Genomic DNA, 88490 nt, shown 5'->3' with positions numbered 1-88490 from the left:
CGCGTCCCCCACCAGATCGCTCACACCCCATCAACGACCCAGAACCCAAACCGTTTCGGATCAATATGTGGGTGAGGCCGGTGGCCGTGTCGTCGATGCCGACGCCGATGTAGCCGCGCTTGTTGGGCCACGACGACGGTCTCGGGCCGCGGAGTTCGCCGTACGGCTTGAAGGCCCGGCGGGTGACCGTCTGGCCAGTCGACAGGGCGATCGATGTGTTCGCTGTGCCCAAGTGGTCAGCGAGCAGGACCGAGAGCTGGTGCCCCGTCGTCGCGCCGCTGGTCGTGGTGCGGGTGGCCGTCGGGGCGCCGGGCTGTGCGTAGGAACGCGAGGCGCGCGTGACCGCGCCGGACGCGTCCGTCGTCACCTCCGTCTCGCCCAGATACAGCGTCGAGCCCGACGGGGAGTTCTCCAGGAGGCGGTTGCCGTTGGCGTCGTAGATGTACGTCGTCTTCTTGCCAGCGGCCGTGATCGTGTCGAGCTTGTCCTCGGAGGTCCACTTCAGGTCCTGGGCGCCGGTCGCCAGGTCCCGGACCTCCGTGTTGCCCACGGCGTCGTACGTATACGTGCTCTCCTGCCCGGCCGGGCTGGAGGCGATCGACGTCATCGTGTGCGGCTGCTTGGGGTTGTAGCCGTACGTGTACGTGACCCTCTTGGTCGTGTCCGCCGGGTCGGCCTCAATCAGCGTCGCTCGGTTGCCCAGCCAGTCGAAGGTGAAGGACTGGTGGTAGGCCGTGGCGCCCGTGGAAACGGTGTTCGCGGCCGGGGCCGTGGCCGCCAGCGTGGACGTCAGCGACGTGTCCGGGCTCGACACGTCCGTCGACGCGTCCGGGGCATCCGCCACCGGGCCCGACGCCGCCGCGTAATCCGTGCGCGGGCCCCACGTCGTGCCGTTCGCCGCCTTGCAGCCCGTGCCGTTGCCCGCCGGTGCGATGTTCGACGTCCAGGCGTTGGCCAGCTCGCCCATCACGTCGTACGTGAAGCACTGGGTGTCCCAGGTGTCGCCCGAAGCATCGGACAGAAGGCGGGCGTTGGACGTGATCGTGCCGGACTTGTCGTACGAGTAATAGCTGTCGGAGATGCGGTGCGGGCCCGCTGTCTCGCGGTCGGCGAGCGTGCGCTGGAGGCGGCCGGTGTGCGGGTCGATGAAGTTGGTCGTCCAGACACGGGCACGGTCACAGCGACGGGGGCCGACCGGGAGAACGAATGCGGTCGGCCCCTTGCCGTGTCACCCCTGTGCCGCGTCCCGTGAAGCCCTCCGACGTCGGTTGATCGCGGTGAGATCGATCTCGATGTCGAACGGTACGGAGACCTTCAGACGGTCATGGAAGATGCCGGTGAGGCCGTACGACTTCGTGGCCGGGTCGAGTTCGTAGACGTAGACGACGGGCAGCTCCGTGTGCCCGTCCTTCTCAACACGCCAGAAGTGCGGGACACCGGCTGCCGCATACTTGCGCGGCTTGACCTCGCGGTCGCGCTCACGGGAGTCCGCGGAGACGACCTCGACGGCAAGGATCACGTCCTCCGGCTTGTACCAAGTCTGGTCAGACCCTGTGACCGCCTCCGCAGGAAACACGACGATATCCGGCTCCGGCCGGTTCTTCACGTCGAGCTTGATCGTCATCTCCCGGTCGACGTCCAGGTGATCCGGCGCCTGATCCAGGAGGGCGTTGTCCAGCAGGCGCATGGTGCGCGTGTGGAACCGGGTCTGCGGACTCATGAAAACGAGACTCCCGTCGATCAACTCCGTGTGCGGCGGGAGGCCCGGGATCCGGTCGAGGTCGTCGGCGGTCCAGCCCTCGGGGGGCGGGATCGGCCAGCGGTACTCCGGCTCGTCGTCGAGTCGACCGTCCAGTTCGTCGTCGGATACGGCGCTCATGATTACTCCCATGCGACGGAGTCTCGCCTGTGCCCTCAGCGTACCCAGCACAGATGACGGATGGCTCAGCCCAACGAGTGACCAGCTCACGGGACACCCGTTCGGGAGTCGTCGGAGGGTCTAATCTGACGACATGTCAGATTATGAGTCGTACGAACTGCTCGGGTTCGACAACGTTCTGCTGCCGGTGGGGGATCTCGGTGAGGCGGTCGGCTTCTATGAGCGGGCCGGGTTCGAGGTGGCGTTCCGGCTGGACGAGGCGGAGATCGCCTTGCTGAAGGTGGGCAAGGAGACGCCGGGGCTGCTGCTCCGGGTCGAGGGCGAGCTGCGGCATCGGTCACCCCTGTGGGCCTCGGCGCGGGTGTGGCTGGAGGTGCGGGACGCGCGGGACGCCGCGCGGGCCCTCGCGGCGGCCGGGGTGCAGCCCCTCGATCCGCCGTTTCCCGTCGCCACCGGGTGGACCGTGGAGTTCGCGGATCCGTGGGGGAACGTCATCGGCCTCACGGACTACAGCAAGCGGCCGGAGTTGGCGCGCACCACATGAGCATGGCACCCCCATCCCATACCTCGAGCTTGAACACGTTCAAAAGCAGCGCTACAGTCTCACCACGGCGTTTTGAACGTGTTCAAGAAGGGGTGGGGGCATGGACCTCACGGTCGTCGCATACGTCATCTATCTGCTGGTCAGCGTGGGGCTGACCGTCTGGGTGGCGCGGACGTTGAGCAGGAACGGGCGGATCTTTCTCGCGGATGTGCTGCGGGGGAACGAGAAGCTCGCGGATGCGGTGAATCATCTGCTGGTCGTCGGGTTCTATCTCGTGAACCTGGGGTTCGTGGCGCTGTACCTCAACGCGGACGGGGCGATCGACAGCCCGCGTGAGGTGTTCGAGGCGGTCTCGGCGAAGCTCGGGGTCGTGTTGCTGGTACTCGGCGCGCTGCACCTCGGGAACGTGTTCGTGCTGAACAAGTTCCGGCGGCGCGGAGTCATGGAGCGGGAGCAGGTGCCGCCGGTCGCGCCGCAGGGCTGGGTCACCCACGGGGCTCCCGGCGCTCCCGGAGCTCCCGCGGCCCCTCCGGCCGGGGCGTGACGTCGATGGTGGCGGCAGTCGAAGCCACCGGTGACCGGGGCACCGAGCGTGTCCCGGTCACCCCGGTCGCCCCAGTCACCCCGGTCGCCCCAGTCACTCCAGTCATCCCCGTCCGTGGGCTCACCGTCCTGTACGACGCCCAGTGCGGTCTCTGTGCCTTCGTACGGGACTGGCTGGGGCGGCAGCGGCAGCTCGTGCCGTTGTGGTTCGTGCCGGCGGGGTCGGACGAGGCCCGGTGGCGGTTTCCCTCGCTCGATCATCGGGCGACTCTGGAGGAGATCACCGTCGTCGGGGACGGCGGACAGATCTATCGCGGGTCGGCGGCCTGGATCGTCTGTCTGTGGGCGCTGCGCGAGCACCGACCGCTCGCCCACCGGCTGAGTACCCCGTCGGGGGCGCGGCTGGCCCGGGGCGCGGTGCTCGCCGCCGCGAAGTGGCGGGGGTCGCACCGGCCGCCCGGCGGGATCGGCGGGGCCCAGGTGGAGGGGTGGGAGTACGACCGGCGCTCCGGGTGGACGTACTCCCCGGCCGACGGCTGTGGAAGCGGCACCTGTCCGACTCGTTAGGCTCTGCCCGTGCCCGCAGTGAACGACAGCCTCAGCCCGCAGCCCGGTACCGAGCCCTCGTCGGCGGCGGAGCCCTCGGCCGCCCGAGGCGACGCGGAGCCGGGCGGCCCCAGGGACGGCGTGGAGCAGCCCGGTCCCAAGGGCTCCGCCAAGTCCGAGCAGACCCGCGCGCTCATCCTGGAGACCGCGTTGCGGCTCTTCCAGGAGCGCGGGTACGACAAGACGACGATGCGGGCCATCGCCAAGGAGGCCGGGGTCTCCGTCGGGAACGCGTACTACTACTTCGCCGGCAAGGAGCACCTGATCCAGGGCTTCTACGACCGGATCGGCGCCGAGCACCTGGCGGCGGTGCGGCCGGTGCTGGAGCGGGAGAAGGACCTGGAGGCGCGGATCGCCGGGGTGCTGAAGGTGTGGCTGGACGTGGCGGAGCCGTACCACGAGTTCGCGGCGCAGTTCTTCAAGAACGCCGCCGACCCCGACAGCCCCCTCAGCCCCTTCTCCCCCGAGTCACAGGCGCCGCGCGAGGAGGCCATCAACCTCCACCGCGAGGTGCTGGCCGGGGCCAAGGCCAAGGTGCCGGACGAACTCCGCGACGTCCTCCCCGAGTTGATGTGGCTCTCCCAGATGGGGCTCGTCCTGTATTGGGTGTTCGACCGGACCGAGGGGCGCGAGCGCAGCTACCGGCTCGCCGAGCGCGGCGCCCGGCTGACGACCAGGGGGGTCTCACTGGCGCGGTTCCGGGTGCTGCGGCCGCTCGTCCATGAGGTGCACGAGCTGTTCACGGACTTCCTGCCGGGGATGACGAAGGCGCTGCCGGATCCGGGCGTCAAGGGGCAGACGAGGGAGTGATCACTTTCGGGTGAAGGGGTTCGAACGGGACATCCCTCACCGGGCCTGCTTACCATGATGGTCTCGACACCAGCCCATGGGAGGCACCTGATGTCCGCAGCAGCTGTCGAGCGGTCGCACGAGGAGCGGGCGCTGATCGCCGAGGCGAACCACATCATGGAGAGCGTTCCGGGCCTCCGCGTCGAGATCATCGGAGACCAGATCCTCGTGAGCCCAGCACCGGACGGCCCTCACTCCGAGGCGCTGATGCTGTTCGCAGCCCCCTTCATGAATCTGGGCCTCGTGCGCGCGCTCCCGGGCATCGGCCTCTGGCTGCCCAGCGGCCCGGAGGACTACGCCATCCCCGACCTGTCGGTGGTCGACGACGACTACCGTGATCACCTGGTGGAGAACAGCTGCTACGACCCGATGTGCTTCCGCCTGGTCATGGAGGTCACCTCCAGCAATTGGAAAACGGACCTGCAGACCAAGGTCACCCATTACGCCAAGGCCCGCATCCCCGTCTACGTCATCGTCGACCGCAAGCACCAGCGCCTCCATGTGCTGACCGAACCAGCGCGCGGTAGTTACGCGAAACACGGGATCCACATCCCCGGGGAGCTCGTCACGCTCCCCGAGTCCGTGGGCGGCAAGGTCGTGCTCGACGTCGAGCGCCTCCTCAAGGCCGGTTTGGCCTGAGCTAATTGACCGCGTCCACCTCCCCCTCAACCATCCCCGCCAACTCCACATCAAACACGAGCGGCCCCTCCCCCACGACCACCTGCCGCGCACGCGAGACGTACGACGCCGAAGTCGCCGCCAGCAGATACGACCCCGGCCCGGGCACCGCCACGATGTACGAGCCGTCCGCCAGAGACGTCACCCGGTCCAGCTGACGCCCGCCCCTCGACAGCAAGGCCACCTCGACGCCCTCCACCGGCTCACCGTCCGCCGTCCGGATGAAGCCGTGGATCACGGAGGCGGGGCCGCCCTCCACCAGCGGCGGCTGCACCACCGGAGACTCCGCCTCCTTCGGCTCCACCGCCAAGTGCGGCAACCGCCTCTCCAGCCCGGCCGGCAGCCACCAGTTCGCCTTCCCCAGCAGATGCATCGCGGCCGGTACCAGGGCCGTACGCAGGATGAACGCGTCCAGGGCCACGGCCGCCGCCAGGCCGATGCCCGCCATGGCCGCCTCCAACTCGCCGCTGAGCACGAACGCGCTGAAGACGCACATCATCAGCGCGTGGGGCATGCGGATGTATCTGCTCGACAGCGTCGACACCGGGCTGATGACGACCCGTGAGTCGATCGGGAACGCACGGATCGACATGGAGCAGATCGACGCGTTGAGCGCGCTGGTCGCGGTCAGCAACAGGGCTTCCCGCGGGCCCTCCACCGAGAACGCCGACTCCCTCGTCCAGGGCGCCGTCTTCACCGCCCTGGGCGACAAGGGCGAGCCGCGGACCATCGCCGGTTTCGCGCCGACCGGCAAACAGCGCGCCCTCGCCGCCGCCGTGGCCGACCCGGCCGCCCTGGTCGACGACGAACCGCACGACGTCTACGTGGAGGGCGCCCCCACCGGGTCACCGCGGCCGAACTGGACGACGGCACGACGGTGCTGCTCGCCACCTCCACCGAGTCGATCCACGAGGTCATCCGCAAGGCCCTGAGGCTCGACTTCGCCGTCGGCACCCTGCTCCTCGCGCTGCTCGCCTGTCTGACCCTGTTCAGCGTGCGCCGCCGGATGCGGCCCCTGGAGGACATGGTGGAGACCTCGTCGGCGATCGCCGAAGGCGATCTGACCCGCCGCGTCCCTTCCAGCAGCGAGGCCACCCTGGAGGTCGAACAGCTCCGGATCGCCCTCAACTCCATGCTCCAGCGGGTCGAGTCGGCGTACCGCACCCGCGAACGCAGCGCCGCCCAGCTGCGTCGCTTCGTCGGCGACGCGTCCCATGAACTGCGTACGCCCCTGTCCGCGATCCGCGGCTACCTCCAGCTCTACGACAAGGGCATGCTCACCGACCCCGGCGAACGCCGGCGCGCCTGGGACCGTATGAACAACGAGGTCGACCGTATGGGCCGCCTCGTCGACGAACTCCTCACCCTCGCCCGCCTCGACCAGCACCCCGAACTCCGCCTGCGCGACGTCGACCTGACCCGCCTCGTCCGCGACGCCGCCGCCGACCTGCGCGCCCAGCAACCCGATCGCCCGGTCACGGTCACCGCCGACGGCACCCTCCTCGTCCACGCCGACGAGTCCGGCCTGCGCCAGGTCCTGGGCAACCTGATCACCAACGTGCGCACGCACACGCCCGCCGATGTCCCGGTGCGGCTCGGGGTGGGGCGCGCGAACGGCGTCGTACGCCTGTGTGTCGAGGACGAGGGCCCAGGGCTGGCGGAGGCGGACGCGGCCCGCATCTTCGACCGGTTCTTCAGGGCGGGGGGTGGCGCGGGAAGTGGGCTCGGGATGGCGATCGTGCAGGGTGTGGTGGAGGCCCACGGCGGCGAGGTGGCGGTGACCACGGCTCCGGGCGATGGCTTGAAAGTGACGGTGACGCTGCCGCCGCCCCCGCAGTGAGCCCCTGCCCATGGCGTCACGGCATCCCCATCAACGCCCAGACCGTCTTCCCGTGCCGCCCCCGGCTCCACACCCCCCACGCGGCCGCCAGATGATCCACGAGCTGCAGCCCCCGCCCGTTCTCCTCCCACTGCCCCACCTCCCGCAACCGAGGTACGGCCATCCCCTCGTCCGACACCTCCACCAGACAGGACCCGTCCGCCAGCGCGGTCACCGCCACCTCGAACTCCCGCTCCAGCAAAGGCCCATGGCGTACGACATTGGTCGCCAGCTCCGACACGACGAGGACCACGTCCTCCAGCGCCGGTTCACCGTCGCCGTGCCCCCAGTCGGCCAGATGGTCCCGTACCCGTCGCCGGGCGAGCCCCACGGACGCCGGATGGCGGGGCAGCCGGAAGGAGTTGCGCCTCAACACGTTTGCTCCTCACGCCAACCACATCCCCGACACAAGAAGATGCGGTGCGTGAGCGCTGTCTGTCACTCCCGCGAACGTCGCTCCCGCGACTTCGCGTCAGCTGTCACAGGACGCCTGTCATATCCACTTCGAGCCACGGCCATCAGATCCATCGGCCGTTCAGATCCATTCCAGCCGCCACAGCCGGAACACGCCGGTCCCGTCGGACAGATACTGCGCCCCGTCGACGTCCTCGGTGCTGAGGACGTACTCGTTGCGCTGCCACAGCGGAATGAGCGGCACGTCCTGCGCCACGACCTCCTGGAGTTGCTGGAGTGCGGCCGCGGCCCCGCTGCGGTCCTCGTAGCGGCGGCTGTCCTGGATGAGCCGGTCGGCCACCCCGCTGCTGTAGCCGTTCTTGAGGGAGCCGCCGGTGCCGACGAGGGGCCCGCTGAAGGTGTCGGGGTCGGGGTAGTCGGCGACCCGGCCGACGGCGTACGCGTCCAGCTCCCCGGCGGCGTAACGCCGCTGGAAGTCCGTCCGCTCGTACGCCTTCGTCGTGACCGTGAACAGGCCGCTCGCCTCCAGCTGTGACTTCAGCTCGGCGGCTTCGGCGGCGTCCGACTCCCGGCCCTCGGCGTATCCGTAGGTGAGGCGCACCGGCATGTTCACCCCTGCCGCGTCGAGCAGTTCGCGGGCGCGGTGAGGGTCGGGCTTGGGGTACGTGTCGAAGAACGAGGTCGTGTGGCCCGTGACGCCGGTCGGGATCAGCGAGTACAGCGGGTCGGCGGTGCCCCCGTAGACGTCGGCGACCAGCTTCTCCCGGTTGACGAGCGAGGCCAGCGCCTGCCGTACCCGGCGGTCCTCAAGGGGCGAGCTCGCACGCACGTTGAGGACCAGACTGCGGGTCTCGTTGCTGTCGGCCTCCGTCACCCGTTGGTCGGGGGCGCCGGCCGTCAGCCCGGCCGGTACGGCGGACGGCAGCGCGCGCGTGGCGACGTCGACCTGCCGCGCCGTCCACGCCTTCGCCAGCGCCGCCGAGTCCTCGTAGTAGCGCACGAGGACGGGGCCGCCGGTGTCCTGGACGGCGCCCTGGTAGGCGTCGTTGGGCCGCAGGCCTGCCTGCTTGCCCTTGTCGTACGAGGTCAGGACGTACGGTCCGGTGCCGTCGGCGCCGCCGTCGGCGCGCAGCCGGTCCGTCGGGTACTTCGTGCGGTCGACGATCGCCCCGGCGCCGGTGGCCACCTTGAACGGGAACGTGGCGTCCGGCGCGGAGAGGCGGAAGCTGACGGACAGTCCGCTCGCGCTGACCGACTGGAGGGTGTCCAGCAGTGGCGCGGGGCCGGCGTCGGAGTTGATGCTCAGGATCCGGTCGAAGGAGTACTTCACATCCAGGCCGGTCATCGCGCGCCCGCTCGGGAACGTCAGCCCTTCCCGCAGGGTGCAGCGGTAGACGGTGAGCGCGTTGCCGACGAACTCGCAACTCCGGGCGGCGTCCGGGACGGGTGTGACGGCGCCCGGTTCGAAGGTCAGCAGCGACTGGAAGACATTGCTGAACAGGGCCCAGGAGCCGGCGTCGTACGCCCCGGCCGGGTCGAGCGAGGTGATCGTGTCGGTGGTGCCGACCGTGATCGTCCTGCTCTCTTCCCGCTGGCCCGACATCAGCTGCCAGCCGCCCGCCGCCGCGATCGCCAACACCAGCAACGACGCGAGAATCCGCAAGCGAACCGACTGCATCGGCGCCCCTCCCAAGACCCCCACCCGGCCCACCACGCACGGTGGTTCCGCGGTGACGCGGATCACCTAACCACAGGGTTTCGTGTTGACGGAAGAGGGGTTTTGTTGAGTTAAGAAAGAACTCACCTGAACCCCAACAACGTGCGCTCCGGGAAATCTTGACGATCCGTCACGTCTGTCTGCCTTCGACCCGCCGGCTCCGTCATGCCCGCTTCGACGCCGGCTCCGTCATGCCTGCTTCGACGCCAGCTCCACCACGGTGATGTCCGACGGCGCCCCCACCCGCACCGGCGGCCCCCACGCGCCCGCGCCGCGGGAGACGTAGAGCTGGGTGTCGCCGTAGCGTTCGAGGCCCGCGAGAGTGGGGTTGGCGGCCGCGGCGACGTAGTTCATGGGCCACATCTGGCCGCCGTGGGTGTGGCCGGAGAGCTGGAGGTCGACGCCGTGGTCGACGGCGTCGTGGATCTGGACGGGCTGGTGGGCAAGGAGGACGACGGCCCGCGAGGTGTCCCGGTCGCCGAGCGCCTTCGCGTAGTCGGGGCCCTGGCCCTGGTCCTCGCCAGACACGTCGTTCACGCCGGCGAGGTCGAGGTACGGCAGCTCCCGGCGGGCGTTCTCCAAGGGGGTCAGGCCCAGTCGCCGTACCTCCTCGACCCACTGCTCGGCGCCGGAGAAGTACTCGTGGTTGCCGGTGACGAAGTAGCTGCCGTGCCGTGCCTTCAGACCCGCGAGAGGGGCCGCCGCAGGGCCCAGGTCCGCCACACTGCCGTCGACCAGGTCGCCGACGACCGCGATCAGGTCGGGCTGGGTCGAGTTGATGGTGTCGACGACCTTCTGCGCGAAGCCCCGGCCCAGCAGCGGGCCGAGGTGGATGTCGCTGACCACCGCGATCCGGAAACCGTGGGCCGCGCGCGGGAGTTTCGCCAGCGGCACGGTGACGCGCTTGACCTTGGGGCCGCGTACGACGCCGTAGGTGCCGTAGCCGACGGTGCCCACGGCCGCGGCGGCGACGGCGCCGCCGACCACGCGGGAGACGAAGAGGCGGCGGGAGGGGTCGGTCGGGGCCGGTTGCGCGGGATCGCCGGGCTCGGTGGGCTCGGATCCGGCGGGCTCGGCGGGATCGGTCGGCTTCGTGAGGTCGGTCGGCTCCATGGGCTTCGCGCCCGCCGGGACCGGCTCCGGCTCGCGTACGGCGGGCTCCGGCCGCTCCACGGGGGCCGGGGCGGGGGCGCGCCGGGCCACCAGGCGGCGCACGACGGGTCGTACGAGCTCCCCCGCCAGCAGGGCGAGCAGGAGATACAGCGCGAGGGCGAGCCACATGAAGCCCGGCCACGTCAGCGTCTGTTGCAACCAGAAGGGGGCGCCGCTCCGCTCGGCGACGAAGCCGGCCACCATCAGCAGCGGACCGGCGATGAACACGCCCGTGCCGACGTGTCGTGCGACCCCCGGCCCGCGTGTCGTGTCGCGCACCAGACGGCGCCAAGCGTACCAGTGCAGGACCACGAAGGCGGCCAGCACCAGCACGGCCACGAGAACGAAAACTACGACCATGCCGCCGCGCTCCCCGCTATGCCGTCTTCCGGAGGGCGCGCACTCCGCGCAACCCGATGACCCCGATGACCGTCCCAAGGACAAAGGAAACGACCGCGAGTGTCAGATGCACCCAGAAGTACGCCGTCGGGTCGCCCGCGTCGTCGAACGCGAGCCCGCTGCCGTCCTTCCACAGGTTCTTGACGAAAGTGATCCAGATGACCCAGCTCCACACCCCGAAGGCGAGCAGGAACCAGGAGAGGGGGCGGCTGAGCTTCATGGGTTCAGTATCGCCGTCGCCCGCCCGGTTCTCGCGCCGGGGTGCGCGCGGGGACGCGGGAGCGAGCACGCGTGTGCGCGCCACCGGGCACCGCGGTGGGATTTACCGGTCGGAGCCATGTACTTTCTCGATCGTGCCCGCCTCCAAGAAGACCGCCAGGCGCTCCCTGCTGGTCACTTCCGCCACCGTCGTGTCCTTCTCGCTGACGTCGTTGACGTCGTTGGCGGTCGCCCCGGCCGCGTTCGCCGCCGATCCGACACCGAGTTCGAGTGGCTCGCCGTCACCGAGTGCGAGCGCCTCGCCGTCCGCGACTCCCCCGGCGACCATGTCGACCGTCGGCGGTGAACTGCTGGGCAAGCCGGGTACGCAGGCGAATCTCGGCAGCGAAGCGCCCGTGCTGCCCAAGGACATCAGCGCGCGTTCGTGGATCGTCGCGGACGCCGAGTCGGGCGAGGTGCTGGCCGCGCACAACGCGCACTGGCGGCTGGCACCGGCGAGCACGCTGAAGATGCTGTTCGCGGACACGCTGCTGCCGAAGTTCAACAAGGACGAGAAGCACAAGGTCCTCTCCTCCGACCTGGCGGGCGTCGGCTCGGGCTCCAGCATGGTCGGCATAAAGGAGGACGAGACCTACACCGTCCACGATCTCTGGCTCGGCGTCTTCCTTCGCTCCGGCAACGACGCGGTGCACGTCCTGTCCGCGATGAACGGCGGCGTCAAGCAGACCGTCGCGGACATGAACGCGCACGCCGAGGAGCTCCAGGCCCTCGACACGCACGCGGTCAGCCCGGACGGGTACGACGCCAAGGGGCAGGTCTCGTCGGCGTACGACCTGACGCTGATCGCCCGGTCGGGGCTGCAGAAGAAGGACTTCCGGGAGTACTGCTCGACCGTGCGGGCGAAGTTCCCGGGTGAGACCAAGAAGGGCAAGAACGGGAAGAAGACCCGCTCCTCCTTCGAGATCCAGAACACGAACCGGCTACTCACGGGTGACAGTGGTCTCGACGCCTATCAGGGCATCGCAGGTGTGAAGAACGGCAACACCACGCATGCGGGGGCGACGTTCACCGGGGTCGCCGAGCGGGACGGGCGGGTGCTGCTCGTCACGGTCATGCACCCGGAGAAGGACGAGCACAACCAGGTCTACAAGGAGACCGCGAGCCTGTTCGACTGGGGGTTCAAGGCGGCGGGGAAGGCGACGCCGGTGGGGGAGCTTGTTCCGCCGAAGGGGGCCGACACGGATACCTCAGGTGACGCCGAGTCGAGTGCTCAGCCGGGGGCTACGGCGTCGGCGTCTGCCTCCGGCGGGGCCGGGGGTAAGGCTGTGGCCGCGGATGCCGCCGAGGGGTCCGGTGGAATCGGGGTTGCGCTGGGGATCACCGGGGGTGTGTTGGTGCTGCTGGCCGGTGGGGGGTATCTGGTGAATCGGAAGTGGCCTGGGCGTAAGGACCGGGGGGCGTCTGCCTAGTTGGTGCCGGTTGCGGGGTGCGGGTCGTTCGTGGCTGGTCGCGCCCGCGCGGCGGAGCCGCATGTGTCACCGCCCCGCGCCCCTTTGTCGGCCGGTGCTTCCTTGGGACCCTCCGCCGTCCATGCCGCGCAGTACAGCAGCAGCTTCGTCGTGAAGTTGATCCACAGCAGCAGGGCGATGGGGACGCCGAACGCGCCGTACATGCTCTTCGAGGCGACGCCCTGCATGTAGCCGCTGAGGAGGAGCTTGAGGAGTTCGAAGCCCACGGCGCCGAGGAGGGCGGCCACGATCAGGCGGCGGCGGGGTGGCTGGACGCCCGGCAGCAGGGTGAGGACGTAGAGGAGGAGCAGGAAGTCGGCCAGTACGGCGACGGTGAAGGCGGCGATCTGGAGGAGGATGCCGCCCCAGCCGTCCCGGTCGATGCCGAGTTGGTCGGTGATCCGGCCGACCATGGACGAGGCGACGGTGGAGGCGGCGAGGGAGACGAGGACCGCGCCGCCGAGGCCGAGGAGGACGCCCGCGTCCTTGGCCCTGGCCAGGACGGGGTTCTCGTCGGGGTCCGGCTTCTCCCACACCGCGCGCAGACAGCCGCGCATCTCGCCGACCCAGCCGATGCCGGTGAAGAGCAGCAGGGCGCCGGCGATGATCCCGACCGTGCCGGCGTTGTCGACCAGGCCGCCGATGTCGAGTTGGCCGGAGATACCGGGGATCTGGTCGGCGATCCTGTCCTCCAGCTCCTGTTGCCGGTCCTTGCCGAGGGTCGCCGCGGCGATGGCGGCGGCCAGGGTCAGCAGCGGGAACAGCGCCAGGAAGCTGATGAAGGTCATCGCCGCGGCCAGCCGGGTCCACTTCACCCGCTCCAGCCGTTCGTACGACCGCCACGCGTGCGTGGCCATCAGGCGCTCGGCCAAGGGGCCGACCCCGGGGAGCTTTTTCAGCCAGTCCATGATCCGACTCTGCCCTCGTCGTAGTGACCCGAAGCGTCACGGCCCGGAGGCCGGATGACCCGAGTATCCCGAAGGGCCGGGAACTACGGCGGTCCTGACCGACATCCCATGAATCACCCATTCCGGTGAGGCGGCGCAGCAGCCGTGCCGGTGCGCCCACCGCACGGACATTCCCGGCGATACGGTCGCGAGCATGCCAGCCGACGCCTCCTCCGACCGCTTGTACCTACGGCTGGCCGAACTCCGCGAACCGCGCCAGGAGTTGGATCTGCGCGGGATGTTCGTGCCGAACCTGGCACGCCGCCTCGGCCTCTGAAAACCCCGTTGAACCCCCTACCCCCACCCACCCCCAGGAGCTGTCATGAAGGACGTCTTCGGCACCCCCCAGTCCCTGCTGATCCTCGGCGGTACGTCGGACATCGCGCTCGCCACCGCGCGCCGTCTGATCGCCCGGCGCACCCGCACGGTGTGGCTGGCGGGCCGCCCGTCGCCCGATCTGGAGAAGGCGGCCACCCATCTGCGCGGCCTGGGCGCCGACACCCACACCATCACCTTCGACGCGCTCGACCCCGCGTCCCACGAGATGGCCCTCGGCAAGATCTTCGCCGAGGGCGACGTCGACATGGTGCTGCTCGCGTTCGGCATGCTCGGCGACCAGGCCAGGGACGAGCGCGACCCGGTGGCCGCCGTACGAGTCGCCCAGACCAACTACACCGGCGCCGTGTCGGCCGGCCTGGTCTGCGCGCGGGCCCTCCAGGCGCAGGGCCACGGCTCACTCGTCGTCCTGTCCTCCGTCGCCGCCGAGCGCGCCCGCCGCTCCGACTTCATCTACGGTTCCGCCAAGGCCGGCCTCGACACCTTCACCCAGGGCCTCGGCGACGCCCTCCACGGCACCGGCGTCCACGTCATGGTCGTACGCCCCGGCTTCGTCCGCACCCGCATGACCGCCGACCACCCGGCAACCCTCCTGGCAACGACCCCCGAGGCGGTGGCGACGGCCATCGAACTGGGCCTGCGCCGCCGCTCGGAGACGGTGTGGGTGCCGGGGGCGATGCGCCTGGTGATGACGGCGCTGAGGCATGTCCCGAGGCCGCTGTACCGTCGACTGCCGCTGTAACCCGTCGCTGTGACCCGTCAGTGGGCCGGAAGCGAGGTGCCCCCGAGCGGAGCGTCCGGTTGTGGCGGTACGACCGACCCGCCGAAGGCGAACTCGCGGAGCTTGCGCCAGACTCCGTCCGCACCCTGCTCGTAGAGCGCGAACCCGTCGCAAGGCCACACGGCCTCGTAATCGGCGAGCTCCTCGAACGCCCGGTCCATCGCCTCCTCGGAGATGCCGTGCGCCACCGTGACGTGCGGGTGGTACGGGAAGTTGAGCTCGCGTGCCACCGGCCCCGAGGCGTCCCGGACCTGCTTCTGCAGCCATGCGCAGGCCTCGGCCCCCTCGACGACCTGCACGTACACAACCGGCGACAGCGGCCGGAAGGTTCCCGTACCGGACAACCGCATCGGGAAGGCCCGGCCGGTGGCCGCGACCTCGCTGAGGTGCGCCTCGATCGCCGGCAGCTCCGCCTCCTCGACCTCCGTCGGCGGCAACAACGTGACATGCGTGGGGATGCCGTGAGCCGCGGCGTCGCCGAAGCCCGCGCGCCGCTCCTGGAGCTGGCTGCCGTGGGGCTCCGGGACCGCGATCGACACACCGATCGTTACGGTCCCCACGTCGTCTCCTGTCGTCGTGTCATGCGTCCGTGTCTGTCATCTGTGGTCTGTCATCTGCGGTTGTGTCGTACGCACTTGGGGCGTGCGACGTTGCCGTGCGGGTCGGGTCGCACGCCCCACCGAGGCGCGCCACCGGCTATCGACTGTACGGCCACGGCGGTGTTCCGGGCAGGCGCAGCCGTAGTGATGTACGGCGCTGTCTGTGGTGCGGCCGGTGGTGCGATCGGCGCTCGGGGTTCGTGGTGGTGCGGCTCGTGGTGGTGCGGCTCAGTGCTTGGCGGGCAGGAAGCCCACCTTGTCGTACGCCTGGGAGAGGGTCTCCGCGGCGACGGCACGCGCCTTCTCGGCGCCCTTGGCCAGGATCGAGTCGAGCGTCTCCGGGTCGTCCAGATACTGCTGGGTGCGCTCCCGGAAGGGCGTCACGAACTCGACCATGGCCTCGGCGAGGTCCGTCTTGAGCGCACCGTAGCCCTTGCCGACGTACTTCTCCTCCAGTTCCGCGATACCCGCCCCGGTGAGGGTCGAATAGATGGACAGGAGGTTGCTGACGCCCGGCTTCTCGGCGGTGTCGAAGCGGATCACGGTGTCGGTGTCGGTGACCGCGCTCTTGACCTTCTTGGCGGTGGCCTTCGGGTCGTCGAGCAGGTTGATCAACCCCTTCGGGGTTGATGCCGACTTGCTCATCTTGATCGACGGGTCCTGAAGGTCGTAGATCTTCCCCGTCTCCTTCAGAATGTACGGCTTCGGGATCGTGAAGGTCTGGCCGAAGCGGCCGTTGAAGCGCTCGGCGAGGTCGCGCGTGAGCTCGATGTGCTGGCGCTGGTCCTCGCCGACCGGGACCTCGTTGGCCTGGTAGAGCAGGATGTCCGCGACCTGGAGGATCGGGTACGTGAAGAGGCCGACGCTCGCGCGGTCGGCGCCCTGCTTGGCGGACTTGTCCTTGAACTGGGTCATGCGTGACGCCTCGCCGAAGCCGGTGAGGCAGTTCATGATCCAGGCGAGCTGGGCGTGCTCGGGGACATGGCTCTGGACGAAGAGCGTGCACCGCTCCGGGTCGAGACCGGCGGCGAGCAGCTGGGCGGCGGCGAGCCGGGTGTTGGCGCGCAGGTCAGCCGGGTCCTGCGCCACCGTGATCGCGTGCAGGTCGACGATCATGTAGAACGCGTCGTGGGACTCCTGCAGGGCCACCCACTGGCGCACGGCGCCGAGGTAGTTGCCGAGGTGGAACGAGCCTGCGGTGGGCTGGATTCCGGAGAGCACACGGGGTCGATCAGAGGCCATGTTCACCATTCTCTCAGGTGTCGCGGCCCGTTCCGGAACCGACCGTAAACAGATGTGACACGGATGGGAACCGATCGGGCTCCGGCGGTGTACCAATTTTGTGAGAACGCGGGAGGGGGGCCGCATCGTCGATGAGGCCGCGGTGATCGCACGCGTACGCGCCGGAGAGCCGGAGGCTTACGCGGAGCTGGTGCGCGCCCACACGGGCATCGCACTGAGGGCGGCCCGGGCCCTCGGCGCCGGTTCGGACGCGGAGGACGTGGTGCAGCAGGCCTTCTTCAAGGCGTACTGCTCGCTGGGCCGCTTCCGGGACGGCGCGGCGTTCCGGCCGTGGCTGTTGTCGATCGTGGCCAATGAGACGAGGAACACAGTGCGGACGGCCGGGCGCCAGCGGTCCCTGGCCGACCGCGAAGCGGCCTTCGTGGAGGCCGAGCCGCTGATACCGCCATCGGCGGACCCGGCGGTCGCCGCGCTGGAGATAGAACGGCGTGTCGCGCTGCTGGGCGCGCTGGAGCAGCTGAGCGAGGAGCACCGGCTGGTCGTCACCCACCGCTACCTGCTGGAGATGGACGAGCCCGAGACCGCCGCCGCCCTGGGCTGGCCCCGGGGCACGGTGAAGTCCCGCCTCAGCCGAGCCCTGCGCAGGCTGGGACGCCTGCTGCCGGAGTTCGATCCGGGCGAGTCCTTCGAGCAGGGAGGTGCCCTAGGGGCGGGGGGTTCCCTTGGGCCGGGGAAGTCTGCTGGTCCGGGGAAGTCTGTGGTGTCGGGCAAGCTCCTTGGACGCAGGAAAGGGGGTGATGAGGGTGAGTGAGTCGTACGGCGACGGGGGCACGCCCCGGGACGGAGGCACTGACAGCGTCGGCGGCAGTACGGACGGTGCCGTGGAACATGTCGGGCATGCCGGGCGTGTCGCCCGGCTGCCCCAGGAGCTGCGGGCGCTCGGACGGTCGCTGGACCGGCCCGGGGCCGACGGGGACGAGACAAGCGAGACCATGGTCGAGCGCGTGCTGCAGCAGATACTCGCCGAGCGGGTGCCGACGCCGGTGGCCGAGCCGGCGGGGGCAGGTGAGCGGCTGCGGGCGGTGCGCCGATGGGCCTGGCTCCGGTGGCGCGCGCTGACCGCGCTGTGCGGGCTGCTCACGGCCCTCGTCCTCACCCCTCCGGTGCGGGCGGCGGTGGCCGACTGGTTCCGGTTCGGCGGGGTCGAGGTGCGGTACGACCCGTCGGCGACCCCGTCGCCGGGAGCGCGGGTGCCCGACTGCGCGAACCCTGTCTCGCTCGCCGAGGCCGGGCGGCGGGCGGGGTTCGCACCGCTCGTGCCGGACGCGCTGGGCACTCCGGACGCGGTGTCCGTGAGCCGTGCGCCGAAGGACCGCTTCGTGATCACTCTGTGCTGGCAGGAGCGGGGGCGCACGATCCGGCTCGACGAGTACGCGGCCCGGCTGGCGCCCGAGTACGCCAAGAGCGTGGCGGGTCGGCAGAAGCTGGAGTGGGTCGAGCTGAGCACGGGCCCGTACGAGGCCCTGTGGTTCCCCGAGCCGCATCTGCTCCGTTTCTGGATGACCTCCGAGGACGGCTCCCGTTTCACCCGCTCCGAGCGGACGGCGGGGCCCACGCTCCTGTGGGTGCACGGGGACGAGTTCACGCTGCGGCTGGAGGGCGTGGAGTCGCAGAGCCGGGCGAAGGACATCGCGGAGTCGCTGGACTGAAGATTGATTGCTCTCCGATGGGAACTCCGGCCCGTCGGGCGGTGTACCAGGAATGACACTGCGAGTGCGGGAGGGCCGCACCGGGACCGATCGGGGGGTGTCGGATGCGTGGATTGCGTCAACTGGCGGCGGTGGCAAGGCGTTGGTGGCGGCACGCCTGTAGCTGCGGGCAATCGTGCCGCTGGGGCGATGGGGGTCCCCCCGCTCGAGCGAAGCCGAGAGTGGGGGAGGGTGGGCGCAGCGGCACCCGGCAAGCGCCGGTGAGCGAAACCCGCCCGAGCTCAGCCCAGACGCCGGGTGCCGTGCGATCCACGCTCGCCAGAGGCGAACCGTCAGCCGAGGTCGATCTCCGGGTAGAGCGGGAAGCCGGCCACGAGGTCGGTGGCCCGGCGGGAGATCTCGTCCGCGACCTTGGCGTCGAGGACGTGCTGGGCCTTGGAAGGGGCGCCGGACTTGGTGGTGCCGGGCTCCGTGGTGGTGAGGACGCGGTCGATGAGACCGGCGACCTCGTCCATCTCGGCGGTGCCGAGACCACGCGTGGTGAGCGCGGGCGTACCGATGCGGATGCCGGAGGTGTACCAGGCGCCGTTCGGGTCGGCCGGGATGGCGTTGCGGTTGGTGACGATGCCGGAGTCGAGCAGCGCGGACTCGGCCTGGCGGCCGGTGAGACCGTAGGAGGTGGCGACATCGATCAGGTTGAGGTGGTTGTCGGTGCCACCGGTGACCAGGGTGGCGCCGCGGCGCATCAAGCCCTCGGCGAGGGCGCGGGAGTTGTCGACGACGGCCTGGGCGTAGTCGCGGAACTCGGGGCGGCGGGCCTCGGCGAGGGCGACGGCCTTGGCGGCCATGACATGCGGGAGAGGGCCGCCGAGGACCATCGGGCAGCCGCGGTCGACCTGGTCCTTGAGAGAGTCGTCGCACAGGACCATGCCGCCGCGCGGGCCGCGCAGCGACTTGTGGGTGGTCGTGGTGACGATCTGGGCGTGCGGCACCGGGTCGAAGTCGCCGGTGAGGACCTTGCCGGCGACGAGGCCCGCGAAGTGCGCCATGTCCACCATGAGCGTGGCGCCGACCTCGTCGGCGATCTCGCGCATGATCCGGAAGTTCACGAGACGGGGGTAGGCGGAGTAGCCGGCGACGAGGATCAGCGGCTTGAACTCACGGGCGGAGGTGCGCAGGGCCTCGTAGTCGATGAGGCCGGTGGCGGGGTCGGTGCCGTAGGAGCGCTGGTCGAACATCTTGCCGGAGATGTTCGGGCGGAAGCCGTGGGTGAGGTGGCCGCCGGCGTCCAGGGACATGCCGAGCATGCGCTGGTTGCCGAAGGCCTGGCGGAGTTCGGCCCAGTCGGCCTCGGAGAGGTCGTTGACCTGGCGGGCACCGGCCTTCTCCAGGGCGGGGGCCTCGACACGGTCGGCGAGGACGGACCAGAAGGCGACGAGGTTGGCGTCGATGCCGGAGTGCGGCTGGACATAGGCGTGGCGGGCGCCGAAGAGTTCCTTGGCGTGCTCGGCGGCGAGGGACTCCACGGTGTCGACGTTGCGGCAGCCGGCGTAGAAGCGGCGGCCGATGGTGCCCTCGGCGTACTTGTCGCTGAACCAATTGCCCATGGCCAGGAGGGTGGCCGGGGAGGCGTAGTTCTCGGAGGCGATCAGCTTGAGCATCTCGCGCTGGTCGGCGACCTCCTGGCCGATGGCGTCGGCCACGCGCGGTTCGACGGCGCGGATCACATCGAGGGCGGCACGGAAGGCGGTGGACTCGTTGGAGAGGGGCTCGGCTGGCATGGGGACCTCCGGACGTTGCGTTCAGCGTTCACGGTACGGCCCAGGCGCACGGCACTCATCTTTCCCGGGCCGCTCCCCGATGGTCCGTCCCATCCCAGCGCGCCAGTCACGACCCGAGGATCACCTTATCGGGCGGCCCGAACCGGCGGACGGCCGCGTCCACCATACGAACGAGGGCGTTCCACCACTATGGCCGGTCCCTGCGGCTCACGGCCCACGCCCCTCCCGGGGCGCGGTTCACAGGATGACGTGCGGCAGGAAGCGGGCGTACTCGTCCGTGATCAGGCCCGAGGACTCGCGGATGCCGAGGCCGGCGGACTCGTTCTCGACGACCCAGGCGCCGAGGACGACGCGGTTGCCGTCGAAGGCGGGGAGGGGGGCCAACTGCTGGTAGCAGCAGGGTTCTTCGCGGGGGACGGGGTCGGTTCCGGGGTCGTGGACGGTGATGCCGGCGCCCTCGCGGCCGAGGAGCGGTTTGGCCACGTAGCCGGTGGTGGCGGCCAGTTCGCGAGGGCCGTCGAGGTAGGCGGGGAGGAGGTTGGGGTGGTCGGGGTACAGCTCCCAGAGGACCGCGAGGAGGGCCTTGTTGCTGAGGAGCATCTTCCAGGCGGGTTCGATCCACAGGGTGGTGCCGGTGCCGCCGCCGTTGTCGAGGGTGGCGAGGACGTGCGGGGCGAAGCGGTCGGTGGTGAGCCACTCCCAGGGGTACAGCTTGAAGATGCTGCGGATGAAGCGGAGCTTCTTGTCGACGAAGCGCTCGGAGAGGCGGTCCCAGCCGATGTCCTCCATGGAGATCCAGTCGGTGTCGAGGCCGGCCTGTTCGGCGGTCTCCTTCAGATAGGCGACCGTCATCAGGTCCTCGCCGAGTTCGTCGGCGGCGGAGTGCGCGAAGTAGAGGGGGCTGCCCGGCGGGAGGAGGGGGGACTGCTTCTTCCAGGCGTCGACGAGGCGTTCGTGGAGGGAGTTCCACTGGTCGGCGCCCGGGAAGCGCTCCTCCATCCAGAACCACTGGGGGCTGGCCGCCTCGACGAGCGAGGTCGGGGTGTCGGCGTTGTACTCCAGCAGCTTGGCGGGGCCGGTCCCGTCGTAGCGGAGGTCGAAACGGCCGTATATGGAAGGGAGTTCGGCACGGCGGTGCCACGCCTCGGCGATGAGGTCGGCGAGGCGTGGGTCGGTGATGCCGAGGTCGGCGAAGCGGTCCTTGTCGACGATGTGCGCGGCGGCGGCGAGGCACATGCCGTGCAATTCCTCGACGACCTCCTCCAGCGCCTCGACCTCGGGGAGGGAGAAGACGTAGTACGCGCTCTCGTCCCAGTACGGGCGCAGGGAGCCGTCCGGGTGGCGGGTCAGCGGGTAGATGAGGCCCTGTTCCTCGACCGTCTCCTGCCAGCCCGGGCGGGGCTCGATGGTGCGGCGTTCCATGGCTCTGCCTCCCCCTCGGGGTCAGCCGCCGCTGGAGCCGGAGCCGGAGCAGCCGAAGCCGTCCCGGTCGACGGCCTCGCTGCGGCTGAAGGTGCCGTCGTCGGCCCACTTGCCGCTGACGTCGGCGTCGTAGTACCAGGCGGCGTCGACCGAGCCGGCCTGCTTACGGTTGCCGCTGCTGCTGCTCTTGCGGTTCTTGCCGTACGACGACGAGGAGGTGGAGTTGCAGTTCTTGTCGGCGATGATCTTGTAGCCGTTGACGATGTCGTAACTGTCGCGGTCCACGCACCGGCGGTCCGGATCGGATCCGCAGGAGGTGAGGGCCGCCGCGACGACGCCCATTCCACCGAGTACGACCGTGCTGGAACGCAGGCGCCTTCGCTGCTCTCCCATGTGTGCTCCCCCGTCGGGCTGATGCCGTGCCATGCCGGGCCGGTGCACAGTGACCGGCCGTCGGCTTATGCGCGCCTTATCGGCGCCCACACTAGTGATCGATTCCATGCATCGGCCAACCGGCTCCCCGTCGGAAATGCGGTGGGCCGGGGCGAAACCTACGCTGAAGAGTGGGCCGCACCACGCGGAGGTGACGCGATGACCAGGCATGACGGAGTCGTCGCCGGAGCGGTGGTGACCTGCACGGCGGTGGCCGCAGCCCTCCTCCTCTCGCCCTCCCCGTCATTCGGAGACCATGTAAAGGACCCGAGTGCGCGGGAGCTCTCCGACCGGGCGCAGGAAGCTCTGAGGGAGGCGAAGTCGGTGCGTCTCGAGTTCATCGACGAGAGCCCGGGGGTCGACACCAGTTCCACCCGGCCGGCCTCGATGGACCTGGCCTTCGACCAGGACGGCAACTGCGTCGGCTCCATGGAGATGGGCTCCGACGGCGGCAGCGTCGAGATCGTCAAACAGGGCGACGAGGTGTGGATGAAGCCGGACGCCGACTTCTGGAAGGCCCAGATACCCGGCGCCGAGGGCGAGGCGGCCGCCGAGCTCTTCAAGAACCGCTACATCCACGGCTCCACCTCCGACGCCCTCCTCAAGGGCATGGCCGACACCTGCGACCTCGACGCGTTCCAGGACGAGGTCACCGAGGACGACTCCACCGGCACCGAGTCCCTGAAGAAGGGCGACGAAACGACGGTCGACGGCGACAAGGCCATCCCCGTCTCCTCCGTGAAGGACGGCACGACCACCACCCTCTACATCACCACCGACTCCGACCACCACCTGGTCAAGGCCACCGAGAAGGGCGACGACACCGACCTCACCATGACCTTCACCGACTACGACGAGCCGGTCCCCTCCGAGACCCCGTCGGCAAAGGAGTCGATCGACGTCTCGAAGCTCCGGAGCGAGCTGGAGAAGGTCTGAAGCCATCACCAGTCATCGACACCTCCATAGTTCTTTGACTAAAGTCAAAGAACTATGGAGACCAAGCATGTCAGCAGTCTGCGCCGGTTCAACCGGTACTTCACCCGGCGGATCGGGGCCCTCGACGACCACTACCTCGGGCAGGACCGGCCGCTGGCCGAGGCGCGGATGCTGTTCGAGATCGGTGAGGCCGGAGGGGGCGGGGCCTCGCTCCGTGAGCTGCGTACCCGGCTCGGGCTGGACGCCGGGTATCTGAGTCGGATGGTGAAGTCGCTGGAGAGGCAGGGGCTGGTTCGGGTCGGGGTCCATGCCGAGGACAGCCGCGTGCGGGTCGCCGAGCTGACGTCGGCGGGGCGGGCCGAGTTCGCGGAGCAGAATCGGCGGTCCGACGCGCTGGCCGAGGGGCTGCTGCGGGGGTTGAGCGCGGAGCAGCGGGGGCAGTTGACCGGCGCCCTGCGGGCCGCGCAGCGGCTGCTGCGGCTGGCCGCGATCCGCGTCGAGGTCGTCGACGGGGATTCCGCCGACGGCCGGGCGTGCCTCGACGCGTACGCCGCCGACATCGACGCACGCTTTCCCGAGGGGTACGACCCGGCCACCCTCGTCCTGCCACACGAGGTCTCCGGGGACGCGGGGGCCCTGCTCGTCGCGTACGAGGAGGGGCGACCCGTGGCGTGCGGTGCGTTGCGGACGCTCGAGCCCGGCGTCGGGGAGATCAAGCATGTGTGGGTGCACCCCGAGGCCCGCCGGCTCGGGCTCGCGCGCCGCCTGCTGGACGCGCTGGAGCAACGGGCCGCCGAGCGCGGTTTCGACGTCGTACGCCTCGATACGCACGCCTCGTTGACGGAGGCCCAGGCGATGTACCGGGCGTGCGGGTACACCGAGATCCCCCGGTACAACGACGACGTGTACGCGTCCCACTTCTTCGAGAAGCAGCTTGCTCGGTGACGTCGATGCGCTTCAACTACTACTTCTGGGACGCCGCCGCCGACTTCGCCAGGGCCACGGCCGTGCTGAGGCTGAGGCCCGGTTCCGCGTCGCGCAGGGCCTTGATGGCCGCCACGGAGTCGACCGGGCCCGTGTGACCGGCCTCCGCCAGGCGCTCCTTCACCCAGCGGGCGCGCAGGGCCTGGTCGGAGGTGGCGACGGCCTCCTCGATGAGCTCGACGGCACGTTCCAGACCGGGGCGCTCCTCGGGGGTCGCCTCGGCTAGGGCCCGGCGTACGGTCTCGGCGATGGCGTCCGGGTCCCGTACGAAGAGCACGAGCTGGTCCTTGCGGGAAGAGGTGAGTCCGAACATGTGGATCATCGTGGTCGACAACGTCTGTGCCGCTCAAGGGACTTGAGCGGCATCTGAGCCCTACACGCCGAACAGGCCCCGTCCCGGTGAAACCGGGACGGGGCCTGTTCGAGCAACCTGTGAGTTGCTCAGATGAGGCCGAGGGCGCGGACCGCGTCGCGCTCCTCCGTCAGTTCCTGGACCGAGGCGTCGATGCGGGCGCGGGAGAACTCGTTGATCTCCAGGCCCTGGACGATCTCGTACTTGCCGTCCTTCACGGTGACCGGGAAGGAGGAGATGAGGCCCTCGGCGACACCGTAGGAACCGTCGGACGGGATGCCCATGGAGGCCCAGTCGCCCTCGGCGGTGCCGTTGACCCAGGTGTGGATGTGGTCGATCGCGGCGTTGGCGGCGGAGGCGGCCGACGAGGCGCCACGGGCCTCGATGATCGCGGCGCCGCGCTTGGCGACGGTCGGGATGAAGTCCTCGGCGAGCCACTTCTCGTCGTTGACAACCTCGGCGGCGTTCTTGCCGGCGACCGTGGCGTGGAAGATGTCCGGGTACTGGGTCGCGGAGTGGTTGCCCCAGATCGTGAGCTTCTTGATCTCGGAGACCGGGACGCCCGTCTTCTTCGACAGCTGGGTCAGCGCGCGGTTGTGGTCCAGGCGGGTCATCGCGGTGAAGCGCTCGGCCGGGACGTCCGGCGCGGCGGCCTGGGCGATGAGGGCGTTGGTGTTGGCCGGGTTGCCGACGACCAGGACCTTGATGTCGTCCGCGGCGTGGTCGTTGATGGCCTTGCCCTGCGGCTTGAAGATGCCGCCGTTGGCCTCAAGGAGGTCGCCGCGCTCCATGCCCTTGGTGCGGGGGCGGGCGCCGACGAGCAGGGCCACGTTGGCGCCGTCGAAGGCCACGTTCGGGTCGTCCGTGATGTCGATGCCCTGAAGGAGCGGGAAGGCGCAGTCGTCGAGCTCCATGGCGGTGCCCTCGGCGGCCTTCAGCGCCGGCGTGATCTCCAGCAGGCGGAGCTTGACCGGCACGTCCGCGCCGAGCAGCTGGCCGGAGGCGATGCGGAAGAGCAGGGCGTAACCGATCTGGCCGGCCGCGCCGGTGACGGTGACGTTCACGGGAGTGCGGGTCATGGCGTTCTCCGTATGACAGCTGGCGGTGGGGCGTCCCTACCCCTGGCGGGACGTACAAATGATCGATCTCTTGGCGTCAAGAGAGATCGGTGGTCAGGCTATCGCGCATCGGGGATCACGGACCGCCCGGTGTGTGTGGCCCACCCCACAGCCTGGCACCGCTCAGCGGGAAAGGCCGCATGAAGAGGCGGCCGCCGGTCCGGGAGAGGGGTGGACCGAGGCGGCCGCCAGGTGGGGTACCGGGCCGGGAGAGAGATGCCGGTCTCCCGGGCGGGCCGGATTCCCGTGGGGGTACTGTCCGCCTGCCCCGGACCGCGGAAGGCATTCCTCCTCGACCGCGATTACTTTTCCGATACAGCCCATTGCGAGGGGTTACGAGTCCCTTGCGCACGCAAGGGGCGCGCAGATTCATTCCGCGCGCCCCCCGTTCCAGGCCTTCAAGATTCCAGGCCTTCAAGACCGACGCCTACCCCGTGCACCCCTCCTGCCCGGTGGCAAGCGTCGCGCAGGCCGTGGCGTCGCCCGCGTCCTTCACGGCCACCATCGGGGTGTAGGCGATGGTGTCATTCGCCTCCTCGATGGCCGCCGTCTGCTTTGTCTTGCCGACGGTCACCTGGACCTCGTCGCCCGGCGCCGCCTGGGTGATGCGCGCCCAGGCCGCTCCGCAGGTCTTGCTGTAGCGGACCTCGACCCTGGTCGGGCCCACGAACTTCGCGTCGGTGGTCGTCACGAGGCTGCCGATGCACCCCATGGTCTCGGGGTCCTTGCCGTCGCAGTCCTTGCCGCTGCACTTGACGCCGTCCGGGAGGTTGGGGTTCGTGACGGCCGTGGTCTGCGGGGACGTCGGCTTGTCCGCCGCGTCGTCCTTCCCGTCGCCGTTCGTGAAGAGGAAGGCAGCCGCGATCACGACGAGCGCGCCGACGACTCCCGCGAGGAACATGGGCAGCCGCCGCCTGGCCGACGAGTCACCGTCGTCGGGGCGCCCGGCACCGCCCTGCGGCGGACCGAAGACCCCGGGTGGGGCCGACGCACCGCCGGGCACACTCGCCGATGACGCCGGTGTCACCGAGGAGGGCGGTTCTCCGTACGACGCCGGGGACGATGCCGGGGCCGACGCCGAAGGAGTGGCACCCCAGCTGACACGAGGTGCGCCACCGGCAGCGGCGGAAGGCCCGGAGGACGGGGCCGACGAACCGCCGTACGACGGGCGCGGCCTGCGCTCCTCCCCCGGCGGCTGCGCCTGCGGCGGGACCGTCGGCGAGACGCCCGCCGGGCCTGCCACGCCCGGCGTCGCGGTCGCGCTCCGGCTCGCCCTGCCGTTCTTGCCGCCCCTGACGCCCTTGACGGTCGACTGGCCGCCCGTCTCGCCCAGCGCGGCCCGCGCCTGGGAGATACGGATGGCCTCCATGGTCATGTCGTGGCGCATCTCCGAGCGGCTCCAGGCGCGCTCGGCCAGCTCCCACATGGTCGTCAGATGGATGGGATTGGTACCGGTCACCTCGGCCAGCGCGACGATCGCGCCTTTCGGCGCGAGCAGTCTGCCGTTGAGATACCGCTCCCAGGACGTTTTGCTGTAGCCCGTGCGGTCGGCCACCGCGGCGATGCTCATTCCACTGCGGTCGACGAGCCTGCGCAACTGGCCCGCGAACTCCCTGACCTGTGGATCGAGTTCATCGGGCAAGGCCCTCCAACGAGGCATTGCTTCCCCCCTCTTCCCCCTGAACGTCTCTGAACTTCCCCCCCGTGCCGACTGTCCCCGTGCCGACTATCCCTGTGCCGACTATCGCCGCGCCGCGCATGATGCCCTCGCTGATCCTGGTCCGGGACCGAGCCCGAGGCTCTCCGAAGCCTCTCCCCGAGGCCCCTCTCCGAAGCCCCGTTCTGGACTACCCATGGGGATGCTCCCGGTCGGGATGTCAGTTCCCGGGAAGGGGGCGTGCGGGAGCATTTCGGGCTGGGCATACACCTTTGCACGCCCTCTACCGGTCTGCGGTCCAGTGTCCCACCGGCATCCCGGGTTGCCGGGCGGAATTGCCGGTCCGCGCGCGGGACGTCCCGGACCGTCCCAAATGCTCATGTTAGCCCTGGTGTTGAGTGGATCGGCGGTGAATTATCGAACTTGTCAACACATCGACACAACGACCACACATGCACAGTCACGCGAGTCGAACCGAGTCAGCCAAGTCGAACGAGGGCTCGCATTGCTCATACTGCTCGCGCTGCTCGTACGCATCGACGGTCAATGGGGACCAGGGGGATCACATGCAACACAAGGCCAGGCTGCTGCTCGCGGCCGTCGCCGTGACGGCCTCCGCCGGGCTCGCGCTCGGCGCCGCCGTTCCGCACGCCACGGCATCCGGGCCGTACGTCGCGTACGTCGTCGACGGCTCCGGCGACGCGGCGGGCGACTGGGGCGACGAGGGCACGCTCTCCGTCAACCAGCACTCCAGGAGCAACGCGACGCGGCTGTGGCAGACCGTGCTGTCCGCCGACGGCGCCAAGTGGAAGGACGCCGGCGGGGATCTGCACACCTTCACCGCGTCGGACATCGACGGGATCTTCGGCTGGAAGACCCGCTCGGCGACGAAGTACTGGCAGCGGGAGGAGGGTCTGGAGGACATCGACGGCATCGTCGGCAAGGAGACCTTCGGGCAGGCCGACGGCTACCTGTACGGGCCGTACAGCGACGGCGAGGTCACGTACACGGGCTCGGCGTACGAGGTGTCCTTCAAGCGGCTCGACGGGGAGTACTACGTCAAGGTCGGCTCGAAGTGGAAGGTCGCCGCGTACAACTGGCGGAGCTGAGGGGCCGGTTGAGGCCGGGACCCGTTGAGACCGGGGCCGTCACGACAGCGTGATGGCCCCTATCAGTGCGACGCCGATGCCGACGAGGGCGAGGAGCGCGAGGACGGCGAGCGCGGCGTAGAGGGCCAGGCGGCCGGGTGGCCTGGTCCTCGGTTCCTCGACGGGGGTGTCCCACCAGGGGAGGGTGGGGTCGTCCTCGTACGCCTCCGCCTCGGCCTCTGTCATCGCCGGCCCCGTCCCGGCGGTGTCCGTCGGCCGGCCCGCGGTCGTTGCCGCCGGGCGCGGCCAGACCCGTACGGCCAACTCCCAGCGCACCCCGAAGCGTTCGGGGTCCTCCCCCGCGACCCGGCACAGGGCGACGACGGCTTGGCGGGGCGGGGGCTGGGTGCCGTTGAGGTACCGCTGCCAGGAGGACTTGCTGTACGCGGTACGGGCGCCGAGCGCGACCAGACTGAGTCCCGTGCGGTCCTTGAGCAGCCGCAACTGCTCCACGAAGTGCTGAACCTCCGGGGGGAGTTCGTCCGGCAGCGGCTGCCAGGCGCTCATCGGCTGCCTCCTCGGCTTCGGGCGGGGTCCGACCAGGGGACAAGGGTCTGAGTAAGCGGGTTGGGTAAGGGGGGCTGAGTCAGGCGTCTGAGCAAGTGACGACGGTGGCGGGCGACCGGTTCCCACCGGCGCGAACGCCGCTCCCGGGGCTGATTCTGGCGGCGCCGTGGAGTGATTCCAACGGCGCGCCGGGGTGAGAGGTGAGACGGGGCGTGCCCCGGAGTGATGACGCGCGGGTGCCGTCGTCGTGGCGCCGTACGGACACCTTGGCGGAATGGTCACTTCCGTGCCACAGCGGCCTGACAGGTGTTGAACAGCACGTTCGCCGTGCACGAGTGTGGATCGCGACGGCGGTCCGTCCTTACTCGGGGGAGGGGATGGGCCGCCGTCGCATGTGTCCGCCCCTCAATCCGTCTCTTCCCCGACGGTGAAGTGCAGCGTGTCCTTGAGGAAGGGGATCTCCAGCAACGGCTTGGGCTGGGCCATGAGCGCGAGGAGCACGATGGCGGTGCCCAGGGCGACGTACGTGACCATGTCGGTGAAGCGGGAGCGCACGGCCAGCATGCCGACGTCCGGTACGACCCATCGCAGCACCGCCCCGGCGAGCAGGGCGCCGCCGATCAGGATCGTGCCGATCCGGAACGCGTCGAACGCGGTGACCAGCAGCCCGAGTGCCACGGTGCACAGCACGGCGAGGATCGGCCACTGCCGAGCGGGCGCGGGCGCGTCACGGGGCGCCGCACGCCCACCGCCCTCGGGCCGCGCCGTGTCCTTGGTGAACATCGGGAACCGCCGGGTGGTACGCACGGGTTCCCCGTCGACCCCGGGAGCACTGACGGGGTCCCGCACCTCGATCTCCTCCGCGGCCCGCGCCATGGTCTCCTTCTCCGAGGTCCCGTTCTCCAACGCCTTGGAGCTCCCGCTCGCCCCGGAGCCCCCCGGCTTCCCGGCTCGCCCCGACGCGCCCGGCGGCTTCGCCGAGCCGTCGGCCGATGCCCGCGCCCCCTCGGCCTTCTCCGACGCCCGGGGCCCGGCCGGCCTCCCCTTCTTGCCCGGCAGCCCCTCGGCGCTGCCGTCAGCCGACACTGCGCTCCGCCGCCTCGACCACGTTGACGAGCAGCTGGGCGCGGGTCATCGGGCCGACGCCGCCGGGGTTGGGGGAGATCCAGCCGGCGACCTCGGCGACGCCGGGGTGAACGTCTCCGACGATCTTGCCCTCGGCGGAGCGGGAGACACCGACGTCGAGGACGGCGGCGCCCGGCTTCACGTCCTCAGGGCGGACGAGGTGGGCCGAGCCGGCGGCGGCGACGATGATGTCGGCGCGCCTGAGGTGGGCGGACAGATCACGCGTACCGGTGTGGCACTGGGTCACCGTCGCGTTCTCGCTGCGCCGGGTGAGGAGGAGCGGCATCGGGCGGCCGATGGTCACACCGCGGCCGACGACCACGACCTCGGCGCCCTTGATCTCGACGCCGTGCCGGCGAAGGAGGGTGAGGATGCCGTTGGGGGTGCAGGGCAGCGGGGCGGGCTCGTTCAGGACGAGGCGCCCGAGGTTCATCGGGTGGAGGCCGTCGGCGTCCTTGTCGGGGTTCATCAGTTCGAGGACGCGGTTCTCGTCGATGCCCCTGGGAAGCGGCAGCTGGACGATGTAGCCGGTGCAGGCGGGGTCCTCGTTGAGCTCCCGCACCACCGCCTCGATCTCCTCCTGGGTGGCGGTCGCGGGCAGTTCGCGCTGGATGGAGGCGATGCCGACCTGCGCGCAGTCGCGGTGCTTGCCGGCGACGTACTTCTGGCTGCCGGGGTCGTCCCCGACCAGGATCGTGCCGAGTCCGGGCGTGACGCCCTTCTCCTTCAGCGCCGCCACACGGGCGGTCAGCTCGGACTTGATCTCGGCTGCGGTGGCCTTGCCATCGAGAATCTGGGCGGTCATGGGCCCAATCTTCGCGGATGACCCGGCCCCGGTTCCAATCCGGCCGTCCCTTGGACACCCCGTGGACCCACAGAGCCCGTGTCCGACAAGATCGGATGTGTTGCACTTGCACAACGTCCGAGGAATGTGGCTGGACATCTGAGCGGGCGCATAAAACGATTGGGGCACAGTGCCGCGGGCACTGCCGGGGGATGTGACCAGTTCAAAGATTCAGGACATTCCTCCGAACCGTGCCTCGCGTCCCCGCACAAGGCAACGGAGGAAACCCCGCCATGAGCTTCGGCGACCCGAACAACCCGTACGGCCAGCCCCAGCAGCCGCCGCAGCAGCCGCAGAACCAGGGCTACGGCTACCCGCAGCAGGGCCAGCCCCAGCAGCAGCCGGGCTACGGCTACCCGGCCGCCCCGCCGGTCTCCCAGGGATACGGCGGCGGCTACCCGACCGCACCCACGACCATGCCCAGCACGGTCAACTCGGCCCGCGTGATGCTCTGGGTCATCGTCGGCCTCCAGGTGATCGGCGTACTCCTGTACGGCATCGGCGCGGCGGCCGTGAGCGCGGCCAGCGACAGCACCGAGGACCCCGCGCTCCAGGACGCGCTCGGCGACATCCCGGTCGGCCTCATGTGGGCGATGGCCGTGTTCGCGGTGGCCTGGCTCGTCTACGCGATCATGCTCGCGGTGAAGTTCAACACCGGCGGCAACGGCGTACGTGTCGCGGCGCTGGTCTTCGGCGTCATCACCGCGGTGCTGGGCATCTACCCGTTCTTCCTGATCGGTCTCGTCCACCTGGTGCTGGGCATCCTGATCGCCGTCTTCGTCGGCAACGCGAACGGCAAGGCGTGGTTCAACCGCCCGCGCTACTGAGCCGCCGAGCACTCTGAGGGGCCGTACCCGCGGGAAGGGGTACGGCCCTTCGGCGCGTTCAACAACGGCTATGACGGCGACACCGGCGACGGGCTGCTCGTCCGCTCCCACAAGTGGGCACACCGGCCTGCTGATTCGCTCACACCTGCTTGAATCGTTCACAGCAAACGCGGTTGAACAGGCCCCCTTTACGCTGACGTTCCGCAGAAGAGAAGAGGACACGGCATGCACAGCATCATCGTGGTGCCTCCGGAGTGCGGCCGGCCGCGGGAGCAGATACGTATCGCCTCAGGCGAGCGGATCTCCTTCGGCCGTGCGGAGACGGGCAACGACCTGACGATCGTCCACGAGGGCGTGTCCCGCGTGGCCGGGGAGATCACCGCACTCCACGCCTTCTGGATCCTGAGCAACCACAGCACGGACCAGACCTACGTGGTGGAGAACCCGGAGGGCGCGGGCGAGCACATCAAGGTCGCGCCCGGCCGTCAGGACGCCCCCGTACCGTTCGAGTTCTCGCGGGTCGTGCTGCCCGCCGCCGGCGATCTGCTGAGCTTCGACGTCTGGGCGCCACGCCACAGTTACCGCTCCCGTGACGACCACGCCGGACTCGGCGGCGGGGCCACGGCTCCGGCGTTCTCGCTGGACCGCACCAAGCGGTACTTCGCCGTACTGACCGCCCTGTGCGAGCCCAGGCTGCGCGGTGAACCGCACGCACCGCTGCCCACCGTCGACCAGGTCGTCGAGCGGCTCCGCCCGACCTGGCCCGCGGCCACCCGTTCCGCCGTCTACTGGAACATCGACTACCTGGCGGTCAAGCTGCGCCTCAAGCCTTCACCGGACAGCGGTGAGCCCGGCCTGCGCCACAACGGCAAGAAGGAGTCGCTGGTCTCGCTCGCCCTGCGCTTCGACCTCGTGTGCGAGGACGACCTCGTCGTGCTGGCCGCCGTCCCGAGCGAAGTGACCGGGTGACCGGGTCGACGCACGCCGTGCCGGTTCCGCACGGCTATCGGGTGGGCCGGTGGGAGGTGCGCGAGCCGCTGGCGTCCGGCGCGTTCGGCACCGTCTACACCGCCCGGCGCGCCGGCGGCGAGGAGCCGGGGCTGCCCCGCCGGGCGGCGCTGAAGTTCCTCCCGACCGGCACCCGCACCCCGCGCCGGTTGCGGCATCTGCGGGAACTGGTCGAGCGCGAGGTGAAGTTGCTGGAGCGCTTGCGTTCGCCACGGCTGATCCGGATGTACGAGGTGCTCACGGTCGACGACCCGGAGCAGCCGGAGCTCGACGGCGCCACCGTCCTGGTCCTGGAGGAGGCCGCGGGTTCCCTGGAGACCCTGCTGGACCGCACCCCGGCCCCCGGCTCCGGCCCGACGCTTCTCGCCCAGGTCTGCGAGGGCCTGCACCAGCTGCACCACGCGGGCTGGGTGCACGGCGACCTCAAGCCCGCCAACGTCCTGCTGATGGCGGACGGTTCGGTACGGCTCGCCGACTTCGGCATGGCGGCCGAACTGGAGGGCACCCACGCCTACGCCCCCGCGTTCGCCACCCCCGACTACACCCCGCCCGAGCTGCTCTGGGCCGAGCTCGGCGAACGCGGTGCCCGGACCCGCCCCACCGCCGACATCTGGGCCTTCGGCGTCCTCGCCCACCTCGTCCTCACCGGGGAGCACCCGCTGCCCGGCGGCACCACCGCGGCCCGTACGGACGCGGCGGTGCGCTACGCGCGCGGCATCGACGGCCTCCGCCCGCACCCCGAACTCCCCGCCCCCTGGCGGGAGATCGTCACCGACTGCCTCGCCCGCGCGCGCAAGGAGCGGCCCACGGCGGCCGAGCTGCTGCGCCGCGTGGAACAGGCCGCAGGCGTCACCCGCTCCGGCCGCCTGCCGAGGCTGCGCCCCCGCTTCTGGCGCCGGCACCCCGTCCTGGCGGCGGCCCTCGCGACCGTGCTCCTCGCGACGACGGGAACGGCCGTGGCGGCGTACACGCACGTGGTCCCCGAAGACGGGACTCCCGTCTACCGGGCCCTGCCCGAGGCGGCGGCCTTCCCCACCGGCCCGGACGGCCAGGTCGTCTACGGCTACCACCGCTGCCCGGCGGACAGTGTCTGCTTCTTCAGCGAGCACAACGGCAACGGCGACATGTGCAGTTGGCAGGGCGACGACACGGACTGGCAGTCCGGCGAGGAGACGTGCGCTTGGGCCGCCGACCGGCCCGTCCGGTCGGTCTTCAACAACATCTCGGACGAGCGGGAACGCCGCGATGTGGCGTACTACCGGGGCACCGGCTTCCAGCCCGCCGGCTACGACCGCCGCCGCTGGGCCCAGCGGACCGGCTGCAGCTCCGTCAACAGCATGGGCAATCTGGCGGGCACCTACGCGCCGCTGTCGCACGAGCTGCTCGACAACTGCTCGTCCAAGCCGACGTTGTGGAGCCTGCTCTCGTCAATCTGGTGAGCCGACGCCACACGGACGAGTACCCCCTGAAACATTCGAGGTACCGCTCGCGCCTCCGCACCCGCAAAGTCGCATGTGCGTCGTCCGGAGGGGGGACGGCGTACGCACGGCCCACGCACCACGCACCACGCACCACACCAACGGGGAAGGAACACCATGAATTTCCGCACGACTCGTGCCCGCCTGGCCACCGCCGCCGTGGGCGCCGCCGCCTCGGGCGCCCTGATCCTGGGCGTCTCGCCCGCCTCGGCCACGGCCGCCCAGGGCTTCATGACCGGCTCCGGCACCCAGGGGAACGACTGGGGCGGCGAGGGCACCGTGTCGGCCACCAAGTACGCGAAGACCAACGTCAGCTGCCTGTGGCAGAGGATCCTCTGGGCCGAGGGCGCCACCGAGAAGAACGGCACCAAGTTCGACAACGGGGACGTCGACGGCATCTTCGGCTCCAACACCACCTTCGCCACCAAGAACCTGCAGAAGCGCTGGAAGCTTTCGCGCGACGGCATGGTCGGGCCCAAGACGTTCGACAAGGCGGACAACAAGCTGAGGTTCGACTCGGGCAGCACGGGCCCCAAGAAGACCCTCTACCTCCGGTACGACGGCGCGGCCTACGACTTCCGCGTGCGGCGCGCCCCCAACGGCCAGTACGCGTTCTACGAGGACGGCGCCTGGAAGCTCGCGACCTACAAGGGCCGCACCTGCAAGTAGGCCGTCCCACCCGGGCCCTCGGCAAGGAGGACCCCGGCGTACGCCGAACCTTCACGGCCCGCCGGTCCCGTACCGGCGGGCCGTCCGGCGCCCGCACGGTAGTCTCTCGTCAACTCACGTTGCCCATAAGACCGTTGCGGCAGCGCACGATCAGAGAGAACACCAACTCGGGGGAACCATGTCAGACCAGCGGCCCGAGCCGCCTCCGTACTCCCCGGCGTCCGGTGACGCCGCACTGGAGCAAACGGGCGCGACCCCGCTGAAGCCGTCGGACCCGGGACGCCTCGGACCGTACGTACCGCTGGGGCTGCTCGGCAGCGGCGGCATGGGCCGGGTCTATCTGGCGCTGCCCGCCGGTGGGGGTACCTCCCGCTCGAGCGCAGCCGAGAGTGGGGGAGGGCCGGGGCTCGCCGCGGTGAAGGTGATCCGCCCGGAGTACGCCGAGGACACCGAGTTCCGCCGCCGTTTCCAGCGCGAGGCCGGGGTGCACGAGCGGGTCCGCACGCCGTACGCGCCGCGACTGCTGGGCACCGGCTTCGAGAACCAGGACGAGGACGGACTGCTGTGGATGGCCACGCAGTACCTGCCCGGTCTCAACCTCGCCGACGCGGTCCGCGAGTGCGGCACACTGCCGCCCGCCGGGGCCTGGCGGCTGGTGGGCGAACTGGGACGCGCCCTCACCGCGCTGGCCGCCGCCGGGGTCGTGCACCGCGATCTCAAGCCGTCCAACGTGCTGCTGTCCGCCGACGGCGTCCACGTCATCGACTTCGGCATCTCGCAGGCCGTGGACAGCAGCGCGATCACCACGACCGGCAGCCGGGTCGGCACGCCCGCGTACATGTCGCCCGAGTACCTGCGGGACGGCCGCTGCGACTCCGCCTCGGACGTCTTCTCACTCGCCGGGACACTGGTGTACGCCGTCGCCGGGCACGCCCCCTTCGGCGACGGTACCGGCGTGGACGTCATGCACCGGGTCGCGTTCGAGGAGCCCAAGCCGGAGGTCATGGCCGAACTCACGGCCGCCGATCCGGGGTTGGCCGCCCTGCTCTCCGCCTGCCTCGCCAAGGACCCCGCCGGACGGCCCGCTCCGGGCCACCTCGTCGAGTCCGCCACGGCCGCCGCCCGCACCCACGGCCCCGGCCTGCCCTGGCCCGACCCGCTCAACTCCCGCCTATTGGCCCGCCGCCGGTCCTGCGACCTCCTCACCCACGCCACCGCCCGCCAGACCGGCCACTTCCGCGCCCCCACCGAACGCGTCAAGGCCCCCGCCCCGACCCCGGGCTTCGGGCCGGCCACACCACCGGGGGCGTACGGGACGGCCACACCACCGGAGGCGTACGGGACGGCCACACCACCGGAGGCGTACGGGACGGCCACACCGCCGTCCGGCGGGTATGGGGAACAGACACCGGCCGGGGCGTACGGGGCGCCCGCACCGGCGGGGGCGCAGGGAGCGCCGGCTCCGGCGGGCCCGCAGGGGGCACACACTCCGCCGGGTGCCTATGGGGCGCCGGCGTCTGCCGGGGCGTACGGGCCGCCGCCGGGGCCGGGCGCGCAGGGTCCCGCGGCCGCGTCGGCATCCGCTTCTGCATCCGGTTCGGCGGTCACGTCCGTGTCCACGTCGGCCAAGCCGCGGCGGAAGAAGCCGTACTTCGCCGTCGTGGCCGCGTTGGCGGTCTGTGCCGTCGCCGCGAGCGCCTACTTCGTCACGCGTCCGGCGGGCGACGACGACTCGGCCTCCGCCGCACCGACGGCCTCCACGACCACGGCCCCCGACGGCGAGGCGGCCTCCCCGCTGCCCGGTTCCTCGGCCTCGGCCTCCCCATCCACCAGCCAGGAAAAGGAGAAGGGGAAGAAGAAGGACAAGGGAACCCCGTCCGCCGATCCCACGGACGCGACGGCACCCACACCCACCCGCGCCGCCACCCCCACGTCCGGAGGATCCTCGGGCGGCGACGAGGGCGACAACGCCACGACCGCCACCCCCACGCCCACGAAGACCGCGACGAAACCCGCGACCCCGGCGTGGCTCTCCCAGTGCAATCACTACTCCGGCACGGAGCTCACGGACCGCGGCGACAAGGGAGAGCGCGTCCTCCAGGTGCAGTGCATGCTCACCAAGCGCGGCTACAGCGTCGGCGGCTCGGGCGTGGACGGCGAGTTCGGCCCGGACACGGAGTCCGCGGTCCGGCTGTTCCAGAGCGACAAGGGGCTTACGGTCGACGGCGACGTCGGCGTCAACACCTGGGCGGCGCTGCGCAGGTCGACGTAGGGCCCGATACGGCGAGGGCCCGCCGGTCGGTGACCACCGGCGGGCCCCGCAGTGGGTGTGCGGCTCAGTGGAAGAAGTGCCGCGTGCCCGTGAAGTACATCGTGATGCCCGCCTTCTGCGCGGCCTCGACGACGAGTTCGTCGCGGACGGACCCGCCCGGCTGCACGATGGCCTTGACGCCGGCGGCGCCCAGGACGTCGATGTTGTCCGGGAACGGGAAGAAGGCGTCCGAGGCGACGTACGAGCCCCGCGCACGCTCCTCACCGGCCCGCTCCACGGCGAGCTTGCAGGAGTCGACGCGGTTGACCTGCCCCATGCCGACGCCGACCGAGGCCCCGTCCTTGGCGAGGAGGATCGCGTTGGACTTGACGGCGCGGCAGGCCCGCCAGGCGAAGGCCAACTCGGCGAGCTCCGGCTCGGACAGCGCCTCACCCGTTGCCAGGGTCCAGTTGGCGGGGTCGTCGCCCTCGGCCTGGAAGACGTCCGTCACCTGGGCCAGTCCGCCGCCGTCGATCGGGCGGAACTCCGCGGCCGGCTCCGGCGCCTCGGGGCAGCGCAGCACACGGATGTTCTTCTTCTTGGCGAGCGCTTCGAGGGCGCCCTCCTCGTAGTCGGGCGCGACGATGACCTCGGTGAAGATCTCGGCGACCTGCTCCGCCATCTCCTTGCTGACCGGCCGGTTGACGGCGATGACCCCGCCGAACGCCGACAGCGGGTCACAGGCGTGCGCCTTGCGGTGCGCCTCGGCGACATCGGCACCGATCGCGATACCGCACGGGTTGGCGTGCTTGATGATCGCGACGGCCGGCTCGGCGTGGTCGTACGCGGCACGGCGGGCGGCGTCCGTGTCCGTGTAGTTGTTGTACGACATCTCCTTGCCGTGCAGCTGCTCGGCACCGGCAAGGCCACCGCAGCCGCCTGTGTAGAGGGCGGCGGGCTGGTGCGGGTTCTCGCCGTAGCGCAGGATCTGCTTGCGCTCGTACGTCACGCCGATGAAGTTCGGGAACTCCTCGCCGTCACCGGCGTACTCGCCGAGGAACCAGCCGGCGACCGCCACGTCGTACTCGGCCGTGTGCCGGAATGCCTCGGCGGCGAGCCGTTTGCGGGTGGCGAGGTCGAAACCGCCGTCGCGCACGGCGGCGAGGACGTCGCCGTACCGGGCGGGGCTGGTGACGACGGCGACCGAGGGGTGGTTCTTGGCGGCGGCGCGGACCATCGACGGACCGCCGATGTCGATCTGCTCGACACACTCGTCGGGCGTGGCGCCCGAGGCGACGGTCTCCTGGAACGGGTAGAGGTTCACGACGACGAGGTCGAACGGCTCCACGCCCAGCTCCGCGAGCTGCCGCCGGTGGTCCTCGAGCCGCAGGTCGGCGAGGATGCCGGCGTGCACGCGCGGGTGCAGGGTCTTGACCCGGCCGTCCAGGCACTCGGGGAAGCCGGTGAGCTCCTCGACCTTGGTGACGGGGACACCGGCGGCGGCGATCTTCGCGGCGGTGGAGCCGGTGGAGACGAGTTCGACGCCCGCCTCGTTCAGGCCGCGCGCGAGGTCTTCGAGGCCCGTCTTGTCGTAGACGCTGACAAGCGCGCGACGGATGCCCCGCTTGCCGCTCTCGGCCGTGACAGTGCTGTCGGCGGTCACTGGATAACTACCTTTCGTCCCTCAATGCGATAGCCGTTGCGGGCGAGCCGCCCCACGACATCGACGAGCAGCCTTCGCTCGACTTCCTTGATGCGCTCGTGCAGAGCGCTCTCGTCGTCCTCGTCCCGGACCTCCACCACGCCCTGGGCGATGATCGGTCCGGTGTCGACGCCGTCGTCGACGAAGTGGACGGTGCAGCCGGTGACCCTGGCGCCGTACGCGAGCGCGTCCCGCACACCGTGGGCTCCGGGAAAACTGGGCAGCAGGGCGGGGTGCGTGTTCACGATCCGCCCGCCGAAACGCGCGAGGAACTCCTTGCCGAGGATCTTCATGAACCCGGCGGACACGACGAGATCGGGCTCGTACGCGGCGACGGCCTCGGTGAGGGCGGCGTCCCACTCCTCGCGCGTCCCGTAGTCCTTGACGCGGCGGACGAACGTCGGCATCCCGGCGCGCTCGGCCCGGGCGAGGCCTTCGATGCCGCCGCGATCGGCCCCGACGGCCACGATCTCGGCGCCGTAGGCCTCGACGCCGGTCGTCGCGATGGCATCCAGCAGCGCCTGGAGGTTGGTGCCGGATCCGGATACCAGCACGACGAGGCGCTTGGCCACGGGCTTGGCGGCCACGGTGGGGCCCTTTCTCGGGGGAGCGGTGCGGTGATGCGCGGGCGACCCGTATGTGCATTCATACGAATGCTTCGCGTCCCGGTATACGGGGAAGTCTACGAAGCGGCCGACCGTCAGCAACGATACCGGCACACCGGGCGGCCCCCGTGGGACGGGGGCGTGGCCGGAAGGTAGCGTCTGCGAGGAGCGGGCTCGGGAACGCGGTCGGTGTGTGGGGCGTTCACGAAGTGACAGCTCATGCCGTAGCAGCAGATTTCACCGCCGTATACGTATCCACCGCCGTGTTGGTCACCTTGCTCGCCTTGTTCTCGTACTCACCGATCTCACCAATGGGGAAGACGCACTCCTGATGCCGGATCGCAGCCTCCGCCTTCCTTCGCTCCTGCTGCGTGAGCGGAGCTCCTCTCCCACGCCTCCGCGCGAGAGCGAGGACGCCGCCGGACAGCCCGAGCAGTCCGGGGAGCCCGGACGGGGCCAGGGCTCCGCGGGTGGGCGGGGTCCGGGGGCGGGTTCCTCCGACGACAACCCGTTCGCGCCGCCGCCCGAGGGCACGCCCGACCGGCCCTGGCAGCCGCGCCGGCCCGCGGACGGGCAGGACTCCGACGGCGGAGGTCACGGTCACGGTCCTGGTGGCGGTGGTCATGCGCCGTGGGGCAGTCAGTGGAGCGACCGGCAGCCCGGCCGCTCGACCGGCGGGCACTTCGGCGAGCGCCCGGGTGGGCAGGGCAGGCCGGGCGGTCCCGGCCAGGGCCCCGAGGGCGGGCCGGGCACCGGGCTGCGCTGGGACCCGACGGACCCCGCCCAGCGGCGTGCGCGGTACGCGCTGCTCTCCGGCATGTGGGCCTTCTTCTTCGCCCTCTTCGCCTGGCCGTACATGGCCCTGCTGCTCGGCTCCCTGGCCATGTACTGGGCCATCAGCGCCCTGCGCGCCAAGCCCGCCGCCCCGGACCCGACCCGGCCGGCGGCCCCCGCCGAGCCGAGCGGGCGCCCCCAGAAGACCGCGGCCATCAGCGGCCTGGTGACCTCGTCCCTCGCCCTCGCCATGGTCGCCGCCACCTTCACGACCCAGTTCGTCTACCGGGACTACTACACCTGCGTCAACGACGCCCTCACCACAGCGTCGGAGAAGTCCTGCAAGGAACTCCTGCCCGAGGGACCGGTACGGGAACTGCTGGGCAACGCTCGCTGAGGGGTCTGCGGGAGGGGACGCGTTCGCCTGTACGTCAACGGGGCGCCGTCGTCGGTGCGTACGGCACCGGGGCGCCGCCCGGCGCCGCCGGTGCGCCATGGGTGCACCAGCGGCGGGACCGTCACGGGACGGTGCGAGGGGGAAGGATGCGGGAGCTGTAGGGGCAGGGTCAGGAGGCCTCGCCGGTCGCTTCCTGTGGGTCGATGGCGTGTCCGACGCCGGGTCCGGGTCCGGCTCCGAGTCCGGGCCCGGGTCGGGTTCCCGAGGTCGGCTCGGAGGCGGGGGCTGACGGCGGCGGAGATCCGGCCAGGGAGGACGGGCCCACGAAGAGCCCGGCCGTGAAGGGCTGGTCCGCGCGGGCCTCAGCTGTGTACGGCGGGTCGGTTGTGTACGGCAGGTCGGTGAAGACCTCACGCGAAGCGGCCACGCCCAGCCCCGTCGACGCCTCCCGCTCGCATGGAAGGGAGCCCGGCACCGCCGCTCCCGGCTCATGCGGAAGGGCCCCAGGTGTCACAGCGCCCGACTCTGCCTGGTGAGCGACGGAGCTGAGCCCCGCCGCCGCTCCCGCCCCACCCTGAAGAACCCCCGAGCCAGCTACCGCCACCCCTGACTCACCCTGGTGAACCCCGGCACTGAGTCCGGCCGCTCCCGGCTCGCCCTGATGAATGCCGGAGCTGAACGCAGCCGCTTCCCGCTTGTCTTGGAGCGTCCCGGCCGACGCCACTCCCGGCTTCCGCCGGAACCCTCGGAACCACCTTCCCCTATCCGCCATGTCTGTCCTCTCCGCCCTGTCCGTTTCCGGCCCCGTCGCCCCCTTCCTGCGCCGGAACATCCCACCCTTCGTGGCCTCCCGCCCTCCCCGGAACACGCCCCCCGTCGTCGCCTTCCCCTCTCCTCGCGGCTTCTGCGGCGCCGTCGCCGACCCCGTCGCCGACCCCTTCCGTTGCCGTACGTGCCACCAGCGGGCCGCGAGGGCCACCGGCGGCGCCACCGCAGCCATCCAGGCCCCGGCCGCGCCGCCCGTCTGCCACCAGAGGGGGCCGACGTGGGCGAGGGCGGCGAGGCCGAGGGGGCCGGCGGCGAGGAGGGTGAGGAAGGCGAAGGCCAGGGCGCAGAGGGCGGCGGCGAGGAGGGTCGCGGCGGTGGTGCGCCGGGCGGACCAGGGGGCGCCCGGCTCCACGGCAGCCCGGGCCGCCGTGAAGCAGCCCACCGTCACCCCCGCGGCCAGGGGCACCGCCCCCACCCCCCAGGTCAGCGGCGTGAGCGCGCCCCCCGGCACCGCGGCGAGCAACGGCAACGGCGGCAGCATGGTGGCGGCCGGAGCCGCCGTGACCAAGGGCCCGACGGCATGCCCGGCGCCCAGGACGAACCCCGGGCCGAGCGCGTAGGCCGCTCCCCACACCGCCGCGTTCGGCACCAGGGCCACACACAGCAGCAGTACGGCGAAACGGCCCGACCACCCCTCGGTGAGCTGGAGGAAGGAGCCGCGGGCGGTGTCGCCGTGCCACACCAGGGACACCGCCACGAGCAGGGCACCGCCGCCGACCAGCACCAGCACGCCCGCCCCGGCGGCGCGTCCGGCGGCGGACGTGAGCCGCCGTCGCCACTCTGTCTCCGGGGCGCCGCCCAGAGAGGCGGGCAGGCGCAGTTGGGGGCGCCCGCGCGCCGTCCACATCCCCGTGCCCGCCGCGAGCGCCGCCAGCAACGGTACGCAGACGGGGGCCCACAGCCACGAGGGCCGCAGCGCCCCACCCGAGGCGTACAGCGTGACGGCGACACCGACGGCCGTGTAGCCGATGACGAGACCGACCCATGTCATACGGGCCCTCGTCCCGAACCCGGCGTTCGCGTGATCGCAGGCCGAGCGGTACAGCAGGACCGTCGGCAGGGCGACCAGCAGCAAGGGGACGAGGCCCACGGGGGCGGGATCGCCCGAGAGCGTGTCCGTGCGGATCAGCTCCACGCCGTGGGACAGCAGCCACAGCGCCGCCGCCACGTGCAGCGCCCCGCCCGGCCCGCTGTCCGGGTACGGCGAACTGATCCACAACACCGTCACGAGCGCGGCGAACGCCCCGAGCCCGAGCCCCGCCGCCAGCAGCCCGCCGAGCAGCCCGGCGGCCAGCTTGGACTGCCGGCGCGGCGTCGGCCAACCGCGGTCAGCGGGGTGGTCCGGCACGGCGGTCGGATCGTTCGGGCCGTTGCCGTCGGCCGCACTTTTTGGACGTTTTTGGTCTTTTGGGTCGGTCGCGTGCGTCACGCGGCCATGCTCCCAACGACACGCGCTTTACCGGCGTAACGATGGATTCACGCACGTGTCGCCCAATATGTGCTTATGTGTTTTTTCGTACGAGGGTCAGCGACACGCGAGGCGAACCGGTGACCGGGGCCCCCGGCGAGCAGTCCGAGTGGTACCAGCAGCCCCTCCGCACGGACGCCGACGCCGACGTTCCCGACCTGGCGCCCCCGCCCTTGACGCCCGCCCAGGCCTTCGACGCGCTCTACGCGTACTGCGCCCCCACCCTCGTACAGCAGACCTACCTGCTCACCGGGCGGCGCCAACAGGCCCGCGACGCGGTGGAACGCGCCTTCCAACTCGCCTGGCAGCGCTGGCCGGAGGTGGCCGTCGACCGCGACCCGGCCGGGTGGGTGCGGGCGACGGCACACGAGTACGCCCTCTCCCCCTGGCACCGACTACGCCCCCGCATCCCCCTCTCCTTCCGCCACCTGGAGCCACAGCCGGACGACCCCACCGGCCGCGCCCTGCTCGACGTACTGATGAAACTGCCGCCCCCGTACCGGCGCACCCTCGTCCTCTACGACGGTCTCGGCCTCGACCTGCCCGAAACAGCCGCTGAGACGGAGGCGAGCACGGCCGCCACGGCGGGCCGCCTCATGTACGCCCGCGCGACGGTGGCCGCCCACCTCCCGGAACCGGTCGCGCCCGACACGCTGCACCGCCTGCTGGCCGAACTCCCCGCCGGAATCCGCCCCCGCCCCACCAAACCGATCGCGCTCCGCGCCCGGGCCGACCTCCGCGCCCGCCGCTGGATCCACGCCGCCATCGCCTTCACCACCCTCCTCCTCACCACCACCGCCCTGACCCTCCACACCGCCCCCGACCACTACGAACCCCCGATCCCCCAAGGCACCCCCATCCGCGGAGTACCACCGAGAACAGCCCCCGGCCCTCTCTCCGAGTCCGAACTGGAACTCCGCGCAAAACTCAGATCAGAGTCAACAGCAGGCCCAGAACGCCTACACCCAGAACCCAACTGAGCCCGTCGTAGCTGCGGGCAATCGTGCCGCTGGGGCGATGGGGGTACCTCCCGCTCGAGCGAAGTCGAGAGTGGGGGAGGGTCGGCGCAGCGGCACCTCGTAGCGCCTGGCAACGCACCCATCCCCCGCCCAGCCCCAAATGCCGGGTACCCACAAACGCCGGCGGGCCCGCACCCCAAAGGGGTACGGGCCCGTCCGACGTTCAGCCGAAGCAGAGGCTGGCCAGAAGACCTCAGCCGCCCAGGATCTCGCGCGCCAGCTTCGCCGTCTCGGTCGGCGTCTTGCCGACCTTGACACCGGCGGCCTCGAGGGCCTCCTTCTTCGCGGCGGCCGTACCGGAGGACCCGGACACGATGGCACCGGCGTGACCCATGGTCTTGCCCTCGGGCGCGGTGAAGCCCGCGACGTAGCCGACGACCGGCTTCTTCACGTTCGCCTTGATGAAATCGGCGGCCCGCTCCTCCGCGTCGCCACCGATCTCACCGATCATCACGATGAGGTCGGTGTCGGGGTCGGCCTCGAACGCGGCGAGCGCGTCGATGTGCGTCGTACCGATGACCGGGTCGCCACCGATACCGACGGCCGACGAGAAGCCGATGTCACGGAGCTCGTACATCATCTGGTACGTCAGCGTGCCGGACTTCGAGACGAGACCGATACGGCCCGGCTTGGTGATGTCACCGGGGATGATGCCGGCGTTCGACTGACCGGGGGTGATCAGACCCGGGCAGTTCGGACCGATGATGCGGGTCTTGTTGCCCTTCTCGACCGCGTACGCGTAGAACGCGGCGGAGTCGTGGACCGCGATGCCCTCGGTGATGACGACGGCCAGCGGAATCTCCGCGTCGATCGCCTCGACGACGGCGGCCTTGGCGAAGGCCGGCGGCACGAAGAGGACGGACACGTTCGCACCCGTCTTCTCGATCGCCTCGTCGACGGTGCCGAAGACCGGGATCTCGGTGCCGTCGACGTCGACGCTCGTGCCCGCCTTGCGCGGGTTCACGCCACCGACGATGTTCGTGCCGTCGGCCAGCATGAGCTTGGTGTGCTTCATGCCCGTGGCACCGGTCATGCCCTGGACGATGACCTTGCTGTCCTTGTTGAGGAAGATAGCCATGGCTGTCTGTGTCCCTCTTCCTTACTTCGCAGCCGCGAGCTCGGCGGCCTTGTCGGCCGCGCCGTCCATGGTGTCCACGCGCTGCACCAGCGGGTGGTTGGCGTCGGAGAGGATCTTGCGACCCAGCTCGGCGTTGTTGCCGTCCAGACGGACGACCAGCGGCTTGGTGACTTCCTCACCGCGGTCCGCGAGCAGCTGCAGCGCCTGCACGATGCCGTTGGCGACCTCGTCACAGGCGGTGATGCCACCGAAGACGTTGACGAACACGGACTTGACGTCCGGGTCGCCGAGGATGATCTCCAGGCCGTTCGCCATGACGGCGGCGGAGGCGCCACCGCCGATGTCGAGGAAGTTGGCGGGCTTGACGCCACCGTGCGCCTCACCGGCGTACGCGACGACGTCCAGGGTGCTCATGACGAGACCCGCGCCGTTGCCGATGATGCCGACCTCACCGTCGAGCTTGACGTAGTTGAGGTTCTTCTCCTTGGCCGCGGCCTCGAGGGGGTTCGCCGACGCGTGGTCGACGAGCGCCTCGTGCTCCGGCTGACGGAACTCGGCGTTCTCGTCCAGGGAGACCTTGCCGTCGAGGGCGATGACGTCACCGGAGGCGACCTTCGCCAGCGGGTTGACCTCGACGAGGAGCGCGTCCTCGGCGACGAAGGTCTTCCACAGGGTGACGAGGATGTCGGCGACCTTGTCGGCGACCTCGGCCGGGAAGTTGGCGGCCTCGACGATGCCGCGCGCGACCTCGGGGGTCACACCCTCGTTGGCGTCGATCGGGGTCTTTGCGACGGCCTCGGGGCGGGTGGCCGCCACCTCCTCGATCTCCACGCCGCCCTCGACGGAGGCGATGGAGAGGAAGGTGCGGTTGGTGCGGTCGAGAAGGAAGGAGACGTAGTACTCCTCGACGATTTCCGGAGCGGTCTCGGCGATCATCACCTTGTGGACCGTGTGGCCCTTGATGTCCATGCCGAGGATGTCCGTCGCGCGGGCGACGGCCTCGTCCGGGGTGGCGGCGAGCTTGACGCCGCCGGCCTTGCCTCGACCACCGACCTTCACCTGCGCCTTGACGACGGACTTGCCGCCCAGACGCTCGGTGATCTCGCGCGCCGCCTCAGGCGTGTCGATGACTTCACCGGCCAGCACCGGTACATCGTGCTTGGCGAAGAGGTCCCTCGCCTGGTACTCGAACAGGTCCACGCGCTTCCGTCCCTATCAGTGATCTCGCGGTTCGTTGGATGCGTGGGCGTGCCGCGAGGGCAACGTGACGACCGCATGTGTCCGCTGTGTCACAAGGGATGCGCACACGGTGTCCGAGCGCGCGGCATGTCCGTCTCGCAGGTTATCGCTGCTTTAGGGAGGCCCCTAAATCGCGGGTCACACCTGAGCGGTGATACCTGTCACATGATGCCGCGCTCACTGGCACGGCGTGCCGCGAGTGCGGAGCCTCACCGGGCGGGGGTGCGCCCGGTGAGGCTCCTCCAAGGCCCTCCAATGGCTGTGAAGGGCCCCCGGCGGGTGATCTCCTCCCCAATGGGGACCACCCGCCACCATCCACCGGCGTCCGCCCGGACATGACCGACGGGTTTCGGCCGTCCGGATTTCGACCGGCGGAGGGTCAAGTCGTGGTTACGCGCCCTGTTTGCGTCCTGCGGCGGTCAGATGGCACGCGAGACGTAGCCCGGGGTGACGGAATCGGCGACGCCCGCTACGCCGGTGACCGCGTTCGCGGCCAGCGGGCCGACGGTGTCGCCGACCGTGCCGGTGAGGTCCTGGGCGAACGGGGCGACGAGGGCTGTCGTCCGGGACTCCGGGGAAGTGGAGGGGATGCCCGGACGGCGGGCAGACCTGTTCCGCCTCCGCGCGACAGGTCAGGCGGGGGTGAAGGTCTGCCCTAGCCGGGGAACTCGGGGATGTCCCGGTGGCGGTCCCGGGTCCCGTGCGCGGCGTCGGCCGCGGTGGCGCCGGGCACGAGGCTCAGCGGCGCCTGGTGAAGAGAGGTGACGGCGTGCGGCTCGGCGTGGCGCGGCCCGCCGTTGTCGACCGCGGAGTGCCCGCCGAGCGCGCCTGTCGGAAGTCCGTCGGGGCCCTGCTGTACGGGCGTCCGCGCGACTCGCGCGTCCCCGGCATCGGCGGCCCGGTGAGCCACCGGCACGGCCACCGCATCGCCGACGGCGCCGACATGCGGCCCGTGGACGACGGGCTCCGGGCCGGCCGCCCGCTCACGGTCGCCGTCCACGATCGCGCCCGGTCGCTCGGACTCGGCCCCGCCCGGCAACTGCGGCGTCACGTCGGCCGGCAGAGTCTCCCCCGGCAACGCGGGCCACACCGGCAGCCCGGGCAGTTCCGGAAGCCCCGGGACACCAGGCAGCGACGGCAACTCGGCCACCGGCGGAAACTGCGACGGCACCCCGACCAGCCCCTCGGTCACCGACTCCACCACATCACCGATCGGCCGCACGACCCCTTCGGCGACGGGCTGCACGAGACCCTCGGTGACCGGCCGCACAAGGCCCTCGGTGACGGGCTGTACAAGGTCTTCGGTGACGGGCTGTACGACGTCGTCAGTGACCGGCCGCACGACCTGCTCGCTGACCGGCCGCACGAGGCCGTGGGTGACCGGCCGCACGACCTGTTCGGCGGCCGGCTCGACGACGTGCCGCGTGACCGGCTCGACGACGTGTACGCCGACCGGCGGCACCGCGCGGCCCGCCGGGCCGGCGGCGTCGGTGACGGTGTCCGAGACGGCGGCCGTGGGCCGGGGTGCGGGATCGGGCGAGGTGTCGCGTGAAGTGCCGGGCGCGCCGTCGGGCGCATTCTCGACGGAGGCCGCCGAACCGCCGATCTCCTGGACCTCGCTGGTGATCGAGGCGAGCGGTGAGGTCGCAGTCCCCTCCGCCGCGCTCGCCCGCTCCCCGCAGAGAAGCCCCAGCACGAACAACCCACCCACCAGCAGCACCACTTGCAACACCCGGCGCCCGGCGGCCCCGCGTATCACGCGCGGAGCGGCACCGGCACCGAGCGGCGTGGCTGCTGAGGACAAAGCGGGGCGGGTCCTTCCGTGCGGCGGAACGACGGAGTACGGGGCGAAGTTGCGCGAGATGCGAACGCCCGTGTGAAGGCTGTGAAGTGTTGTCGATCCTCGCACGGGACGCCCGCGGTCGCGCAAGCCCTCCGTCACCGATGCGTTGCCATGTCCGCTTTTCAACCCCCCTTGTCCGGTTCTCGACTCCGCGACGGTCCTGTTCACAGCCGTCAACTGCCGTCCACCCGCACGGCCGGGCGCTGACGGTCAGGCGCTGACGGTTCAGACACTGTCCGGTATCGGCAATGGCCGTTTCTCGATCGCCGCCGCCATCACCTCGGGGAAGAGATCGGGCGTGCAGGCGAACGCCGGTGCGCCGAGGGCCGCGAGCGCCGCCGCGTGCTCGCGGTCGTACGCGGGCGTCCCCTCGTCGGAGAGCGCGAGCAGCGTCACGAACTGCACCCCCGACGCCTTCATCGCCGCCACCCGCTTCAGCATCTCGTCCCGTATCCCGCCCTCGTAGAGGTCGCTGATCAGCACGACCACCGTGTCCGCGGGCCGGGTGATCTGCGACTGGCAGTACGCGAGCGCCCTGTTGATGTCCGTACCACCGCCGAGCTGGGTGCCGAAGAGGACGTCGACCGGGTCGTCGAGCTGGTCGGTGAGGTCGACGACGGCCGTGTCGAAGACGACCAGCCGGGTGCTGATGGACCGCATGGACGCCAGCACCGCCCCGAACACGGACGCGTAGACGACGGACGCCGCCATCGACCCCGACTGGTCGATGCAGAGGACGACGTCCTTCTTCACCGACCGCGAGGCCCGCCCGTACCCGATCAGCCGCTCGGGCACCACCGTCCGGTACTCCGGCAGGTAGTTCTTGAGGTTGGCCGAGATCGTGCGGTTCCAGTCGATGTCGTGGTGCCGCGGCCGGCTGATACGGGCGCTGCGGTCGAGGGCGCCGGTGAGGGTGGCCCGGGTGCGGGTGGCGAGCCGCTTCTCCAGGTCCTCGACGACCTTGCGCACGACGGCACGCGCGGTCTCCTTGGTCGTCTCCGGCATGGCCTTGTTGAGCGACAGCAGCGTGCCGACGAGGTGGACGTCGGCCTCCACCGCCTCCAGCATCTCCGGCTCCAGCAGCAGCGTGGACAGGCCCAGCCGGTCGATGGCGTCCCGCTGCATGACCTGGACGACGGAGGAGGGGAAGTACGTCCGGATATCCCCGAGCCAGCGCGCCACCGACGGCGCCGACGCCCCGAGCCCCGCTGAACGCTCCCGCCCCGTCTGCGGTTTGTCCCCCTTCCCGTACAGCGCGGTCAACGCCTGGTCCATCGCCGCGTCCTGCCCACTCAGGGCACGCCCCGTCCCGTCCGCCGAATCCCCGCCCAGCACGAGCCGCCAGCGCCTGAGCCGCTCGTCGCCCGCGGTCACGTTCGCGTTCGCCCCGGTTGTCCCCGTCGTCATCCGCGCACCCCCGTACGAGGCCGGTCCCAGAGCGGGATCACCGGCACGGTCGTCGTCCGGCCGTCGTCCGAGCGGCGCCCGTGGCCGCGCCCGCGCCCGTCCTTGGCCTCCACCGCTTCGGCGGCCTGCCTCGGCTCCCTCAGTCCCTCGGTCGTCATCCCGCCACCCCCCCAAGGTCGTTGTCGTCGGCGTCTTCCTGGTCGTCCTGGTCGTCCTCAAGGCCGAGCAGCAGCCGCAGCACCGGCAGTACGGCGTCCGCGCGCTCGGCGTCCAGCTCGTCGGCGAAGCCCGGTATGCCCGAGCCGACCGCGCCACCGCTTCCCGCTGTTCCCGGTCCCCGGCGCACCAGTTCGCCGAGGGTCCGGCGCACCCCCGGCTCGTACGCCGAGAACGTGCGCCGCAGCAACGGCAGTACGTCGGTGAACGCGTCCCCCGGCACCCCGGTCAGCCAGGCGTCCACCAGCCCGAGCAGCCGCTCGTCGTGCACCAGCAGCATTCCGCCGCCGGAGCCGCCCCCGACGAACCCCTCGATCCACGCCGCCGCATCGGCCGGCGCCGTACCCGGCGAGAGCACGAGCCCCATGAGCCGGGCGGCCTCGTCCTGCGCCAACTCCCCGTCGTCCAGCAGCAGTCGCACGGCCCGCCCCCGAATGACCCCCGGCACGGTGTCCCGCCGCGACAGGACATGGAGCACGGAGTGCCAGCGGGCCCGGATGCCGCCCCGTATCTCCCCGTCCCGCTCCACCGCGACGGCGTCGCCCAGCAGCCCCACCGCGCCGTGCACCGCGTCCACATGGCGGCGCATCTCCTGGGCCGCGTCCGCGTCGAGGGCGGCGCACGCGGGTGGAAGGCCGACGAAGACGCGCTCGGCGAGCCCGGCCGCGACCTCGGCCAACGCCCGGGTGTCGGTGGCGCGGACGTCGCCGTAGCGGAGGGAGCGGACCAGGGCCGGGAGCGCCTGGGCGAGGTGGCCGACGTCGGCGTCGAGGGCGGCGCGGTCGGCGAGGACCCGCATCACCACCGGCAGGGCGTCCGGGAGTTCGGCGAGGAGGCAGCGCTCGGCGAGTCCGGTGATCTCGGCGAGCGGCTGGGCCGACAGGGCGTCCGCCTCGGCCTTCGCGGTCGCCGCCGAGAGCACGGTGGTCCCCCACACCCCGGCCTCGGCGACCCGCACCGACAGCTCGGGCTCCCAGCGCAGCCGCCAGGTTTCCCGGAACGTCCCCGTACTGCCGCGCGAGGCGGCGGGCTCGCCCCACGCGATGCCGAGCAGCCCCAACCGGTGCAGGAGTCGGCTGCGCCCGGCGTCGTTCTCCTTGCGCAGGTCGAGCTCCAACTCCCGCTCCAGGGCCTCCGGCTTGAGCCGCAACCTCCGCTGCGACCGCGTGAGGTCCCGTTGCAACGGCACCGCCGGCGCCGACGCGGGCACCTCGCCCAGCACATCGCCGACCACCAGCCGGTCGTGCACCAGCGACAGCGGCACGTCCGAGCCCTCGCACATCACCGCCCGTACGGCGTCGGTGGTCTCGGTGAGGCCCGGCAGCGGGCGCCCGCGCATCGCGGCCAGCGTCTCGGCGAGCCGTACCGCCTCGATGACGTGCGCGGAGGAGACGATCCGGTCCTCCTCGCGCAGCAGCCCGGCCACCTTGGTCAGCCACCGCTCGACGGGGCGGTCGGGCGCACCGAACAGATGCCCGTACCAGCCCGGCGAGTCGATCCCCGCCCCGTAGCCGCCGGCCCGGGCCAGCCGCCGGTGCGTCCACGGCACCCAGGTCATGTCGGCCTTGACCTTGGGCAGCCCCTTCAGCAGCGCCCGGTCGGCGGCCACGGTCCGCTTCTCCCGCAGCGCGGGCACATGCCAGGCCCCGCACACGACGGCCACCTCGTCGTTCCCGAACTCCTTCTGCGCGGCCCGTACCTGCAACCGCATGTACGCCTCGCGCACGGGATCGCGGTCACGCCCTCCGTCCCCGTACACCTCCCGCAGCGCCCCCATGGCCTCCTCCAGCACGGTGAACGGCGCGAAGACGTCCCCGCCCGTCCCCCGGTGCTCGATCACGTCCTCCCACCAGCGCTCGGGATCGTCATGACCGGCGGCTTCGGCGAGCGCGCCCAGCGGATCGACCCGAACCGCCTCACCCTCGGCCGGCTCCTCAGCCGCCCCCTCCGGCTCGGTTGCCTCGGCCTCCTCCTTGCCCCAGGCCAGCGTGTGCGTCGCCGGAAGGTCGATGAAGCGGGCCGGGACGCCGTGGCGCAGGGCCCAGCGGATGGCCACCCACTCCGGGGAGAACTCGGCGAAGGGCCAGAACGCCGAGCGGCCGGGCTCGTCCACCGCGTGGGCGAGGAGGGCGACCGGGGGCCGCATGTCCTCGTCGGCGGCCAGCGGAATCAGGACGTCCGCCTCCGGTGGCCCCTCGATCAGCACAACCCGCGGCCGGGCCGCCTCCAGCGCGGCCCGCACCGCCCGCGCCGACCCCGGCCCGTGATGCCGCACACCGAGCAGCAGCGGCCCGCCGCCGGGCGACCGCGCCCCCTCCTGATGCTCGTCGTGTCCGGTCATGCGCTCACCTCGCGGCAGGCGCGGTAGAAGTCCGTCCAGCCGTCGCGCTCGCGGACGACGGCCTCCAGATACTCCTGCCAGATGACGCGGTCGGCGGCCGAGTCTCGGACGACGGCGCCGAGGATGCCGGCGGCGACGTCGGAAGGCCGCAGGACGCCGTCGCCGAAGTGGGCGGCGAGGGCGAGCCCGTTGGTGACGACGGAGATCGCCTCGGCCGTCGACAGCGTGCCGCTGGGCGACTTCAGCTTCGTACGGCCGTCCGTCGTGACGCCGTCGCGCAGCTCGCGGAAGACGGTGACGACGCGGCGGATCTCGTCGATGCCGTCCGGTGTGGTCGGCAGATCGAGGGAGCGGCCGATCTGGTCGACGCGGCGCGAGACAATGTCGACCTCGGCGTCGGCGCTCTCCGGCAGCGGCAGCACCACCGTGTTGAAACGGCGGCGCAGGGCGCTCGACAGGTCGTTGACGCCGCGGTCGCGGTCGTTGGCCGTGGCGATGAGATTGAAACCGCGGACGGCCTGCACCTCCTGTCCCAACTCCGGGATCGGCAGCGTCTTCTCGGACAGGATCGTGATCAGCGTGTCCTGCACATCGGCCGGGATGCGGGTCAGCTCCTCGACGCGGGCCGTCATGCCCTCCGCCATGGCCCGCATCACGGGGCTGGGCACGAGGGCGTCGCGGCTCGGGCCGTGGGCGAGCAGCCGCGCGTAGTTCCAGCCGTAGCGGATCGCCTCCTCCGGGGTGCCGGCCGTGCCCTGGACGAGCAGTGTCGAGTCACCGCTGACGGCGGCCGCCAGGTGCTCCGACACCCAGGTCTTGGCGGTGCCGGGGACGCCTAGCAGGAGCAGGGCGCGATCGGTGGCGAGGGTGGTGACGGCGACCTCGATAATGCGTCGCGGACCCACGTACTTGGGTGTGATGATCGTGCCGTCCGGCAGGGTGCCGCCGAGCAGATAGGTGGCGACGGCCCACGGCGACATCTTCCAACGGGCCGGACGGGTCCGGTCGTCCTGTGCGGCCAACGCGGCGAGTTCGGCTGCGAAGGCCTGCTCGGCATGCGGCCGCAGCGCCTCGCCGCCGGCCGGCTCCCCCGCTCCCTCCTCCGCCCTCGCGGGCGTGTGCGCGTTCGCGGGCGCGGACTGGTTGTGGCTCGGGTCGACAGTGGTCGTTTCAACAGACGCAGGCATGGCTGAGTCCCCCTCCAGCTCGGCCGGTTCGGATCTGGTCTCCAGACTGCACCAAGCCACTGACAATCCAGTCTGACCTGCGGAAATAGGCTGGCGCAAGCCAATTGTCAGTGGTGGGATCTACCTTCAGAACATGACTCAGCAGGGGGTGCGCTGGACGGCTGAGCAGGTGCTGGCAATGGCGCCTGACGCAGCGTCGCGCAAAGCCGGAAGCAAACTCGCCGTGGCCGGACCGTGGTCGCAGGCGGGCACTTCGGACGAGGGGACGGTGTGGGGACTGTGCAAGGGAAGTGGAAGCAAGCCGTATCAAACGATCGTGGACGTCGCGGACTCGGCAGGGCCCGCGTACAAGTGCAGTTGTCCGAGCCGCAAGTTCCCGTGCAAGCACGCGCTGGGGCTGCTGCTGCTCTGGGCGGGCGACGACGGTGCGGTGCCGCCTGGGCAGGCGCCGGACTGGGCGGAGCAGTGGTTGTCCGGCCGCCGCGCGCGTGCGGCGGAGAGGACGACGAGGACGGGCGCGGCATCTGGGGCCGCGTCCGCTGACCCCGAGGCGGCGCGCCGCCGTGCCGAGCGGCGCGCCGAGCGGATCACCGCGGGCGCGACGGAACTCGAACAGCGCCTGACCGACCTGCTCCGCGGCGGCCTCGCCGCCGCGGAGCAGGCGGGCTACGGGCTGTGGGAGGAGACGGCGGCCCGCATGGTCGACGCGCAGGCTCCCGGACTCGCCGCGCGGGTGCGGGAGTTGGGGGCCATACCGGGATCGGGGCCGGGCTGGCCGGTCCGTCTGCTGGAGGAATGCGCCCTCCTCCACCTTCTCGACCAGGGCTGGCTGCGTCGCGAGCGGCTCCCGGACGGCCTCGCGGCGACGGTCCACTCCCGCGTCGGCCTGTCCGGCTCGCCGGACGGACCGCCCGTCCGCGACCGCTGGCTCGCCCTCGCCCAGTACGACACCTCGGACTCCCACCTCACCACCCGCCGCATCTGGCTCCACGGCGCCGAGTCCGGCCGTACGGCCCTGCTCCTCTCCTACGGGGCCGCCGGCCGCGCACCCGAGCTGTCGCTCCCGGTGGGCCTGGCGTTCGAGGCGGAGGTGTCGGCGTACCCGGGCGCGGGGCAGCTGCGGGCGGCTCTGGGCGAGCGGTTCACGGCACCCGTGCCCGCCGCCGTACGGCCGCCGGGGGTGACGCCGGCCGAGGCGGCGGCCCGCTACGGCGAGGCCCTGCGGGACGACCCCTGGCTGGATTCGTACCCGGTCACCCTCGCCCGCGTCATACCGGTCCCGGACGGTGACTCCTGGCAACTGACCGACGCGGACAGCGACCTGGCCCTCCCCCTCACCCCGTCCGCCCGCTCCCGCCCGGGCCTGTGGCGCCTCGTCGCCCTCTCCGGCGGCACCCCCGTCACGGTCTTCGGCGAATGCGGTCACCGGGGCTTCACCCCGCTGACGGCATGGGCGGAGGGCACCGAGGGGACGCCCGGGCAGGCGGTGGCGCTGTGCTGAGGGCAGGCGCGGAGCCGCACTCGACTCACCCGACCCGCCCAACGCCCATAACGCACGACCCTGTTCACCGCTGTCCCCTTTCCCTACGGAAGGAACTCTCATGACCGGCACCTCTTCGGCCGCTTCCTCGGGGCTCCCCTGGGAGGAGCTCGTCACGACGGCGTTGCTCGGCACGGATCGTCGTACGTCTCCGGGGCCGGGGTCCGGCCGGGAGGCGCCCGTGGCTCTGTTGGACGCGGCGGCGGTGGAGACGGTGCGGCGCCGGGCGGGGATACGTCCCGTGCGGGCGGCCGTGCGGCCGGAGCCGGCGGCGGCGGACGGGCGCCCCGCGCTGCCGCCCGCCGCGGCACGCAGACTGGCGACGCTGCTGGCCGACCGGCCCGGCACGGGTGGCGGCCGCCGGGGTACGGCGCCCGACCTGATGGAGCTGCTGCCCCAGTGGCTGGCGCTGGCGAACGCGTACGGTTACGCGGCGCCGCCGGAGGCGCTGCCCGCGCTGCTCGACGCGGCGCGCGGCCGTACGGATCTACGCCCCGCCGTGCTGGCCTTCGCGGGCGCGCGGGCGTTGTGGCTGGCCCGGTTGAACACGGACTGGCGTTTCGCGCTGCGTGCCGCGCCGGGCGGCGGTGCGGCGCTGCCCGGCCCGGACGAGCCGGAACGGGTCCGGCGTCTCTGGCAGGAGGGCCTGTTCGCGGAGCGGGTGGCGCTGCTCACCGCGCTGCGGGCCCACGGTCCCGCCACCGCACGTGAGTTGCTGGCCTCCACATGGCCGGCGGAACGGGCCGAGGACCGGCTCATGTTCCTCGACACCCTCCGGGCGGGGCTGGCGGCGGCGGACGAGCCGTTCCTGGAGGGCGCGTTGGCGGACCGCAGCCGGAATGTGCGGGCCACGGCGGCGGAGCTGCTGTCCGCGCTGCCCTCCTCGGCGCTCGCGGCACGAATGGCGCAGCGGGCGACCGCGTGTGTGGCCGTCGACCGCACGAGCGGCACGCCCACGCTCGTGGTCGAGGCCCCGCATGAGTGCGACCCGGGCATGGAGCGCGACGGTGTGCAGCCCAAGGCTCCCGCCGGGCGGGGTGAACGGTCGTGGTGGCTGGGCCAGTTGGTGGAGGCGGCGCCGCTCGGAGTGTGGTCGCGGCGGTTCGGAGGGCGCACGCCGGAGGAGATCGTGGCGTTGCCGGTCGCGGACGACTGGCAGGGGGAGTTGCACGGGGCGTGGTGCCGGGCGGCGGTGCGGCAGCGTGATGCCGGGTGGTCGCGGGCATTGCTGGGGGCGCCGTCCACGCCCGAGGCCGGGGGGCCGGGGGCCGTGTCGCTGGCCGAGCGGGCCAAGCTGCTGGCGACGCTCGATGACGGGGAGCGGGCCGAGTGGGTAGCGGGGTTCATCGGCACGCATGGGTTGTCGGAGGCGTTTCAGTTGCTGGGGGTGTGTGCGGTGCCGTGGGCTCCGCCGTTGGGGCGGGCGGTTGTGGACGCGCTCGATATCGCGCGGGACGCGGGGAGTTATCCCTGGAGCTTCAGTGGGGTGATGGGGTTGGCCGAGCGGTGCCTGGATCCTGCGGAGGCGGTTCGGCTGGATCCGCTCGCTGCGGCGGCGGAGGAGCCGGAGAATGCGGCGCCCGGGGCCGGCGGCTACTGGTCCGAGGCCTTCCAGCGCCTCACGACCACGTTGCGCTTGCGCGCCACCATGCAGGCAGAGCTGACCCCCCTGTGACTTGGTCTCGCCCCCGCCGCCCCTACCCGTCCCTCCCCCACTCTCGGCTTCGCTCGAGCGGGAGGTGCCCCCATCCAGGGGCTGCGCCCCTTCAACCCCCGCGGGAGAGCTCGGTCCAGTCGGTGTGTTGGCGGGTGCGGGTGGGTGGGGACTTGTCGCGCCCACGCGGCGGAGCCGCACATCGACACAGCCCCACGCCCCTGAAAAGCAGGGGCTGCGCCCCGTGCTTTTCAGCGGCCCGCAGGGCCGTGCTGTTAGGGGCGTGGGGAGCTGCGCGACAAGCCCCCACAGCCCGCGCGGACAAACGAACCTCAGGCACCCCATCTCCCCCGTGCCCCAACCGCCGAAGGCTGGGGGTCACGTCTCGGCCGGCTGCCGTACGTTCGCCCGTACCCAGTCCACGATGGATGCCGTCGTGGCGCCCGGGGTGAAGATCTCGGCGACGCCCTTCTCCTTGAGGGGTGGAATGTCGGCGTCGGGGATGATGCCGCCGCCGAAGACGAGGATGTCCTCGGCGTCGCGCTCCTTGAGGAGGGCGATGACGGCCGCGAAGAGCGTGTTGTGGGCGCCGGAGAGGATGGAGAGCCCGATCGCGTCGGCGTCCTCCTGGATCGCCGTGTCGACGATCTGCTCCGGCGTCTGGTGGAGGCCGGTGTAGATGACCTCCATACCGGCGTCACGCAGCGCCCGCGCGATCACCTTGGCCCCGCGATCGTGGCCGTCGAGCCCCGGCTTGGCCACCACCACGCGGATCGGACCGGCTGCCACACCCATCACTGCCTCCATGAAACGACTGCACCGAACAGCTACCCGCACCACACACCGGCGAAGTGAACGAACGTTATCTCCAGCATCCCGCACCCGGCAGTTTCGCGGTGGTCGGCGAGGGGGAAATCACACGGTGGGACACGTTCGCCGCGCACCGTTCCCGTTTCCGCGGCTCACGCGTCGCGGGGACGAGGCGATCGCGGCATCCGCGCCGACCGCCTCAGCCGCCGTGGCGTGCGTGCCACGGGCAGGAGCGGCGCGCACGAGGAGAGCCGTCGCAGGGGCGCCGTACCACCCCACCGTCCGCGGAAGACCACGGTGGTGGGACTCGTCGGCGCAGGCAGACATCGACAGACAGCGGAGAGCAACGACAGCGGGGGAGCAAGGGAGGACCCCGTAAGTCACACGCATCGCACAAGCACCGCCCACCCTCCGCCACCCGTCCGTCGTCCGCCGCCCGCGACCTGGGCTCTCCATGAGGGCACACGGGGGACAGAGCCGCCCCCCGTGTGCCGACGGGAGGTCGGGCATGAAGGTCACCGGGGCGATAGCGCCTTTCGTTCCGCTCTGTGAGCGGTTCCTGCCCGCCAGGCTGGTGGCTGGGCTCTCGATGGACCTCGTCAAGGCGACCGCCCTTGAGCTGGCGATCCTCGCCGGGCATCTGCTGCTCTACCCGTCCGGGATCATCCAGGAGCGCCGGACCACGCCCACGCTCCCTCCGCCTGACGCACCCCGGCTCCCGACCGAGGACAAGCCGCCGGTCGTCCTGCTGCACGGTTTCATTGACAACCGCTCCGTGTTCGTCCTGCTGCGCCGCTCCCTCGCCCAGCACGGCTACCGGCACATCGAGTCCCTCAACTACTCGCCCCTCACCTGCGACATCCGCACCGCCGCCGACCTGCTCGGCCGGCACATCGAGGACATCTGCGAGCGCACCGGTCAGGAGCGGGTGGATGTCGTCGGGCACAGCCTCGGCGGACTGATAGCGCGGTACTACGTGCAGCGGCTCGGCGGCGACCACCGCGTCCGTACGCTCGTCACGCTCGGCACCCCGCACGGCGGCACCGAGGCCGTACCGCTCGCGAACGCGCACCCGATCGTCCGGCAGATGCGTCCGGGTTCGGAGGTGCTGCAGGAGTTGCGCGGACCGGCGCCGGGGTGCCGTACGCACTTCGTGGCGTTCTGGAGCGACTTCGACCATGTGATGGCTCCGGTGGAGACCGCCGCCATCGACCACCCGGACCTGATGGTGCAGAACGTCCAGGTCACCGGTATCGGCCACCTCGCCCTGCCCGTGCACCCCGCCGTCGCCACCGGAATCCGCGAGGCGCTCGACACCGCCCGCACGGGAGCCCTCCCGGCCACCCGCCCTGCCGCCCGCCCCGGCGGCCTGACAGTGGCGTAGACGCACGATCCGATCGGGATACAAAACGGCCGATCCAGCACAAACTCGACACACCCCCACGCGCCCCCGCCACACACCCGGATCGCGACACCCGCCCGACAGCACCCGCGCGCCCCCACCACCGGCACACCATCACGCCGGCGACGACCCCGGACCCCTGCAACTCGGCCGCCCCACAGCCCCCCACTCGACCGCCCGCTATCGAACAATCTTCGAACACAAAGCCAAAGTCGTGCCCAGAGCCCCCCGAAAGACGCTCGATTGCCCGTTTCCTGCGGCCGCGAAACCCGTTGAAGATTGTCGCGCCCGCGTACCGCCGGGTACAGTCACCGCACTGCTCTGCCAGCCCCTGTCGTCGAGGCGAAAGAGAAGTTGGTGAACGATCGTCACCCGTCGGGGACCGCAACATCCCCGGCTCCGGCTTCCGATGCCGACGCCGCGCATTACGCGTCGTACGGCCACCAGGGAGCCACTCTCGGCGACTTCACCACGTACGGCGACTACACCGCCACGGGTTTTGAGTCCGGTTTCGACTCCGGCGCCGGCGCGCACGCGACCGCCACCTTCGCGACCGACCCCCTCTTCGGCGACATGCCGGGCAACGACGCCGGTACCGGTTCCTACGACGCCTCGGCGTGGTCGACGGGCAGCCACCAGACGCTGAACTACGACCCGTACGCCGCGCAGCACCAGGCCGCGCTCGACACGGGCAGCTACGACACGACGTCCTGGCCGGCCGGTTACGAGCACCTCGCGCAGGTGCCGGCGCAGTCCACGGGCCCCGATTCCAGCGGCCAGTGGGACGCGAGCGGCTGGCTGCGGGCGGAACAGCTCGACCAAGCGGACCAGTTGGGCGCCGACCAGACCCAGCAGTGGGTCGGCGTCCAGCACTTCGCGACAGGCGTGTTCGACGCCACGCAGTGGAACAGCGACGGCGACCGGTCCACCGCCGACGACCACGGCGACGGCACCACCTCCGAGTCGTACGACCACAACGGCGGCGCCCCCGAGTCGTACGACGCCCACGAGCGTCCCTCGGCCGAGGCCGTGGACTTCGCCCAGCAGGCGACCGCGACTTTCGAGCAGATCACCTCGTACGACCAGGGCCAAACCCTCTCCGCGGACGGCGAGTTCGAGGCCAACGGTCTCGAGGACGACGGTGCGGACCGTGCCGTGCTCCTCGACGGCGAGGAGGAGGTCACCCCGGCCCCCGACGCCAGGAGCGCGAGCCCCGGGCGGGCGGCCACCCGCGCGGCCTCGCGTTCGCGGCGGCGCGCTCCGGCCAAACGTTCCGCCCTGCTGACCGTGGCCGTTCCGTCGGCCTGTGTCATGGGGGTCGCCGGGATCGCGGCGGCCACCGTCAGCATCGGCGGGGACGATACGGAGACGACGGCGGCCACCAAGTCGGACGCCGCCCCGGTGCAGCCGTCCACGGCCAACAACAAGCTCGACACCCAGCTCGAAAGTCTCACCGCCGAGGCCGACGACTTCGCCGACCGGGCGAGCCGCACCCAGGAGCGCATCGACCTCAAGGCCCAGCAGGAGCTGGAGCAGAAGAAGGCGGCGGCCGAGGCGGCCCGTAAGGAGCGGCTGCGCCCGAAGTTCGCGCTGCCGGTCTCGCAGCACGGGCTCAGCGCGTACTACGGGCAGTCCGGCATCAACTGGATGTCCCTGCACACCGGTATCGACTTCCCCGTCTCGTACGGTACGCCGGTGCTGGCCGCGACGGACGGCACCGTACGGACGCAGTGGAACGCCGCCTACGGCAACATGGTCATCGTGACCGCCAAGGACGGCACCGAGACCTGGTACTGCCACCTCTCCACGTACAAGGTCGCCTCCGGTACGACCGTCAAGGCCGGCGACACCATCGCCTACTCCGGCAACTCGGGCAACTCGACCGGCCCGCACCTGCACTTCGAGGTGCACCCCGCCGGCGGCTCCGCCATAGACCCGCTGTCGTGGCTGCGGAGCCATGGGCTGGACCCGTCGTAACCTGACGTAACAGACACGAAGATGAGATGAGTTGGGCCCCTGCCAACGGAAGCCGCGGCAGGGGCCCGACTCGTGTCTAGAGCTTCTCCACCGGCGCGTACCGCAGCAGCAGCCGCTTCGGCTTCGCGTCGCCGAAGTCGATCGTCGCCTCCGCGTTCCCGCCCGTGCCCTTGATGGCGACGACCGTACCGAGGCCGAACTGGTCATGGGTGACGCGGTCGCCGACGGCCAGGGAGACCACCGGCTTCTCGTTGGTGCGGCGGGTCGCGAAGCCGGACGCGCCCGAGGCCGAGGAACGGGAGCGGGACGACGACAGCGAGGACGCGATTCCGGCGGCCGGGCCCGAGGACACCGGCGCGGAGGCTCCCGTCCGCTTCCACTCCAGATGGGTGGCCGGGATCTCCTCCAGGAAACGGGACGGCGGATTGTAGGAGGGCTGGCCCCAGGCGCTGCGGAGCGTGGACCGGGTGAGGTAGAGCCGTTCACGCGCGCGGGTGATGCCGACGTACGCGAGGCGGCGCTCCTCCTCCAGCTCCTTGGTCTGGCCGAGGGCACGCATGTGCGGGAACACGCCGTCCTCCATGCCGGTCAGGAAGACGACCGGGAACTCCAGGCCCTTGGCGGTGTGGAGGGTCATGAGCGTGATGACGCCCGAGCCGTCCTCGTCCTCGTCGGGGATCTGGTCGGAGTCGGCGACCAGGGCCACCCGCTCCAGGAAGTCGGAGAGCCCGGCGGATGTCGTACCCGCCGCCTCGCCCTCCCCTTCAGCGGCCCCCGACTCCTGCTCGAACTCCAGGGCGACGGCGGCGAGTTCCTGGAGGTTCTCGATGCGGGTCTCGTCCTGCGGATCGGTGGAGGCCTGCAACTCGGCGAGGTAGCCGGTGCGTTCGAGGACCGCTTCCAGGACCGTCGCGGGACCGGCACCGGACTCGACGATGGTCCGGAGCTCCTCCATCAGCACGTTGAACCGCTTGACGGCGTTCGTCGAGCGGGCCGCCATGCCGTACGCCTCGTCGACGCGCTTCAGTGCCTGCGGGAAGCTGATCTTCTCCCGCTGGGAGAGGGCGTCGATCATCGCCTCGGCACGCTCCCCGATGCCGCGCTTGGGCACATTGAGGATGCGGCGCAGCGGAACCGAGTCCTCCGGGTTGGCCAGGACACGCAGATACGCGAGAACGTCCCGGACCTCCTTGCGCTCGTAGAAGCGGACGCCGCCGACGACCTTGTAGGGCAGGCCGACGCGGATGAAGACCTCTTCGAAGACACGGGACTGGGCGTTCGTACGGTAGAAGACGGCGACGTCACCCGCCTTCGCCTCGCCCGCGTCCGTCAGCCGGTCTATCTCGTCGGCGACGAACTGGGCCTCGTCGTGCTCGGTGTCGGCGACGTAGCCGGTGATCTGCGCACCCGCGCCCGCGTTGGTCCACAGGTTCTTGGGGCGGCGGGACTCGTTGCGCTCGATGACCGCGTTGGCCGCGGAGAGGATCGTCTGCGTGGAGCGGTAGTTCTGCTCCAGCAGGATCGTCGTCGCGTCCGGGTAGTCCTCCTCGAACTGGAGGATGTTGCGGATCGTCGCGCCGCGGAAGGCGTAGATCGACTGGTCGGCGTCACCGACGACGCAGAGCTCGGCGGGCGGTACGTCCCACTCGGCGGGCGATCCATCGACGGGGTCGGGGTGCTCGGAGGTGCCGACCAGCTCTCTGACCAGGGCGTACTGGGCATGGTTGGTGTCCTGATACTCGTCGACGAGGACGTGGCGGAAGCGGCGGCGGTAGTGCTCGGCGACGTCCGGGAAGGCGCGCAGCAGATTGACCGTCGTCATGATCAGGTCGTCGAAGTCGAGCGCGTTGGCATCGCGGAGGCGGGACTGGTAGAGCACGTAGGCCTGGGCGAGGGTCTTCTCGAAGCCGTCGGAGGCCTGGGCGGCGAAGTCCTCCTCGTCGATCAGCTCGTTCTTGAGGTTCGAGATCTTGGCGCTGAAGGACTTGGGCGGGAAGCGCTTGGGGTCGAGGTCCAGGTCACGGCAGACGAGAGCCATGAGGCGCTTACTGTCGGCGGCGTCGTAGATCGAGAAGGACGACGTGAAGCCGAGCTTCTTGCTCTCGCGGCGCAGGATGCGGACGCACGCGCTGTGGAAGGTCATCACCCACATCGCGTTGGCGCGCGGGCCGACGAGCTGCTCGACGCGCTCCTTCATCTCGCCGGCGGCCTTGTTGGTGAAGGTGATCGCGAGGATCTGGCCCGGGTGGACGTGCCGCTCGCCGAGCAGGTGGGCGATGCGGTGGGTGAGCACACGGGTCTTGCCGGAGCCGGCGCCGGCCACGATGAGCAGCGGGGAACCGGCGTGCACGACGGCCGCACGCTGGTTCTCGTTCAGCCCGTCCAGGGGCGCCGCCGGGTCGATGGCGGGGCGGGGGGCGCCGTCGCGGTAGTAGGCGTCCCGGTCCGGCGGCACGTCGAACTTCCCGCCGAACAGATCGTCCGGAACCGGCTCCGGAGCGTGTTCGTCCTCGGGCGGCGGCGGGGGTTCCTCGTGGTGGCCGCGCGGGGCCTGGAGGTCCGCCAGGAAGCTGTCGTCAAAGAGGCTGCTCATCGCTCTCCGAGTCTAGGCGCCCCCACCGACAACGAGGGCCCGCCCCGGAAAGTCGGCACCCGTGACCCACCGCACTCGCCTCACAACGGTAAGCGATCGATCGTAGCGCCTATCGCGTCCGAGAGGCTAAGGTCACGAAAACGTATCGGGCATATCGAACATCAACCTTCACACGGACCACACGAGTTGGCTAGCGTTTTGCTGGGCCGTACGACCCAACCGGCGAACGTCGCCGGGCCGCACGGCCTCCGCCGAGTCCGGTACGCCTCTCCTGGCAGCCGGAGCCGGGGACCCACCGACCTCTGGGGTGAATCGACCCGACTGCCGTGCGCGGCAAGGGTCGTAGGGCAAACCTTCCGAAGCACGCGCCCGAACCCGACAGCTAACTCGGTAGGCGGACAACGGAAGGAGACGCCGAACCATGGCGCCGCACCGCAAGCCGCGTCCGCCCCGAACGCGCGCGGGCATACGCACCCCGGCCCTCGCCACGGCCGCCCTCACCTCAGTGGCCCTGCTCTCCCAGTCGGCCAACGCCGCCCCCTCGACCGACGACAAGCCGAGTCTGGAGGAGGTCGAGAAGAAGGTAGACGCCCTCTACCGCGGCGCGGAGACAGCGACCGAGAACTACAACTCGGCCAGGGAGAAGGCGACCCAGCAGAAGAAGGAGGTCGACACCCTCCTCGACGATGTCGCCCAGCGCACGGAGAAGCTCAACGAGGCGCGGGAACAGCTGGGTTCGTTCGCGGCCGCCCAGTACCGCACGGGCGCGGCCTCCCCCGACGCGGCGTCGCTGCTCCTGGCGGACAACCCGCAGGACTACTTCGACCAGAACCAGCTGATGGACCGGCTGACGGACCGCCAGAAGGGCGCCGTCGACGACTACATCACGCAGCAGGCCGAGGCGACCGAGCAGCGCCAGAAGGCGACCGAAAGCCTCGAACAGCTCACCGAGTCGCAGAACACCCTCAAGTCCAACAAGGCCAAGGTCCAGGCGAAGCTCGCCGAGGCCCGTGAACTGCTGTCCCGGCTGACCGCCGAGGAGAAGGCCCGGCTCGCCGCGATCGAGCAGCGCGAGCAGGAGGAGGCCGACCGCAAGGCAGAGGAACTGGCGCGTCAGCAGGCGGCGGCCCAGGCGTCCCAGCAGACGCAGGAGGCCCAGCAGGAGACCTCCACCGCCACGACCACCGAGACGAACACGTCCACGTCCCCGAGTACGACCACGACGGTCGAGGACTCGACGTACGCCTCGAAGGCCGCCAAGGCCCTCACCTTCGCCCGCGCGCAGATCGGCAAGCCGTACGTCTGGGGCGCCACCGGCCCCGGCTCCTACGACTGCTCCGGCCTCACCCAGGCCGCCTGGAAGGCCGCCGGTGTCGACCTCCCCCGCACCACCTACGACCAGGTCACCGCCGGCACCACCGTCTCCCTCGCGGGCGCCAGGCCCGGCGACCTGATCTTCTTCTACGACAACATCGGCCACGTCGGCCTCTACATCGGCAACGGCATGATGATCCACGCGCCGAAGCCGGGGGCGTATGTGCGGGAAGAGTCGGTGTTCTACGACGGGGAGTCGTCGATCCACAGCGTGGTGCGGCCGGCGTAGGCCCCAAAAAGACCTCAGGGCCTCACGTCCAGAGCACCGCGATGAAGATGTTCGCGGTCGTCAGCAGGCCGACCAGACCGAAGAGAGGCTTCTCCACCGTCTCCTCGTCCCGCTTCACGTACACCAGCCCCAGGATCACGACCAGCAGGGCCAGCTTCACGCCGATCTTGATGTTGTTGACAGGCTGGTCGTCGGCCTGGTTGAGGCCGACGAGGACGGCGCCGGTGATCAGCATGGTGAGGGCGCCGTGGAGCATCGCGGGGACGAAGCGGGCCAGGCCCTGACCCAGCGCCTTCATCTGGGTGAGGAAGCCACCGAGGAGGGCGGCGATGCCGATGATGTGGAGGGCGACGAAGAGATGGATGAGTACGTCCATGGGCGGAGCCTAATGAGAGGACGGGGTTCCGCCGGGCACCGGGGGCGGGCGCTGCACAGCGTAAGCAGCACCCCCGATCATGCCCGATGATCTTGCATATATGCGCTCCGTAGCACCACTTCACCCCTATCCGGCTGGAAATCGCCGCATCGGTCATCACGGAGCGTGAAGTCGGCGACACCAAGGCTGGATCACGGTCACATATGGTCAGGTCACGGTCGATGCACGCCACTTCCACACAAAGCGTTACCAGGCGGACACGGCCGGGCTTAGCGTCCTCCACCAGGTGACCGGCTTCCCACCGCCGCCCGGGCCAGGGGCGGCAGTCGGACACCACCGCCGAGAAGGTCCGGCGGCGTCCCACTCCCCCCCTGTGCGGGCCGCCGCCGGACGCGTAACCGCTCCCCCAGGCGGTCCGTGCGCACGGACGTACGGACGGCGGTCGTACGAGTCGTACGAGAGGACATGGAGTCCACGTGGCAGCGCACCGCAAGCCCAGACAGCGCTCGCTCGGCGGTCATACGTTCCGCACCGCCGCGACCTTCGCCCTCGCGAGCGCGGCGACGGCGACCGGGTTCGACGGCATCGGGCACGCCGATCCACAGCTCACGCCGGACCAGGTCAAGGCGAAGGTGAACAAGCTGTACGAGGAGGCCGAGGTCTCCACCGAGAAGTACAACGGCGCGAAGGAGAAGGCCGACAAGGCGCAGGAGAACCTGGACAAGCTGCGCGACCAGGCGGCCCGCCGCACGGACCAGCTCAACTCGGCGCGGGACGAACTGGGTTCGCTGGCGGCGGAGCAGTACCGGAACGGGGGCATGGATCCCGCGTGGCAGCTGGCGCTCTCCGGCGATCCGGACCAGTACCTGGACAGCGCCGCCCTCGCCGAGCGGGTCGGCAGCAGGCAGGCGGCGGACGTGGCGAGCGTACGGCAGCAGTTGCAGGAGATCGAACGGCTGCGCGGGGCCGCCCGCGTCGAACTGGGCACGCTCAAGACCCGGCAGACGGAGCTGAAGCGCCACAAGAAGTCCGTCACCTCGAAGCTGACCGAGGCGCGACAACTGCTCGACCGGCTCACCACCGGGGACCGGGCCCGGCTCGACACCGGGGGCGGCGGCACGGGCCGCGCCTCGCGCTCCTCCGCCTCGTCCCAGCGCGGCCTCACCGGCCCGGTCTCGCCCGCCTCCGCCACCGCCGACGCCCCCAACTCCCGTGCCGCCGCGGCCATCTCCTACGCCTACTCCAAGCTCGGCAGCCCCTACGTCTGGGGCGCCACCGGCCCCAACGCCTTCGACTGCTCGGGACTGACCCAGGCCGCGTTCCACTCCGCCGGTGTCTCGCTCCCTCGCACGACCTACTCCCAGATCAACGCCGGCCGCCGCGTCGCCCGCTCCGCACTCCGCCCCGGCGACCTGGTCTTCTTCTACTCCGGCATCAGCCACGTGGGCATCTACGTCGGCAACGGCAAGATGATCCACGCCCCGAACCCCTCCGCTCCGGTCCGCGTGGCCCCCCTGGACGAGATGCCCTTCGCGGGGGCCACGCGGGTGGCCTGAACCCGAGTTCCTGACCGGGCCTAGCCGAAGTGCGTCCCGGCCGCCGGTGTCGACAGCAGAACGATGACGAGGAGCGAGCCCAGCGTCGCCAGCGCACAGCGCACCTGCACCAACGGCCGCAGCCAGGACGGGAATCCGGCGCTCGCCGCGTCGATCACGGCCCGTCCGTCCAGGTCCCGTACGGCAGCGTCGTCGGACTTCCTGAACGCGGCCTCGGTGTATCGCGCCGCGAACACCTGTCCGGCGGTCACGAGCCCCACCCCGACCAGCACGACCGGTTCGAGGACCCACGACAGCACCCGGCCGGCCCCGATCCCCGCGAGGTTGAGCGACCCCAGCACCGTCAGCGTCGCGGCGATGCCGAGCGCCAGCGCATACTCCCACACCTCCTCCTTGAACCTGATCCCGTGCCGAGCGAGAACCTCGGGCGGCCGCCCCTGCCGTACGACCTCCGCTTCGGCCGCCCGCTGAGCCGCACCTCCGGTCTTCCATACGGCGACGGGGATGACGAGAAACGTCACCGCGAGCAGGAGTTGCAGCGTGGCGGCGATGAGAACGGCGATCGGCATGATGAACCTCCGGCGGGTGTCGGGGAGTGGTCGGATTGAGGGGTGGCAGGGACCGGTCAGGGTGAGGGGGAACCGGTAGGGGGTGCCGTCATGCGACGACGAGCGTCAGCAGCGCGAGGGCGGAGGCTCCGAACACCACCGCGTGGCGCACGTTCTGCAGAGTCCAGACCCAGGCGGGGAAGCCGACCCCGGCCGCCTTGAGCAGCGCCTTGACGTCGACACGCGCCAGCATCGGGTCGCCCTTGCGTGCGAAGGCGGACCGCACCGACTGCTCCGCGGTCAACTGGCTGTAGAGGATCACGCAGTTGCCGAGCAGGACGAGCGACTGGAAGATCCAGGTCAGGGTCCCCGCCCAGGAGCTGTCCGCAAGGTTGAGCCCGGCCAGGGTCGTCATGATCACGGCGACCGAGACGGGAGCCGCCGTCTCATGGCCCCCGGCATCGAACCTCATCCCGTTCTCGGCCAGCGCCGTCCTTCGCACCCCCTGCCGTTCCAGTTCCGCCTCGGCGCCCGCCATCGCGGCGGCTCCATAGCGGTGACGCACCACCGGGATGCTCACGAAGGCCGCGGCGACGAGCAGTTGCAGTACGGCGATGAAGACGTTCATGGTCGACTCCCTTGGCTTGTCTGGCTGGCGTCCGGTGTTGCACTTAGTTCAAGTGGGGCCCGAAGCACTCCTTGAACTAAGTGCAATTCGAAGGTAGGGCAGTACCTGAACTAAGTGCAAGTACAGGGAGGGGGGTGACTTGAACTAAGTACAGGCAGGCACCTGCACTTTGTACAAGTCCCCTTCATGTGCCCTATCGTGACGCCATGCCACGCGACACGCTGACCCGGGAACAGATCATCCGGACCGCCATCGAACTGCTCGACGAGGAGGGTCTGGAGGGTCTGAACATGCGCAGCCTGGGCAAGCGGCTCGGCACCGCCGCCACAGCCGTCTACTGGCACGTCAAGAACAAGGACGACCTGGTCCTGCTCGTCGGCGACGCGGTGTGGGACGAGATCCCCCTGCCCGACCTCACCACGGTCGACTGGCACACCGCGGCCACCTCCCTGGCCACCGACCTGTACACGATGCTCACCCGCCACCCGTGGCTCGTCCAGGCCTTCGGCTCCTACCTCTTCTACGGCCCCGGCAAGTCCCGCTACGACGACCACAGCCTCGCCGTCTACGAAGCGGGCGGCTTCACCGGCCCCGAGGCGGACCGCGCTGCCGCCGCCGTCCTCACCTTCGTACTCGGCAGCGCGCTGGGCGCCTCCGCCACGGCCTCGCTCACCCGCCGTCTGAACCGCGACGGCGGCGACCCCGAAGAGCTGATGCGGGACACCATGGCCAAGGCAGCCGAGGTCGCCATGGCCTTCCCCCGTCTCCGCACCCGCCTGGACTCCCCCGCCGCCACCGAGTACAACGCCACCCCCGACCAGACCTTCGAACTCGGCCTCCGGGCCCTCCTCAACGGCTTGGCGGAGCAGCGAACGGCTGCGAACTGAGCGCCGCCCGGGGCCACCCCAGGTGCCAGCCGGGCGCCATCACACCAGGGGCGAGGCTGTCGCCCCCAGCTCACCCCCGTATGACGCTCACACCAGCCGTCGTGCCGTCGCCCACCTCGTCAACTCATGCCGGTTGGACAACTGCAACTTCCGCAGTACGGCGGAGACATGGGACTCCACCGTCTTCACGGAGATGAAGAGCTGCTTGGCGATCTCCTTGTACGCATAGCCACGGGCGATGAGACGCAGTACCTCACGCTCGCGCTGGGTGAGACGGTCGAGGTCTTCGTCCACGGGCGGGGCGTCGGTCGAGGCGAAGGCATCGAGGACGAAGCCGGCCAGTCGCGGGGAGAAGACCGCGTCGCCGTCCTGGACCCGGAAGATGGAGTCCACCAAGTCGGACCCGGTGATCGTCTTGGTGACATACCCCCGCGCACCGCCCCGGATCACTCCGATGACGTCCTCCGCCGCGTCCGACACGGACAGTGCGAGGAACCGAACGGGCTGCTCGGTGTCCGTCATCAACGCCGAGCAGCGGCGCAGCACTTCGACACCACCGCCACCGGGCAGATGGACATCGAGGAGCACCACCTCGGGCCGTGTGCTAGTGATCACCGAAACCGCCTGGTCGACATCGGGTGCCTCCCCGACGACCTCCACGCCCGTACGGTCCGTCTGCCCGATCTCGGCCTGCACTCCCGTACGGAACATACGGTGATCGTCAACCAGCACGACCCGAACATGCCGGCCGGGCCCGGAGCCCGCAGTCCCCGCCGACTCACCGGACGCAGCGGCCGTGTTGGGCTCGCCATCGGCGGATCCGGTCCCCGGCGCGGCTGCCGGCCGAGGTCCCTGCCCGGGTCCCGGAGCGGCCGGGCCTCCCTGACCCTCGGTCGGTTCCGTGCCCGAACCGCCCTGTGCAGCAAGGTCGTTCGCCCGGTTCGCGTCGCTCATGACGTCGTCTCCGCCCTCTCCATCTCCAACTCGACCTCCGTGCCGCCGTCCGGTACGGCGCGGAGCCGTGCCGTACCGCCGTTGCGCTCCATGCGGCCGATGATCGATTCTCTGACGCCCATGCGGTCGGCGGGTATCGAATCGAGGTCGAAGCCGGGGCCTCGGTCACGGACGGACACGAAGACCGTCCTGCCCTCGACTTCGGCGAAGACCTGTACGGCGCCGCCCTCGCCACCGTACTTGGCGGCGTTCACCATCGCCTCGCGCGCGGCCTGCATCTGCGCGGTCAGTCCCTCGTCGAGAGGGCAGTCGCCGACCACGACCACCTCTATCGGGACGCCGTGCTTGTCCTCGACCTCCGCCGCGTTGCGCCGCACGGCCTCGGCGAGGGTGTCGGGCTCGTCCTCCTCGTCCTTGCCGGTGCCCTCGGGTTTGTACAGCCAGGTGCGCAGGTCGCGCTCCTGGGCGCGGGCGAGGCGGCGGACCTCGTTCGGGTTGTCGGCGTTGCGCTGTATCAACGTCAGTGTGTGCAGCACCGAGTCGTGAACGTGGGCCGCGACCTCCGCGCGCTCCTGGGCCCGGATGCGCATCAGTCGCTCCTCGGACAGGTCCTGGGTCATACGGACGAGGTACGGGCCCGCCAGCAGCGTTATACCGACGAGGACCGCGAGTGCCGCCTGCAGCACCGAGCCGAGGTGGGCGGCGGAGCCCTGCAGTACGAAGATCCCGGAGGCACCCGCGGTGACCAGCAGGACTCCGCCCACCGAGCGGAGCAGAGTGATCGTGCGCCGACGGCGGCCGACCTCGGCCCAGCGGGCTCGCCGGGCGTTGTCCGCCTGTCGCCAGACCAGGGCCACGCCGGCCGCGACGAGCACCGTGGGCCAGAGATACGCTCTGGCGCCGTCGCCGAGGTTCACATTGCCGACGAAGACCATGGCCACGACGACCATGAGGAGAAGGGCGACGATCTGGCCCCGGTCCGGCTTGCGGGCCACCAGTCTGCGGCGGCCGTCGGGCAAAGTCTCGGCGGCGATGGCCGGGGGCCGCTGGCTGTCGACCCCGCCCACGCCGAGCGGCACGAAGAACCAGAACGCCGCGTACACCAGCGCGCCCAGGCCGTCCGCCATGAACAGGCCGGCGAAGACGAGCCGCACCCAGGTCACGGGCAGGCCGAGATGTCCGGCGAGCCCTCGCGCCACGCCTCCGAGCCAGCGACCGTCGCTGCTGCGGTAGAGCTTGCGCGGGGGCCGCGGAGTGTCGACTGGCAGTGCTGCGGCTTCCGGCATGCCATCGATGTTCACACGCACGGCGGATCGAGGCATCAGGGTCGACCCCCGAGACGCCCCTGATCTTCGGCCGGGCCATGATCGAACGCATCCCCGTGCCGATATCAGGGTTCGACCAGGGTCATCCCGACTGCCATCGGAACGGCTCGGCGGTCACGATGGACGCATGACGGATCACCAGCACGCGGCATCGGAGCCGGGCCCCAGCTCGGGTCCCGACCGGCGGCCGACCGACAAGCCGCAGGACGCCGTGCCCCCACCGGGCACGGCGAAGAGGCCGCGCGCGCACGAAGGCGCGGGCGCACACGCACACGCGAGCACGGGCACGGGCACGGGCACGGGCACGGGCACGGGCGGTGATAAGAGGGGCACCGGCGGTTCGGCCGGCGGGCCTGAGCGGGCCGACTCGTACGATTCCGCCGACGCGACGGGCCGAGGCAACGCCCGCGACACAGGCGATACGACGAACCAACCCGCCGCCGCCGACGCCTCGCCTCATGCCGCTCCCGGTGATCCGGCCGACACTCCCACTCCGCACAAGTTCCGCCGTGACCGGCGGTACAAGATGCTGGGCGGGGTCTGTGCCGGACTCGGGCGGCAGTGCGACATGGATCCGGTGATCTTCCGGATCGTGCTCGTGGTCCTCTCCGCGACCGGTGGCCTGGGCCTCATTTTCTACGGCTTCGCCTGGCTGCTCGTGCCGTACGACGACGAGGAGGAGAACGAGGTACGCAAGCTGCTGACAGCCCGGGTCGACGGCCATGCCCTGACGGCCGTGCTCTTCGCACTGGTCGGCTGCGGCGTGTTCCTCACCATGCTGGGCAACAACACAGCCCTGACCTTCTCCGTGGTCGTCTCCCTTCTCCTGGCCGGCGCGGGGTACTGGTCGCAGCAGCGCGGCGCCCCCGACCCGGACCCCCTCGCCGCACAGGCCGTCGCCGACGCCCCGCCGGAGGCCCAGGCGCCACCCGTGGCCGCCTCCTACCCCTCCTGGTGGCGCGACCCGATAGTCAAGGACGGCACGCATGTGGGCGGCACGGGCTATCTGTGGGGGCCGTGGGAGGCACGCGACCGGGACATCGCCGCGGCGGTCAACATCGCCCGGGGCATCCCCACCCACCAGGACATACGCACCGCACGCGGGCCGAAGCCGCGCGCGCCGCGCTGGATAGGCGGCTGGGTCTTCCTGCTCGCGCTGCTGGCCGGCGGCCTCGGCACGGGCGCGACATGGGAGGACCGCGCGCCGACCGCCAGCCTGCAGACCGGTCTGGCCTGCGCGCTCGTCGTGTTCGGCCTGGGCATAGCGGCGAGCGCGTTCCTGGGCCGTACGGGAGCAGGGTCGATCTTCCTGGCCGTGGTCACGGCGGGACTCCTGGCGTGCACGGCGGCGCTCCCGACGAACATCACCACGGACTGGGTCCGTACGGCGTGGACACCGCGGAACACGGCGAGTGTGGCCGACCAGTACGAGCTGGGCACGGGCGTGGGCACCCTGGACCTGACGAAGGTGAACGTGCCGAAGGGGCAGACGCTGGCCACGAGCGTGGAGGTGGGCGCGGGCAAGGTGAAGGTGGTGGTTCCGCCGGACGTCACCGTGCGGCTCGACATCGAAGTGGGCCTCGGTGACATTCAGTTGCCGGGTGACGACAAGGAGGACGTGGACGTGGCACCGGACAAGAGCGATCAGCTGACGCTGTCCCCGGCGAAGGGCTCGGACAACGGCGGCACGATCACCATCGACCTCGAGGTCGGTCTGGGGCAGGCGGAGGTGGCCCGTGCTGCGGCATGAGCTCAAGCCGGGCAAGCTCGTCGCCGGCTGCTTCCTCACCCTCGCCGGTGTCGTCTATCTCGGCGACGCGGGCGATGCCTGGGAGACACCGTGGTTCGCCGTGATACCGCTCGTCGTCGCCGGGTTGTGCCTCGCGGGCGCCATGGCTTTCCTGAACCACGCGATACGGGGCCACCGGGCGCCGGGGCGGCCGGGTGGGACCGGCCGGACCTATGGGCCCGGCGGGACCGATGGACCTGCAGGGCCGCCAGGACAAGCAGGCCCACTAGGACCGACAGGGCGTATGGACTCGGCAGAACAGGCGGGACGAATACCTGGGGATGCCCAGGCGCCGGGCTCGGGCGGGCGGGGCTGACCTGGCAGAACGCAACGGGTCGATGCGTGGCATGACGGAACCGTGGACCACTGAGGCCCGCTGTGGTCCTGGCGACGATCAGGTACAGGGCCCTCCCCACGACCAGAGCCCCAACCGCACGAGCCGGGTCGGACCGGGCCCTGGGCAGGACGGGCTCGGCCGGGGGCGGTCGGGCCAGGTCGGTCGGCCACGGCGAGGCACGGGCCGTAGGGCGGTGGGTCTCAGCGGTAGCCGGCCGCTCGGTGCCTGTTGCCGCGTCGGGAGCGGATGGCGGCGTCCACGGAGAGCACCGGGGCTCCGGCGAGGATCAGAGGGAGCCAGGCCATGAGGTAGGGGAGGTCGTTGCCGAAGTAGTACGGGCTCGCGGACCAGCTGACCGTCAGCCAGAAGCTGAGGGAGATGAGGGCACCGCCGACGGCGGCGAGGCGGGTGAGGAGACCGAGGAGGGTACCGATGCCGACGGCGAGTTCGCCGATGGCGATGGCGTAGCCGAAGCCGACCGGGTTCTCGAGGGCCATGTCGACCATGGCCGGGATGGCGGAGGCATCGCGCGCGGCGCTCATCATGTCGCCGATCGAGCCGGAGCCGGATTCGGCCATGAACGCGCTGTCGGTGAGTTTGTCCAGGCCGGCATAGATGAAGGTGATGCCGAGGAAGACGCGTAGGGGCAGCAGGGCGTAGCGGGTGGCTGTGTCCCGCCAGTCGCGGCCGCCGTCGAGATAGTGAGGGTAGGAGTCCGTGCGAATGTCGTGAGTCATCAGTCTGCGCCGCCTCTTGTCCGCCGTGCCGTTGACCCCTCAACAGACGATACGTTCGGAGGGGTGGGGGCGCTCAATGGTGCGACCGACTTTTTCCGGGTTGGGGTGGCTCGTCCCGGGCCCATCTCTTTCTCGCCCCCGCCGCCCTTACCCGCCCCATCCCAGGGGCTGCCGCCCCTTCGACCCCGCACCGACACGGGGCTCGGCCCCGGACCCCGCCAGGGGCGCTGCGCCCCCTGGACCCCCGCAACGTCTGCATGCCCTGCGGCACACCCCCAGGCCCCCAGTAGCCCTCAGTGGCCCTCAGTGGCCCTCAGTCCGCCGAGACCTCGATCGCGTAGCGGTTGGTTTCTACGCCGGCTGCGGTGATGACCTGAACCTCGGTTTGGCCGGGTTCGACGTCGGCGGGGACGGGGACGGTGAGGACGGTGTCGGTGGGGTTGTTGAAGCCGCCGGGCACGGGGACCAGGGGGACGTGGACGTGGACGGGGCCGATGCGGACGACCATGCGGGAGAGGCGGTCGGCGGTCTGAGCGCCCGGGGGGACGAAGCCGGCGCCGCGGATCTCGATGTCGTCGCCGTTGCGGATGGGGGCGTCGAGGTCGCCGGCCTCGCGGGCGCGGACGACGGAGAGGATGACGGGGCGGCCGCCCTCGGCGTACTTGCCGGCGACGTAAGTGGCGGCCGAGACGAGGACGAGGAGGGCCAGGCCCCAGGGGAGGTCGGGGAGTTGGTCGGGGCGGCGGGCCAGGCGTACCGCCGCGAAGGCAAGGGCGGCGGCGCCGATGACGACGTACTGGATGTCGGTGAAGCTGCCTCGGCCCGAGTCGTCGGTGAGGAGGTCGGCGGCGCGAGGGCGGTGGGCACGGACCTTTTGGAGGCGTTGGGCGAGGACGCGGAGGCCGACGACGCGGCGGACCAGTACCGCGATGCCGCAGACCACGGCGAGGACGGTCACGATGCCCGCACCTCGGGCGAGGTCGAGGCCGGAGATCAACGCATCTCGTTCACCGTGGTCGGAGGCAGCGGCCAGGCGGCCGACCAGGACGAGGATCGCGAAGACGACGAACAGCACCCAACCGGCGGCGACCGCACGGGAGGTGGAGAGACGGTTGTCCTCACCGATGACGGGGGCGAGGGCGCCGCCGCGCGCCCGGTGCAGATAGCCGGCGCCGGTCAGCGCCGCGGCCACCAGCAGGGCGGCGATGAGGCCGGCCGTGCGGGCGGTCGTCCAGCCCGCGCCGATCGCGGTGAGGGACTGGACGAGGAGCAGAGTCACGACGGCGGCCCAGACGACGACGGCCGTGCGCAGCCACAGTCGGCCGAGCCAGGTCTCGCCCTCGACCCGGCCGCGTTCGGCGACGAGGGCGGCGGACTGGGTGAGTTCATCGGAGACCCACTGCCGGGAGGCGGACGCCGAGTGCGCGACGGCCGCGGGCAGCCCCTGCCCGGACGCGTACTCCTCCCGCTTCAGCAGGAACTCGGCGACCGCGCGCCGATGTCCCGTGCGCGCCCCGTGCGGGCAGTCCCCGCACATGCACCCGCCGTGATGGGCGCTCGCGCCCATGCCCCCTCTCGCCTCCTGCACCGCCACGCCCGAGCCCGCCTTCCCGCGCCGCGGCCGCGGCCGCCTCTGCGTCCGCTTCCTCGGCAATCGCCGTCACGTCATCACCGCCGTCGACGTCATCGCCGACTGTCGCCGCCATCGCCGGGCGTCGTACATACGTCCGATCACTACCACAGCCGTGCGGCCGCACAACTGCCCCGCGATGACAGCGAATTGTGCCGTACGGAACACGGCCCGCGCCCGGCAGGGGCACCGAGGGCAAGGAGAGCGCGGGGTGAAGTAAGGGTCCTCGTGTTGACCCGGCTGCGAGAATCTCCCTATGGCCGAGATCATCCAGCGGGACGGGACCTGGGCCTTCGACGGCAGCACGGTCCGGATCACACCTGGCCTGCACCGTTCCGTGGCGCTGTTCCGGCAGACGTACGGGGAGATCGCGGTTCCGCTCGAAGCGGTGTCCGGGGTCGTGTACGAGCCCGAACGCAAGCGCGGACGGCTCCGCTTACGGCTCCGCGAGGGCAGCGATCCACTGCTCCGGGCCACCGGCGGGCGGCTGCCGGACGCGGCCGACCCGTACCGGCTGACGGTCGACCTCGACCGCTCGGGGGCCGCCGAATACGTGGCCGAGGAGATACGGCAGGCCATGCTCCTCGAACAGACCCCGAAGGAGCCCGCCACCACCTACCTCCTGCCCGGGCCACCCGTGCCGGTGTCCGTCCGGTCCAGCGACGGCACGGTCTCCTTCGACGGTACGCAGGTCAGGATCGACTGGAACGACACCTCCGACCGGGTCAAGCGCGCGACCGGCCCGCGGATCATCGACATCGGCGATCTCGTCCAGGTGGAATGGCTGCCCAACTCCGGTTACGAGGATGGGTTCCTGCGGTTCGTGACGCGCGAGACGGTGTTCTCCAAACTCCCGCCCGAGAAGGACCCGTTCGCCCTGGACCTGTGGGGCAGCAGCCGCCGCGACCTGCTCACGGCCCTGGTCGCCACGGCGGTCACGGCCCGGCTCCCCCATCCGTCCACGCATACGTCCGACCACGCGGCCCATCCCCGGTCCACCGAGACCGCCACCCCGCCCCAGCCCGCCGACCACCACGACATCCTCCTCAGCCGCCTGCGCGAGCTGGGCGAACTGCACCGCGACGGAGTACTGACGGACGAGGAGTTCGCGGTGACCAAGGCAGCGGTTCTACGAGACTTCTGAACCCTCGCGGAGCTTCTGGAATCTCGCGGGACTTCCTTCAGCTCAACAGATCCGGCTCGCTCCGGCTGATGTCCTGCCACAGCGGCTGATAGTTGATCCACGCCACCAGGTCACCGCCCGCCTGCTCCCGCGTCGCCGCGGCCAACCGGTGTTCGATGAGGAGCGGCCGCCCCGCCGCCTTCGCGGTCAGCTGGACCTGGGCGGAGCGTTCCATCGACAGGAACCACCACGCCGCCGCGTCGACCGAGTCGCCGACCGTCAGCAGCCCATGGTTGCGCAGCACAAGAGCCTTACGGCTGCCCAGCACCGCGGCGATCCGGCGCCCCTCGTCCGCGTCCACGGCGACACCCGTGTAGTGGTCGTAGAGCGCGTGGTCCTCGTAGAAGGCGCAGGACTCCTGGGTGATCGGCTCGATCAGGTCGCCGAGGGCGGCGAGGGCGCGGCCGTGCACGGAGTGGCAGTGCGCGACGGCGACGACGTCGGGGCGGGCGGCGTGCACCTGGGCGTGCACGGTGAAGGCCGCCTGGTTCACGTGGTAGTTGCCCTCGATCACCTGCCCGTCCTGGTTGGCGAGGACGAGGTCACTCACCGTGACGTGCTTGAACGGCATCCCGAACGGGTTGACCCAGAAGCAGTCGCTGAACTCGGGGTCGCGCGCAGTGATGTGTCCCGAGACCCCGTCCTCGAATCCCAGTCGCCCGAAGATCCTCAATGCCCCGGCCAGCCGTTCTTTGCGGTGTCGCCGCTCGGCGGCCGCCGACTCGTGCATCGGCGGCATGGCGAACCGCAGCTGGTCGGTGGGTAGCGGCAGGGGCGGTGTGGGCCCGTGCATGTGTCCTCCAGACTGACTTCCTTTACGAAGCGGAAGTTACCGTCGGTCGCCCACGCAGAACAGGTCCGTCCCGTGAAGAGGGTACGCAACCGTTACGCAAGTCACAGAAACGCGCCAGCGGTACGGCGCTCAGGTCACGCTCGGGGCGTTCCGTCAGTCGCTCGGAGTAGCCGGACAGAGGTTGTCGGGTATCCGCGCGAGACTCGGCGTATGCCACCGACACCGAACAACTGGGCGGCCTTCGTCGCCGCCGAACCCGGTCTCGCCGCCACCGTCGAGGCCCGCTTCGGCGCGTTCACGCATCACATCCTCGCCACGCTCCGCATGGACGGCTCCCCGCGTACGACCGGGCTGGAGGTCAAGTTCCACAACGGCGAGCTCTGGCTGGGGATGATGCCGGACTCGCTCAAGGCGCTCGACCTGCGCCGCGACCCGCGGTTCGCGTTGCAGGCCAATCCGGGCCCCGGTACGGAGATGGGCGGGGGTGACGTGCGGATCAGCGGGCGGGCGATCGAGGTCGACGATCCCGCGGTCAAGGCCGCGTACGGCGAAGAGGTGGAACCGCCGGAGCCGTTCCACCTCTTCCGCACCGAGCTGACGGAGGTCGTACGGACCTACGTCGAGGACGACAAGTATCTGGTCGTCCAGGTCTGGAAGCCCGGAGAGCCGGTGCGCACTCTCAAACGGACCTGAGCCCGTTCAAAAACGGCTCACTCCCACTCGATGGTGCCCGGCGGCTTCGACGTCACGTCGAGGACGACCCGGTTGACGTCGGCGACCTCGTTGGTGATCCGGGTCGAGATCTTCGCCAGGACGTCGTACGGCAGCCGCGACCAGTCGGCGGTCATGGCGTCCTCGGAGGAGACGGGGCGGAGCACGATCGGGTGGCCGTAGGTGCGGCCGTCGCCCTGGACGCCGACGCTGCGGACGTCCGCGAGCAGGACGACCGGGCACTGCCAGATGTCACGGTCGAGGCCGGCCGCCGTCAGCTCCTCGCGGGCGATGGCGTCGGCCTCACGGAGCAGGTCGAGGCGGTCCTTGGTGACCTCGCCGACGATACGGATGCCGAGACCGGGGCCCGGGAAGGGCTGGCGCTGGACGATCTCGTCCGGGAGCCCGAGCTCCTGGCCGACCATCCGCACCTCGTCCTTGAAGAGTTTGCGGAGCGGCTCGATGAGCTTGAACTCCAGGTCCTCGGGGAGGCCGCCCACATTGTGGTGGGACTTGATGTTGGCCGTACCGGTGCCGCCGCCGGACTCGACCACGTCCGGGTAGAGGGTGCCCTGGACGAGGAACTCCACCGCCGGGCCCTCGTCCGCGATGATCTCCGCCTGCGCCTGCTCGAAGACCCGGATGAACTCGCGGCCGATGATCTTCCGCTTCTCCTCGGGGTCGGACACCCCGGCGAGCGCCTTGAGGAACCGCTCCTCCGCGTCGACGACCTTCAGCTGTACGCCGGTGGCCGCGACGAAGTCCTTCTCGACCTGCTCGGTCTCGTTCTTGCGCATCAGGCCGTGGTCGACGTACACGCAGGTCAGCTGGGAGCCGATGGCCTTCTGGACGAGGGCCGCGGCGACCGCGGAGTCCACGCCGCCGGAGAGGCCGCAGATCGCGCGCCTGTCGCCGACCAGCTCGCGGATGGCCGCGACCTGCTCCTCGATCACATTGCCGGTGGTCCAGTTCGGGGTGATGCCCGCGCCCCGGTAGAGGAAGTGCTCCAGGACCTGCTGGCCGTGCGTGGAGTGCATGACCTCCGGGTGGTACTGGACGCCGTACAGCTTCTTCTCGTCGTTCTCGAAGGCGGCGACCGGTACGACGTCGGTGGAGGCCGTGACGGTGAAGCCCTCGGGGGCGGCGGAGCAGGCGTCGCCGTGGGACATCCACACCGACTGCTCGTCCGGGGTGCCCTCGAAGAGGGTGGAGCCGGACTTGCTGACGTGGAGGGGCGTACGGCCGTACTCGCGTGCGCCGGTGTTGTCGACGGTGCCGCCGAGGGTGGTGGCCATCAGCTGGAAGCCGTAGCACATGCCGAAGATCGGGACGCCGGACTCGAAGAGTGCGCGGTCGAGGCGGGGGGCGCCCTCGGCGTAGACCGAGGAGGGGCCGCCGGAGAGGATGATCGCCGCCGGGTTCTTGGCGAGCATCTCCGCGACCGGCATGGTGCTCGGCACGATCTCGCTGTAGACCCGGGCCTCGCGGACGCGACGGGCGATGAGCTGGGCGTACTGCGCGCCGAAGTCGACGACCAGGACGGTGTCGGGGACGGCGGCAGCGGGAGTCGCTGATGACACGGGGTGCCTTCCGGCGGTCGGGCGGGGGGTCTTGTGTGGCCGATTCTACCGGGGTGCCCTCTTGTGGTGCTGGCCCACTGAGGGCTCCGCCCTCATGCCCAGCCATGGCATACTGACCCCCATGCTCACGCACTCGACCTTCCTCTTTACCTATGGCAACCGGCCCACCGGCTGCCATGGTCGTGCTGCTTGAGCTACTGACAAGCGACTTCCCAGGCGCCCCGGGCCGACAAGGTCCGGGGCGCCTGGCGTTTTCGGACTTGTCGAGCCGGGGCGCCGTCCGAACCGATGAGGAGCCCCGACATGACCGTCACCGCCAGCGACAGGACCGGCGCGCACACCGCGGAGGCCGCCGATGTGATCAGCGGTGCCCGTGAACGGATCGACGCGATCGACGACCGCATCATCGGGCTGATGCAGGAGCGGATGGCGGTGTCGGCCGTGATCCAGGAGGCACGGATCGAGTCGGGCGGCCGCCGGGTGAACCTCTCCCGCGAGATGGAGGTCCTCGCCCACTACAGGGACGCCCTGGGCAAGCCCGGCACCGCGCTGGCCATGACCCTGCTGGAACTGTGCCGGGGGCGCATCTGACCAGCGCACGTACGTACGCCTGCCACCTCACCCATACGGCGCGTGACCGCCGTACGACACGCTTCGTTGATAGCGGTGTCCGTGCCAGCCAGGTCCGGGCCCGAAGAACCACGCGTGGCTCCGCTGGAGCGATGAGGCGTACGGATCGTGCCGTGCGCCGTGGGACCTCGCTCCAGGGATGTGACCGGACGGCAGGGGACAGCAGCCCGGTCACTCAAGAGAACGGTCGGCTCCGGGGACGCCCGGGGCCGGCCAACCCAGATCCACCCCCGAGCCAGCGGCGCAACCCCCCGGCGCCGCTTCGAGGCACCGGCGCCGCCCTGACGTCGGTGCTGACGCAGGAGGGCCCCGCGACTTCCGTCCCGCGGGGCCCTTCGTCACGCCAAGTCGGAAGTGGCCTCAGCCGGTTACCGGTGGCCGGTGGCTCAGCCGGCCGCCTTCTCCAGCTTCGCGACCTGCGCCTCCAGCACCTCCGCCGGGACCTGCGCCTTGTCCGCGTCGAGCATGTTCATCGAGTAGAAGCCGATGAGCGTCGAGCCGCTGCGGACCACCGTGAAGGACATCGGGATCTTGGTGCCCTCGATGTCGCCCTTCATCTTGTACGAGACGGCCTCGTCGCCCTGCTCGGGGGCGGTGAGGGCCTCGATGTCGGAGTACTTGTTGCCGACCTGCTCGTACTTGGTGCAGTTCTCGGTCGCCGTGCGCAGGTCGCCCATCACCTTCTCGGCGTCGCTCTGCTCGTGCGCGGCGAGGGCGAGGGAGATGACGCTGCCGGAGAGCTCGTCCTTCGGGGTGACGGTGCGGCCGACGCGGGCCTTCGCCTTCGGGTCCGACGTGAAGAAGAACATGTTCGCGATGGCCTGGCAGGCGGCCGGCTCCGCGGGCACGGTATCGGCGGGCATCTCGTCCGCGGGCATGTCGGCGATCTTGTAGCCCTTGACCTCGCCGTCCACGAGGGCGGCCTTCTTCAGCTGGGCCTCGGTCAGCGCGGCCTGCCCGGCCGTGTCCTTCGCCTTCTCGGAGGCCGAGGCGGACGCCGACGGCTTCTTCTCCGTGTCCTCGGCCTCGTCGCCGCCCCCACCGCACGCCGCGGTGAGCCCCAGCGTGGCCGCCATCGAAACGGCAACCGCTGCTCGCGACATCTTCGACTTCACGTTCCCCACCCTCACAAACTTCGCATCACGCATCACAAGTAACCCCTGTGCGTTCCACAAGGGGTTCGTAGGCCACAGACAGTCATGTCCTAGCCAGGGGTCATCTCATCATGGACGCGACATCATGCGCCTCACGTATTCACGTGTGACTCAGAACACATCAGAAAAGTGTGATTGCGAGGGCAACCCTCGCCTCCACTCGCCGGTCACACATCGCACACGGGGGAAGAACCCGCGCTCGGAGGGGGGTGCGGGTCCTTCCCTCCTATAACCCCCTATGGCTTCACTTCTTCGGCGGCACCGTGGGCACCGGCATCAGCGGCAGCCGCAGCGCGCCGAAGGCCTCCGCCGGGACCGCCGGGTTCACGGGCTCCACCGGGCGGAGGCGTTCGTACGCCGTTCCGGGGGCCGGGCGATGATCGGGCTCACCTTTGTTGGGCCAGTACGACATCGCGCGCTCGGCCTGGGCGGTGATCGTCAGGGACGGGTTCACGCCCAGGTTCGCGGAGACCGCGGCGCCGTCGACGATGGAGATGCCGGGGTGGCCGTAGAGGCGGTGGTACGGGTCGATGACGCCGTCGTCGGCGGTGGCGCCGATGGGGCAGCCACCGAGGAAGTGCGCGGTGAGCGGGGTGCCCATGAGTTCGCCGACGTTGCTGCCGGCGAAACCGTTGATCTCGGCGGCGAGTGTGGACGCGGCCGTCGAAGCGGCCTCGATCTGCTTGGGGTTGGGGGCGCCGTGACCCTGCCGTGCCGTCAACAGGCCCTTGCCCGGCCCCTTCTGCTTCAGCTGGGTGGTGAGGGAGTTGTCCAGGGACTGCATCACCAGGCCGATGATGGTCCGCTCCGACCAGCGGCGGTTGGAGAGGGAACGGGCCACCAGCCAGGGGTGTTTGGTGGCGTGGGCCAGCCAGCCGAGGACGCGTGACGTGCCGGACGCGGTGCCGCCCGCGTACGGGACCTGGAGGATCGACAGGCCGCCCATCGCGTTCGAGCCCTTGCCGTAGCGGACCGGTTCGATGTGGGTGTTGGCGTCGGGGTGGATGGAGGAGGTGATCGCCACGCCGCGGGTGAAGTCGACCTCGGGCGCGCCGTGGGCCTTGCGGTAGCGGCGGTTGTCGGTCTGGGCGCCGACCAGGGCCTCGGAGTTGGTGCGGGTCAGCATGCCCAGACGGTCCGAGATGTACGGCAGTTGGCCGTTCGCCTTCATACGGTGCAGCAGGGTCTGGGTGCCGTAGGTACCGGCCGCGAGGACGACCCGGCGGGCCTTCAGCACACGGGACTCACCCTTACGGCGCTCGTCGGTCGGGAGGATCGTGACGGCGTAGCCGCCCTGCGAGTCCTCGGTGAGCGCGACGACCGTCGTCATCGGGTGGACGACGGCGCCCGCCTTCTCGGCGAGGTAGAGGTAGTTCTCGTTGAGGGTGTTCTTCGCGCCGCGGCGGCAGCCGGTCATGCACTCGCCGCACTCGGTGCAGGCGTTGCGGGCGGGGCCCGCACCGCCGAAGTACGGGTCCGCGACCTGATCGCCGGGCGCGGCCTTCGCCTGTCCGTCCGCGTCCTCGCCGTCGCCGAAGAAGACGCCGACCGGGGCGAGGTGGAAGCTGTCACCGACGCCCATCCGCTCCGCGGCGGCCTTGAGGTGCACGTCCGACGGGGTCATCGTCGGGTTGAGCCGTACACCGAGCATGCGGCGGGCCTGGTCGTAGTACGGCTTCAGCTCCTCCTGCCAGTCGGTGATGTCCTTCCACTGCGGGTCCTCGAAGAACGGTTTCGGCGGTACGTAGAGGGTGTTGGCGTAGTTGAGGGAGCCGCCGCCTACGCCGGCCCCGGCCAGCACCATGACGTTGCCCAGCAGGTGGATGCGCTGGATGCCGTACATACCGAGGGCCGGGGCCCAGAGGTAGTTCTTCAGGTCCCAGGAGTTCTTGGGGAGGGACTCCCGGGTGAAGCGACGGCCCGCTTCCAGGACGCCGACCCGGTAGCCCTTCTCGGTCAGGCGCAGGGCGGTCACGCTACCGCCGAAGCCGGAGCCGACGACGATGACGTCGTAGTCGTAAGCGTCCTGGGGCACGTGTGCTCCTCGTTGAGTGTCCGTGCGGACAATGCCCTACCTGAGCCGGAGTGCCTTCATCGCCCTCAGGCTGCGGCTCATGAACTGGGCGTACCTCTCGTCGTCCATCCCGAGCGACGGGGCCATCGGCAGCAGTCGCTGCTGGGCGACCGTCTGGGCCTCTGTGTACTTGAGGATGCCCTCCGAGCCGTGGCGGCGGCCCAGGCCGGAGTCCTTCATGCCGCCCATGGGGGACTGGACGCTGCCGTAGGCGGAGGCGTAGCCCTCGTTGACGTTGACCGTGCCGGCGCGGAGGCGGGCGGCGACGGCGCGGCCCCGGCGGCCGTCCTTGGTCCAGACGGAGGCGTTGAGGCCGTACGCGGTGGCGTTGGCCTCCTCGACGGCGGCGTCCTCGTCCTTGAAGCGGTAGATGGAGACGACCGGGCCGAAGGTCTCCTCCGTGCAGACGGACATGGGTTCCGAGACGCCGTCGAGGATCGTGGGCTCGTAGAAGTAGGGGCCGATGTCGGGGCGGGCCACGCCGCCGGCCACCACCTTCGCGCCCTTCGCCACGGCCTCGTCGACGTGCCTCGTGACGGTCTCCAGCTGGCGGTCGCCGACGAGGGAGCCCATCTCGGCGCCGTACGCGAGGGACGTGCCGAGGCGCATGGCCTTGGTGCGGGCGGCGAAGCGCTCCAGGAAGGCGTCGGCGATGGACTCGTGGACGTACAACCGCTCGATGGAGATGCAGAGTTGGCCGGCGGAGGAGAAGCAGGCGCGGACGGCTCCCGCGGCCGCCTTCTCTATGTCGGCGTCCTGAAGGACCAGCATGGCGTTCTTGCCGCCGAGTTCGAGGGAGACGCCGACGAGGCGGGCGGCAGCACCCTGGGCGACCTCGCGGCCGGTGCGGGTGGAGCCGGTGAAGGAGACGTAGTCGGCGTGCTTGACGACCTCGGGGCCGACGACGGGGCCCTCGCCGATGACGACCTGGAAGACCTCGGCGGGCAGACCGGCCTCGATGAGCAGGTCACGGGCCCAGAGCGCGGTGAGGCAGGTCTCCGTGTCGGGCTTCATCACCACCGCGTTGCCCGCGACGAAGGCGGGGATGGCGTCGCCGACGGAGAGTTCGAGGGGGTAGTTCCAGGGGGCGATCTGGCCGATCACACCGCGCGGGTGGCGGAGTTCGGTGACCTTGGTGAGGGTCGGCATGGCGCCCGCGTGCCGCTTCGGCTTCAGATAGAAGGGGGCCTTGCGGCCGTAGTGGCGGGCGGCGACCGCGACGGCCTGGACCTCCTCGTGGGCGTGCAGACGGGCCTTGCCGGTCTCCAGCTGGATCAGGTCGAGGACCTCAGCCTGGCGTTCGAGCACCAGGTCGTGGAAGCGGAGGAGTACGGCGGCGCGTTCGCGCACGGGCACCTGGGCCCAGACGGCCTGGGCGGCGCGGGCCCGCTCGTAGGCCTTCACCACGTCCTCGGGAGTGGACTCGGGCAGGTCGGCGAGCTTCTCGCCGGTGAACGGCGTGTGGTTGGCGGTCCGGCCGGAGCCGACCACGCCCTTGGTGAGCTGGGCGACCAGTTCGGGGGTGACCACGTCGGCGGCGGTACGGGCGCCGGCGGGGGCGGGCGCGAGAGGGTTCGTACCGGTCGTCGTCCGTGCCATGCCGGTCTTTTCGGGGGCCTGCGAGTCCGTCATGACGCGCAGGGTATTCCGGAGCGGACGACTTTGGGTACCCGGCGGTAACAGGCTTTCACCGGGCGCACACACCACGCCAGTGATCAGTGGCACGAATGCACTGATCAGCTCGTTGTGCGCCGGTGATCGCGGGATTGGTCACATCCCGAGGATCTTCAGTCGCTCCCGGGCGCCCTTGAACACCGCCGTGCCCTTCTTCTCGTCCGCCGTCCCCTTCGGCATGTCCACGCGCAGCTCGTACATCCGGCTGTCGTCGGTGCGGATGATCAGCTCCATGACGCGGGTGGGCATGCCGTCCAGGTAGTGGGTGGTGTCGGCGAGTACGGCCTCCTGGTCCTGGAAGCTGGTGCGCGTGTACTGGGCACTGGCCTTCCCGTCGCCCTCCAGGATGTCGGTGGAGTCCTTGGCCTGGGCCATGGGGGACGCCGGCGCCTTGTCCCACTGGGTGAGCCGCACCTGGATGACGTCCTCGCCCTCATAGGTGACCGTACGGGGCTGGTCGTTCTTCCCGCCCTGCGCGCGGAGCCGTTCGTAGGGGCTCGGGAGGGAGAGGACGGCGTTCATGGCCTTCTCGTCGTGGGCGACCCAGTCGGCAGCGGTCGTCAGGCTGGGAGCGGGGTCGGTGTTGGGCACGGCCCAGGCCTCCATCGTCTGGAGCTCGGGCTCAGGGGTCTCCCCGGCACCGTCGCGGCCGAGCGTCATCCCGGCCCAGGCTCCCCCGCCGGACAGCAGGCATCCGGCGACGGCTGCGGCGACGAGCAGCCGACGGGAGACATGCCGACCCGGCCTCCGCTCGGGCCCAGGTCGTACGACGGTCTCAGGCGAGTCCTCCGGTTCACCGTCCCCATCGTTCTCCCGGAGGCCGTCGCCCGTGTCCTCTCGCCCCTGCTCCCCCGATCCCGAGGCCGCCCGGGAGGGCTCGCCTCCGAGGCGTAACGTGCCTACGTCCTCGCCCAGTTGCCGGAGATCGGACGGGCTCTGAGTCTCCGGGACCCGCCCCTCCGCCACGTCCGCCAGAACCCTGGCGGCCTCTTCGGCGTCGGGGCGCTCCGCCGGGTCCTTGGCCAACAGGCGTACGACGAGGGGGCCGAGGGGGCCCGCGCGCTCGGGCGTCGGGGGCTCGGTGGAGAGGATCGCGGCGAGGGTGGACTCCAGTGTCGTACGGCGAAAGGGGGACCAGCCCTCGACGGCGGCGTACAGGAGGACGCCGAGCGACCACAGGTCGGAGGGCGGACCGGCGGCGCCGGGCCCGGACATGCGCTCGGGGGCGACGAACTCCAACGATCCGACGAACTCGCCCGTCACGGTGAGCGATTCCTCGCCCTGGACATGGGCGATGCCGAAGTCGGTGAGGACGACCTGGCCGTGCGGTCCGAGAAGGACGTTGGCGGGCTTGACGTCGCGGTGCACGATGCCGACGGAGTGCGCGGCGCGCAGGGCGCCGACGACGGCGAGGCCGATCCGGGCGGACTCGGCGGGAGGAAGGGCACCGCGCTTGAGCACCTCGTGGAGGGACTCGCCGCGGACGAGCTCCATGACGATCCACGGGTAGCCGTCCTCGACCACGACATCGTGGATGGTGACGGCCGACGGGTGATCGACACGGGCGGCGGCGCGGGCCTCGCGGTAGAGCCTGTTGGCGGCCCGCTGACGCATCTCGTCCTCGGGGCCGTCCGGGTCGTCGGCGTCACCGGGTAACTTCGGCTGCTTGACGGCGACTTCCCGGTCCACGAGTTCGTCGACGGCGCGCCATACGGTGCCCATACCGCCGGAGCCGATGCGTTCGGCGAGGCGGTAACGGCCGCCGATCAGCCGACCGTCGCGCGGGAGCCCGGCATGTGGGGCTCCGCCGTCCCGGAGTCCACCGTACGGATGTTCACCGTCGTCGTTCATGCCACATCAGTACCGTGCGGGAGCGGAAGTTGTCGACGTATCGCCGGGACGCGACAGTGCCTCGACACGTTCTAGCGCCGCCGGTTCCACAGGTCCTGCAGCCACCCGTACCGTTCGCGGTGCTTGGGCAGGGCCGTGCGGCCGACCGCGGCGGCGAGCTTGCGCAACCGGCGCCAGTCGAGGGGCGGTTTGGGCTCGGGGACGCCGGGGCGGTCGCGTGGCACCCGTACGCGCAGCGCCTTCTGCGATACCCGGCAGTGGACGGGGGTGGGCAGGACGAGGGCCTCGCCGTCGATGCCGACCTCGATCTCCGGCCGGTCGGCCTCGACGACGATCTCGTCGGCGATCAGAAGGCTGAGCCCGGAGGCGTTCGGGCCGAGGACCAGTCCGGCGGCCTCGGCGGCGCTGTCGACCCGGATGCCGACGACGCCGAGCACTCCGGCGTCCAGGCGTTCGCGGCGGCCGAGGCCGACCAGGTCGTCGCTGCGGTAGACGTTGTTGCTGACGAGCACGGCCTGGGGCGCGTCGATGACGGCGTCCCCGATGCGGGCGGTGAGCCTCGGACCCCGCTGGTGCGTGAGCAGTTCGGGCAGCAGTTCCAGGGTGGTGCGGACCTTGTCGTCGCGGTACGCCGGGCTCTGTACGACGGCGGCGTACGCGCCGAAGGAGGCGTTGTTGACGAAGGGATGACCGCTCGCGTACCCGAGGTCGACGTGGAGCTCGACGCCCTTGTCGGTGAGGGCGTCGAGGCAGGCGGCCGGGTTGTCGCGGTCCAGCCCGAGGTCCATGGCGAAGTGGTTGCGGGTGCCGGCGGAGATGACGAGGAGGGGGACGTCGTACGCCGCCGCGACGGCGGCCACCTGGGCCTGGGTGCCGTCGCCACCCGCCACTCCGAGCAGGTCGGCGCCGGCGCGGACGGCGTCCCGGGCCAGTACGGCGACGTCCTCGGGGTGGGAGGGGTCGAGCAGATGGACGGTGGCGCCGAGCCGCTCGGCCTTCTCCTTCAGCCGGAACCGACCGACCTTTCCGCCGCCGGACTTCGGGTTCATGATGAGGAACGGCCGGGTGGGCGGGGGCGTGCGGTGCTCCCGTACGTGGACCTGGTGGGACTTGGTGCTGCTGAGGGCGAACTTGCCCGACCAGACGGCGACGCCCCACAGCGCCGCGGTCACGACCACGACCCACAGCAGGTTGACGGCGGCGAACCACCAGATGACGACGACCGGCGCGGCCACGGCCAGCGCGCCCGCCGCGATCCGGGCGGCGCCCCGGCGTGTCAGCACCCACCAGAGGGAGGCCGCCGTGAGGCCGACGCCCACGATGACTCCCGCGACGAGGAAGAGACTCGCCTCGCGCGCGAAGCCGAGCGGCAGCAGTACGGCGAACACCGCGCAGGCCAGTGCGGCCCGGGCCGCCCAGCGTTGTCTGGCGTGCGCCCGTACGTCGAAATGTTCGATGCCCACGCGCGCTGGCCCTTCCCGCTCCCGCCGATCATGCACTTGACACGGCATGTTAGGGCCAGGGGGGCCGGGAAAGCGATGGTCGCCGGGGAGTCGCGACTTGGTGGACCCGGGTTCGTGACCGGCCGCGAGAAGACGGATGAGTCCCGGCAGTCACAATGGTCACGCCAAGCGGCGCCCTGGTCACGGGCTGCAGCAGTTCGTCGGAGTCGGGCTCGGACTCCGGCGCGAGCAGCCCCGGCGCCAAGGAGACGACGGCGGCGGCGAAGGCGCTCGGCGAGGCCGAGTTGGAGAAGCTGATCACCACCGCGGCCGACGTCAAGGGGTTGCCAGCTGCTCACCAAGGAGCGTGAACGAGGACGGTTTGACTCGATCGTGTGATCGTCGGCT

At 70.8% G+C, this 88490-nt stretch carries 75 protein-coding genes, 4 pseudogenes and 2 riboswitches; of the genes and pseudogenes, 33 read left to right on the top strand and 46 right to left on the bottom strand.

Annotated features, from left to right (window positions below; genetic code table 11):
- Positions 1–64 precede the first annotated feature (64 nt).
- Positions 65–1168: pseudogene (locus tag F3T56_RS28755) on the bottom strand (polymorphic toxin-type HINT domain-containing protein); the annotation flags it as partial.
- 60 nt (positions 1169–1228) lie between these two features.
- Entirely contained in the window at positions 1229–1879 is a 651-nt protein-coding gene (locus tag F3T56_RS28750) for a Uma2 family endonuclease (RefSeq protein WP_149828289.1), read from the bottom strand.
- Positions 1880–2012: 133 nt separating this feature from the next.
- Here F3T56_RS28750 and F3T56_RS28745 point away from each other — a divergent pair, with 133 nt between their 5' ends.
- From F3T56_RS28745 to F3T56_RS28725, 5 genes are all read left to right on the top strand, one after another.
- Complete coding sequence (locus F3T56_RS28745) at positions 2013–2423, top strand: VOC family protein (RefSeq protein ID WP_149828288.1); 411 nt, start codon at positions 2013–2015, stop codon at positions 2421–2423.
- Between the two features lie 100 nt (positions 2424–2523).
- Positions 2524–2967 carry a hypothetical protein gene (locus tag F3T56_RS28740; protein WP_149828287.1) on the top strand — a complete coding sequence of 148 codons (444 nt, stop codon included), beginning with the start codon at positions 2524–2526 and terminating at the stop codon, positions 2965–2967.
- Between the two features lie 5 nt (positions 2968–2972).
- Positions 2973–3533 (top strand): thiol-disulfide oxidoreductase DCC family protein, encoded by a 561-nt coding sequence (locus tag F3T56_RS28735; RefSeq protein ID WP_149828294.1) that lies wholly within the window; start codon positions 2973–2975, stop codon positions 3531–3533.
- Between the two features lie 120 nt (positions 3534–3653).
- Positions 3654–4382: a TetR family transcriptional regulator gene (locus F3T56_RS28730; RefSeq protein WP_149828293.1), complete on the top strand. Its 729-nt coding sequence runs from the start codon at positions 3654–3656 to the stop codon at positions 4380–4382.
- Positions 4383–4472: 90 nt separating this feature from the next.
- Positions 4473–5060 (top strand): Uma2 family endonuclease, encoded by a 588-nt coding sequence (locus F3T56_RS28725; protein WP_149828286.1) that lies wholly within the window; start codon positions 4473–4475, stop codon positions 5058–5060.
- Between the two features lies 1 nt (position 5061).
- On the opposite strand, the pseudogene F3T56_RS28720 reads toward F3T56_RS28725, so the two are convergent.
- Positions 5062–5631, bottom strand: a pseudogene (locus tag F3T56_RS28720) (carboxypeptidase-like regulatory domain-containing protein); the annotation flags it as partial.
- A gap of 199 nt (positions 5632–5830) precedes the next feature.
- On the opposite strand from F3T56_RS28720, the pseudogene F3T56_RS28715 reads away from it, so the two are divergent.
- Positions 5831–6939 (top strand): annotated as a pseudogene (locus F3T56_RS28715) (sensor histidine kinase); the annotation flags it as partial.
- A 16-nt stretch (positions 6940–6955) separates the two neighbouring features.
- On the opposite strand, the gene F3T56_RS28710 reads toward F3T56_RS28715, so the two are convergent.
- The 5 genes from F3T56_RS28710 to F3T56_RS49810 all read right to left on the bottom strand — a co-directional run bounded on the left by F3T56_RS28710 (position 6956) and on the right by F3T56_RS49810 (position 11207).
- On the bottom strand, positions 6956–7354 hold the full coding sequence (locus F3T56_RS28710) for an ATP-binding protein (protein ID WP_149828284.1): 399 nt from the start codon (positions 7352–7354) through the stop codon (positions 6956–6958).
- A 159-nt stretch (positions 7355–7513) separates the two neighbouring features.
- Complete coding sequence (locus F3T56_RS28705) at positions 7514–9070, bottom strand: ABC transporter substrate-binding protein (RefSeq protein WP_149828283.1); 1557 nt, start codon at positions 9068–9070, stop codon at positions 7514–7516.
- 228 nt (positions 9071–9298) lie between these two features.
- Complete coding sequence (locus F3T56_RS28700; RefSeq protein ID WP_149828282.1) at positions 9299–10621, bottom strand: metallophosphoesterase; 1323 nt, start codon at positions 10619–10621, stop codon at positions 9299–9301.
- A 16-nt stretch (positions 10622–10637) separates the two neighbouring features.
- The gene (locus F3T56_RS48275; protein WP_149828281.1) at positions 10638–10880 is read right to left on the bottom strand and encodes an SCO4848 family membrane protein; all 243 of its coding nucleotides are present in this window, start codon (positions 10878–10880) and stop codon (positions 10638–10640) included.
- 102 nt (positions 10881–10982) lie between these two features.
- On the bottom strand, positions 10983–11207 hold the full coding sequence (locus F3T56_RS49810) for a hypothetical protein (protein ID WP_342786993.1): 225 nt from the start codon (positions 11205–11207) through the stop codon (positions 10983–10985).
- Between F3T56_RS49810 and F3T56_RS28690 the strand changes: the two genes are divergently transcribed.
- Complete coding sequence (locus tag F3T56_RS28690; RefSeq protein ID WP_342786992.1) at positions 11101–12348, top strand: D-alanyl-D-alanine carboxypeptidase family protein; 1248 nt, start codon at positions 11101–11103, stop codon at positions 12346–12348. The genes F3T56_RS49810 and F3T56_RS28690 overlap by 107 nt on opposite strands.
- On the opposite strand, the gene F3T56_RS28685 is transcribed toward F3T56_RS28690, so the two are convergent.
- Entirely contained in the window at positions 12345–13295 is a 951-nt protein-coding gene (locus F3T56_RS28685; RefSeq protein WP_149828279.1) for a YihY/virulence factor BrkB family protein, read from the bottom strand. The genes F3T56_RS28690 and F3T56_RS28685 overlap by 4 nt on opposite strands.
- Before the next feature lie 193 nt (positions 13296–13488).
- Between F3T56_RS28685 and F3T56_RS49410 the strand changes: the two genes are divergently transcribed.
- Together F3T56_RS49410 and dprE2 are read left to right on the top strand one after the other, a co-directional pair.
- On the top strand, positions 13489–13611 hold the full coding sequence (locus F3T56_RS49410) for a hypothetical protein (protein ID WP_281291915.1): 123 nt from the start codon (positions 13489–13491) through the stop codon (positions 13609–13611).
- Positions 13612–13656: 45 nt separating this feature from the next.
- Positions 13657–14412: a decaprenylphospho-beta-D-erythro-pentofuranosid-2-ulose 2-reductase gene (gene dprE2, locus F3T56_RS28680; RefSeq protein WP_149828278.1), complete on the top strand. Its 756-nt coding sequence runs from the start codon at positions 13657–13659 to the stop codon at positions 14410–14412.
- A 17-nt stretch (positions 14413–14429) separates the two neighbouring features.
- Here dprE2 and F3T56_RS28675 read toward each other — a convergent pair whose 3' ends face one another.
- On the bottom strand, positions 14430–15011 hold the full coding sequence (locus F3T56_RS28675; RefSeq protein WP_149828277.1) for a 2'-5' RNA ligase family protein: 582 nt from the start codon (positions 15009–15011) through the stop codon (positions 14430–14432).
- A 267-nt stretch (positions 15012–15278) separates the two neighbouring features.
- The gene (trpS, locus tag F3T56_RS28670; RefSeq protein ID WP_149828276.1) at positions 15279–16292 is read right to left on the bottom strand and encodes a tryptophan--tRNA ligase; all 1014 of its coding nucleotides are present in this window, start codon (positions 16290–16292) and stop codon (positions 15279–15281) included.
- Between the two features lie 100 nt (positions 16293–16392).
- Between trpS and F3T56_RS28665 the strand changes: the two are divergent.
- Together F3T56_RS28665 and F3T56_RS28660 are read left to right on the top strand one after the other, a co-directional pair.
- A pseudogene (locus F3T56_RS28665) lies at positions 16393–16986 on the top strand (RNA polymerase sigma factor); the annotation flags it as partial.
- Positions 16987–17095: 109 nt separating this feature from the next.
- Positions 17096–18001, top strand: coding sequence for a hypothetical protein (locus F3T56_RS28660; RefSeq protein ID WP_425473639.1), 906 nt, complete (start codon positions 17096–17098; stop codon positions 17999–18001).
- Between the two features lie 332 nt (positions 18002–18333).
- On the opposite strand, the gene F3T56_RS28655 is transcribed toward F3T56_RS28660, so the two are convergent.
- The 3 genes from F3T56_RS28655 to F3T56_RS28645 all read right to left on the bottom strand — a co-directional run bounded on the left by F3T56_RS28655 (position 18334) and on the right by F3T56_RS28645 (position 21597).
- Positions 18334–19782 (bottom strand): glycine hydroxymethyltransferase, encoded by a 1449-nt coding sequence (locus F3T56_RS28655; RefSeq protein ID WP_149828275.1) that lies wholly within the window; start codon positions 19780–19782, stop codon positions 18334–18336.
- Positions 19783–19813: 31 nt separating this feature from the next.
- A riboswitch (ZMP/ZTP riboswitch) is annotated at positions 19814–19902 on the bottom strand.
- A gap of 117 nt (positions 19903–20019) precedes the next feature.
- Positions 20020–21204 carry a glutathionylspermidine synthase family protein gene (locus F3T56_RS28650; RefSeq protein ID WP_149828274.1) on the bottom strand — a complete coding sequence of 395 codons (1185 nt, stop codon included), beginning with the start codon at positions 21202–21204 and terminating at the stop codon, positions 20020–20022.
- Between the two features lie 21 nt (positions 21205–21225).
- Positions 21226–21597 carry a hypothetical protein gene (locus F3T56_RS28645; protein ID WP_149828273.1) on the bottom strand — a complete coding sequence of 124 codons (372 nt, stop codon included), beginning with the start codon at positions 21595–21597 and terminating at the stop codon, positions 21226–21228.
- A 198-nt stretch (positions 21598–21795) separates the two neighbouring features.
- Here F3T56_RS28645 and F3T56_RS28640 point away from each other — a divergent pair, with 198 nt between their 5' ends.
- Both F3T56_RS28640 and F3T56_RS28635 read left to right on the top strand, forming a co-directional pair.
- Positions 21796–22572 carry a LolA-like protein gene (locus F3T56_RS28640; RefSeq protein WP_149828272.1) on the top strand — a complete coding sequence of 259 codons (777 nt, stop codon included), beginning with the start codon at positions 21796–21798 and terminating at the stop codon, positions 22570–22572.
- 54 nt (positions 22573–22626) lie between these two features.
- Positions 22627–23517 carry a helix-turn-helix domain-containing GNAT family N-acetyltransferase gene (locus tag F3T56_RS28635; protein WP_149828271.1) on the top strand — a complete coding sequence of 297 codons (891 nt, stop codon included), beginning with the start codon at positions 22627–22629 and terminating at the stop codon, positions 23515–23517.
- 19 nt (positions 23518–23536) lie between these two features.
- On the opposite strand, the gene F3T56_RS28630 is transcribed toward F3T56_RS28635, so the two are convergent.
- From F3T56_RS28630 to F3T56_RS28620, 3 genes are all read right to left on the bottom strand, one after another.
- Positions 23537–23869: a hypothetical protein gene (locus F3T56_RS28630; protein WP_149828270.1), complete on the bottom strand. Its 333-nt coding sequence runs from the start codon at positions 23867–23869 to the stop codon at positions 23537–23539.
- Between the two features lie 128 nt (positions 23870–23997).
- Positions 23998–24987 carry a malate dehydrogenase gene (locus tag F3T56_RS28625; protein WP_149828269.1) on the bottom strand — a complete coding sequence of 330 codons (990 nt, stop codon included), beginning with the start codon at positions 24985–24987 and terminating at the stop codon, positions 23998–24000.
- 466 nt (positions 24988–25453) lie between these two features.
- The gene (locus F3T56_RS28620; protein ID WP_149828268.1) at positions 25454–26668 is read right to left on the bottom strand and encodes a helix-turn-helix domain-containing protein; all 1215 of its coding nucleotides are present in this window, start codon (positions 26666–26668) and stop codon (positions 25454–25456) included.
- 581 nt (positions 26669–27249) lie between these two features.
- Between F3T56_RS28620 and F3T56_RS28615 the strand changes: the two genes are divergently transcribed.
- Positions 27250–27792 carry a peptidoglycan-binding domain-containing protein gene (locus F3T56_RS28615; protein ID WP_149828267.1) on the top strand — a complete coding sequence of 181 codons (543 nt, stop codon included), beginning with the start codon at positions 27250–27252 and terminating at the stop codon, positions 27790–27792.
- A 39-nt stretch (positions 27793–27831) separates the two neighbouring features.
- Here the strand turns inward: F3T56_RS28615 and F3T56_RS28610 are convergent, their stop codons facing one another.
- The 3 genes from F3T56_RS28610 to F3T56_RS28600 form a co-directional block, all read right to left on the bottom strand.
- Positions 27832–28338 carry a helix-turn-helix domain-containing protein gene (locus tag F3T56_RS28610; protein WP_149828266.1) on the bottom strand — a complete coding sequence of 169 codons (507 nt, stop codon included), beginning with the start codon at positions 28336–28338 and terminating at the stop codon, positions 27832–27834.
- 405 nt (positions 28339–28743) lie between these two features.
- Positions 28744–29214 (bottom strand): DUF3017 domain-containing protein, encoded by a 471-nt coding sequence (locus F3T56_RS28605; protein WP_149828291.1) that lies wholly within the window; start codon positions 29212–29214, stop codon positions 28744–28746.
- A gap of 199 nt (positions 29215–29413) precedes the next feature.
- Positions 29414–30268 carry a bifunctional methylenetetrahydrofolate dehydrogenase/methenyltetrahydrofolate cyclohydrolase gene (locus tag F3T56_RS28600; protein ID WP_149828265.1) on the bottom strand — a complete coding sequence of 285 codons (855 nt, stop codon included), beginning with the start codon at positions 30266–30268 and terminating at the stop codon, positions 29414–29416.
- A gap of 272 nt (positions 30269–30540) precedes the next feature.
- Between F3T56_RS28600 and F3T56_RS28595 the strand changes: the two genes are divergently transcribed.
- The 5 genes from F3T56_RS28595 (at position 30541) to F3T56_RS28575 (ending at position 36561) form a co-directional block, all read left to right on the top strand.
- Positions 30541–31134 (top strand): hypothetical protein, encoded by a 594-nt coding sequence (locus F3T56_RS28595; RefSeq protein ID WP_149828264.1) that lies wholly within the window; start codon positions 30541–30543, stop codon positions 31132–31134.
- Between the two features lie 225 nt (positions 31135–31359).
- Positions 31360–32103, top strand: coding sequence for an FHA domain-containing protein (locus F3T56_RS28590; protein ID WP_149828263.1), 744 nt, complete (start codon positions 31360–31362; stop codon positions 32101–32103).
- Entirely contained in the window at positions 32100–33581 is a 1482-nt protein-coding gene (locus F3T56_RS28585; protein ID WP_149828262.1) for a serine/threonine-protein kinase, read from the top strand. The genes F3T56_RS28590 and F3T56_RS28585 overlap by 4 nt, the downstream gene beginning before the upstream one ends.
- A gap of 156 nt (positions 33582–33737) precedes the next feature.
- Positions 33738–34289, top strand: a complete 552-nt coding sequence (locus tag F3T56_RS28580) for a peptidoglycan-binding domain-containing protein (RefSeq protein ID WP_149828261.1) — start codon at positions 33738–33740, stop codon at positions 34287–34289.
- Positions 34290–34467: 178 nt separating this feature from the next.
- Positions 34468–36561, top strand: a complete 2094-nt coding sequence (locus tag F3T56_RS28575) for a serine/threonine-protein kinase (protein ID WP_149828260.1) — start codon at positions 34468–34470, stop codon at positions 36559–36561.
- A 64-nt stretch (positions 36562–36625) separates the two neighbouring features.
- Here F3T56_RS28575 and purH read toward each other — a convergent pair whose 3' ends face one another.
- Both purH and purN read right to left on the bottom strand, forming a co-directional pair.
- Complete coding sequence (gene purH / locus F3T56_RS28570; protein WP_149828259.1) at positions 36626–38203, bottom strand: bifunctional phosphoribosylaminoimidazolecarboxamide formyltransferase/IMP cyclohydrolase; 1578 nt, start codon at positions 38201–38203, stop codon at positions 36626–36628.
- Positions 38200–38829 carry a phosphoribosylglycinamide formyltransferase gene (purN, locus tag F3T56_RS28565; protein WP_149828258.1) on the bottom strand — a complete coding sequence of 210 codons (630 nt, stop codon included), beginning with the start codon at positions 38827–38829 and terminating at the stop codon, positions 38200–38202. The genes purH and purN overlap by 4 nt, the downstream gene beginning before the upstream one ends.
- A 349-nt stretch (positions 38830–39178) precedes the next feature.
- On the opposite strand from purN, the gene F3T56_RS28560 reads away from it, so the two are divergent.
- Positions 39179–40018, top strand: coding sequence for a hypothetical protein (locus F3T56_RS28560; protein ID WP_149828257.1), 840 nt, complete (start codon positions 39179–39181; stop codon positions 40016–40018).
- A 169-nt stretch (positions 40019–40187) separates the two neighbouring features.
- On the opposite strand, the gene F3T56_RS49805 is transcribed toward F3T56_RS28560, so the two are convergent.
- A complete protein-coding gene (locus F3T56_RS49805; protein ID WP_425473640.1) occupies positions 40188–42194 on the bottom strand; it encodes a cell division protein PerM in 2007 nt (668 codons plus the stop codon).
- 122 nt (positions 42195–42316) lie between these two features.
- Here F3T56_RS49805 and F3T56_RS28545 point away from each other — a divergent pair, with 122 nt between their 5' ends.
- Entirely contained in the window at positions 42317–43294 is a 978-nt protein-coding gene (locus F3T56_RS28545) for a SigE family RNA polymerase sigma factor (protein WP_425473637.1), read from the top strand.
- A gap of 232 nt (positions 43295–43526) precedes the next feature.
- Here F3T56_RS28545 and sucD read toward each other — a convergent pair whose 3' ends face one another.
- The 7 genes from sucD to F3T56_RS28515 form a co-directional block, all read right to left on the bottom strand.
- Entirely contained in the window at positions 43527–44411 is an 885-nt protein-coding gene (sucD, locus tag F3T56_RS28540; protein WP_149828255.1) for a succinate--CoA ligase subunit alpha, read from the bottom strand.
- A gap of 21 nt (positions 44412–44432) precedes the next feature.
- Positions 44433–45611, bottom strand: coding sequence for an ADP-forming succinate--CoA ligase subunit beta (gene sucC / locus F3T56_RS28535; RefSeq protein WP_149828254.1), 1179 nt, complete (start codon positions 45609–45611; stop codon positions 44433–44435).
- 694 nt (positions 45612–46305) lie between these two features.
- Positions 46306–47454, bottom strand: a complete 1149-nt coding sequence (locus F3T56_RS28530; protein WP_149828253.1) for a hypothetical protein — start codon at positions 47452–47454, stop codon at positions 46306–46308.
- A gap of 264 nt (positions 47455–47718) precedes the next feature.
- Positions 47719–48900: a vWA domain-containing protein gene (locus F3T56_RS28525; RefSeq protein WP_149828252.1), complete on the bottom strand. Its 1182-nt coding sequence runs from the start codon at positions 48898–48900 to the stop codon at positions 47719–47721.
- Positions 48897–49058 (bottom strand): hypothetical protein, encoded by a 162-nt coding sequence (locus F3T56_RS46435; RefSeq protein ID WP_172639179.1) that lies wholly within the window; start codon positions 49056–49058, stop codon positions 48897–48899. Before F3T56_RS46435 ends, F3T56_RS28525 begins: the two co-directional genes overlap by 4 nt.
- Positions 49055–51457, bottom strand: coding sequence for a DUF5682 family protein (locus F3T56_RS28520; RefSeq protein WP_149828251.1), 2403 nt, complete (start codon positions 51455–51457; stop codon positions 49055–49057). The genes F3T56_RS46435 and F3T56_RS28520 overlap by 4 nt, the downstream gene beginning before the upstream one ends.
- A complete protein-coding gene (locus F3T56_RS28515; RefSeq protein WP_149828250.1) occupies positions 51454–52644 on the bottom strand; it encodes an ATP-binding protein in 1191 nt (396 codons plus the stop codon). Before F3T56_RS28515 ends, F3T56_RS28520 begins: the two co-directional genes overlap by 4 nt.
- Positions 52645–52777: 133 nt before the next feature.
- On the opposite strand from F3T56_RS28515, the gene F3T56_RS28510 reads away from it, so the two are divergent.
- Together F3T56_RS28510 and F3T56_RS28505 are read left to right on the top strand one after the other, a co-directional pair.
- Complete coding sequence (locus F3T56_RS28510; protein WP_149828249.1) at positions 52778–54145, top strand: SWIM zinc finger family protein; 1368 nt, start codon at positions 52778–52780, stop codon at positions 54143–54145.
- Positions 54146–54245: 100 nt separating this feature from the next.
- A complete protein-coding gene (locus tag F3T56_RS28505; RefSeq protein WP_149828248.1) occupies positions 54246–55859 on the top strand; it encodes a DUF5691 domain-containing protein in 1614 nt (537 codons plus the stop codon).
- Between the two features lie 357 nt (positions 55860–56216).
- Here the strand turns inward: F3T56_RS28505 and icmB are convergent, their stop codons facing one another.
- Positions 56217–56633, bottom strand: a complete 417-nt coding sequence (icmB, locus tag F3T56_RS28500; RefSeq protein WP_149828247.1) for a coenzyme B12-dependent isobutyryl CoA mutase small subunit — start codon at positions 56631–56633, stop codon at positions 56217–56219.
- Between the two features lie 523 nt (positions 56634–57156).
- On the opposite strand from icmB, the gene F3T56_RS28495 reads away from it, so the two are divergent.
- A complete protein-coding gene (locus tag F3T56_RS28495; RefSeq protein WP_149828246.1) occupies positions 57157–58032 on the top strand; it encodes an esterase/lipase family protein in 876 nt (291 codons plus the stop codon).
- A 375-nt stretch (positions 58033–58407) separates the two neighbouring features.
- Complete coding sequence (locus F3T56_RS28490; protein WP_246203960.1) at positions 58408–60027, top strand: M23 family metallopeptidase; 1620 nt, start codon at positions 58408–58410, stop codon at positions 60025–60027.
- 76 nt (positions 60028–60103) lie between these two features.
- On the opposite strand, the gene pcrA is transcribed toward F3T56_RS28490, so the two are convergent.
- Positions 60104–62620, bottom strand: coding sequence for a DNA helicase PcrA (pcrA, locus tag F3T56_RS28485; RefSeq protein WP_149828244.1), 2517 nt, complete (start codon positions 62618–62620; stop codon positions 60104–60106).
- A gap of 253 nt (positions 62621–62873) precedes the next feature.
- A riboswitch (cyclic di-AMP (ydaO/yuaA leader) is annotated at positions 62874–63032 on the top strand.
- Positions 63033–63041: 9 nt separating this feature from the next.
- On the opposite strand from pcrA, the gene F3T56_RS28480 reads away from it, so the two are divergent.
- Positions 63042–64223, top strand: coding sequence for a C40 family peptidase (locus tag F3T56_RS28480; RefSeq protein ID WP_149828243.1), 1182 nt, complete (start codon positions 63042–63044; stop codon positions 64221–64223).
- Positions 64224–64245: 22 nt separating this feature from the next.
- Here the strand turns inward: F3T56_RS28480 and F3T56_RS28475 are convergent, their stop codons facing one another.
- A complete protein-coding gene (locus tag F3T56_RS28475) occupies positions 64246–64599 on the bottom strand; it encodes a hypothetical protein (protein ID WP_149828242.1) in 354 nt (117 codons plus the stop codon).
- 476 nt (positions 64600–65075) lie between these two features.
- Between F3T56_RS28475 and F3T56_RS28470 the strand changes: the two genes are divergently transcribed.
- A complete protein-coding gene (locus F3T56_RS28470) occupies positions 65076–66155 on the top strand; it encodes a C40 family peptidase (protein ID WP_149828241.1) in 1080 nt (359 codons plus the stop codon).
- Positions 66156–66175: 20 nt separating this feature from the next.
- Here F3T56_RS28470 and F3T56_RS28465 read toward each other — a convergent pair whose 3' ends face one another.
- Positions 66176–66724 (bottom strand): hypothetical protein, encoded by a 549-nt coding sequence (locus tag F3T56_RS28465; RefSeq protein WP_149828240.1) that lies wholly within the window; start codon positions 66722–66724, stop codon positions 66176–66178.
- 88 nt (positions 66725–66812) lie between these two features.
- Positions 66813–67331: a hypothetical protein gene (locus F3T56_RS28460; RefSeq protein WP_149828239.1), complete on the bottom strand. Its 519-nt coding sequence runs from the start codon at positions 67329–67331 to the stop codon at positions 66813–66815.
- A 206-nt stretch (positions 67332–67537) separates the two neighbouring features.
- Between F3T56_RS28460 and F3T56_RS28455 the strand changes: the two genes are divergently transcribed.
- Positions 67538–68218 carry a TetR/AcrR family transcriptional regulator C-terminal domain-containing protein gene (locus F3T56_RS28455; protein ID WP_149828238.1) on the top strand — a complete coding sequence of 227 codons (681 nt, stop codon included), beginning with the start codon at positions 67538–67540 and terminating at the stop codon, positions 68216–68218.
- Positions 68219–68305: 87 nt separating this feature from the next.
- Here F3T56_RS28455 and F3T56_RS28450 read toward each other — a convergent pair whose 3' ends face one another.
- Together F3T56_RS28450 and F3T56_RS28445 are read right to left on the bottom strand one after the other, a co-directional pair.
- Complete coding sequence (locus F3T56_RS28450) at positions 68306–69172, bottom strand: LuxR C-terminal-related transcriptional regulator (RefSeq protein WP_149828237.1); 867 nt, start codon at positions 69170–69172, stop codon at positions 68306–68308.
- Positions 69169–70458: an ATP-binding protein gene (locus F3T56_RS28445; RefSeq protein WP_149828236.1), complete on the bottom strand. Its 1290-nt coding sequence runs from the start codon at positions 70456–70458 to the stop codon at positions 69169–69171. The genes F3T56_RS28450 and F3T56_RS28445 overlap by 4 nt, the downstream gene beginning before the upstream one ends.
- Positions 70459–70624: 166 nt before the next feature.
- Between F3T56_RS28445 and F3T56_RS28440 the strand changes: the two genes are divergently transcribed.
- Positions 70625–72247 (top strand): PspC domain-containing protein, encoded by a 1623-nt coding sequence (locus tag F3T56_RS28440; protein WP_149828235.1) that lies wholly within the window; start codon positions 70625–70627, stop codon positions 72245–72247.
- Between the two features lie 576 nt (positions 72248–72823).
- Here F3T56_RS28440 and F3T56_RS28430 read toward each other — a convergent pair.
- Positions 72824–73360 carry a DoxX family protein gene (locus tag F3T56_RS28430; RefSeq protein WP_149828233.1) on the bottom strand — a complete coding sequence of 179 codons (537 nt, stop codon included), beginning with the start codon at positions 73358–73360 and terminating at the stop codon, positions 72824–72826.
- A gap of 313 nt (positions 73361–73673) precedes the next feature.
- The gene (locus tag F3T56_RS28425) at positions 73674–74927 is read right to left on the bottom strand and encodes a hypothetical protein (protein WP_149828232.1); all 1254 of its coding nucleotides are present in this window, start codon (positions 74925–74927) and stop codon (positions 73674–73676) included.
- Positions 74928–75246: 319 nt separating this feature from the next.
- Here F3T56_RS28425 and F3T56_RS28415 point away from each other — a divergent pair, with 319 nt between their 5' ends.
- Complete coding sequence (locus F3T56_RS28415) at positions 75247–76134, top strand: DUF4429 domain-containing protein (protein WP_149828230.1); 888 nt, start codon at positions 75247–75249, stop codon at positions 76132–76134.
- A 37-nt stretch (positions 76135–76171) separates the two neighbouring features.
- Here the strand turns inward: F3T56_RS28415 and F3T56_RS28410 are convergent, their stop codons facing one another.
- Positions 76172–76966, bottom strand: a complete 795-nt coding sequence (locus F3T56_RS28410) for a class II aldolase/adducin family protein (RefSeq protein WP_149828229.1) — start codon at positions 76964–76966, stop codon at positions 76172–76174.
- A 210-nt stretch (positions 76967–77176) separates the two neighbouring features.
- On the opposite strand from F3T56_RS28410, the gene F3T56_RS28405 reads away from it, so the two are divergent.
- On the top strand, positions 77177–77659 hold the full coding sequence (locus F3T56_RS28405) for a pyridoxamine 5'-phosphate oxidase family protein (RefSeq protein ID WP_149828228.1): 483 nt from the start codon (positions 77177–77179) through the stop codon (positions 77657–77659).
- 17 nt (positions 77660–77676) lie between these two features.
- On the opposite strand, the gene guaA is transcribed toward F3T56_RS28405, so the two are convergent.
- Positions 77677–79257: a glutamine-hydrolyzing GMP synthase gene (gene guaA / locus F3T56_RS28400; RefSeq protein WP_149828227.1), complete on the bottom strand. Its 1581-nt coding sequence runs from the start codon at positions 79255–79257 to the stop codon at positions 77677–77679.
- 288 nt (positions 79258–79545) lie between these two features.
- Between guaA and F3T56_RS28395 the strand changes: the two genes are divergently transcribed.
- On the top strand, positions 79546–79848 hold the full coding sequence (locus tag F3T56_RS28395) for a chorismate mutase (protein WP_149828226.1): 303 nt from the start codon (positions 79546–79548) through the stop codon (positions 79846–79848).
- A gap of 425 nt (positions 79849–80273) precedes the next feature.
- Here F3T56_RS28395 and F3T56_RS28390 read toward each other — a convergent pair whose 3' ends face one another.
- From F3T56_RS28390 to F3T56_RS28370, 5 genes are all read right to left on the bottom strand, one after another.
- The gene (locus F3T56_RS28390; protein WP_246203955.1) at positions 80274–81002 is read right to left on the bottom strand and encodes a hypothetical protein; all 729 of its coding nucleotides are present in this window, start codon (positions 81000–81002) and stop codon (positions 80274–80276) included.
- Positions 81003–81285: 283 nt separating this feature from the next.
- On the bottom strand, positions 81286–83076 hold the full coding sequence (locus tag F3T56_RS28385; RefSeq protein WP_149828225.1) for a GMC family oxidoreductase N-terminal domain-containing protein: 1791 nt from the start codon (positions 83074–83076) through the stop codon (positions 81286–81288).
- Between the two features lie 36 nt (positions 83077–83112).
- The gene (locus F3T56_RS28380; protein WP_149828224.1) at positions 83113–84747 is read right to left on the bottom strand and encodes a succinic semialdehyde dehydrogenase; all 1635 of its coding nucleotides are present in this window, start codon (positions 84745–84747) and stop codon (positions 83113–83115) included.
- Positions 84748–84885: 138 nt separating this feature from the next.
- Positions 84886–86640: a serine/threonine-protein kinase gene (locus tag F3T56_RS28375; RefSeq protein ID WP_149828223.1), complete on the bottom strand. Its 1755-nt coding sequence runs from the start codon at positions 86638–86640 to the stop codon at positions 84886–84888.
- Between the two features lie 71 nt (positions 86641–86711).
- Positions 86712–88103 carry a diacylglycerol/lipid kinase family protein gene (locus tag F3T56_RS28370; protein ID WP_149828222.1) on the bottom strand — a complete coding sequence of 464 codons (1392 nt, stop codon included), beginning with the start codon at positions 88101–88103 and terminating at the stop codon, positions 86712–86714.
- Positions 88104–88258: 155 nt separating this feature from the next.
- Between F3T56_RS28370 and F3T56_RS28365 the strand changes: the two genes are divergently transcribed.
- On the top strand, positions 88259–88453 hold the full coding sequence (locus tag F3T56_RS28365) for a hypothetical protein (protein ID WP_149828221.1): 195 nt from the start codon (positions 88259–88261) through the stop codon (positions 88451–88453).
- Positions 88454–88490 lie beyond the last annotated feature (37 nt).

Source organism: Streptomyces tailanensis, from assembly GCF_008386495.1.
GTDB classification, from domain to species: Bacteria; Actinomycetota; Actinomycetes; order Streptomycetales; family Streptomycetaceae; genus Streptomyces; species Streptomyces tailanensis.
This window is presented reverse-complemented; position numbering and strand designations above follow the sequence as displayed.

Coding starts and splice junctions, on each gene's coding strand:
- F3T56_RS28725 (WP_149828286.1), top strand. CDS start 4,473: ATGTCCGCAGCAGCTGTCGAGCGGTCGCACGAGGAGCGGGCGCTGATC.
- F3T56_RS28380 (WP_149828224.1), bottom strand. CDS start 84,747: ATGACGGACTCGCAGGCCCCCGAAAAGACCGGCATGGCACGGACGACG.
- F3T56_RS28635 (WP_149828271.1), top strand. CDS start 22,627: ATGGAGACCAAGCATGTCAGCAGTCTGCGCCGGTTCAACCGGTACTTC.
- icmB (WP_149828247.1), bottom strand. CDS start 56,633: ATGGGTGTGGCAGCCGGTCCGATCCGCGTGGTGGTGGCCAAGCCGGGG.
- F3T56_RS28745 (WP_149828288.1), top strand. CDS start 2,013: ATGTCAGATTATGAGTCGTACGAACTGCTCGGGTTCGACAACGTTCTG.
- F3T56_RS28495 (WP_149828246.1), top strand. CDS start 57,157: ATGAAGGTCACCGGGGCGATAGCGCCTTTCGTTCCGCTCTGTGAGCGG.
- F3T56_RS28575 (WP_149828260.1), top strand. CDS start 34,468: ATGTCAGACCAGCGGCCCGAGCCGCCTCCGTACTCCCCGGCGTCCGGT.
- F3T56_RS28700 (WP_149828282.1), bottom strand. CDS start 10,621: ATGGTCGTAGTTTTCGTTCTCGTGGCCGTGCTGGTGCTGGCCGCCTTC.
- F3T56_RS28505 (WP_149828248.1), top strand. CDS start 54,246: ATGACCGGCACCTCTTCGGCCGCTTCCTCGGGGCTCCCCTGGGAGGAG.
- F3T56_RS28650 (WP_149828274.1), bottom strand. CDS start 21,204: ATGGAACGCCGCACCATCGAGCCCCGCCCGGGCTGGCAGGAGACGGTC.
- F3T56_RS49410 (WP_281291915.1), top strand. CDS start 13,489: ATGCCAGCCGACGCCTCCTCCGACCGCTTGTACCTACGGCTGGCCGAA.
- F3T56_RS28655 (WP_149828275.1), bottom strand. CDS start 19,782: ATGCCAGCCGAGCCCCTCTCCAACGAGTCCACCGCCTTCCGTGCCGCC.
- F3T56_RS28685 (WP_149828279.1), bottom strand. CDS start 13,295: ATGGACTGGCTGAAAAAGCTCCCCGGGGTCGGCCCCTTGGCCGAGCGC.
- F3T56_RS28455 (WP_149828238.1), top strand. CDS start 67,538: ATGCCACGCGACACGCTGACCCGGGAACAGATCATCCGGACCGCCATC.
- pcrA (WP_149828244.1), bottom strand. CDS start 62,620: ATGAGCAGCCTCTTTGACGACAGCTTCCTGGCGGACCTCCAGGCCCCG.
- F3T56_RS28605 (WP_149828291.1), bottom strand. CDS start 29,214: ATGGCGCGGGCCGCGGAGGAGATCGAGGTGCGGGACCCCGTCAGTGCT.
- F3T56_RS28395 (WP_149828226.1), top strand. CDS start 79,546: ATGAGGAGCCCCGACATGACCGTCACCGCCAGCGACAGGACCGGCGCG.
- F3T56_RS28440 (WP_149828235.1), top strand. CDS start 70,625: ATGACGGATCACCAGCACGCGGCATCGGAGCCGGGCCCCAGCTCGGGT.
- F3T56_RS28375 (WP_149828223.1), bottom strand. CDS start 86,640: ATGAACGACGACGGTGAACATCCGTACGGTGGACTCCGGGACGGCGGA.
- F3T56_RS28560 (WP_149828257.1), top strand. CDS start 39,179: ATGCCGGATCGCAGCCTCCGCCTTCCTTCGCTCCTGCTGCGTGAGCGG.
- F3T56_RS28735 (WP_149828294.1), top strand. CDS start 2,973: ATGGTGGCGGCAGTCGAAGCCACCGGTGACCGGGGCACCGAGCGTGTC.
- F3T56_RS28445 (WP_149828236.1), bottom strand. CDS start 70,458: ATGCCGGAAGCCGCAGCACTGCCAGTCGACACTCCGCGGCCCCCGCGC.
- F3T56_RS28410 (WP_149828229.1), bottom strand. CDS start 76,966: ATGCACGGGCCCACACCGCCCCTGCCGCTACCCACCGACCAGCTGCGG.
- F3T56_RS49810 (WP_342786993.1), bottom strand. CDS start 11,207: ATGGTCGCCGGGGGAGTCGCGGACGGCGAGGCGCTCGCACTCGGTGAC.
- F3T56_RS28705 (WP_149828283.1), bottom strand. CDS start 9,070: ATGCAGTCGGTTCGCTTGCGGATTCTCGCGTCGTTGCTGGTGTTGGCG.
- F3T56_RS28430 (WP_149828233.1), bottom strand. CDS start 73,360: ATGACTCACGACATTCGCACGGACTCCTACCCTCACTATCTCGACGGC.
- F3T56_RS28625 (WP_149828269.1), bottom strand. CDS start 24,987: ATGACCCGCACTCCCGTGAACGTCACCGTCACCGGCGCGGCCGGCCAG.
- F3T56_RS28545 (WP_425473637.1), top strand. CDS start 42,317: ATGGATTCACGCACGTGTCGCCCAATATGTGCTTATGTGTTTTTTCGT.
- F3T56_RS28615 (WP_149828267.1), top strand. CDS start 27,250: ATGCAACACAAGGCCAGGCTGCTGCTCGCGGCCGTCGCCGTGACGGCC.
- F3T56_RS28645 (WP_149828273.1), bottom strand. CDS start 21,597: ATGGGAGAGCAGCGAAGGCGCCTGCGTTCCAGCACGGTCGTACTCGGT.
- F3T56_RS28365 (WP_149828221.1), top strand. CDS start 88,259: ATGGTCACGCCAAGCGGCGCCCTGGTCACGGGCTGCAGCAGTTCGTCG.
- F3T56_RS28515 (WP_149828250.1), bottom strand. CDS start 52,644: ATGCCTGCGTCTGTTGAAACGACCACTGTCGACCCGAGCCACAACCAG.
- F3T56_RS28475 (WP_149828242.1), bottom strand. CDS start 64,599: ATGGACGTACTCATCCATCTCTTCGTCGCCCTCCACATCATCGGCATC.
- sucD (WP_149828255.1), bottom strand. CDS start 44,411: ATGGCTATCTTCCTCAACAAGGACAGCAAGGTCATCGTCCAGGGCATG.
- F3T56_RS28600 (WP_149828265.1), bottom strand. CDS start 30,268: ATGACCGCCCAGATTCTCGATGGCAAGGCCACCGCAGCCGAGATCAAG.
- F3T56_RS28460 (WP_149828239.1), bottom strand. CDS start 67,331: ATGAACGTCTTCATCGCCGTACTGCAACTGCTCGTCGCCGCGGCCTTC.
- F3T56_RS28640 (WP_149828272.1), top strand. CDS start 21,796: ATGACCAGGCATGACGGAGTCGTCGCCGGAGCGGTGGTGACCTGCACG.
- F3T56_RS28510 (WP_149828249.1), top strand. CDS start 52,778: ATGACTCAGCAGGGGGTGCGCTGGACGGCTGAGCAGGTGCTGGCAATG.
- F3T56_RS28480 (WP_149828243.1), top strand. CDS start 63,042: ATGGCGCCGCACCGCAAGCCGCGTCCGCCCCGAACGCGCGCGGGCATA.
- F3T56_RS28610 (WP_149828266.1), bottom strand. CDS start 28,338: ATGAGCGCCTGGCAGCCGCTGCCGGACGAACTCCCCCCGGAGGTTCAG.
- F3T56_RS28740 (WP_149828287.1), top strand. CDS start 2,524: ATGGACCTCACGGTCGTCGCATACGTCATCTATCTGCTGGTCAGCGTG.
- F3T56_RS28630 (WP_149828270.1), bottom strand. CDS start 23,869: ATGTTCGGACTCACCTCTTCCCGCAAGGACCAGCTCGTGCTCTTCGTA.
- F3T56_RS28525 (WP_149828252.1), bottom strand. CDS start 48,900: ATGACGACGGGGACAACCGGGGCGAACGCGAACGTGACCGCGGGCGAC.
- F3T56_RS28580 (WP_149828261.1), top strand. CDS start 33,738: ATGAATTTCCGCACGACTCGTGCCCGCCTGGCCACCGCCGCCGTGGGC.
- trpS (WP_149828276.1), bottom strand. CDS start 16,292: ATGGCCTCTGATCGACCCCGTGTGCTCTCCGGAATCCAGCCCACCGCA.
- F3T56_RS28590 (WP_149828263.1), top strand. CDS start 31,360: ATGCACAGCATCATCGTGGTGCCTCCGGAGTGCGGCCGGCCGCGGGAG.
- F3T56_RS28465 (WP_149828240.1), bottom strand. CDS start 66,724: ATGCCGATCGCCGTTCTCATCGCCGCCACGCTGCAACTCCTGCTCGCG.
- F3T56_RS28425 (WP_149828232.1), bottom strand. CDS start 74,927: ATGGGCGCGAGCGCCCATCACGGCGGGTGCATGTGCGGGGACTGCCCG.
- F3T56_RS28450 (WP_149828237.1), bottom strand. CDS start 69,172: ATGAGCGACGCGAACCGGGCGAACGACCTTGCTGCACAGGGCGGTTCG.
- F3T56_RS28415 (WP_149828230.1), top strand. CDS start 75,247: ATGGCCGAGATCATCCAGCGGGACGGGACCTGGGCCTTCGACGGCAGC.
- F3T56_RS28750 (WP_149828289.1), bottom strand. CDS start 1,879: ATGAGCGCCGTATCCGACGACGAACTGGACGGTCGACTCGACGACGAG.
- F3T56_RS28405 (WP_149828228.1), top strand. CDS start 77,177: ATGCCACCGACACCGAACAACTGGGCGGCCTTCGTCGCCGCCGAACCC.
- F3T56_RS28595 (WP_149828264.1), top strand. CDS start 30,541: ATGAGCTTCGGCGACCCGAACAACCCGTACGGCCAGCCCCAGCAGCCG.
- F3T56_RS46435 (WP_172639179.1), bottom strand. CDS start 49,058: ATGACGACCGAGGGACTGAGGGAGCCGAGGCAGGCCGCCGAAGCGGTG.
- F3T56_RS48275 (WP_149828281.1), bottom strand. CDS start 10,880: ATGAAGCTCAGCCGCCCCCTCTCCTGGTTCCTGCTCGCCTTCGGGGTG.
- F3T56_RS28520 (WP_149828251.1), bottom strand. CDS start 51,457: ATGACCGGACACGACGAGCATCAGGAGGGGGCGCGGTCGCCCGGCGGC.
- dprE2 (WP_149828278.1), top strand. CDS start 13,657: ATGAAGGACGTCTTCGGCACCCCCCAGTCCCTGCTGATCCTCGGCGGT.